Consider the following 115,343-nt stretch of genomic DNA (forward strand, 5'->3'; position numbering starts at 1 on the left):
CTTCACATCTTCACATCTTCACATCTTCACATCTTCACATCTTCACATCTTCACATCTTCACAAAATTAGGTTACTCGGAGTAATCTGAGTGGTAATAAAGAAGCCCTCAATGATGACGAGGGCTTTTTGTTATTTATGATTTTACAATCTTACCAACAGACACTGTAAATATACCGTAATTGTCAATTAACATATTCTGTTTAAATACGCTATTATAAGCGAATAGTTTATCTAATTCATACTGAGAGCGTCTGCGCATCACCCAGTCTGTATCTCTGTGACTCTTTAGTACAAAGGCAATTGTTTTTAACTGTGGGTGCCATGGCTGTCCTGTGTACACAATCACACTGTTATTAGTCGCGATACTACTTATTCCTTTGATTGTATTACAGATCATATCATTATCATCAAATAACTCAAATATACCAGAGATAATTGTAATATTCGGTTCAAAGTTGAATAGTGGATAGGTGTTTAGATCAAAACAATCATAGTTCGTAAAACGAATACCACTTAGGTTGTGTTGTTTGATGTAAGCTTCACCAACTTCAATATTAGAACGTTTAAAGTCATTGACTACTATTTCTGCTTCAGGGTATTTTGCCTTAATGTCAAATAAGTAATTACCAGTACCTCCCGCTACGTCTAGTATCTTGATAGGTTGTCCTTGTTCTTGTAACAGGGCTATTTGTTTGTCTATTTGTTGTAATAGATGGATTTTTCGTTGGCGGATACCTGCCCATCCGATAGCGTTAAGGTAGTTTTTATCCATTATTTTACCAAAGCCAAGTTTCCCTTGAGGTGTGTTTTTATACACATAGTCAAGAGAGATACCAGAGTCAAATCCATACAATAATCCTAATCGCATTCCTTCTGATAGAGGACCTATTACACCTAATAATTTCTTCTGTATTTTATAAGATAGCAATTCGACAGATGGCAATAGACCAAATAACATCTGATAGTACTCATCAGTAGTAAATTTATCTGCTTTTAGGTTGATTTTGACTTTAGGAGCAGCAAAGCTCTTCTCCATAAACTTAGCAATATCTTTATACACTTGTTCTCTTCCTTTTTCAAATAAGATACCATGGAAGCTTTCTTTTAGTGTTTTAAACTCTCTTAAGTCACTACTTAGATTGTGAAAGAAGCGTTGTTGCCATTTGTTTTTTACTACATAGTCTTTCCCAGCTGAGAAGACAATAGTAGGTACAGTGATGGCGGCTGCATCATCTACAATGCGTTTTCCTGCATCCAATAAGTCTACAAGCATACGTCCATTGATAAACTTGGTGATTAATGGGTCACTATCGTAAGCTACCTGTTGATCTTTTTCATGAGTTAGTACCTTAGACTTTACATAACTTGTCACAATCATATCTGGTTTAAACTTCGTACCAAGGGCTATCATTTCTTTAGCCAAAGGGACGTATAGCTTAATAGAGAATGCTGGAGCTAGTAGAGCCATACCAGCGATAGGCACTGCATAGTCATGTACCCATGCACTAGCGATTACCCCAGCGATACTATTGGCTACTACGAAAGTGTCGTGATAGTGTATCTGATAGGTTTGGTTTAGGTAATGAGCGAAGGCATCTAAGTCTCGCACATAGTCCATAAAGTTAGGAGATACTTCCTGTTCTGTATATCCATGTCCTCTAAAGTCAAAACTAAATACGTTATAATTAGCAAATGGAGCACTCTGCGCAAACTCTGCTAAACGAGCAGAATGCTCATGTCCACGATGGAGGACAATCATTGTTTTTTGTCCTTCTTTATAATTCCAAGCTCGATAAAATATAGCTGCATTATCAAAGCTAGTGAATGTTCCTTCTATCATATATTAGTGTTTTTTATAGCAATTTATATTTTAAAGATAGCGTTTTGATTAATAGATTGTATGTATGCCTGTGCATCTTTTTGTGTACAATCTGTATAATAAGCGTAAACTAAGGCGGCTATAGTCATACTTCTAGACAGTCCCATAGCGCAGTGTACATAGATTACAGTAGTGTTTTTTTTGTTTTGATATGCGTTAATAATATGTGTAACAATACGCTGAATATATTCTTGATTAGCCTGTCCTATATCTAAAAGTGGGTAAAAGTGATAGGTAGAATGGTGTAATAAATAGCTGTTCTCCTTCATCTCAGCAGACAGGTCATACGTCATCACTTCTTTAGAACCAAAAAGAACTGAAGCTTCTTTAGAAGAAAGTAAAGATCCGATATAGAACTGAGGAATCATCTCTTTGACTTCTACTGGGTAATAGACTTTGTTCAGTTTTTTCAGGATATAATAAGTTGTGATATAGGGTAATAGGACAAGATATTTCCACAAGCTAATCTGTCCTTGTTTATTTTTGATAAAATAGATATTGTTTTGAATATAAGCTGTACCTATATAGATAAGGTTAATCGCTATCCAAAGTAATAAAATAGAAGTATAACGCTCAAGTGAATAACAAACAGCACTCAATAGCATAGCCGCTAAAACAAAGTACATCAATCCTTTTTTAGTATTTAGATATAAAGCTTTCTCCTTGTTTGGTAGAAAGATAAAAACGCCTAAACAAACCAAAATAGCGGTAATCAAATCAACTGTGTGGTGTTGGTAAACAAATAGTGTAGAGATAGCTACTAAGGCAAGCCAGATATGTAAGGCGATTTTGGTAAATGCCTTAAATCTTCTAGTGTGCTCTACAACAGTCATAAACAAGACTGCATAAGCTACATGTAGTGATGGAGCTTGATTATAATGTGTATCCCATGTAGTGATAAAATCAAAAAAAGGATTAAACAAAGATACTGTATGCAAAGGTCTCTCTACTGTAAATTGAATAGGGAATATGATAAATCCGATAAAAGCAATTATCGTTACTGCTAACATACGCTTGGTCAGTAATCTCAATTGGTAAATGGAATCTACCCAATAAAAAACAAGTAAGAAAAACAGTCCACTAGTGCTATAGGGAATAATCATCCACTCTAAAAAAGGGATGTAGTGATCTATCGCTAAGGTGACAGACCAATCCAATGCTCTATACACAGCGTAATATTGTGCTGCCATATATAAAATAATGAAGACAGCATAACAGAGAAGCATGGCCTTGGTTCGTTGTTTAAAAGTAGGGATTATTTCGTTTTTTGCCATTTTGCTTTTTTGTGCATGATGCGTTGTAATAGTCCTTTAGGCAAGAGCTGTAAGAAACGTATTAATCTGTACATTCTCTTTGGGAATACAATAAGTAGTTTACCTTTAGCAATGTCATTATAAATGATATCAGCTGCTTCAAAAGGGGTAATTACATATTGTTTTTTAGATAAATCATTATGGTTCAGTGCAAGTAGGCGAGGAGTAGCGACATAGCCAGGATGTACTGTTATCACGTCTATCCCCTTATCTCTATATGCGCGCTGATATGCCTTGGTCAAAGATACTACAGCTTGTTTACATCTGGTGTATATAGTCGCTTCTTTATAATCTAAAAATGTAGAGATAGAAGCGATGCATACAATCTTCCCTCCTCTGTCTTTCATTAGCTTTCTCGATACTTCTAAGGCGTTAAGTGTTGTTCTAATATTGTTGTCTATCATGGCATTTGTATCATCCCAGCTAATGGTTTCTAAGGCACTATCTGTATAGTTACCAGCACCAGCGATGAAGAGATCTAGTTGTCCATTAGAAAATTGGTAGACTATTTCATACAATGAAATAAAATCTGTAGCATCTACTGTAAATACGGACAAGTTAAGGAATTTAGAAAAGTCATGTCCTTCTTTATAAGGAGTACGACTGCCAATACCTACGCGATATCCTTCATCTAAATAACGCTGTGCTAATGCCCATCCTATACCAGATGTACCTCCTGTGATAAAGATATTTTTCATACTTTTAATGCATTAAGGACTACTTGATAGCCATAGTCAAATTGTCTAAATATCTGTTCTTTACAGTCTTCTTTAGAGGCGGGTAATTGTATTTCTAAAGCAAACTTTTTCCAATTGATTTTGCGGCTTAGATATCCTCCAGAGAGTTTTTGTCTCATATCACTAGTGTCCAGTCTGTTGGCTGTGATAGCTGCAGCTTTTTGAAGTCTCTCATTTCCACTGTATCCAAACACAGCTCTTACGAGTCCTTCTTCCATCGCAGAATAGGGAGCTTTGTGTTCTAACCATATTTCGCTACCTAGTGTAGTCGCTAATTCGAAAGGGATAAGATCTATTGCTCCTCCTAAATACTGCTTGCCTTTATACTGAGCAGGTGCCATATAAAACATATCAGATGTACTAATGCGCATGGCTCTTAAAGACGCTACTTCTAGAAGTAATTCTGTATCACTCTCTACTGCACTATTGTCGTCAAATTTATATTGGTCAATGTAGTGATGTAACGGATCAAGAGGAATTTTAGGAGTAGGGATAAGTACTTTCTTGAAAGCTTTCTCACCCTTTCTCTTTTTGTTCACTCGACTAGGTGTATATAATATCTCAGAGCCAATAGTTATTACCTCTGGTGCATCTGCATGTGTTGTCAATAGAGAAGGAAACTTCTCATCTAGGTTCTGAGGTTGATCAATAAAATACTTGCTAAACAGATCTAATAGATAGGGAGCCTTCTCTTTTTTCTTACTGTGTTTGATACAGTAATAAGGAAGGCGGTCTAGTCTCGTCTGATTAGTCAAAAAGGTATTCATTGCCGCAGTTAGAAACTCATCTGAAGCTAGATAAGCTCTAATGGCTTCAGGAGTATTAAAGGTACGTATAATCGAAGTAGAGATAGTCGCACCACAAGTAGATATAATTAAATCAGGTCTAATGCCGTGTTCAACCATTGCGGCATACATACCACAGTACATCACAAAGCGACTTCCGCCACCAGAGAATACAGCTACGCGATTGTAAGGTTTTATTTGATCCATAACATAACAATATAAAATAGGGGTGTGGTGTATAATAAACTATCTACACGATCTAGCAGTCCTCCATGTCCAGGAAGTAGTGAGCCTGTGTCTTTGACTTTTGCTTTTCGCTTGACTAATGAAAAGGTTAGATCTCCTAAAAAACCTAAAACACTCAATGCCATTGCCAATAGAATAGTCTTTAGTGTAATGGTCTCTCCGAATAGTAAATAGTACATCAGGTTAAATATACCTGTAGTCATAATGATGCCTCCTATTACGCCTTCTAGTGTTTTATTTGGGCTGATATGAGGTGTTATCTTAGTTTTGCCGAATAACTTGCCAGTCATATATTGACTCACATCATTTAACTCCATTGGAACAACTAATAGAATGAGATATTTATAACCTTCTTTTGCTAATCCGATATAGAATAATATCGCAGTAGATAGAAGGTAAAATGTAATGATCGCTAAGAAGAATGAATGAGTTTTGTGTTTTAGATATAGAGCAGCAGAAACAATCATGCTTAAGCCAAGTATAGTCAGCAAACTCTCTTCTATAGTTAACACTAATAAACAAATAGTGATAATCGAGGTAGTCAATACAGCGACCCCTAACTTTAAAGGTCCAATGGGGATGGCGAAAGCAAAGAATTCTAGTTGTCCCCAATAGATTAGAAACATAATGAACATTAATAAACTTAACGGGTGTAATAGCGCTAAGCTAAATATTACAATAATATAGCACCACGTCCTCACGCGTAGAGGTACATCTGCAAACTTTCCTTCTTTTGTCATTTATTGTGCGTTTTTAAGTGCTTTACGGCATCTTGTAATTGTACTTACTACTAATAATAAATTGATAACGATAAAAATATAGAAAGATGCTCTACTAAGATCAATATGGAAGAACAGAAGTAATCCATATATTCCCAATACTAATGCTCTATCGCTTTTACCCATAGGACCATCGTATCTTCTGTCTCCACTGAGTATTTTACCCATTAGTCCTGCGAACTCATTGATAATACTCAAACCTATAAATAAAACAATCAAATAAGTGCTTTCTGGTTGGAACTTTACTAAAGGAATGAATAAGATAAAGTCAGATAATACATCACCTACTTCGTTTAATAACTCGCCTTTCTTAGAAGTTTGATTATACAATCTAGCCATCATACCATCTAGAGCATTTAGTGCCATTCGAATTAGTAAGCCTATTGGCAAACACAGAAAGAAGAAGTGATAACTATCTGCATACCAAAATAAGATAGCCAATATAAATGAAAATAGAATAGCAAATACAGTGATTTGATTAGCAGTTATTCTCTTTTGATGCAGGACATGAAGAATAGGCATCAATGTCTTCTGAAAATACGGCTTTATTTTATATACAGATATCATGGTTTACAATTTTATTAGTAAAGGATTAACGGAATTATAATATTAAAAAATGTTAATGATTGTATTTTTTTTGTTATTTTATAGTGTTAGTGTTGTGTTTAATTTGGTTGTTATGGTTAAAAATTGATTGAAAATAAAAAATATTATATAATAAAGTGTTATCTTTAATAGTGAAAAATAGAAATAACAAACATACTATTATAACAGTTAAGAGTACTTAATTGTTATAAAAAACTAAAAAAATATTTTGTAAAAATGTGTGTTTGGCATTTTTGTTGATTTTACATTATAAATAAAAGTAGTGAAAAAATAGTCCTTTTATACGTAGACAATATTTACTCATTAGAGGACTATAGCTTACTACAGAAATCAATTACTCGTATGGCAAGTAAATTAGAACCTATCAAACCCGTACCAGCGTTAATCGCGGTCGCTATTACTTTAATTATTTGGTTTGTTATCCCTGTTCCAGAAGGCGTTAGTCCTAATGCGTGGCAGTTGTTAGCATTATTCGTTGGAACTATTGCAGCTATTATTGGAAAAGCACTCCCTATCGGAGCGGTATCTATTGTAGCGATAGCATTAGTAGCGATAACAGGCGTAACTAACCCTGGTAATTCTAAAGCAGCCTTAGCAGATGCTTTAAGTGGTTTTTCAAATGATTTAATCTGGCTTATTGGAGTAGCGGTGATGATCTCTATAAGTTTAAAGAAAACAGGGTTAGGTGCTAGAATAGGGTATTTCCTTATTTCATTGTTTGGTAAAAGAACACTAGGGATTGCGTATGCGCTGTCTTTTGCAGAAACAATATTAGCTCCTGTAACACCAAGTAATACCGCAAGGGGAGGAGGAATTATACACCCTATTATGCGTTCTATCGCAGTGAGCTTTGGTTCTAGACCAGAGAAAGGATCTGCCGAAAAGATAGGGCGTTATTTAGCATTAGTAAACTATAATGCAAACCCTATTACTTCAGCGATGTTTATTACCGCTACAGCTCCTAATCCATTAATTGTTAGCTTGGTTCTAGCAGGTACTACTGCAGGGATCACTATAACATGGGGAATGTGGGCACTAGCTGCTTTAGTTCCAGGACTAGTAGCTTTAATCGTGATGCCTTTAGTGATCTATATGATCTATCCACCAGAGATAAAGAAAACTCCAGATGCACCAGTATTTGCTAAAAAGCAATTAGATGAGTTAGGGCCTATTTCTTTACCTGAATATATCACAATGGGTGTGTTTACCATCTTATTATTGCTATGGGCAGGAGTACCAGCAATGATCTTTGGAGATACTTTTGCTGTTCAGCCGACAGCGGCAGCTTTTTTAGGATTAGGTATTCTAATTGTGACAGGAGTATTGACTTGGGAAGATATATTAAAAAATACAGGTGCTTGGGATACAATAGTATGGTTTGCAGCCTTAGTGATGATGGCAGGTTTCTTAGGTAAATTAGGCTTAGTAGGATGGCTAGCTACAACAGTAGGAAAAGGTATTGCAGGATTAGGATTATCATGGATACCAGCTACGCTTATACTGCTTCTTGTATATGTATATTCTCACTATTTCTTTGCAAGTACTACAGCGCATATTACAGCGATGTTTGCAGCCTTTTTTGCAGCAGGTATAGCTCTTGGAGCACCTGAGATGTTATGGGCATTAGTACTAGGTTTCTCATCATCTATAATGATGTCACTTACACATTATGGTACAGGTACAGCCCCGATTATTTTCGGAACAGGATATACAACATTAGGAGAATGGTGGAAAGTAGGCTTTGTAACTAGTGTGGTTAATCTAATTATATTTATTCTAGTAGGAGGACTATGGTGGAAAGCACTAGGATATTGGTAAGAGAATAAGACCTTTTATATAAGTAAAAGCCAGTCGAGATAGACTGGCTTTTGTTGTATAAATCAATGAAGTGTAATGAGAGAAAATCTCTCTTAATTAAGTTAAAACTTATAGTTAAATGATAAAGTAGCTATTCGACTATCTAGATCATATTTTTTGCGAATTTTAGAATTGAAATTATCTCCTGTTACATTATAGTTCACTGTGTTTAGCACATCTGTTACCGCTAGTTTTATAGTCGCTTTGTCTTCTAATAAGGCTTTAGATAAACCTATCGTTAAGTCAAAATAACTATCTCTTTTGTATAGACCTAAATTTGACTTAGAGAAGTACTGTGCATTGACATCAGCTTTTAAACCTTTAATAATCGTAAAGTTATTCTGAGAGTTAAAAGTGAAGGCTACTTGTGAACTATTGATTTCTGTTCCTTGATAATTTCCTTCATACTTATTGTTAAACAAGTTAAACATATTACTCATAGACCACCAATCATAAGGACTTACAGTACCTGTTACATTGGCACCATAGTGATAGGATTTGTTTAAGTTTTCTTGAGTACTTATTAAGATACCAGTATTCGCTTGGTAGTTATACACATTTGTCATCACATCATTTGTCACACTAAAGTATACATTTGCGATTAGGTATTTACTCCATGTATATCCTATTTCAGAAGCGTGTGTTATCTCAGGTCTTAACTTAGGATTCCCTTGCCAATAGTTAAAAGGATCATCATAAAAGCGGAATGGGTTTAAGTCAAAGTGACTCGGTCTATTTATACGTTTACTATACGAAGCATAGAAGCCATGTGCATTATCTGTTTCATACTTAATAGAAGCACTAGGGAAGAATTTAGTATAGTCATTTTTGCTGTATTCATTAGTCGTTTTCTGATCTATCTCAGTCTGTGTGAATTCAGAACGCAACCCTACTTGAAAGTTCCAGTGATCTAAAGTAAACTTGTAATTTGCATAAGCAGCGTGTATTTGTTCATTGTATTTATAGTGATTGGTAGAAGCAGGGTCAGTTAGCCAAGAATTACCATTCTCTATTTGATATACAGAAGGATTATCATTCGATTTTACAGTTGATTTCCATCCAGTCTCTAGATTGTGATTATCGTTAAACGGAATAGTGAAATCTGCTTTTCCATTAAATACCTTAAACTGTGACGGGATATGTCCTCTTCTGTTTCTGTATAGAGTACCATTAGACGTATTAGTAATTACATCCGTAAGTTGCATCTGATTAGATCTGAATTTAGAGTTCTCGTATTCTAAATCTACATCTACTTTACTTCCTTTTTCATTAAATAGGTGAGTAGCAGTAAGCCCATAAGTATAGTCATACCAATGTTCACTATTGCTATTATCTGTATTCACATGAAGATCTAGTGTTCCAGAAGGACTAAAGTTCTTATTATATCCTTTAGAGAAGTCTTCATATCTACCTATTTTAGCGTCTAGTAAGAATCCAATAGTCGTTTTAGAAGAGATATTATAATCTACTCCTATTTTAAAGTTGTTAGAAGTAAGAGGTTCATTACTAGTTAAACGTTGTTCGTTATGCTTGACTATTTGAGTAGGATCAATAGCATTGTAAAAATCTTGGATGTAATGCTTGTGTTCTTCTTCTCCTCTAAAGGTGTAACTGTAATCTCCGAATAGGCTAAGCTTATTATGGGTATAACCTAAGCTAGCACCAGCATTCATACGATTTTTACGTCCTCGTCCTGCATTGACAAAAGAGCTTCCTTTTAGCCCTTCCATCTTGTATTTTTTTAATACAATATTAATGATACCTGCATTACCAGCAGCATCATACTTAGCAGATGGATTAGCGATAATCTCTATATTTTTGACTTGAGAAGAGTTGGTTGATCTCAAGAGATTGGCTAATTCTTTTGCAGATAGAGAACTCAGTTTTCCATTTAGCATTACACTAACTCCTTTTTTACCTCTCAGAGATAATTCACCTTCTTGAGATACAACCACTCCTGGAGCTCTTCCAAGAACCTCAAGTACTGTACTTCCATCTGATAAAGCACTGTTCTCAACACTAAACACCATTTTGTCAGCTTTCTGTTGAAAAACAGGAGCTTTGGTAGTGATTAATACTTCCCCAAGGTTTGTATTAAATGCGTTGAGTATACTGTCTAATTGTGCTTCAGTTTGGGCATAAGTACCCAGGCTGCATAATGATAGCAGCCATATATATGGTCTTTTCATTGTTTTAAATATTATTTAGTAGTCTTTTTTTTATTGCGTCTCCCCCAATAAATAACAAAACCTGTAATAGGTAGAGAGGCACAGAATAAACTAAGGATAAAAGCAATTATCTTTCCTGGCATACCAAAGAAAGCCCCCACGTGTAAATCATAAGTAGCACCAGTAGCGCGCTCTGCTAATAATCGTTCTCCATGAGGTCTATTGAATAATAACTCTCCAGAGTGTTCATCAAATATCATGGTATGTGAATCGTTATATTTGAACTCGTGATCTTTAACGCGAATAGTCATATTGTCGTGATGATGATCTGCATTTTCATGATCTTCTAAGTCAATACCAAAAGAGAAAGCATTAGGGTATTGCTCTTTTACGGTAGCAGCTATGCGATCTACTGTTGTTGGAGTTTCCATAGATTCTGGGGCAGTAGTCTTATAATGACTAAAGTCTGGAGTATACATAGAAAACCCATTTATTAAGAAATAAACCCAACTCATCGTGATGCGGAAAGAATACATAATTCCTGTAATAGCTACTATTAAAGCTAGAGCAGATGAATAAAAACCAAGGATATTGTGAACGTCATAATTCTTACGGCGCCAACCTTTTACTTTTTTCCATCTAAACCAAAAGCGTTGTTTACGCATATTTTTATTCTTAGGCCACCATAGTATAATCCCTGTGATTAGCATAATCACAAAGATTATAGTAGCTACACCTACTATAGTACCTCCAACGGCATTACTTAGAAGTAATGAGCGGTGAAGAATCATAGTGAAGAAAAAAGGACTTTTCAATAGATCATCGACAGCAATTACTTCTCCTGTATATTGATTGACATAGACTGTTTTAAAAATGAGATAAGTATCGAAATAATTCCATCCTTCAGGATTGGCTTTAAACAATCCGAATTGATAAGAACGAGTAGGATCCATTGGAATTGTTACTTCCTCTGCTGGAATTTCTTCGTTTACTAATTGTGCATTAACTAGTTCTTTTAGTTCACGAATAGGAATTGGTTTTTTATTTTCAATATCTTTTTCGCCATGATAGATCATGTCCTTTTTGAGATAAGTAGAAATATCTTCGTTGAAGACAAAAACAGTTCCTGTAAGTGATACAATAAGTACAATTATACCTGACAGTAGTCCTAACCACAAGTGGAGTTTAAGCATATACTTTTTGAAAATTCCCTTGTTTTTCTTGGGCTTATCAGTTTGCATAATAATCAGTTATTTAGATTGAATAAATATAAATTAGGGTGCCACAAATATATAATTATTTATAATCATTCTAAGTGTAAGTATTCTAATTTTGAGAATTAAAGTTTAAAGTGTTGTTTTTGAGTGTTTTATTTGATGTTTGCAATAAAAAAAGAGTTGACTCAACTGAGCCAACTCTTCCGAATTACTTATTATGTATCAATCTAAACGATTACTTAGCAGCCCATATTTCTATTTCTAATTGAATCTCTGGCAATCCTAGTGCTGTGATATACCCAACAGTCATAGAGGGATATTCTGTACCAAATGTATTGTCCCATACCTCATAGAAGAAGTCCCAGTCTATCTCTTGTGTAGCCCAAATATTAACTTTAATAACATCATCAGCAGTCAGTTTTTGGCTACCTAATACTTGGATGATATTCATAAACGTGTTTTGTACCTGAGCATTAAAAGTAGAGGGGATATTCCCCATTGCATCTGTACCTATTTGCCCTGAGAATGTATATAGATTAGCTCCTTTAGGAACCACAGTCACATGAGAATATCTTCCCACTGGAGCTGCTAAAGTGCTAGGATTTAGTCTTTGTATTTTTGTATTCATCCGCTATAAATTATTGTTTCACGCGCGAAAATAATCTATTGATTTTTGAATTTAAGTTTCCTAACTAACTTTAGCTTTTTTATAAGATAAATGGCTGTTTTTAGGGGTAAACATGTTTTTTAAATTTAGTTATTTTTGCTCATCATGCTAAACAAAATAATATGGAAACTATTAATTATCAACTATTTTTAAAAGAGATATTACCTTTTGATAACTATTTGTTTTATAGATCTTTAAAAGAAGAGGAGGTAGCTGAATTAGAAACTAAAATCTCAAAACCTTTACCTCCATATTACAAAGAATTTTTATTACATTTTGGATTTTATCAAGATCTCATAAAAGGATTATTTATAAATAAGAACGAATGGATAGAGCAGAATGGTTATCTAGGTGAAGTAGAAGAAAACTATGTGATGATAGGGGATAATGGAGGTGAAGACTTTTGGTTATTACGTACAGATGATACAGATGATCGAACAGTCTATAATTGGGTTGATGACGAAATAGAAGAAACTGGTTTTACTTTCGATGATCTACTTGAGAGATGTTTAAACAATTTGAAAGATGATAGCTTATTTAAATTAAGTAATGATAAAAAAGCTTTAAGAATTCACTTCATTTTACACCCTGAACAAGAGAATAAACTAAGTGAAGTCTTGGGGATAGAATATACAGGAGAGTGGATAGAAGATATTCCTAATTTTGAAGATTTGAGAGATTATTTAAAAGATCGGCAGTTAAGTGTTTATAATATTAATGCAACATTAAATGGTCAGTCTATTGAAATTAGGAAAGAGTACAATCACAAAACAAATAAAGCAGTCTATACTTTTGACTACTATGAACCTTTATCAGCATTAAGAGAAAACTCTAAAATAGATGTATATCAAGCTCTCGTAACAGAGTACTTTAATAGTTCTTCATTAAGTGTATTAGGTATTTATAATATTGACTTTACAGACTCTGTGTGGTAGAGGGGAGATTATACTTCTTGGTGCGATTTTTTATATTGTGTAGGAGTCATCTTTTTGTGCTTTTTAAAGAGTTTAGAGAGATGACTTTCATCGTTAAAACCGAGTTCAAAGGCTATTTCCTTTAATCGGGTATTACTATATTTTAGTCTAGTTTCTACTAGCTTTAGCTTATAATCTAAGATATAGTCTTGTAGTGATATCCCTGTTTGTTTTTTAAAATATTCTCCCAAATAGTTTTTAGAAATACTAAACTCATTGGCTAATGCCTCTAAAGTCAACATCTCTTTATGTCCAATGTGTTGCTGGATATACGTGATTATTTTCATAATATCTTGTGCCTTCCTATTTTCATTGACTTGTTCATAATCGTGTAGAATAAGGTTACGAGCCACAAGATTGAGCAGTATAGATATACATTGTCTTATAATTAAGTAATCTTGCGTGTGATTATTGTGTTCTCGCTGAATACTGTATAATAGTTGTTCTGCAAATATCTCGTCTTCATTGTCTTGAAATACACAGCCTGCCTTGGTATGGTAGTTATGTGTGATATAGGTTAGCTTATTGATATTATCACAAGTCTCTATGCGATCCGCTTCTGTGCGTATCTGAGTGATAAAGTTCTGAGGACATTCTATTATCAGGATTTTGCTATCTTTACTTTCAAAAGAATATTTAGTATCAAAGGGAATAATAAATAGCTTTCCTTTCTTAAAAGGAACTTGGTGGTCTTCATATTGACTCATACCTTTTCCCTTTTGTATATACACAATGGTGAGATGAGCTTTTGGTTGTATACTAAAAACGTCATCTATAAGTAGATATTCTCTGATATGAATGGGGTCGAAGGTGCTTCTATACATCATACTGTTTACTGTAAAAACCTTTTAAAGTACAAGATAATTTGTATCTAGGGTGTTTCCTTTGCAAAGGAATAAAAATAAACAATATGAATGAGTATAAAAATAGGTGGAATATTCTACGCTATTTAGTTATTGGAGCTTTTCTATCTCCTTTAGATTACTTTATTGTCAATATGGCGTTATCTGCTATTAAAGAGTCTTTTAATGCAACAGAGAACCAATTGCAAATGGTAGTGGCTATTTATGGATTGACATATGCTGCTCTAGTAGTCTGTAGTGGAAAACTTGGCGATATATATGGAAGGAGAACAGTGTTCACTACAGGACTATGGATCTTTTTATTATCTTCCTTAGCTTGTGCTTTCTCACCTACTATAGGTTGGTTAATTTTTTCTCGCTTTGTACAAGGGCTAGGAGCCTCTTTATTAGCTCCACAGGTATTAGCCTCTATTCGCATCCTTTTTGACGAATCAGAACGTGCGAAAGCTTTAGGGCTTTTTGGTTCTGTATTTGGTTTAGCAGCTATAGTAGGGCAGTTATTAGGCGGTGTATTATTAAATATACATGTATGGGGGCTGACATGGGAGATAATCTTCTTAGTGAATGTACCAGTGGCAGCCATGTGTTTATATGGTATTTATAGTCAAATGCCTAAAGAAAGAGTAGTGAAGCAAAGACTTGATTATATAGGTGTAATTCTTGTTATCAGTGCATTACTTTGTTTTATCACACCACTTATATATGGGAGAACATATCATTGGGCATGGTGGATATTTGCTATTATAGGAGGTAGTATAGCACTTGCTATAAGCTTTGTGAAGTATGAACGATATAGAGAGCAGCGCCAAAAAACAGTCTTGTTGTCCATCTCTTTATTTGGCAACAAATCCTTTGCTTATAACCTTCCTATCATCTTATTTTATAATTTTACAGCAGGGCTATTCATCTGCTATCCCTACTATTTACAGTCTTACCTTGGATGGGAAGTGTTAGCTTCAGGTATAGCTATTATACCTTATGGTATAGGTTTTTTCTTAGGGCCTATATTATTTGCTAAAATAGATAAACAAGCTTCTTTTTGGATCAGATCAGGACTATTGTTATTATTAATCTCCTTTGTAGGGTTAGGTATATTATTTAGTCAAAATGGTACACCGAATGTATTCATGCATTGCTTATTTTTATCAGCAGGACTTGGCCATGGACTATTAATGCCTGTGATGATGAAAGAGAGTATTAAGTCCATAGCAATAGATCAAGTAGGACAAGCATCAGGTATCGTAAGTACTACAATACAAGTAGGGAGTGTATTAGGAGGTGCCATTATAGGTACAATATTCTTTAGCTTAAGCGCTGTAATAGGGTACCCTAACGCATTTGCTATTGCAATATCTGTAATCGGATTAATACAGTTAATCAGCATAGGGTTTTATATAAAGAAGAACTAGGTTTTTTGTAATTTTGGTTTTTGTGATTTTGTAGTTTTGGTTAAGTAAAATTATCGATTACAACCTCACATAACAACAACTTCACAGAATCACAACCTCACAGAATCACAATCTCACAGAACAACAACTTCACAGAACAACAATCTCACAGAACAACAATCTCACAGAACAACAATCTCACAGAACAACAAACTCACAGAACAACAACTTCACAGAATCACAACCTCACAATATAACAAAATGACAAATAATTTAGAATTAGGAAAACAACAGGTAATCGACTTTCACGTTAATATACAGACTTGGTTTAACGGTACAGCAGAACATAGAGAAGCATTGTATAAAACTATAGTTACTACATTTGATCCTTCGTTTAAGATGACGAATGGAGACGGCAACTCGGTTAGTTATGATGCTTTTACACAATGGTTACCTACTGTATACGGTAAGTTTCCGACTAGACAAGTAGAGGTGAAAGAGCTAAAAGGATATGCTACTTTTAGCCATATCATCGTAGAGTATATCGAAATACAACAGACAGAGGATATCAGAACAGAGAGAGAGTCCTCAGCAGTGTTTACGTTAAAGGATCAACAAGCAATATGGTATAACTTAATAGAGCGTTGGGTTTTATAGGTTAACAGTGGACGGTTAACGGTTTACAGTTCATAGTTGTTCTGTAAACTGTTCACTGTAAACCGTCTACCGTAAACTGTATATTACTTTCTATCAAGATCTGTAATCAACAAAGGATTGTCTTGACGCAACTGTTCAAGTAGTTTCTCTGTCTCAGAAGTCTTAGGGTTTTCTAGTAAAGTATCGTACTCTTTTTGGGTAATACCAACCATTTGTAGGAACTCAACACGTCCATTAGGGGTGTCTAAAGAACCTAATTCAGGGTCTTTTACAAAAGCAATGGCTACTAAATCTGTATCATAATCTAAACGAATAGGACTATTAGTAGGGATAAAATGAAACTCTTCAAACCATTTACCTGAGCTAAATACATACTTCGCTAAGTTGTTCATAAGGTTCATTGCCCAATGAAAGTTTTCATCGCCTTGTTTCTTTAGACGCATTGTCAATTCAAAACCGTATCCACTAAAGTCATTGTCTACAGCCTCGTCATTATAATATAAGTCAGAGAATCCATAGGTAACGATATGGAAGTGGTCTGTTTGCTGATCACTGTTATATACACTTAATCCATCTAGAGGATTTTCTCCACCTAAAGAGTAAGGTAATGCATTGCCAAAGTGCTGAGGTTCTTGCTCTCCATATTGTTTTGCTAAGTGATCAGAGATAGCATCCCATCCCACTGCATCTTCTTCATTGTACTTTTGTTGGTATTCTTCTTTTGTCATTTTATACTTTTTATGAGCGTTATTTTATGCGTCTTATTGCTTAGCAAAAATAATGTTTTTGTTAAAATAAAATAGATAAAAACGGTGTGTTACAGTGGTGTAGTGTTAAAAAAGACGGCATAGCACAAAGTTGAAAGCTAAAATAAGAGATGTTATTAATAATAGAATTATCTTTAAGCATTCTAAAAAACAAGCATTAATTATATGAAAATAGCCATCGTATGCTATCCAACCTTTGGAGGTAGTGGTGTAGTAGCCACAGAATTAGGGTTGGAATTAGCGAAAAGAAATCACGAAGTGCATTTTATTACTTATAGCCAACCAGTGCGTTTAGCCTTGCTAAATCCTAATATATTTTATCACGAAGTAAATGTTCCTGAGTATCCATTGTTCCATTATCAGCCTTATGAACTTGCCTTGTCAAGTAAATTAGTGGATATGGTGAAACTATTCAAGATCGATGTACTGCATGTACACTATGCTATTCCTCACGCTTATGCAGGATATATGGCAAAGCAGATGTTGAAAGAACAAGGGATTAATCTACCGATGATTACAACATTACACGGTACAGATATTACTTTAGTAGGAAATCACCCTAACTATAAGACTGCAGTGAGCTTTAGTATCAATAATTCTGATTATGTGACTTCTGTATCTCAATCTTTAAAAGAATCTACTCATTGCCTGTTTGGTACTGAAAAGGAGATTCATGTCATTCCTAACTTTATAGAGGTGAAAGAATTAGACTGTGAAGACACACCGTGTAAGCGTAGTGCTATGGCAGATAAAGATGAGGTGATCGTAACGCATATCAGTAACTTCAGAAAGGTGAAACGCATCGAAGATGTAGTCTCTATCTTTTATGGAATCCAAAAAGAAAGACCTGCCAAACTGATGTTAGTAGGGGATGGACCTGAGAAAGAACGCGCAGAACGCCAAGCATTAGAATTGGGAATCTATGATAAGATTATCTTCTTCGGGAATAGTAATGAGATAGAGCATATCTTGTCTTATTCTGATTTATTCTTATTGCCATCAGAGACAGAGAGCTTCGGTCTAGCAGCTTTAGAAGCGATGGCGATGGGAGTACCAGTTATCTCTAGTAATACGGGAGGTCTTCCTGAGGTGAATGAGCATGGAGTATCAGGGTACCTGAGCGATGTAGGGGATGTAGAGGATATGGTAGCGAATGCATTGAAGATCGTAAAAGATCAAGATACGCTATGTGGTTTTAAAGAACGCGCAAGAGAAGTAGCGAAGAAATTCAGTATAGATAAGGTAGTACCTCTATACGAAGATATTTATCGTGCTGCGATAGAGAAGAAGTAAGAATACTTTAAATAGAAAAGGGAGTCAAGTGATTGACTCCCTTTTATTTGCTCTGTATTTTAGAGTCATCTTCTTTACCAGTATACCAAAGTACAAATACTTCTACTTAGCATAGATAACCATACTAGGGTTATATTCTTTTGTATTATATAAAGTTAACCTTTGTGCAGTATTATTGATAGGGTAAAAGAACTGGATATCTGCTACTAAAAGCTCAAATTTTTCATCCGTATCTATACAGTTACACAACCAATCCGTTTCGTTTACAATAGAATCATGTATCGAAAATTCTATATTTAGCTCTCTAAGTGGCCCTTCTTTACATAAATCATTATCGGGATGTATCGCAAAGGCTCTAATGCGTAGGAGTGCATCTGTACAACCTTTTGGGAATACCACTTGCTCTTTTGGAATAAAAGAAGGTACCTGTACTTGCAGTACTTCTTTGTCTGTGTGTTGTACAATAATTCTTTCGAGAAAAGTGTCTTTAAACAGAGCTTTTCTATTGAACTCAAAACCTTCAAGCGCTTTACAATTGACCGAAAAAATCGACCTTTGTTTAAAATCAATTTGATCCTCCTTGTGCATAATGCTCATGAGTTGTCCTAAAAAGCGAGAATGCATATAACTCTCGTGTCTTTTGTTTAAATGAATCTCAATTACTTGTCTAATAAATGAAGAGTTATGAGATACACTTCGCATTAATTTTGCATTGTGATTTTTTGACTTGTCTTGTTTTGAACGATTAGGCCTTGTTTGGAATATCTGCTTGCCTCTGTGTTCTTTTCCATAAATAGGTCCTATTATACCTACTAGGAGTTTTTTAGAATTAATTCTAGCCATAATGCTTTTGGTTTTAATAGTTGATAATAAGTGTTTTATATCAAAAACCGAGCCGAATGTTCAGCATCTGATGGTAGAATTATAGTATAGTGATCGCATTATTTTATAGCTTTATTATGTGACCACTATGCGATAACTATCCGATAAGTATGCAATCAGTGCCATTAGGAAGTGATTTATACCTATTTGTTTAAGGATGCTTCTTTATAGAAAAAAGGGCTATTCTCCTCACGAGAATAGCCCTTTTTAGAATATATAAATAACTAAGCTTCTTTTTTAGTGCTAAATATAGTAGAACCTACACTAGCGGTAATCACACAGGCTATCGAAATCCATTGTGTTAAGGTTAGGTGCTCTTTTAAGAATAGAAGACCCGACATGGCTGCAAAGGCAGGCTGTAAACTAGTAAGGATACTAAATGTCTTCGCTGGTAACTTCTTTAGAGCTACCAAATCCAGAGAGAAAGGTAAGGCACTAGATAGAATAGCCACTAGGGCACCTAGTCCTAAGCTACCCCAGGTCAACTTCTCTAGTCCTCCCATAAATAAGGCTACAGGGACTACAATAAGCGTAGCGAATACAAGACCTACTGATACTGCATGGTTTGTATTCATCTCTTTAGAGACCTTACTTCCCATCACGATATAACACGCCCAAAATACACCTGCTGTAGCGGCTAAGCCTAGTCCTATAATATCTACATTGTTAGTTTGCCAAGGAACGATTAATAATATCCCTGCACAAGCAAATAAAGCCCATACGATATCTAATACTTTTCTAGATAAGAATAGGGCTAGAAATAAAGGGCCTATAAACTCTATAGTCACTCCTAGTCCTAATGGGATGCGCTGTATGGCTAGATAGAAGATCATATTCATCAAGGCTATAGAACCTCCAAATAGGCCACAGTATAACCATTCTTTTTTAGAGAATTTCGAAATCTTCGGACGATTAATAATATTAAGGAATATAGCTGATATGCCTATTCTCAAAGCGGTTGTTCCGGTAGCTCCAACTACAGGAAATAATTGCTTGGCTACAGATGCTCCCCCTTGTACACACATCATCGAGGTTAGGGCAGCAGCAACTGAAGATGCTGTAGTGTTTTTTTTCATTTATAATGGTTAGGTAGTAGAGGCTTGTATGATGTAGTATATCTAGGTTACTAGGTATAATACCTCATATAGCGAACTTGTCTTAAGGTTAATCTCCAAAGCTATGATAATTTCTAAAACTATCAAATAGAAGTTTAAGTACTTATTTGAATTGATTTAATAAGAGAAATACTCATGTATTGAAAGGAGTAGGTAGGGATAGTATTACATAAGGTGATTTTTGATATAAAATATTTTTTTTGGGTGAAGATGAGCTTTTTTTGAGGGAATGAATATTTGGATTTTCTCACTCAAAAAAAGTAGGGTTTGGCACTTTATTGTTATGATACATAGTGTGTTATAATTAATTTAGATTTAAAATTGAAGCTATGGCAAGATATAAAGCTACAGTGATACGCACGTATAATAATGAGCAAGTTTACCTCGAAAAAGGGATGAGTGTTGATTTCGTGTCATTTGCACATCCTTGGCTAGACAATGGCAAGGTGGTACAAGAGGCATTTAGACGTGTATATGGTATTGATTTTTCTAAAGGAGGTGGTTGTAGCCCTGCCTTTATAGAAGTGGTGGAGGTGTAGTGTAATAGTGAATCACAATGTATTTAGATAAGATGAAAAACAGGATATAGATAAATAACTCCCACTTAGCGATATTTCGTAGCAAGGAAGCTGGTTTTAGAGAGTAATAAGTAGATAAAAAAGTGCAAAAAGCACTTTATAATTTGGTAGTTCAATATATAATTGTTTTCTTTGGCCTCGGTAATAGATTAAAAAAGAGCTTTTTTGGGCTGTATTTGATTGGTTATGAGAGGGAGATAGGAGCAGGGAACTAAAAATATGAAATTACCATTCTTAAGTTAGAATAATTAATTCATCTACTAAATTAATATCACAGTTAAAGCCTATCCTTATAAAGGATGGGCTTTTCTTTTATATGTGAGATTCGAAATGTTAATTTATAGGATAAGAATAAACGAAGTAGCGCGGCTTATATTGGTTTTTTATAGGTTGGTAGATTGTTGAAATGATATTCTTATAAAGGAATGATAATAATTACAGTTGTTTTATTATGTAAATAATTCTCAATGTGTGAACTTTGTGATGTTTTAACTAAAAATAGTTTAACATGAATTTGATTTGAGTTATTTTTAGCGACTATAAATGTCACTTAAACCAATATACCATACAAAATACGTGAATACAAATACTAAAATTCAGACATTATCCACTTCCACCATATTAGGGGAAGATACTTGGGATATAACTTTGTTCAAACATATTGAAAAAGGCAGAAACGATTTGTTGTCCCCACACAAGCACGATTTCTACTTTATCTTCTTCGTAGAAAAAGGAGGAGGATACCACGATATTGATTTTGAAAGAGTAAATGTAGTAGATTACCAAGTGTTTTTCTTGAGGCCACAACAAGTGCACTATTGGTTATTAGAGAATCATACAGTTGGATTTCAATTGATGTTTTCACCTACTATTTTACAATCTCTGAATACGACTTATAGTCCATTGGCTTATTTTCAATTAGGAGCACCGAATCAGATGTTGCTAACGAAGGAGAGCTTTGAGAAGTATAAGGCAGATTTAGAAGAGCTAGAAGAGCGATTAGCCAAAGATCAGATTATCGATAGAGAGATAGCTCTCCTGTCGTTTCATTTATTATTAAAATACATACACAAGGATTATTTAGACTACCACAAGGGAGTGAATCCTCATAGTATAGATAAGAATATACTTCAATTCGAAGAGTTGTTAGAAGTGCACTTTAAAGAACAAAGTAGTGTGGCATTCTATGCAGAACAATTAAAGATCACTCCGAACTATTTAAATATTCTTTGTAAAAAGGTGTTAGGAACTAATGCAGGTTCTTTAATTCAGAATAGGTTATTGTTAGAAGCAAAGAGATTATTGACTACAACGAATATTTCGATTAAGGAAATCGCCTTTTCGTTGTCCTTTAATGATACGAGTTATTTTAATAATTTCTTTAAAAAGCAATTAGGAGTTACTCCTGGCGAATTTAGAGCAAGTTATAAAAATTCCAATAATCTATAAAAATATTACAACTTCCTTTATATCAGTACTTCTATCTTTGTGTTAGTAGTTATAAGTAACGAACTTAACCTATTAAAAACCAAGAGATATGAAAATGATAAGAAGAATAGCTATATTACTTTTTATTGGCTTTATCGGAGGTGCGGCTATGGCTTGTAACTCGTCAGATGAAAGTTCAACTCATTCAAATGAAGTAGTAGATATGAAGGAAGTATCATTGTTTACGGCAATTCAGAACAATAATCTTACTGCTGTTAAACAGCTTCTGGAAAGTAAAGTAGATATCGAGCAGCGCAACGATAAAGGAGAAACTCCTCTGATGTATGCTGTATATCACAATCGAAATGTTATCGCAAAGGTTTTAATGCAAGCAGGGGCTAATGTCAATGCCCAAGACAAGATGCTTAATAGTCCTTTTTTATACGCGGGTGCAGAAGGAAATTTAGAAATAGTACAAGAAGCGCTAAAACACGGTGTAGACTTTACTGTGTTTAACCGTTATAATGGTAGTGCACTAATACCTGCTGCAGAAAAAGGTCATTTAGAGGTAGTGAAATTACTGGTTAATTATCCTAATTACCCTATCGATCATGTAAATAGACTAGGCTGGACAGCGCTGATGGAAGCGATCGTTCTTAGCAATGGTGGGGCTGTACATACCAGTATCGTGGATGAATTAATTAAAGGTGGTGTGAATGTGAATATTCCTGATGCTGATGGAGTAACACCGTTGCAACATGCTCAAAAGAGAAATTATACAGGAATGGTGAAGTTGTTAAAAGCTGCTGGTGCCAAATAAACTGTATATTCGATAGGATAGGTGTATAACAATAATAGGAAACAACAATATGATAAATAGAAAGCAATTTCTAGGATTAACAGCGGCAGCGGCCGGTGGATTATTTATTCCATCGGTAGGCTCGTCAGCGCAAGCAAGTACTGAAAGAAGTTCTGTTAAGGCAAATGAATTCGTTCTGCGCAATGTATTACTAGAAACAGGTTTTGAGTATAATGATCGAGGAGAAGTATGGCGTACTAAGACAGCATTATTCGATATACGCATTGCCAATGGAGTTGTTGTTTCTATTGATAAAGTAGGGATGTCCGATACATCAGATATTATCAGTGTAGATATGGATGGATTACTGATGTTACCTGGATTTAGAGATATGCATATACATATCGATAAAACGTTTTATGGAGAGCGCTGGTATGGAGATCCTAAACCTGGTCGATCTGTTAAAGATATGATCGATCTGGAAAGAAGAATATTACCTGATCTATTAGTTAAGTCAGTAGATAAAGCGGAAATGGCGATAGATTTAATGAATAGTCAAGGAACTTATTTTGCAAGGTGTCAGACTAATATAGATCCTACTAGTGGACTGAAGAGCCTAGAGAATCTAAAAATAGCGCTGGAGAATAAAAAAGAGGTGATGGGGAGTGAAATAGTTGCTTTTCCTCAACACGGAATTTTATATTCTGATAGTGAGGCTCTGTTAAGAGAATCAGCTCAGCTAGGAGTGGATTATATTGGAGGACTTGATCCAACTACCGTAGATGGGAATATGGAGAAGTCTTTGGACATCATGATTCAGATCGCTTTAGATTATGACAAAGGAATAGATATTCATCTTCATGAAGGAGCCAAAACAGGTATTCCTGCTATCCAATACATTTTAAAACAAGTGGAAGCTAATAAAGCCTTACAAGGGCGTACTTATATCAGTCATGGCTTCGCTCTAGGGCAGATAGATGCAAAGGAATTAGAGGAATTGTCTACACAGATGAGTATTAATGGAATAGGAGTGATCTCTACTGTACCACTAGGGCGCTCTATGATGCCTATACCTACATTCTATAAGCATAAGATGAGTGTGATGACAGGGACAGATAGTATTATAGATCATTGGCAACCATTTGGAAACTGTGATATGTTAGAAAAAGCAAAGCACTGTGCCGAGCTTTATGGATGGACAGATGAACTAAGACTGAGCCGTGCATTGCAAATAGCGACTAAGGATCAGGTGCTACCACTGAATGAGACAGGAGATCACCAATGGCCAAAAGTAGGAGATTCAGCAGACCTTGTTTTTGTGAAGGCTAGCTGTTCTGCAGAAGCAGTGGCTCGTACTCCACAGCGAGAATTTACTTTCTATAAAGGAAAGAGAGTGTACTCAAAAAAAATGACTTAGGAATCTGAGCAATAAGAGTGTTTTTTTTCATACCCAATTTTATATTTTTTTTTAAACACCAAAGACATTGCTTTTATATAAACCTGATTTGGAAAGCCCAAAAATAACAGAAGAAAATAATATTTTCTAAAGTTTAGTCCTAAAGATTTATATACTAGAATAAGCGTAAATGTTTTTGAAATTACCCCCATTAGAGACTTGTCATTAGATGAGTCTCTAATTTTTTGAAGAGAGCATAAAAAAAGGAACAGTTATAGAACTGTCCCTCTTAAAGTACATTAATATATTTACGTTATATTATTTCTTGTAAACACTTTCTTTTTTGAAGTGAACAGTCAATAAGTAATAAACTACAGCTCTGTATTTATTTCTATTTGATTGACCGTATTTGTCCATAACAGCTTGGATACCTTTATCTAACTCTGGCCCATCTTTAAGACCTAACTTTTTAATTAAAAAGTTATTTTTAACTGTAGCTAACTCAGATTCTGAAGAACCAGCAACAGTAGAAGAATCTTGGTTATAAATAGATGGTCCACATCCGATAGTTACAGCAGTTAATAAATCCATATTAGCTGTTACACCACACTTATCTTTTAAATCAGCAGCGTACTTTTGAATTAATTCGTCTCTTTTACTCATAATTTTCTTTTTTATTGAGTACAAGATACATAAAATTTCAATACGTAAGCATTAATCACTGTTAAAATTACATATTGCGAAAATAGTTGCTGAGTACCATATTATTAACCTCAGTAGGAGTGAATACTTCTAGAATAGCAGGGCCGTTATTATCTTCAAAAAACAATTGACATTGTTGCTTTAATTCCTCTTTGTTAGTCGCTGTTCGATATTTAAAATTATACATCTTCGCTAGGTGCTCAGCTGTGTGATGATGACATGTTTCAAAGTAAGTATTAAATACAGGTGTTTCTTTATGGCCTGGTAAGATTCTAAAGATACCCCCACCGCCATTGTTTAACAGTAGTATTTTAAAGTCTTTAGGAATATAATTATTCCAAAGTCCGTTACTATCATAAAGAAAACCGATATCTCCTGTGATTAATAAGGTTGGTTTCTGTGTAGCCACAGCAGCTCCTATAGCTGTAGAAGTACTTCCATCTATTCCGCTGGTACCCCTGTTACAGAAAACAGGATTAGAAGCGTCTATCTTAATCAACTGAGCATATCGTATTGCAGAACTATTACTAATTTGTAATTGGGTTCCTTTTGGCAACTGAGCAAATAAGGTTTCGAATACACTTAGATCACTAAACGGTATTGTTTTTAAATATGCTTTATGTTTCGCTAATCTAGCTGTGACAATGCTTTGCATCCAAGTGTAATAGTTAGATGCGGTATAGTGTTCAATGTTTTCTTTAATGGTCTGGAAGAAATTCTCAGGTGTATCTAATATTGCTTTGTTAAGAGCATTATACGTATCATAGTGTCTTAGGGTATCAATATGCCAATGCTGAGTAGGTTTATACTTACGCAAGAATGCTTTGATTCTCTTACTGATCACCATTCCTCCAAAAGTAATTAAAAGATCTGGCTGAAAAGCTAAGAAGTCTTCTTCTGAGAATGTCGTAATGATACGATCTATGTGTTCTACGCAATTCGGGTGGTGTAGGTTAGAGGTAGTCTCTGTCATGATAATAACAGAAGGATCATTTGCTAACCAGTCTATCACATCCTGACTTAGTGCACCAGGTGTATTGACACCTACTAAAATCAACTTCTTAGTTGCCTTTTTATAATTATCTATATATTGATCAAACTCTTTGAATTGAAGAGGTAGCGTCTCTAGGTTAATGATAGTAGGAGTAACTGTAAGTTCCTCTACAGTATTGTATAACGGTTCTTCAAAAGGAGCATTGATGTGTACAGGGCCTTTTTGGGCTATCGCTGTATTAATGGCATTGTTGATTAGAATGTCATTTTCATTATTTGCTTCTTCTGTTAGATTGGCATTGTACACGATATGATTCTCATACACATTGCGCTGTCTGATAGTCTGTCCATCTCCTATATCAATCTTAGAGGTAGGTCTATCTGCAGAGATAATAACCATGGGTATCTGACTATAAAAAGCTTCTGCTACAGCTGGATAATAGTTAAGAAGAGCTGATCCAGAAGTGCAAACTAAGGCAATAGGGAACGCTGTCTGTTGAGCAATCCCCATACCGAAAAAGGCTGCACATCGCTCATCGGCTAGACTGTAACACGTAAAAAAAGGATCACTAGCAAAGCCTATCGTTAATGGGGCATTGCGTGATCCTGGTGATATGATTATATGTTGAATATTTTTTGCTTTACAAATTTCAATAATACTTTGCGCTAGTTCTATTTGTGGATAGTTCATAATTTAAAAGTAAAACCCAAAGATACGAACAAACTCATTGTATTAGATGTGTAAAGTGACTTATTTTGCTTTAACCCAAGCTTTGATTTCTGGGTCATCTGGTAGTGTTCTAGGGTTGATTACTTTCACTAAATGACCAGTTTCGTCTATTAGATACTTTTGGAAATTCCACTGTACTTCACTGTCTTCTAGTCCATTCTTAGACTTTTTAGTTAAGAACTCATATATCGGTGCAATATCATCTCCTTTTACAGATATCTTATTCATCATCGGGAATGATACGCCATAGTTCTGCTCACAGAAAGTAGCGATTTCTTCATTACTACCAGGTTCTTGAGAACCAAAATTATTAGCCGGGAATCCAACGATTACGAAGTTATCTCCTCCGAATTCGTTATACATACTCTGAAGTTGTTTATACTGAGGAGTTAGACCACATTCAGAAGCAGTATTTACAATCATGATTTTCTTTCCTTTTAAGGTAGCGAAGTCAAATTCTTCTCCATAAAGGTCAGTAACCTTAAACTGGTAAATTGTTTTTTTGTCTTTTGGGGATTGTGTCATAATGTTTTTATTAATATTAGTATGGTGTGTGTTTGCAAAAATGGGTGTGATGGCTAAGATAGCCGCTATAACAAATAACTTTTTCATAATGATGTGAGTTTTATTGAGGTGAAATTACAAAACTGTTTTTAATTCCCTAGTTGTTTTAACGCTTAATTTGTTTTATTTAGCGTTTTAAACGCATAACATAGAGGTCTAAGCCTTTTGCCCAATAATCTTCTTGAGTTTCAATAACTTCAAAATTGTGTTTTTCAAAAAAACGATATACCACCTGAGAGGTACGCACTTGTATTGTTTTGATTCTATGATCAGGTTTTAGAATGTCTAATCTGTGTTTTAAGAGTAGAGAGCCTGCACCTTTTCGATGATAATCAGGATGTAAAAATCCCCAACTTAATGAAGCAAACTCCTTCTCGAAGTCTCTATTAATGCCTGCTGCACCTATAATTTTGCCATTGTCTAAGGCTACATAGTAGAGGTCTAGATACTGATCTAGGTATAGTGATAGGTCATCTACTTCTTCTTGTGCAAAATAAGTAGGGACGTTGAGTTGAAGGATATCGAGTAAGATTTGTTTGTCTTCTTTTTGATAAGGTCTGATTATTACACTCATATGTTTAGTAATTAGCAGTTGCAAATGTGCAATTGGTGTGATTAATTTAAATCCAATAGGGATTAATAGACTAAAAGTAATAAAAACTTAAAATATGGAGTATAAAAACTGTTTATTATAAGTATAAACTACTAACTTTGATAGTTTGCCAATATTGCAATTATTAAAGCCAAAAATATATTTTATGAAATCAGTAGTCATTCAAGGAATCAAAGGATCTTTTCACCATGAAGCAGTTGGGAAGTTCTTTGGTTCAGAAGAAGTAGAGATAGTGGATAGCCCTACTTTTAATTCGTTAGTAAAACAGTTAGTCAATAAAGAAGTAGATTATGGCATGATGGCAATAGAGAACTCTATTGCTGGATCTATATTACCTAATTACTCGTTGTTAACTAAGAATGACTTGTATATTTGGGGAGAGATTGCTCTTCCTATTAGACATAATTTACTAGCCTTAAAAGGACAGACATTAGCAGATATCACAGAGGTGCGTACACACCCTATGGCCTTATTACAATGCGAGAACTTCTTAGATCAATATACAGATTGGAAGCGTCTGGCGATGGATGATACGGCTACATGCGCTAGAAATATTCAAGAGAAAAAGTATAAAGGCGTTGCGTCTATCGGGTCTACACTAGCCGCAGAGATGTATAATCTAGAGATCTTAGCAGAGAATATCCACGACGTGTATGACAACTATACACGATTTTTCTTGTTAAGTAGAGAGCCAAAAAAAGTAGAAGGTTTTAATAAAGCTTCATTATATTTTTATACGGATCATCAAAAAGGAAGTCTAAATAGAGTCTTAGAGATACTAGCTTCTCATGATTTAAACTTGAGTAAGATACAGTCTGTGCCTTTGTCAGGAAGTGTATTCCAGTACTCATTCCACGCAGGTGTTGTCTTAGTCAATGAAGATTATGACAAGTACTATAAAGCAATAGAAGAAGTAACTAAAGCTACTCGATACTTAAAGGTATTAGGAGAGTATAAACAAGATAAATTAGTAATACCAGACCACCAATAGCTACAATTTTAGTAGTAAATTAGTAAAAAGCGTGAATGAGATTATTCACGCTTTTTTGATTCACGAAGTATTTTGAATTTCTAAAAGGAATAATTGACTGAGAATAAGAATTGTCTAGGAACTAAATTTGTTTTTGTAACAGTGTGATTAAAGTCGGTAATAGATGTTGCTGTATAATATTTTTGATTGAATATATTATTAAGTTCATAAGAGAAGTTCCAATTAGAACCTACTGGTTTGTAATTTAATTTAGAGTCAAAAAAAACATTTAACTTTCTATTGTTGACAAGATCACCAAAAGAATAAGAATCAGCATTAATATCTAATACTAAACTTTTATTTAGTGTGAAATGAAGGTTTAGACTAGTTTCATTATCTATAAAATTATCTTTTCTATCTGTTTTAATTGTAGAGTTATACCAAAGTGTAGATAATTGATAATTAAAGAAGTTATCAAATATAGAGCTTATTTCTATGCCATAATTAATAGAGGTACCTTGTACTTTTCTCAATGCTGTATTATTGATAGAATTGTAAAATTCTGATTGACTGATTCCTAAAGTAATTTTAATGTTATTCTTTAGTTTTTTTAGATAGTAGTTTAGGTTTGTGTTTAGGTGATAGGAATCACTGTTTTGTATAATCATACTTTTGGATAGGGTATAGTCTTCATATAAAGAAATGTCCTTAGAGTAAAAGTCATTATAATGTGTATAATTAAAAAAAACATTAGCAAATACACGATCTGAGTAATTGCCAAGTGTATAATATATACCTAAAGCGCTGTTAGTGAGTGGTTCTAAATTACTTGTTCCTTTTACAAAATTTCTGAATGAAGACTGAACGTAGTTCTCTAATAATTGATCCATTTTGACATTAGTGTAATTGTGTCTATAATTAACACTAATTCGATGTTGATCATTTGGGATCCATTGTAATTCAATTTTAGGAGCAATTATTGCTTTTTTATTATCTAAAGTAGTGGTCGTGTTTTTTAGTTTATTGTTTAAAATGATAAAATCAATAAATGGAATTATTTTTAGGTTTCCGAATTCTTTAGAATATTTACTGTTTAAGTATAGTTTATTAGTTTTTAATGAAAGATTGTTATTGTCTTTTTGTGTACTTTGAATAGGGCTATATCCTTCAACGTAACTTCTTAGAGCCGTACTAGTATATGTATTACCAATAGAAAATTCTACTAAATCGCCATTCTCAAATTTATTCATATAACTTACCTTTAATGCTGTAAAATTAACTTTAGTAAACACATTTTGATTAAATAGAGAATTAGGAGTATTTAAGTATAAATTGGGATTTAATAAGCTAGAGTGAGTTGTTTCGTCATAAATATTTTTACCATTTATGATTAGTACTTTGTTTTTAGATAATTTATTAGTGTACTCTACATCTTGCTCTATTCTAGGTGTTTTTTCCCTTACTTCAGAAGAACTGTTTTTATCATTATATTGATAAGAACCTTTTGATGTTAGATTGGTCTTACTTCCTTTAACGGTATAAAGAATCGAATTATTAATATTAAAATCATGATTGATATCTAATCTCAAAAAGTTTAGATCTTGTTCATTCTTAGATCTTGATTTATCATTAAAAGTATATACATCAGAACTATCAAAAAGGTGTTGTAATGATTCTCTTTGGGTTTTAAATGAGTTAGTACTGAGTATACCGGTTAACTTAATATTCCAATTCTCATTAGGAGTATATATATTATTAATACTAAGAAGGTTGTTATTACTTGATTTATATCGTTTATTATCAATACTAAGGGAGGTATGTGAGAAGCTTAGTAAAGAAGGGCTATATGCTGATTCAAATAAATTGGTAAGATTACTAGAGACAATAGCATTTAAATCACCAGAAATATTATAGTTCATATTGTTGCTAGAAAGTAAGTAAAATGTTTTTACTTTTTTGTTAAAGTTTAAAATGTTAGTTCTACCGAGGTGTTTTACTTTTTCATCATACCCTGAACCAGCTTCTATATTTCCAAACCAGATATTTTTAAATTCTTCTTGCAAAGTTATGTTTAAAGCTATTTTATTACTGTCTTCAATACCTTTTAGGTGTTTATTATTAGAATAATTTTTTAGTATTTCTACTTCAGATAGTGGTTTGATGGGGATGTTTTTAGTGAGTACTTTGTATCCTTTTTCAAAGAAGTCTGTTCCATCTACCATAATCTTTTCAACTTCTTGACCACTTACTTTTACAGTTCCATCTTTTGCTACATCTATTCCAGGTAAGTTTTTTAATAAGTCTTCTAGTACACGTTCATTACCTTTAGTAAAGTCCTTTATATTATAGACTATAGTATCTTTTTTAATTGTTATCGGTTTTTTTATTGTTATAGATAGTTCTTGAAGTTCTTCTGCTTCATATTTAAGCTGAAGGAGCTTTTGTATTCCCATGTTTTCTTGGGAATCAAGAAGTTCAAATGACTTTTTCTCGAGTCCAAAAGAACGTAGTGTAAGTTTACAATTTGTACATTTTTCTTTAAGGGAGATTAAAAATATTCCTTGGTTATCTGTAATAGTAAAAGCAATGTTTTTGTTTTCTTGATTAGTAATTAGTGCTGTGACATTACTTATAGGAGAATTGTTTTCGTCTATTATTTTAGAAGAAATAGTTTGACTATATGAATACCCATAGATAAATAGAAATAAATAATATAAATAGGTTTGTACATTTTTCATAGGGTATTCATATAGTTTATCTTAGTTAATCAAGATAATGTTCTTTTTTTCTTAAGTAATCGTCAAGTATTTTTTGCAGTTCTTCACAAGATCTCTCATGTTTGTGAGCTCTATAACAATGCATAGTAACGGACGTACCTGTATTATTTGACTGTGCAAAGCATAGACGGTACCAATTTTCTCCTTCTACTTGATCATTTTCTACAACGCTTATTGGTAAGGTTGTTATGGAATTAAATGATCTTGAATAAAGAAAATCTGTTTTTAAAATTACTAGCTTCTATCTTACTAATAAACCGAATAAATAATACTATAAAACAATGTTTTTCTTCATAAACGTATAGTTTAAGGTTGCATCTCCCATTCATAAATTAGTTCAGGACCAATTCTATAGTAAGTTGTTGACTCCCTTTCCATTTTAAGCCCTGCTTCTGTCTGTAAACGTTTACTCATCAAATTAGTATTTTCTGTAGATTCAATTTGTTCTTTTTTAACATATTTTTGTAGAGATATTGTACTTTTACTTAAATCGAAAATAGGTTTTTCTGTATCATTTTCTTTTTTGATAGTAACAAGTATCCATGTATAAGTACTATTATGAGATTTACCTTCTATTTCGAAAATTAATCCAGGTAATCCAGAGAATTTCCAAGGACCATAGGGTATAGGATAATCTAGAGAATACCAAGCGATATAATCTCGTCCTCTAAAGGTTGATGTAGCTTTGTTTAGTACTATTCCTCCTTCGATTTCTTTAGTCTCATCTAATAAATCCCATTTAATTACAGGTATAGCTTCCGTTATAAGCAACTCTTTATGTGTGCTAGAAGAAGTGTAAAGAGAGTCTTTTTTGAAATCTAAAAACAAAGTGCTTTTCAGACGTTTATTTGCACCACCAGAACCTTGACTTATACCAGTCTCTTTATAACTTTTATTATTGAAAACAAAATTATTTTGGTTATATAAGGTTGTTTTTTTATTTAAGTCAACATGTAGTTCACCATCATTAGATATAGTCTTTAAAAAATTATTATTAATTTCTTTGTACTCTATAAGGTATAAGTTTTGTTCTTGTGCTATAATACTAGTTGTGTATAATATTGTTATTATAAATAAGATAATTTTACTCATTGTTTTTTATTTTAAATATAATGTTAAGGTTTTATTAAAACAAATAAATAATTTGATTTGTTAAGTAAATTGTTGTAATAATTTGATTTCATATTTTATGAGTTATGTTAATCTGAGTAACTATTTAAAAATAAAAAAGGAAGAATTAAAACAGTATCCTAATTCTTCCTTTTTTACCTTTATTATGTTGCCAAAGTTTACTGCTTAGAAACCAACAACAATCCTGCTCCGATAGGGAGGATGACTTTCTTAAACTTATTCTCATCTATTCCATTGATAAACTCTTCTACTTCTGCTTCATGTGAGATTACGTTATCTACTACCAATAAGCTAGACTCAGTCTGATCTAATAGACGTTCTAGATCTTTCCAATACCCTGTATAATAGCTTCTCTCTGCATCTAATAATATAAGATCAAAATCAAGACTAGTGTCTGCTAGAAACTGTCCTGCATCATAGGTTAGTAATTCTACATAAGATTGTAGGTTAAATTGTTTTAGGTTTTCAAATGCCTTATTTGTACGTTCTCTTTCGATATCTATAGAGATGATTTCTCCTTGATGATGAGATACAGCTTCAGCTAGCCATATTGTTGAAAAACCATTAGAAGTACCTAATTCAAGTATTCTTTTAGCTTGTTTTGTTTTGACTAATAGCGAAAGAAACTCTGCAGACTCAGGTTCTATATTACGCCATTTATCTAATCGGTCTATTTTTTGAGCATCCTCTTTTTTAAAAGTGTCATAGAGAGCTAAGAATGCTTTTTTTAATTCAATATTCATACTGAAGGGATTTTTATCTGATTCTGAACAACTAATTTACAGAATATACGTTAGTATAATAAGTAATTAAAGTAGTATTTTTGAGTAATAAATAGCTAAAATAGAGTACATTTATCTCTATATGTCTATATAACAGAATAGTATGAGAATTTTTTTGATGGTTTTACTGTGTAGTTTAAGTATAACTGTGCAAGCAAAAAAGAAACCCAGCTTAAAACGAGCTGATAAATATTATAAGAATACAGAGTATGCAAAAGCGGCTGACGAATATAAAAGACTTATATTAGGCCGTCGTACAGCTGATTATATTTATTTGCAATTAGCAGATTGTTATGATAGGTTAAATCAAGATATTGAAGCATCAAGATATTATGGTAAGGCGATCGCCCAAAATGACTCTACACTTAAGCCAGATATTTATTATAAGTATGCTAAGGTGATGGAAAAGAATGGACGCTATGAAGCGGCTAAAGATATGATGCAACAATTCGTTCGCCGAGCGCCTCAGGATGCAAGAGCAAAAGACTTTTTGGCCAAACCAGATGCACATAAGGCCTTAGTTGACAGATATCCTACTTATATGTTTCAGGAGTCAGGTCTTAATCATTTAGAATATGACGATTTTGGAGCATGGTTAAATCCAGGAGATACGTTGTATTTCGCATCAAATAGAACAAAACACGAAAAGAAAATTCCTAGAAAGATATTTGAAGTAAGAGATAAATGGCAGCGCAAACCTAACTTTGATCTTTATACAGCTGAGTTTAAAGGAAAAGATGAACCTATAAAAGGAATAACACGTATTAAAGGGCGTGTCAATAGGCGATTTAATGACGGACCTAGTGTGATCTCTGCTAATGGACAACGTATCTATTTCGCTTCAGAAGCCTATAGAAACAGGAAGTTTAGAAAGAATGATAACGTTAAGCATAGAGATCATCTGATGAGTCTATTCTATGCTAAAAAGAAGAAAAAGAAGTGGAAGAGGGTAAAACCACTGCGCTTTACTCGCGCTGGTTTTATGTATACGAATCCTGCTTTATCTCCTGATGGCAAATTCTTATACTTTGCTTCTAATATGCCAGGAAGTTATGGGGAATTAGATATATGGCGCGTAGCTGTATTAGAAGATGATGAGTTCGGTACACCAGAGAATTTAGGGCCAGTGATTAATTCAGGAACTCGTAATGATTATCCTTTTGTTTCATCAGATAATAAGTTATACTTTAGTTCTGATCGATGGGGAGGATATGGAGGAATGGATGTGTATGTATCAGATTTAAATAATCTATCTAATGCACCTACTAATCTTGGAGAGCCTATTAACACAGCTAAGAATGATTTTGCTTTCAGTTTTTATCCTGATAAGAATATGGGATTATTCTCTTCTGATAGAATAGGTCGTATAGATATATATAAGGCATTCCCGTTGTGCTTTGTTGAATTTAGAACCATGCTTAAGAACAAGAGCTTTAATACTCCTGTAGCTGATGCTAAAGTAGAGTTTATCAATACTAGACGCAGAGTAGAGGATCACGGAGTATCTAGTAGAAGTGGAATGGCTAGAGGAGAAGTGAAGTGTAGCGAGACTTATAAGATTAAGGTATCTCATCCAGATTATTTAGATGAAATTATGGATATCACAGTCAATGCTGAAGAAGGAGTACAGGAGATAGACGTATTCTTAAGACCTCTAGAAGACCTCGTAATAGGGAAAGACAAAATCGAATTAGGAGATATTCAATTTGCATTCAATCAGACTGAAATTACAGAGAATAGTAAGTCAGAATTAGATAAGCTAGTAAAAGTGATGAAGCGTTACCCTAGTATGCGAGTTAAAATTAATTCACACTCTGACAGTAAAGGGAATCCAGCTTATAACCTAAAATTGTCTAATGATAGAGCGAAGTCTACACTAGATTATATCGTGTCACAAGGAATTGAAAGTAGTAGATTAGAATCTCAAGGATATGGATCACAAGAGCTAAAAATAGAATGTGAACCGTGTAGTGAATGGGAAGACGCACAGAATAGACGTTCAGAATTTATTATCCTTCAGAGATAGAATTGTGAACATTAAAAATAACTAAGGCAGTAAGGGAACTTACTGCCTTTTTTACTTCTATAACCTTTGGTTTTATTGGTAAAATTTTCCAAAATAGAAGTTTATTGTATTTGTTTTGTTATTAAACTAGCTTTATATAGAGATTTTAATATTTATTAATTTTTTAAATTAAGTTAATTATATGTTAATTGCCTCTAGAGGTATTATCGCATTAAGTGATTGTGAAGGGGCTAGAAGAGATACGTATAAAATGTTTATTTTGAAATAAGTATTCTTTATTTCGATGGATTAATTGTAAAATAAATAATTTGTTAGCTATTTTTCATGTTTAAATAGTGGATCTGCTAGAAGTATAAAATCAGATTGTGACTTAATGATTTTATGAGGGGCGAACTTATTCTGTCTAATATCTGCATTAGGTGATTGGAGTAAAAAAGCTAGTATTTATAAGGATTTGTATACTACAAAAACATGTTTACATTTGTCTTGTACAAAAAACATAACAACAAAATAATTGATACATAATGATCCGTTAAACAGGCTTTATAGATTGTCCTTTTATTGTATTTTACAATAGTATTTTTCATAGTTAAAAGGAGAATCAACTCTAGCCAAGTTAGCTTTAGTTTAATTGATTTGTACTATGTTTCAAGGAGTCTTTATTATGTTTTCGTCATCTCCATATCTAGTAATATGGTTAGTAAGACAAAAGACTCTTATAATTTTCATTCCCTCCTAAACTTAATTTTTTTAAAAAATATTGCTTGTGAAAAAGAAATTGAATTAGGATTAGTGAGGGATTGTTTTTAAAGTGTTAATTAAGAAAGGATTTAGTGAAATCCAAATAAGGTGTTTTTCAAAATTGTTTTATAGGGAATGAGAGGTAGGGATGCCTCTCTTTTTCTTATGCAGCACTGAGATATGCGTATATCAACCAAGAAAAAATAGTTGTTGTCTTGATAGTAATAAAAAAGCCTATTTTGAATTATTCAAATAGGCTTTTTGTTTTATCGCGTTTGACTCTCTATTAGAAGGTCAGTTAACATTGACATTTTCTTTTTATAGACTTCTGAGATATCGTTGTCTTCATATAAATCAGAATTACTAATTGGAATAGAATAAGGCAAAGACCACGCTCTAAGTGCTTTTGCTATATTGTCTAGAGCTTGTATTCCTTGCATGGCTTGGTTACCAGCTGACCAACAAGTGAATCCTACTATTTTATTCGTTAAATAAGCAGGATGATCTTTGGCTGTTATTTCTAACCAATCGATAGCATTCTTCATTACTCCAGTAAGACTACCATGATAGAGTGGAGTAAGCCAAATCATTACATCTGCTTCTCTAAAAGCATTTGCAAAGGTGATAACGTCTGCTGGAACATTATCCATTAATCTAGCTTGAAATATAGGAATTTGAAAATCTGATAAGTGAACCTGTCGAACTTCAATATTAGAATTTATGAACTGATCTGCATAATATTGTGCAATGCGTCGCGATGTACGGAATGCTTCTTCATCTAAAGAACCATTAAAAATTAAAGCTTTCATAAAACTAAATTGTTATTAATTGACTAAGGTAAAGAATTTATTAATTGTAAAACGTTTATAAACCTATCTTAATTTTTATTTAACCCTCAGTAGAAATTAAAGAATATTGAATCTAAACTTCGTTGTTATTGATTTATAGTTACTTGTATAAAAAAACCTGTGAAGTATAATTTCACAGGTTTTAGATATTTAATGACTGTATGCTGTTACAGTCTTGTGTTTTACAATGAATTTTTCTTTGCTAAGTCAAACTTCATAATCACCTTATTGTTTTGTAAGATATTTAAAGTCTGATCTGTGATTTCGAATGGGTAAGTAGAATTGTCAAAGTATTTTAAAAACTCATCTTTGCTACTGTTACCACATGATTTAGTGGTATCTGATTGAAGTTCAAATAAAGTAACTGTACTCGTTTTTGTATTGATAGCAAATGGAGCTTCAAATAAAGCACATCCCGTATTTCCTTTAACTAGATAATTGTGGAAATCAAAGGTAATCCATTGTCTATAAGGTCTTTTTTCAGAATTGTCTAACTCTATTAGTTTCCAGTCATATCGACGTAAGTCTTTAGCTAGTTTATCTAGTTTTTCGTCAGCGAATACGTATTCGATTCTATCTTTAGTCATTAGGTATAATAAACCTTCTTTTTCATTAAAGGTTATTGTACCATTAGAAATACGCTTTAAGAACTTGTTCTCGTCATACTTCACGTCTGTAGCACATTCTTTATTCGTTTTAGAGTCAAAACGAGTAGTCAGATGTGTACCTTTTGAGTTAACAGAAGTTTTCGTTACAGGAATTTTAAATACATTACACCCAGCGTACCCGGTGATAGTAGATCCATATTCACGATTAAGCATAATATGTTTATCTGTAGGAGTTAGAGTTCCAGGTTTACTATTGTCTTGTAATACCCATCTAACATTCCATATACCATCTGGTGCTAATGGATGTCTTTCTTGAGAATCGAAAGAACCTTGTTGTGCAAAAGTTACTAAGCTTGTTAAACAAAGAAATAAACTAGTAGCGTATTTTTTCATAATAAATATTAAAATAATTCTAAATATACGTGATGCATTTACTTTCTTTTTCTTAACTAATCAGTCATAATGTTTTGATTTTTATGTGTTTAGTTTTTTAAGAAGTATCTGTAAATGATTGCGAAAAGATAGTAATTCCTATTTAATAACACAATTTATAAGAGATATATTATTGATAACTTAATATAAACTAATAAGATATATATATAATAAGGGATTGTATTTCTTTTTTTGCGTATTTCAAAAGATTATAGAGATTGTGTTTTAGTCTTTAGGCATAAAACCAAACATGAGAACTAACTTTTCGTCTTGATAGAAGTTTAGAGTTTGTTCAGCGATATCATAGCGGTACGTTTTATCTGTGAAGTAGCGCCCATATCTCTCTTTTACTTTGCGACTTGCTCTATTTTTAGCATTATAAGGAATTTCAAAACTTCTGAAATAAAAAGTAGCTTGATCGAAATAAAAGTCAAACTTCACCTCAAAAGGGATATTGTCTATAGTACCTGCCATAATTTTGTTTTCAAAATCAAAAGAAGAAATCATCTTAGGTAGATTCTCTGAATTTCGATTTAAAGCAATTAGTCCCCAGTTAAATCTAGAGACGAATTTACACATACGGTCAAATGCAGTACTGTAGAACTTATATTTAGTCTTTGCATCTTTTTTTAGTAATAAGACATCTGTTGTACTACTTACAGTTATAGCACTAGACTCTAAAACGCGGAAGAACTCTAAGTCTTCTTGTGTCCAATTAACTGCTGTAGGAGTAGATAAGAACTCTGTTTTATCAGTTAATAAGATATATTCTGTAGCGTTATCTTTGATTTGCTGAGCAGGTATTCTAGCGTAGATTGTTTTCTTCTGATCTGGATTGATCGGTTTGTTGGCTAATGCTATTTCTAGAGCACTATCAGTCCATTGTAGGATTAGGTTTTTCTCGTTGTCTTGTATGATCCACTGTTCCTTTTGTATCTGTTCTTTTGTTAAGGGAAGAGGATCTTCTATCTTCTGAGCATGCAGAACTAAAGATAGGGTTAAGGCGATGAATATTATAATTTTAGACTTGATCATGAGCAATAGAATTATTAATCTTTATTCAAAGATATTAATATGATTTAGAAAGCAGACTTTGATTACATACAATTTTTGGAAGATATATGTTTAATAAATTGGTGACAAACAATATTTAATTGTAAATTTACCCCCCAAAAACAACTCTTTTATATATGAATCCAAAAGTATTACTTACTTCAAAAGAGATTGATATCATTCTACACCGTTTGGCTTGTCAATTAGTAGAAAAACATCTTGATTTTTCTAATACCCTTCTTATTGGTATTCAACCACGTGGTAAATTTTTAGCAGAACGTATAAAAAGTATTCTAAAGACAGAATATGGTATTTCTGAAGTGCCTTTAGGCTTTTTAGACATTACATTCTTTAGAGATGACTTTAGAAGGCATCAAAAAACTCTTGAAGCAAACAAAACGCAAATAGACTTCTTAGTAGAAGATAAGAAAGTCGTATTTATAGATGATGTACTTTATACAGGACGCAGTATACGTGCCGCTCTTACTGCTATACAATCTTTTGGTCGTCCAGCAGAGATTGAGTTATTGGTCTTGATAGATCGTCGTTTTAGCAGACACTTACCGATACAACCTGATTATAGAGGTAGACAAGTAGATGCCTTTGACGAGGAGACTATCCGTGTGCATTGGTCTGAACATGAACAGGAAGATACGGTCTTTCTAGAAGAAACTGAAAAAAACTAACTACCTAAATCTACTCATAGAAGTACAATGAAAGAATTAAGCGTAAATCACCTTTTAGGAATTAAGTATATCAATAAGCATGATATTGATCTAATTTTCGAAACAGCTGATCACTTTAAGGAAGTAATAAATCGTCCAATTAAGAAAGTCCCTTCTCTTCGAGACATTACGATAGCGAATATCTTTTTTGAAAATAGTACTCGTACTAAATTATCTTTCGAATTAGCACAGAAACGTTTATCTGCAGATGTAATTAGCTTTTCTGCTGCTCAGTCTTCAGTGAAGAAAGGAGAAACACTAATTGATACTGTTAATAATATCTTAGCCATGAAGGTAGATATGGTAGTGATGCGCCACAGTGATGCAGGTGCTGCTCACTTCTTATCTAAGAACGTAAAAGCAAGTATCATTAATGCAGGTGATGGAGCACATGAGCATCCTACACAGGCGTTATTAGACAGTTATTCTATCCGCGAAAAATTAGGAGATGTAGCAGGTAAGAAAGTAGTTATTGTAGGAGATATTCTACACTCACGTGTGGCATTGTCTAATATCTTTGCTTTGCAGATGCAAGGAGCTGAGGTAAGAGTATGTGGGCCTAAGACATTAATCCCTAAGTATATCGAGAGCTTAGGTGTGAAGGTAGAGTCTAACTTAAGAAAAGCTCTAGAATGGTGTGATGTAGCGAATATGCTTCGCGTTCAGAATGAGCGTTTAGACTTTAGCTACTTCCCTAATACAAGAGAATATTCTCAACAGTTTGGGTTGACTAAAGAGATCTTAGATTCACTAGATAAAGAAATCGTAGTAATGCACCCAGGACCTATTAACAGAGGGGTAGAGATTACTTCTGATGTAGCTGATTCACAACAATCAGTAATTTTAGATCAAGTTGAGAATGGAGTAGCAGTTCGTATGGCTGTTATCTATCTATTAGCTTCAAAAATTAAATAATTCAAGCCAGCCATTTTGTTGGCTTATTTTATATCTATAGAACACGTAATATAGCACAATATTCCTTGTGTTGTATTACGTGTTTTTTTATAGTTCATTCTTTGATAAGAGTATTTATTATAGATATCTTTCCCCCAGATTAAGCATTAGTCAAATGCTGTAAATCAATTCTACTTCATATCTCTTTCATTTCTTCTAATACCATACTATTGAATGCTTGTATCCCTAATTCACACCCATTTTGTATAATTACTTTTCGTTTACATATCTGTAGTGTATTTTGGGTTTTAAAAAAAGTGTATATTTGTATCGTACTTATTTTTATATCAGGTGTATACCTCAATTCTTATTGTTTGAAAAGTACACAAATCAAAGTACATTACTTCCTTGTTTGGCCTTAAAAAAACACCATTTTTAAATAGGTTTATTTTCGCATTTTATACCGTTTGTTTTAGGATTAGCTTGAGGTTATGTTATCTTAATCCTAGTGTTTATCATGCTTTGTGATGTGTTTGTTTTGGGTTTGTTCGGAAAAAGCCTTATTTTACCGAAACTCTTCCAAAGAACTCCCGAACAAAGCTAATATGAAACTTATGTATCCCTCTTTTTCATTGGGTTTGTAGCGTTGTTCGGTAATTGCCGAACCATTGTTTTTACAGGATTATATAGTTCGTTTTGAGAAGAGTAAAAAATACTATATTCAATTTATTTGGGTTGATATGGATTACGTAAATCAAATAATTTGCTTTTTGGGTGTAAATGCATTGTGTTGGACATGTGTAGTCGTTCCAATCGTCACGGGGACATAGCTTGCGGATACGTATTTCCATAATATTTTTACTCTGCTATATGATAGTATTGATATTCGTTTTATATTCGCTTAATCAAATTAAGGCGTATATAATGAAAGTAAAAGAAAAAGGTCATACACTTATTATAACGAGTGACGAGGGAGATATAGTAGCGTTTCTTAAAAAGTTAGAGGAGCAGTATGAGCATAGTCTTGTGCAGTCTAATTTAATACTAGATTTAACGAAGGTTAAATATGATGTATTGGAAGGAGATTTGGCGTATTTTGAATCTCTAGCAATACAACATATAGAAGAGGCTAATAAATCTTTTATTATTGTTATAGAATCAATTGACTTTAATGAGTTTGATGGAGATTTGATTGTTGCTCCTACTTTACAGGAAGCACATGATTTGATAGAAATGGACGAAATCCAAAGAGACTTAGGATTTTAGATAAAAATAGAGAAAAAGGCTTAAAGTAATTTAAGCCTTTTATTTTGACTTAGCTTGTCGTTTTTGTAAATTACAAGCTCAAAAATTAAAACGAAACTACATTGAAACTTACTATATTAGGCTGTTATGCAGCGACACCAAGAACGATAACTAATCCTACATCTCAAGTTCTAGAGATGGCGGGGCATATGTTTTTAATCGATGCAGGTGAAGGAACTCAGGTACAATTAAGACGTCATAAGTTGAAGTTCCAACGTATCAATCATATTTTTATTTCTCATTTACACGGAGACCACTTTTATGGATTGATAGGGTTGATCTCTACATATATGTTGTTAAACAGAACGTCTGATCTACATATTTATGGACCTAAGGGAATTAAGGAAGTGACTCTATTACAGTTGAGATTGTCTAATTCTTATTCTGGATATAAGTTGTTCTTTCACGAGCAGACGAGTAAAGAGAGCAGAGTGGTATTCGAGGATGATAAGGTAGTTGTGAGAACAATACCCTTAGATCATCGTGTGTATACAAATGGGTATTTATTCGAAACAAAACCTGGTGATAGAAAGTTGCGCATAGGAGCTATAGAAGATTTAGGTATCGATAGATGTTATTATCAGAAGATCAAAAGTGGAGGTAATATCACATTAGATGATGGTACTGTAGTGGATAATAAGGATATTACATATGATCCAGATCCTACGGAGAGCTACGCATTCTGTTCAGATACTTACTATTCTGAAGCCATAGTACCTATCATCAAAGATGTAGATGTATTATACCATGAGAGTACTTTCTTAGACAGTGAAGAGCACTATACAGAAAGAACGAAACACTGTACAGCTAAGCAGGCGGCAAGTATTGCAAAGCTAGCGAATGCGAAGACTTTAATATTAGGACATTATTCTACGAGATATAATGATATTACCTTGTTTAAGAAAGAAGCAGAGACTGTGTTTAGTGGCACAATACTGAATGGAGACGATGGTAAAGTGTTTGACTTATAATAGATTTAGATATGAGTGACTTAAGTGATTACAGAAAATCGTATGAGAAGAGTGTATTGTTGGAGAGTAGTGTAGACGAAAACCCAATGATGCAATTCAAGAAATGGTTTTATGAGATAGAAGATTTCGGCGGAGTAGATGAGGTCAATGCAATGACAGTGTCTACAATAGGTTTGGATGGTTTTCCGAAGTCTAGAGTGGTACTCTTAAAGTCTTATGACGAAGAGGGATTTGTGTTTTACACAAATTATAACTCTGAGAAAGGGAAGGCTATTATCGCTAATCCACATTTGTGTTTATCATTCTTTTGGCCTTCTGCGGAGCGTCAGATTATTATCAAAGGTATTGCTAGTAAGGCTAGTGCTGCGCAATCTGATAATTATTTTGACAGTCGCCCCTTAGGGAGTAGATTAGGCACTATCGTATCTAATCAGAGTGAGGTAATCCCTAATCATCAAGTGTTAGAAGATGCTATCCATAAGTTAGAGGAAGTAGAGACAGAAGCTACTGTTAAACGCCCTGAGAATTGGGGAGGATTTGTAGTAAAACCTGTGTCTATTGAGTTTTGGCAAGGAAGAGCTAATCGTCTTCACGATCGTATTCGATATACACTGACAGAAGATGGTTTAGATTGGAAAATAGAACGATTAGCACCATAATATGAAAATAGCAAAGATAATATTCAATATATTGATACTGTTCTTTATGGGATGGGCACTAGTTGAAAGTTCTAAGGATGAACCTAATATCTGGATACAGATAGTCGGAGTAGCCTTGTTCTTTTTTGCAATGGCTAAATTAATGCAAAAGACACCTAGTAATACTCATCAACAAGGACCTGCCGAACGTGAATTTGATGCAGGAATAAAGAAAGATTTAATCAATCAAGCAAAAGAAGAGAAAGATGCTTAGCAAAGGAGATTATGTACAAGTATTAGATGAAGACGAAGAAGGAGTAGTCATCAATATTATAGGAGATGAGGTAACGATAGAATCTAAAGATGGTTTTGTTTTAACTTATAAACCGAATGAACTTCTAAAAATAGCCAAAGAAGACGAGGTAGATATGCGTTCGGCTAGTACTAGAAGCTCGGTTAGTGAGGCATTACAAGAAAAAGTAGATCCTATAAAACGTTCCTTTACCAAAGAGAAGCGTTCGCGTAAGGATGAGTTTATTTTAGAGGTAGATTTGCATATAGAGAAGCTTACGAATGACTATAGACGCATGGAGAAGCACGATATGCTAACTCTACAGCTTGATACAGCTAGAGGTCAGGTAGAGTTTGCTATTCGCAATCGCATTCCTCGTATTGTATTTATACATGGAGTAGGCGAAGGGGTACTCAAGGCTGAATTAGAGTTTCTATTTAGTAGATATCCAGAAATTGTAGCAGAGGATGCGAATTATCAGAAGTATGGATTAGGTGCAACACAGATTTACTTTAAACAAAACGTCAGATAAATTAAGAATTAGTTCTTTTAAATAGACTTTTAATATAGAATATAACGACAATATGGCTAGGCTGTATTGTCGTTTTTTTTAGGTCTAGAAGAAATCGAAGACATGTATATATTATCTAAAAAAATAAGTCATTGTGGCAAAGTGTTTTAGTTAATTAAAAAAAGAGGATTTGTGATATACTTTGGATTTAATTATTTTTTACATTTGCTACACTAAATTAATTTATTCTAAATAAGAAATACATACTATCCATGTCACTATCTACAAACTATTCAAGCATGACCAAGGGAGTATTCAGCTTTTGTTTACTACTGTTTACAGCAACTATGCTTTCACAAAACGTTTTGGTGAAAGTAAACAATCAAAATAATAAAGGAATAAAAGGAGCTGAGATATATCTGAACGGCGAATCTAAAGGAGTTACTGATGATAAAGGAGAAGTGAGTTTAGACTGGTCTTCAGTAGGTGATGCTACTATGCTAGTGACTGCAACTGGATATGATGAGATGATTCTAACAGTAGTAAAATCAGAATTAGAAAGCACGATAACTGTTAGCTTACAGTCAGTAGAACAATCATTAGATGAGATAGTAATCACGGCGGGAAGGAGGGCAGAGAATATCGCTACTATTCCTTCTTCTGTAACGATTATAAATCAGAAGGAGATGGAGAAGCAGATGAATGTTACGACTGATATATCTACGATATTAAGTAATTTAGTACCTGGATTAGGAAGTGCGACGAATAAAGGAACTTCGTCTGGACAGACCTTAAGAGGAAGACCTCTATTAGTGCTAATAGACGGCATTCCACAATCTACACCATTGATGAATGGAGCTCGTGACATACGTTCTATCGCACCATTTGCTATAGAACGAGTAGAGGTGATAAAAGGTGCTACTTCTATTTATGGTAATGGTTCTACAGGAGGGATTATTAATTATATAACAAAGAAGAATAGAGGAGAACAAGCTTTTGGCGGAACTACAGTATTGGGAACTTCGTTTAATCCCGCTAACAGTAGCGGTACATTAGGTTATAAAGTATCTCAGTCTTTTGGAGGAAAGTATAAAAAGTGGAACTATATGGCTGGTGCATCTATTGATTATACAGGTGTACAGCGAGATGGGGATGGAGTGATATTAGGACAGACAGATGGACTGTCTAATACGTATCAAAAGAACTTATTCGCTCAGATTACTTATGATATCAATGATCATTCGTCTATCCGCGCTTTTTATAATGGATATACGAGTACACAACACGCTAGATATATCAGTAAGATAGGAAAATATGGTAGTGAAGCGACGATAGGGGTGGCAGGGACAGACCCTGGAGAAAATTCAGGTACGCCATATAATCACAATGTTATGTTGGGGTATACAAATAATGACTTGTACTTAGGAACACAGTTAGATGTGTCTTTGTATATGAATTCATTTCGTTCGATGAATCGCTATGTAGAAAGAGGAACGGCGTGGTATGGACCTGGACAAACGAGAATTAACTCTAAAAAGAAAGGTATTCGCTTAAATTTAAACACACCTTTTACAGTGTTTAAGATGCTGAGTGAAGTAACTTATGGAATAGATATATTAAACGACAAAACAGATCAAGATTTAACGGATGGTCGTGTGTATATCCCTACAATGGATATGGTAAATATCGCGCCTTATGCACAGTTAAAAGTAGATATATTAGATAATTTGATATTGAAAACAGGAGTCAGATATGAGAATGCTAATGTAAAGGTAAATGATTTTAATACGATTGCTACAGGACCTAATAACGAGGGAAGTATTTTTGTTCAGGGCGGTAAGATTCCTTATAAAACAACATTGTTTAACGTAGGATTGCGCTATAATAAATACGAATATTTTAATCCTTTTATTAGCTTCTCTCAGGGGTTTGCTATTAATGAATTAGGGCGTATCTTAAGAAGAGCAAAAGAGAGTACATTAGACAAGCTAGAGACAGAACCAATCATTACGAATAATTATGAAGTAGGTTTTTCTAGTAGATTTTCTATATTTAGTTTTACAGGGTCATACTTCTTAAGTACATCTAAGTTAGGAGCAAATTTAGTAGACATAGGAGGATATTTAGTAGCACAGCGCGAACCTGAGCGAGTACACGGATTTGAAGTAACTGCAGAGGCTATACTATCTCCACAGTGGACTGTAGGGGGATCTTATGCTTACGTAGAGGGAAAAGCAAAGTTTGATGATGGAAGTAAAATTTACTTAAATGGGGGGCGTATTTCACCGCCTAAAGCGACAGCTTTTGTCTATTATACTCCATCGGATAAATTAAATATACAGTTGTATTGGTTGTATTCAGGTAATAGAAATCGCTTTAATCCTACTGAAAAAGGAGCTTACAAAAATAGCGAAGGAGCGGTAAAAGATATTAGCTTATTTAACTTAGCATCAACTTACACTATAAATAAAGCCTGGAAGATAAATGTAGGTGTTGAAAATTTGTTTAATAAAACGTATTATCCAGTAGTGAGTCAGTACAGAGGGACTGATGCGGAGTATGTGAGAGGAAATGGAATGCAGGCTAATCTAAGCGTACAATACAACTTCTAGTAGATGAAGAAATTTATGCTATGGCTACATAAGTGGCTAGGATTAATAACAGGAATTGTCATTGTCATCGTAAGTATTACAGGGAGTATTTATGTACTACACGATGATTTGAAGAAGGTAATATATCCTGATAACTTTTATGTCAACGACTTTTCTGATCAAGTAAATAGAGAAGCATTGTCACTCTCCTTTCTTCAAAATCTAGCTCAGCAGGCAGTAGGAAAACACTATCCGATTAATAGAGTAGATATTTATCCCGCTAAAGATAGAACCTGGGTTTTTAGAACACTCAAGACAGATAAGAAGGCAATAGGATATTGGAATGAAGTAACTTATTATAAACGTGTATTTATAAACCCCTATACAGGTAAAGTTCAAAAGGTAGAAAATACCAAGAAAGAGTTTTTCTATGTCGTGCTACAATTACATCGAAATCTTTTATTAGGAAGTAAAATAGGAGGTTGGGTAGTAGGGGGTAGTACGGTGTTATTTATTATTATTACGATTACAGGCTTGATCTTATGGTGGCCTAAAAGGTGGAAGGGCAAGACGTTTAGACGAAGTTTCTTATTTGATTTTTCTGTCAATTGGAAGAGGCTAAATCATGATTTGCACAATTTACTTGGGATGTATACCTTTTTTTTAGCTATAGTGATAGGGATAACAGGTGTATTATTTGCCTTCCCTAAGTTTAGAACTAGTGTTGAAACTACTTTAAACAAGGTTGATGAAGAGAAATTTCAAGTGATGGAACCAAATGCTTTTGATATTGTACCTCAGATAACAAGTAATACATTAGACAATGCAGTATTCTATGCCTTAGACAAGTTTGGCTATGCTGATATGATGTCCATTCGTTTATCTAAGGATGAGGAAGTACCCCATAGTTTACAGATCCGTTTAGAAAAGGACAAGACGAGTAAGTTCGAGTGGTTGTATTTTGATAAAAAGTCAGGAGAGATAACTATGCGAACAGATCATACTTATACTTCAATAGCTTTAGGTACTAAAGTAAATTCTTTGAATTTCGATTTACACGTAGGAACGATATGGGGATACCCCACTAAGGTACTCGCTTTTATAGGATCGTTGATATGTGCAAGTCTACCTATTACGGGATTTGTGATTTGGTATAACAAGCAAAGAAAAAAAGGAAAAAACCAAAAAATAAAGATAAGTCATTAGTCTCGTACTAATGACTTTTTGTTGTACTATTTTAAAAGGATAAAAAAATCACTTAGTATACCCACCTAGGCATAAAAAGTGATTCTTCATTAAATTCATACTAATACACAACTTCATAAAGATACAATAAGTTTTAATAAGAACATAGTTTTTAGATAGATAAAATGATAAGCTCTTTATTAGATAACAACTTTATAAAAAACGTTGCTATATATGATGTTTTAAGCTACTTAATCATAGTGTGTATAAGTGTAAAGAGTGTTGTGTTTGTATTAAATGTTGGTTTTATTTGATATAATAAATCTTTTTATTGTTCATTTTGTGTTATTTTAGAGTGTATTCTTCTATTGTTAGTATACTTAATATTTGTATTGTTATGGTAAAATTTTGTTAATAGTATTTAAAAAAGGATTATATTAAACTTTTTTAAAATCTACCAAACTATGAATATTAAATATATAATCTGTGCAATCCTATTGGGAACAATTAATGTGATGGCACAAGATGAAAAAAAAGAAGAAAGTACTTTATTAGGGGTTTTGACACAAAATAATGGAGATCAAACGACTAAAAAAGTAAATACATTAGAGGTGTATCTAGACTCAAAGTACGAAAACTTAACCAAGACCAGTGGGGCTGGTACTTCAGATAGCAAGTTTAGATTAGTGCAATCACGAGTATATTTAAAAGGAAATTATAATAATAAGCTTACTTATTCATTGCGCTATAGGTTAAATGAATCAGTTGCTTCAAATGCATTAGAATTTGCCTTCTTAGAGTATAACATAGATGATCACTGGACAGTAGGAATGGGAAAACAGTTTACAGCATGGGGATCTACTGAGTTGTCATATAATAGTGCTGACCTATATATGTTTACGAATATTATTGGTTCTATTGAGCTATTTAGTCCAGGAGCGAGTGTGGCTTATAAAGTGAAGGGACAGTCTTTCAAACTGCAAATGGTTTCTCAGGGAGAGCAATTCGCTGCTGAAGAGTATAAAAATAAAGCGTATGGAGGACTGTTTTTATGGGAAGGAGAATTGTTTAAAAAGCATTTGAAAACACGTTATGGTTATGCGCTATTCCAGCATGATGCAAAGAAATATTACAGTTGGGTGACTATGGGAAATAGATTGACATTGAATAACTTTATGGCGGAGGTAGATTGGATGTATGGTTTTAGAAATGTAGGAGATGCCGCTTTTACAGATTTTAATACGAGTACAAAGGGAATTGCGTATGTAAAGGATAATGTAACAACAGCTTCTGTGAAGTATAAGTTCCACAAAGTGACTCCTTATGTAAAAGCGATGTATAACTATAGAAAAGATCTTGAGAGTAATGTATCTTATACTTTAAAAGGAGTTTCGACAGCGATAGAGTACAATCCTTTTAATGATAGAGCGTTTAAGGATCTTAGACTTTTTGCAGCTTATAATTTCTTGAATTATAACTATAAAAATTATGAACTTTCTAAGTCAGATAAGAATGAACATCAGATAGCAGTGGGAATAAGATGGATGGTTCCGTTGTTTAAATTATAAAATAGAGTATGTATGATGAAGTACCATGAATTACTAATAGACGAAGAGAGTAAAAAAATGCAATTGTTTAAAAATCTATCAGAGCAAGAGGATAGAGAATTAACCCAGCTAGTTAGTTCTTTGATTAAACAAGGTAAAAAATACAGAATGCAGGTTGTAGCTGAAGACATCGATAAGCATAATGTTTACCTCGAAGGATATGATTTAGTAGAAAATTTATTGTAAAAATAGAAGAACTAGAGTAAGAATTTTTACTTGTAGATTAACAAGACTTGTTGTCCTATCTTAGGATATCAGGTCTTTTTTTTGTTTAAAAATATAATATTGTAAAAAACTGTATTTTAGTTGTTTATAATTTTTTTTGATTTTTTTTATCAAATGCATGCAAGTTTTTTCGAAAACGGGATTTATATAATAGGCACTCGCTGTAAAATATTTTTAATCAATTGAAATTATAAGGAAGTGAGGCATTACAAGAGCATATATTAATGACTATTAATAATGTGTTTTCTGCTTTTATTTAAAAGCTTAGATTAAAATTAGTAATTTATTTAGTTTTTACATAGGACAGCCTATTACTAAGAGACGGGTAGTAGGTTGTCTTTTTTTTGTAAATAATAAAAGTGTTTTTAGTTTGTAATGTATTGTTTTGTAATATTTTAATTTTTGTTTTTTGTAATTTTATATAGAATATATCATTTTTTTTAATTGCCTCATGCAAGGATTTATGGAAATTGGATTTATGTAGATGAGTACTCACTATTAAATATTGTTAAACAAACTGAAAATATAGTAAAATGAGAGCAGTAAAAAGAATTAAAACGTTTGCAATCTTATTTAGTTTAGTTGGTATTAGTTTTACATCGTGTATTAGTGATGATAATAATATAGAACCAAATAAACCTGTTAAGATAGGAGATGTAGTAGGAAGTTATAGTGGGAAAGCTTTTACTCTACAAGGGCAATGGATGAATGAACAAAATACAATTTTTAAAATTAATGATAGTTTGATTGTATTTGATAATTTACCTGTTAGGGAACTTGTCGGGTCAGTAGTTAAAGATGCTAGAAAAACTGAAGAGATATTAAACAAGATGGATAAGGTAAAGTATAATCTTGCTTATACATCAGTAGTAGATGAGACTGGTACAGCGTTACTATTAACTATGGATCCTAAAGAATTGAAGTTTACAATTCCGATGGATGATACTAAAAAAGATGTAGTAGCACATATTACTACAAAATATAAAGGAGTCTATGTCTCTAATAGATATGATATGGTGAAGTTTGAGTGGGTAGTAGATAAATTAACTGTAGATGGAAAAGAAGATAGTGACTTTGTAGAAGTTAAATATTTTTTCCCGGGATCTATTAAAAGGTAAGTAAGAAAAGTTTTACCCATATTTAGATACCCAACATAATGTTTGTACAACAGATGACTAAAAAAGATAGTGTAGAACGAGGATTAGTGGATAGATTACAATCTAAAGACCAATCTGCTTGGAGAGAATTTTATGAATTCTATTCAGGGCATTTTACCTATGTATGTATGCGATATCTTAAGAGTCAGGATGATGTAAAAGATGTAATGCAGAATAGTTTTATCAAGATTTTTAATGCGATTGGCTCATTTGAATATAAGGGGGTGGGTTCTTTAAAAGCGTGGACGACACGATTAATCATCAATGAATCTTTAAAGTTTCTGAGAGATACTACTAAAATAGAATTTCCTACTCTAGTAGATGATTTAGTAGATGTAGTTGAAGAAGAAGAACCTAACTTAGATGAGATACCAGAATCAGAAATTTTAGAATTGATACGCTCTTTACCTGATGGATATCGAATGGTTTTTAACCTTTATGTCTTTGAAAAAAAGAGTCATAAAGAGATTGGTAGACTATTAGAAATAGGAGAAAGCTCTTCAGCTTCTCAATTTCATAGAGCAAAGAAAATACTCATGCAGAAGATAAAGTTATATAATAAACCTAGAACAAACGCCTTATGAACGATAAATGGTTAAATGATCTGGAACAGAAGATGAAAGATCATACAGAGATCGGACCAGAGGGGGTGTGGGAGGATTTGGAACAAAAGCTTTTTGGAGAAGAGAAGGGAAAAATCATACCATTATGGTCAGATACTGTACAACAGACAAGAAGTACACAAGAGGTACCTAAAGGAATTAATGTTAAGAGAATTATAGGGGTTGTTGCTTCTGTAGCAATACTGTTGATAGGAGGGGTTGAGTTATACTTGAGAAGTGGACGTGCATTACAGCATGATGATGCAGTAAAAGAGAGCATTGTTATAGAGTCTAAGGAGAGTGAGTTAATGCCTAATACTACGAATAGTTTAGACCTTAATAAGGTAGAAAAAGAGATAATAACCAAAGAAACACACACAAATACCAAAGCTTTGACTTCAAATGAAAAGGAGAAGGCAAGCAGTAAGACTATCGAGGCAATAGAAGAAAGGAGAGAGACTTCTATTGTCGAGATAGCAGATAATTCGAGTCGAGAGAAACAAAAGGTTGAAATAGCTCCAGATCTAATAGATAAGAATAAGGTACAAGAGCAGTTAATAACCTTAGTAGAGGAAAGTGATCAAAATGTAGAGACTGCAATTGTCGAAAATCAGGCTAAAGAAGTAGAAATAAAAGCTCAGGCAAAGTCTAAAAAGAATAGAGGATTTTCATTAGGGCTAATATCAAGTAATATAGCCTCGACTTCTAGTATGCAACAAAGTGGTTATAATATGATGAATGGAGGGATGAAGCTAGGAGCTGATGCACCTTTAGATTTAGGAATGGCTGGAGCTGTATTATCAGAGATTTATGTTGCTAATCAGAATAAAGAGGTTTATACTGACATTACACATAAGAAACCTATACGCTTTGGTGTAGCGTTATACTATCCTATGGGAGAGAAATGGGGAATCAATACAGGTATTACTTATACTAAATTATCGTCTGATCTTACTTCGGGAAGCCAAGAATATAAGATAATAAATACGCAGACACTACATTATGTAGGAGTGCCTATACAGGTGAATTATAACCTATGGGAAAAAGGTAATTTCTCTGCTTATGTCAATGGTGGATTTCATATTGAGAAGTCAGTATATGGCACACTGAAAACAAAGTTTAAAGCTGATCAAAATGTAGAAAGGGGACCTGATAAAAAGGTGACTGCAAAAGGAATACAGACATCTGTGAATGCAGCAATAGGTATGGAGTATAAACTAGCAAAAAGTGTAGGGCTGTTTGTAGAACCAGGGGCGAGATATTATTTTGACAATGGTAGCTCGATCAAAACTATTTATACGGAGAAGCCTTTTGACTTTAATATGCAGTTAGGATTGCGTTACTCTATTCCTAATACTAAGAAGTCTACTGATAATAAAGAATAAACGTTTAGAAAGTTGTGAGTAGAAGCGTGTCTATATACTTCTATTTTTTAAAAAGCTATGAAAAATAAAAAGTAAAGTGTTAGTAAGTTTTATGTTCATATTACTATGTAGTTAGGTTATATATAGTAATGTTTTTAATTAATTTATCACCCTGAGCACCTCTGTAATTTGTTACAGAGGTGCTCTTTTTTGTGAGTGAGATAAAAAAAACGCGTACAGTGAAGCAAGCGTTTTAAATATTATTCATCTTTATTAGGATCTTCTTCTTTAAAGTATTCGGTAAATATTTTGATACTATCTATAGGGTCAGGCATTCCCATAGGAGCATTTTCTCGTTCATAATGTTCTAATAAGATATTGATTACTTCATATTCGTCTGCTTCGGGAGTATTAGGCTTAGCATTTTTTAATAGTTGCAATCTAACTAAAGCCATGTGATAATCTTCTTCCGTTCTAATTGGTTTCATAGGCATATTGACATTTTCTAAATAACTTTAACTACTCTCTTGTAGATAAATATACTGAATATAAAGCGGATAACACCATTAAATATTAGAATTTAAGCTATCTTTAATAAAGTAATTAGAAATGTGTATTGTATGTGTTTATTATCCCTTTTTAGAATGGCTTACTCTTTAAGTAAGTAAATAAAATAATTTTATCTACATAAATAATATGAGTACAATTAGTCGGAAGATATAGTACAAATCACGGAATTTAAGGTAATATTAAGGACTGCTATTGCGAATTAGTTTTATTTTGTAGTCTGAAAAAACAGAAAGGAAGATGAAGTCAGTCGGATTAGAAACAAATAAAGAAATAGACTTTTATACAGGCGTAGATAACCTTGTGTTGCCTACTCCTCAAAAGCAGGATTACTATACGCTTATTCTCTGCACTAGAGGACATATAGATTTAAAAGTAGGATACCATAAGTTTACCATTCACGAGGGCTCTATGTCTATTATTTCACCAGAAGTAATTTATCTTGGAGGACAAGCCTCAGATGATTTTAGAGTATTACAAATCTTTTTTAAGAAATGCTTTTTGTACCGCAATTATGTCAAGGAGATGATTGTGGATGAACTGTTGTTCTTAAACGCAGATTATCCTCCTATGTATAAGTTAGAAGACTCTTTTAAGCAAGTCTTGCAGAACTTTAATAATTTAGCTTGGGAATTGGATACTAAGGGACCTTATCATCTTAATATTATTCGTCTAAAGCTGATAGAGATATTATATGATTACAATAGAGCTTGTGAATATTGTCTTTTAGGATTTCATAAAGGAATGAATAGACAGTATCAATTAACTTATACTTTTAAACAACATTTAGAAGAAAAGTTTAAAGAGCTCAAAACAGTGCAGCAGTACGCAGACTTGATGGGCATTACACCAAAACATTTGACAGAAGTCATCAAGGAAGAGACAGGAATGACTGCTCTACAGTTAATACACGAACGCTTGCTGCTAGAGGCTCAGTACTTACTAAAGCATAGTCATATGACCGTAAAGGAATGTGCCTACGAATTAGGATTTGACAATATATCTTATTTCAATCGCTTTTTTAAATTACACATAGGTGATTCTCCTTTAGGCTATAGAAATAGGTAATCCTCTGTAAGTTTTATTTCTAAATACAAAGAGAACTTAGCTGTGATGCTAAGTTCTCTTTGTATTTAGAACAAGGTGTTTTTTATACATTAACTCCAAATAGATAACCAACTAGAGCAGATAACCCCATTGCTACTGATCCCCAAATGACGATTCTGAGCACTGCTTTTTTGATGCTTGATCCGCCTGTCTTAGCAGATAATGCTCCTAATATCATTAGGAATACAATTGTAAAACCATATAGCCAATATTCCATCTCATGCACAGGTGCTAATAGTGCTACTCCGAGAGGGAGTAATCCTCCTATAGTAAATGAGGCACCAGAGGCTAGAGCCGCTTGCATAGGATTCGCTTGGTTGATTTCATTGATGCCTAGTTCATCTCTGACATGAGCAGCTAGTGCATCTTTTTCAGTCAGCTCTATAGCGACTTGCATTGCCGTTTCTTTTTTCAATCCTCGTCTCTCATAGATCTGTGCTAGAATCTTAAGTTCAGTTTCTGGCATTTCTTCAAGTTCTTTTGCTTCTCTTTTTATATCAGCATTCTCTATATCCGTCTGAGAACTTACAGACACATATTCTCCTGCAGCCATTGATAGTGCTCCAGCCACTAGTCCTGCTATTGTAGCGAGTAGAATAGGTTCTCTAGAAGCACTAGCTGTAGCAACACCAATAGCTAGACTTGATACAGATATAATTCCATCATTAGCACCTAATACAGCTGCTCTAAGCCAGTTACTTCGATTGATATAATGACTATCTAAATAGTTGTCTATCGTTATTTTATCTTTTTTATCGTTCATTTAGTGTGTGTTTTTGCATGGTACGAAAGGAGTAACTCAGTTTTCTCATTAGTTATATATGGTTGAGAATTGTATTCTGAGTTATATAAAAAAAGGAGAGTCTGTGCTTCTGACACTATCCTCTCCTTTTTCCTTCTACATCTATATTTAAATGCTCTTTTATTTCTTCAAAATTGGTATAGCTAAACTCAAATATTTTTGTGCTTTTTTCTCCTTCCTGAAGTACGATGTATTCAGTAGCCCCTAAAAAAACTCTTTTAGTATGAGCAAGTACACATACTGTGTTAGGTTTGTAAAATTTCTTTTGACGTCCAATTAGGTTTCTGACTAAAATATCATTCTCTTTGATTGTGATATCTTTAACCATTGTCATTGTCAGTGAAAAACTAAATACAAATAAGACTAGCCCTAAAGTAACTCCTCCTACGAAGCTATAATGACTTCTGAAGCTAACATGACCACTTCGTGTATCATCTGCCATAAAGTAAAATAGGGTGAAGAGCACTAAAGCAATAATCAGTAAGGTCAATAATAATTTGATTATTCTTGAACTATATTGAGACTGTACCATAAGAATAGTTAAGTGTTGTTTTGTTATACAGCAAGTTACAAATAATGAAAAGGATTAGCAAGACAATTTTTAGTAAACCTATTTTAGGGAGAAATGGATAATCGTATCTTAGCCTAAAATAGACTATATGAGTTGGAGTGCAGAGCAGGTGTACACTATTGCGAATACCGCAGTGATAAAACACTTGCAACAAATAGAAGAATTAAGACAGGGATTATTTGCGCTAGATACATTAGAGAAAGGAATTAGAAGCGAATGGACCAAAGAGATTTTCTTTGAGAATGAGCATCACGAGCGCAGAGCGATAAAGCACGATTTGCCAGAACGTGGTTTATTAGTGATTAACCCTTCTATGTATAGAACAAGCTATGACAATAAGGACAGGACATTTTATGAGACGTATCAACGGTATGCAGAAACGAAGTGGTCGTTCTTAGAAGAACTAACTTTAGTCCCAGTTGTATTATCACTTAATCTTACACCAGAACAATGTAAGTTATTGGCCTTCCTAAAACAGTTAAACCAGGAGTTTAAACAACCTTTTATGTATTATAAATGCGAGATGTGGGGAGGAGATATAGAGGAAGAGATCGCTGTCGTTTTTGATGGAGAGATGAGCGTGTACTACTTTGATGAAATGAATGGAGTGTATAAACAGATGATAGGTACAGAGATTAAGGAATTAGAAGAGACCACAGCCCTACAACAAGGATTAAAAGAAATAGGCTTACAATTACCAACACGTTTCTTTGCACTACACGAGACATCATTTGATTGGTATCCTTATCAAGTGAAGTATGAATGATTTGTTTCTGTCAGGTCATTTGATTGGTTAGAAATTTGTGAAGCATTTGCGCGGTATTTTTGTTGAGGAACATTATCTGAGTTAGCATATTTCATGAATACAGCTATTACTTTTAAGTTTATTTATATTTTATAGTTCACTTTAATTGATCACTTTAATTAATCATTTTGCAAGATTAATAGTCCTTTGAACGCAACTTAAAAACCGTTCACTGTTAACAGTCAACTGTTAACTAATAAAATCCCTAAAGTTTTATTAAATTATATAAATGTATTTTAGCTTACTTTGTTGTATAAAAAATAGGATATATCCTTATTCGGTACATTAATTGATATAATGCTATGATTTTGTTGTTAGAGCTGAGGTCTTTTTGTGATTTCTTTAGACCGAACTTATCATAGGACAACTGTGGGAATAGATTGGATTATTTATATTTGTTTATCATCGCTATAGCAGCTTTATAGAGTGTATAAAAGCATGGTGTTTTATTCATTTTACCTCGTAGTTTGTATAAAGTTAACTCTACTACAACAGCGATGAACAATTAACTAATCTTAGTATTACAATATTATGGAAATAGGGATCGTTGAAGACCCAAAGGTGAAGAAGTATTTACCTTGGCTTGCTGCGTTGGCCATATTTATGCAGGCATTAGACGGAACTATCCTCAATACAGGATTGCCCTCTATTGCTAAGAGTTTAGGAGAGTCGCCCTTAGAGATGCAGAGTGTTATCGTATCCTATACCTTGACCGTAGCTCTGTTAATCCCTTTGAGTGGATGGTTAGCAGACCGTTTTGGTACTCGTACGATGCTAATGGTAGCTATAAGTACATTTACTCTGGGATCGCTATTTTGTTCTATAGCTAATACCTTAGATCAGCTCGTTTTGGCCCGTATATTCCAAGCCATAGGAGGATCTATGTTAGTACCAGTAGCTCGATTGATACTTATCTATGCCTATCCTAAAGATCAATTGTTAGGCATTATTAACTTCATTACCATACCCGCACTGATAGGCCCTATGCTTGGTCCTACAGCAGGAGGATTCTTAGTAGAGAAGTTCTCGTGGCATTGGATATTTTTGATTAATCTGCCTGTTGGTATAATAGCTTTCTTTTGGACAAGAAAGGTCGTGCCTAACTTTAAAAATACAGTAGGCAAGTTTGACCTAAAAGGTTGGTTGTTAATCAGTGGTGGACTGACAACGATAACCTTAATTATCGAACGATGGAACTCACCCCAATTTACAGCAATGACGTTAATACTATTAGGTGTACTTACTGTGATCTGTGTAATGGGATATATCCGATATGCAAGAGATAATGCTAAAGCATTGATAAGACTGAGTTTATTAAAGATCAAAACACTACGTGTAGGACTGATCGGAAACTTAGTGACTCGTTTTGGAGTAGGAGGTATGCCACTGATGGTCCCTTTGTTATTACAAGTAGGATTTGGATATTCTGCATTTTTTGCTGGGCTGATGATGATACCACAGGCAGGAGCTAATTTAGTAACCCGAAACTTTGTTATTCCTATTGTGCGCAAGTTCGGGTACAGAAATACCTTGATTGTCAATACGATATTGACAGGGATAATTATTTCTTGCTTCTTCTTTATTAATAAGAATACCCCGATGTGGGTCTTAGTAATCTTGATGATTTGCAATGGGGCATTTAATGCTATACAATTTACTTCCATGAATACCATTGCCTTAGCAGATTTAGACAATGATACTTCAAGTGAAGGAAATACCTTGTTATCAGTAACACAACAATTAGCCATTAGTCTTGGTATCTCAATATCAGCGATGATTTTAATGATGTTTCAGAACAGTTATATCGGAGTGAATGATCAAGGGATAGATGTATTCAGATATACATTCTTAGTGATGGGGATTATTACGATCCTGTCGAGTCGTGTATTTGCGAGGTTAAGTGTAGAGGCTGGCGCAAGCTTAGTTGAAAAAAGAGAGTACAAAGAAGCCAAACAACAAACAAATTAAATAATGAAAAGACTATATTTTAGACCTCTTGTTATAGAGGATAAAGAACAACTGCTGTATATCTACTCTGACAAAGAGGCGATGAAGCACAGAGCCAGTAAACCATTAGAAACTCTGGAAGATGCAGAGAATATGGTGAAGCAAGCTCATCGTGAATGGGAGAGCAAAACGAAAGTAAGGTTGGCTGTTGTACAACAAGAAAATGATGTGCTAATCGGTACAGCGATGTACTTTTTCGAATCGCCTACAGTTGTCGAGATAGGTTTTTCTATCGGTAAAGACTTCTGGAAGTATGGCTATGGACAAGAGGGAACAGAAGGATTAATGGAGTATATTAAAGCTAATGAGCCCAATGTCACTACCATAGTAGGAATCGCCCGCAGTGCCAATGACAAGTCTATTAAGATGATGCAAAACATCGGTTTTACAGAAATAATGGATTACGATGGGGAAGACAAAAGAAGATTTGAATTTATAGTTAACGGTTAACAGTTAACAGTTAACAGTTTTTGTATTCAACTATTGGGATGACATATCACACAATAGAGATTATATGTTGTGCGAAGTCGATTGATTTCGTATCTATCCTATTGTAATGGTAGATAGCCCATTTTTACATGATTAATAAAAACACCTTATCTTTACAATCTCAATAAAACACACCCCATGAAATACTACTGGAAAGATGTTGTGACAGATAATCAACAATGGAAAGCATTAGAGTTAACGGTAGAAGGTTTAACCCCTCCGACGATGCAACTGTTAAGTGGTTCGAATTGGAAGATGAAGTTGGTCTGTCAAGATAAACCAGTGATGTGGGGACTGATCAGTAGAGACTTCTGTGATATAGGATTAGTTAGAACCTTCGAGGAAGACAGTAGGCTGATTAAGAATATTAATTCACAAGAAGTAGAGAAACGCAAGGGCTTATCCAGTGAAGAAAGTCTTCAGTCCTGGTCTCGCTATTTTGCAGAAGAGATGGTACAGGCTGATAAGCACTTCTTTTATGATGCTATCTGGTTATTCGAGGGGTATAAGGACTTCGCATCTCCTCCTAATTACGGTACTACGATAGCAGCCGAAGATGATTTTGACGCCTTTACTTATGCACATTGGGATAGAGAACTATTGTACTCACGCAAAGTAGATGAGTATTCTGGTCGTCTAAAATGGTGGCGTAAGAAAGCCGTAGAGGGATCACTACCACCTATATTTGCCTGGTATATTCCCTCACTTGGAGGGTACTGGATTATCGACGGAAATTACAGACTAAGAGCGGCTATCTTAGAGAAGAAAGAGATACCTGTGGTGTTGGCATATTCAGGAGAATACAAAGAAGCCATTATGAATCCTGATTTTCAGAGGGGAATCTTGCACTCATTAGCAAAAGCTGAGGGACAACCTGTGAGTCCTAAGACAGCGGATTCGATGAATCAACACTTGGTAGCTGCTTTTGACGACAGACCATATTTCCATGGTAAGACGGTGGCTCGCGTGAAGATAAAGTCTAATGAAGAGTGGTTAGCAGAAGTAACAGACTACCTAAGGACTATCGACTATCCCGAAAGAGAGAAGTATATTAAGCAATTGAAGGATGAACTGTAATCATTGAAGTTTTTTTTGTGATTTTGGTTTTTCGTTTTTTTGTTAGAGATAAATAAGCTTTTATGAGTTGATTAAACTATAAAAGCTTATTTGTACACCATCACGACATCACAGAATCACGACATCACAAAGAAATGAGGTTATTCCCAATGAGTATACTGCTTACAGTTTTATTATTGTTCTCTTGCCAACAAGATAAGTATGAGCATGACTATGTTATTTATCACTGTGATCCTGCTAAGGAGCATATCAAGATGTATTGGAAGGATGAACAAGGAGAGAGAATACGCAGTTTAGGAAAGCTAAAAGAAGTATCAGAAAACAGAGGAGAAGAGTTAGTCTTCGCGATGAATGGTGGAATGTTTGAACCGAATTATACTCCTAAAGGCTTATACATCGAAAACTATCAATTACTTCAATCTTTAGATACTTTAAAAGAAGGTAAAGGTAACTTCTACCTGCAACCTAATGGTGTGTTTTACCTTACTCGTGATAATCAAGCGAAAGTAGTATCAACATCAGCATATAGTCATAATACCCCAATTAAGTATGCTACACAGTCAGGGCCTATTTTACTATTAAATGGTGAGATTAATACAGTCTTTACACCAGGCTCTGGGAATCTAAATATCCGCAATGGCGTAGGTGTAAAAGAGAACGGAGAAGTAGTCTTCGCGATGTCTAAAGAGAAAGTAAATTTCTACGACTTCGCTAAGCTATTTAAAGAATTAGGGTGTACAGACGCACTGTATTTAGACGGTTTCGTGTCAAGAGCATATCTCCCTTCTAAGGAGTGGGAGCAGACTGATGGTGACTTTGGAGTGATAATAGCCGTTTCACGGTACCCTTCGAGGAATTAAGAAAAAGGAATATGTGCCTTCGGCAAGGTGTGAACCACTATACCCCGTATGCTATGTCTTTCTGAGCTTGCGAAGAATCCCATCCTATCGGCACGAAATGATAAGGATGATTACCTCCGCAGTATAATCAAACATATTTTTTACTAAATACACCCCCTCAATTGCTTTAAAAACCCATAATCTACCCTAATTTAACTATACTTATAAGTTATTTTTACTCTATAAACCCTCTTTTATCCTCTTATCCACAAAGAATAGATAGTTTTTTATTTTTGTCTTTTTATTGTATATGTATTATAATCAGGTATTTATGGTGTTTTGGCGTTAAAACATAAAATAATTAACCTATCTGCATCCCAGTGTATATCAGTCATAGAGCTATTTCCTTCAACACTTCATCAACATTTCCCCAAGAATGCTCTACCTAAGAGGTTGTTTGTTGAAGGAATCTTGAAGAGATGTTGTAGTGGTCTTGAAGAAGTGGGAATAATGAGGAGGGAGAGAGAAGAGGACAATGACTAAATAAAAGCCTTGTTTTACGGAATACCCCATTCTAGATTAGGAAGGGTGTAGTATATTAGTATTCTTAAAATATACTAATGATGAGCTTTAAATTACTTGCTATACGACCATTAGAAGGTACCGATCCTTCACTACTAAAAGGGTTAAAACCAAACTGTATCTATCGATTCTATAATGAATATGATTATTTATATGAATATGATGAGAATACAGGAGAAGGTAAATCTTTTATAGATTTACAAGATTTGTTTTTTCAAACAATTGGTGTGAGGAGAGAGGAGATACTTTATTCATTAAAAAATAATATAGCAGAATTAAATAACAGTGAAGATATAAGAAATTGTCTAAAAAAAATAATAGAGGATGATGTATTTAAAGATGAATATTTTAAAAGATTCATAAAAGAGAAAAAAGATGCTGTTGACGATGTATTAGTCAATGCTTCTACTATTGAACTGTTTAAAAAAGATGCTTTAAGGTTTTTTAATAATAGAATTCTAACTACGCCTAAGAGTAATTGTGTTGCTATTAAATATAATCAACAAATACCTGATGACTTCTTTGGTGAGAATATTAATGTATCGGCTATAGTTGGTGAGAACGGTAGTGGAAAGAGTAGTTTGTTGGAAGTTTATTACCATTTTTTGTATAATTATTCTTTTTACAAAGAGATATTAAGGAATGACGATGATCCTGTTCTATATCTTGGGAAAAACTGTCATATTGAATTGTATTATGAGTATTATAACGAAATCATTAAGGTGGTTTTTAAACCAGTAAAAGGTGAGACAACTTCTGTACATTATATTATAAAAAATAGTGTTTTTGTAGTTGATTCAAGTAATGTGGATTTAACGGAAAGAGATTTTTATAAAGAATCATTTACTTTAAATAAAAAAGAAGCGAATCTCCCAACATATAACATAGCCTTGAATTATGGTTTGTACGGTTTAAATAGTAGTATTGATGGTTATGGCTGGTTAAAACCTTTATTTCATAAAAATGATGGATATCAAACACCTATAGTAATTAGTCCACTAAGGACTTATGGTAATATTGATATTAATACAGAGAATCGTTTACTTATACAAAGATTAGTAATTAATCATTTTGTCATTGGTAATAAGAAACTACTTTCAAATATATTTTTTGTAAAAGCTAGTTATTCATTAGAAGTGTATAAGTATCAATTTTATAGCTATAAAATAAATGAAATAAATGAGATTACTATCAGAGATATGAAAATATTATTATATCAAAGAAAAATAAGTAATGATGATTTAGATTTTTTTAAAAAAGAAAAAGATAGTCAATTTGTTATATTTTGGTTTAAGCGATTTTTAAAGTTTATCTTTAAGGAAGAAAATGAACTAAGTGCCTTAGAAACATTTCTGTCTGAATTTAAAAAGTATAATGTAGGAATAGATTCTTCGTCATTACTTGATTATTGGAAATATAATGTGATTGATAATGATTTTTTTGTAATAGATAGAGATAAGAATATATTGGAATTGGGAGATATTCAATATCTAAATCTGTTATATATATATAATAAGTTGTATAAGATGACTTTGTATTATGAAGAATATTTTAGATTTAATTATTTATTCAATAGTTTTTATAGTGATGAACTTAAGATACTTTTAAAAGAACAAGAGGATACATTACAGTCGAAGATTATTGAACAGAAAGAAGTCTTAAATGAACAATTTTATACTGATGTTTATCATATTTATGAGGAAGTAGAAAAAAAATTAAAACCACATACAATAGTTAATGCTAAGAATAGATTTGACTATATAAAAGGTCTTATAGAAGCACTTGTAGCAAATGGAACTGAGAATTTATCAAAAAGAATAATTGATGAAATATTTAATAATATTGATAGTATTGATTTAAGATTAGCTGCTTTTAAACAGTTTGTACGAAGGGTAATGAATCAAGATACACATATAGAGTTTAAAGTACATCAAGCAATTAGTTACTTTGAATCAAATACTTTTGAAAGTTTGATTGATGTTGGTAAAAGTGTTTTTAATGAACGTAGTGGATATTATGATTTGCACATTAAAGAGGGATATTTTACTAATGTAAAAGGTGAGTCGAAAGTTTTTGATATTAATAAAATACCTATTGCTTTCTTTAATTTAGATGTATTAGTTAAGAAGAATACAGAGCAAAACCCTTATTCTTTCAGGAATTTAAGTTCAGGAGAACAACAGATGATTAATGGACTTTTAACTATAACATACCATTTATTTAATATTAAATCAGTACATCAATCTACTTATGAGAAAATTAAATATTTGATTATAAATATCATCATGGATGAAATTGAGTTATATTTTCATCCTGAGTATCAACGTATATTTGTAAAGGAACTAAGAGAAACACTGTTGTATTTTCCAAATTTTAAATATAATGTTATGATGGCTACCCACTCCCCATTTATACTTTCTGATATACCATCACAAAATGTATTAAAGTTGAAGGATGGAAAGCCAGTGGCAGGAGATAGTATTAATTCTTTCGGGGCGAATATACATGATTTATTAGCGGATGAATTCTTTTTAAAGAATGGCTTTATGGGGGAGTTTGCTAAAAATAAGATTGATAGAATATACAAAAGTGTTTTGGACAACAGTCCTATAGATGAGAAGAAAAGGGAGCAACTACTTTCTGAGATAAATTTAATAGGGGAAAAAGTAATTAGAATACCCTTATTGGAAGAAGTTGAAAAAAGGTTTCAGAAATCAATAAGTGATAAACAAAGTTTAATCGAATACTATCAAAGTAAGATAGATGAACTAAGCACTAAGTAGTATGGATTTTAAAAATATAAACATCTCTTTTGTAGATAATGAATTAGATACTCATATTAGTAATAATAGAAGTTTAATAGTGAGCCTTAAAAATCTCCAAAAGAATCAATATAATAATAGAGAATTATGGCAGTTTAAGTATTTGACCTTATTGATCGATAAGATAGGTCAGGCAGATAGTGAAAGTAATATTTTAACATGTAAGTTTGATGTGTTAATTGAATATAAACAAGAATTTGAAGATGAAATAGACCTGATTAAAAAAGAATGTAAAGTAAAAAAGAAAAAATGTAATTGTACAAGATGCAAAGAGAATAGAAAGAAAGTGACATTTTCAAATCAAGTACAAAATATTTTAAAGTATCAGCATGATAAATTAAGAGGATATTATAGTAATACAGGAATTAAAACTTGTTATGTATGTAATGCACAATATGCTGTAATGGCAAAAGATGAAAAAAAAGGAAGAAATATCAACTCAAAAATTATAAATCAAGAAAGAGATAAAGCTAAGTTTGAGTTAGATCATATATTACCCAAAAGTATTTTTCCTTGCTTTTCTATTTCATTATATAACTTACTCCCTATTTGTCCACCATGTAATAAAATTAAAACTAATAACGAAATAGATGTTTCAAATATTCTAACAAAAGTAAAGTACAAAATCACAATTAAATCTTTACAACAGTATTATAAAGGAGAAGGACAATTAGAAATAGAAGTTCTAGATGAAACAAATGAAAATGCAAATAAACAGTTGAGTAGGGTATTTGATTTAAAAGGTATTTATCGGAACCATATAGATGTGATTGAAGAGCTTATTGAACGAAAGATAAAATATACTGACAAATACAAGGAGATGCTTGCTAGAAGTTTTCCTGGTATTGTTGGAACAGAAAAAAACATAGATGATAGATTAATAATTGGGACATATGGAAAGGAAGAAGGTTTTTTAAAGAGACCTCTTTCAAAGTTTATTCATGATATAAATGATCAACTAGATAGTTTTACTGGATATTATAATAAAATCAAGTAATCATATAAACGAGTGCACAGCACTCGTTTATTCATTTAAAAATCCCTTGATTCCATTATTTGTCATAAGTTGTAAAATTGTATCTTTCGGTTTTAAAACAAACAACAAAACCACACAAGAGCCATCATGAGTAAAGATATATTTTATACTGAGTTAGAACAGTTAGTAGAAGCTGGGAATTCGGCGGGAGTACTTGCATTACTTAAAAATACACCATTAGAGGAACGAGTGAAATACACGAAGAAGATCTCTAAGTTAGGAAAGTATTATCAAGAGTACATATTAGAAGAAGGTCACCGAAATGTATATGGATATAGAGGGAGTGATGAACAGCGATTAGCAGTGAACTTGGCGGTACTGACGAGTTGTACGTATAAAGACTTTACGGGAATATGGGGAATAGGAGAAAAGGAGTTTAAGCAAGTATTGGATTGGTATGTGCCAGAATGGTTAGGGGATTATGTTAATGATACAGCCAGAGAAGGATGGATAAGAGCGCCTTTTAACGAGATTAGCTTTGTCTATGAGTTAAATGAAAAAGGAGGGTTTAAAACTCCATTGACTGACGCTACTTGGGCGACTATAATGGTGAGCTTTAGTACTGTAGAGATATTCGATCAATACCCTGCGTTGTTAGAACAGCAGTTTTGGTATCTATTTGATCACGAGGTGAGTATTAATTACAATCCTTGGGATGAGGTTATCGTTACCTTAATAGAACAAGGGCGATTAGATAAACAGCGTATTGTGCAGACTGCAGTACAGAGTGCCTTAACACATACAAATCAAGCATTGAGTGGGTGGCATGCTAACTTACTGAGTAAACTTCCCTTGACGGAGCAAGAGCTATTAAGTTTTCAAGAGGAGCTATTCCAACTACTGAATAGCCCTATCTCGAAAGTGGTCAATACAGCTTTGGATATCTTGTTTAAGATAGCGAAAGATAAGACCTTCCAGGCAGAGACTTTTGTTAATCATCTTCCTATATTGATGAGTAGTACAGTGAAAGCGACTATTAATAAGGTGTTGCGTATCGTGGCTGTATTTGATAAGGCACATCCTGCATATAAGGAATCCAGTGCAATGGCTATCGTAGGGGCTTTTCACATTCAAGATCAAGCATTGCAAACGAAGGTAGGAAAGCAGATTATCAAATATGTGAAACCGAATGAGGAGCTCACAGCACAGTTGTCAGCGTACCAAGATATGCTGATGAGTGAGACAAAGACTTTGTTAGCAGACTATATTACTGTGGAGAATATCACTTTGGGAGAGGCAGTAGAAGAAGGCGAAGTAGAGCTTATGCCTATTGCTTCTATTGATACCGTAGAAGATTTGATATTCTATTTGTCGGCTTGGAAGAATGCAGAGAGTCACTATGCCTTTGAGCAAATGATAGACGCGATTATCAGACTTCAAGGAGAGCTACAAGCAGCTCATATTGAGCAATTACTACCTGCTTTTGACAAGGTGTTTAAGACTTTTAAAGATTTGTGGTCAACGACAACAGTACAGAATGCTATGGCTTTTTGGCTGTTGGAATGGGCGCGTATGTTGATTGCAGAGGAAAATATAGAAACTAAGGAATTAGAAAAATTATATAGCAAATACGCTAAGGCTGAACTATATACTAATAGTGGTATTACCTTAGGAGAGGTAAAGTTAGAGGCAAGTAATCGCTTTAGTTATTACTATGCTGCTCTACGTCCATATTTGACACTGTATTACTATAGCTTACAATTGGTAATGGAAAAACGTGTCTTGCCTATCTTGAGTTTGCCTACACACAATCCTTTTTATATAGATAGCACTGTATTGGTAAACCGATTAGTAGCATATCAAGAGCAAGGAGAATTAGTAGATGCATTAGATTTACAGATTGCATTAGCACGTATAGATAAAAATACAGAAGAAGCAGGATTAGCTTTAGCTCAGAAACATCTGAAAGGAGAGTTGCTTTCTATCATTGAATTTTACTTAGGCAAGGGTGAGGTGAAGGAAGCGTCAGTAGATTATTATGACGTATGGAGAGGAGCGGCAGCGTTAAAGTACCCTCATCATCCTTTAGAAAGTTTGACTAACGATCGTTATACTAAAGAACAACAAGAATACTGTGCGGGTTGGTTAGGTAATTGGGAAGTGATAGAAGAATCTCATACGTATAAGGATTGGGATCACAAGACAAAAAAACAAATAGACAAGGTGTTTACGCATAAGAAGTTAAAGTTAGAACAGATACCTTATGATATTAATTCGTCTTTAATCTTTAGCCGTGTCAATAAAGGGATGCCTAAGACAGCGATAGGTGCTCGCATGGGATCAGTGAATTTAATGGAATTGATGAAGTATCAAATTATCGATACAAAGGTAAATGTAAGTGAATCACTGTTAGCTCTTAATCCAAGACAGGCTGATGCTATCTATATGGCGGTAGTGGAGAAGTGTCTGCATTATGGCGGTAGTGCGACGTTCGAGGTGGCTGAGAAGAGATTGTTGCAAGGAATGTTTACGTACTTATTACAGATGAACAATGTGGTGTTTTCAGAGCAATTTTACTTGTTCTTTGGGCTGGCATTGATATGTGATGACAAGGTAAGTCGTGCTTTCGTAGCGGAGTATTGGATCAAGGAGGCACTTCGTTTAGATCAACAAAAGGTAGGTAATATAATAGGTAAGGCAGAGGCTAAGGAGTATGTGACGATTAAGCGTTTGACAGACTCTATACAAGGGTTTATGATGAATGTAAGTGTACAACACAACCGAGCGTTGCAATTGCTAATCGAGGGGATATTAGAACAGTTAGAGCCTACTCCTATTAAGGGATTGAAGACTTTGTTAGAGCAGTATGTAGAGGTGCTTCATACTAATAATGCTAAGGTGACGAATCCTGCTGTTATCGCCTTAATAGAGGAGTGGAGTAAGGTGAGCGCTACTAAGAAAATAGCAGTGACACTACGCTCTTTTAATTAGGAATGCTTTCCTTTCGGGGAATTAAGAATTTAAAATTAGGAATTAAGAATTGTTTGCCTTCGGCATGGGGTATATACGGCACAGATTACAAATCTGCGCCAACGCAGTAGAGACGTCAATATTTTGCGTTTCAGTATAAAATGAATGATATGAGTTTAAGAAGTGAAATAGCTCCTCAAATGAAGGTAGCAGAAGAGCGTTACCCCATAGTATTAAAGGCTGTATTAGGATATACTGACTTCTGTGATGAGTATGGAGATGATGATCTTATAGAGTATAAAAGAGTAGAAGAAGAGTTACATCAGTTGACTGGGAAAGATATGTCTAGGTATGACTTATGGGAGTATTGGGAAGGAGAAGGGGCAGAAGTACTTAGCTTTAGAATAGCATTACCTGATCCTTTAGTGGTAAAGGATATTAGTAGACAAGAGATAACTGAGATAGTGACTATTCTCAAGGTATTGGATGTTTCTGAAGAGATAGAAGGTACTACTTTTAAACACCAGTTTAAGTGGCATTTAAGTGATTATTATTACTCTTTTTTGAAGCTAAACTGCCCTAAGTATTCTAATAAGTTCTTTATGCGTAATAAAAATAAGCTAGGAGAGTATTTTGAATATTCTATAGAAGATACTGTAAATGAATTAATGAAGAAATAAACTAAAGCCTCAAGTAATTGAGGCTTTTTTCTTTTAGAAGAATTGGTTACTTTAGAAAGGTTAAACTAATGACTATGGCTATAATTATACTTGAAGCACTAATGCAAGTAGGAGTATTACTTCCCCTTATGATCTTGTTTATGAAAGATAGAGGGAAAAAAGATTTTATGCGTATTGGTATATTTTGCTTTGTATTTGTGCTTTATAGTTTTGCATTAAGGTTAGCTCATGTGTTTGATAGCTTTTATATAATTAAAGGGAATTGGAATTGGAATGGGAAACTATACGGTGTATTATGTGTGGGAATTTGTTATTTTGCTTTTCGCTCTTACTTTAAACAATACGATTTCTTTACACTGAGGCAAGCACCTGATAGTCAAAAGGGAGTTAGGATAGCTACTTTTAGTATTGCCTTATTGGCTGTATTAGTGTGGTGGTATGCAGGTAATGGAGGAGAGTGGAATGTAGAAACATTGGCATTTCAGTTGACCTTGCCAGGTATAGATGAAGAGATAATGTTTAGAGGGGTATTAATGGGATTGTTGTTGTCATCTTTAAAGCCAAATGTGAAGTATATAGGTAATCCAAGTAATTTAATTATAGCTATGCTGTTTGGTTTTGTTCACGCTTTTGTATTATCTAGAGAGTATGCGGTGTCTTTTGATATTGTTTATTTCATACAGACTGGTTTTGCAGGTTATATTTATGGATGGATAGCGATAAAGAGTAGGAGTCTCTTGTTTCCTATAGTAGCACATAATGGGAGTAACTTCTTTGGGACATTGACGATGATGCTGAAGTAATATGGTTATGTACACGAAGTCGGGAGACTTCGTGTAGCAGGAGGCTTTTTATTATGTATGTTAATAGACCATAATCCATATTCTCTAGTGCCGTAGGCAAAAACCGTTAACCGTAAACTGTCCACTGTAAACTAATTTATAGCTTATAATTGATTGACAAAGAAAATGTTCTGTCAGCTTGAGGGTTGACAGTAGAGTTACCAATAAAGTATTTCTTATTTGTTAGATTGTCAACTTTGAGAGTAGCAGTGGCATTCTTGTACGTATAGCTAATAGCTGTATTCATAAGCGTATAACTAGGAAGGGCGAACTGACCTATGGTTGTACGGTTAATCACTTTAAAGCTACTCAACGAATAGATACCATAGCCTATACTTAAGTTCTTTAAGACACCAGTCTGAAATTCGTAGTTAGTCCAGAAGTTAAACGTATTAGCAGGACCAGCTTCTTCTGGTCTAGTACCGAGATTGCCATCTTCTGGTCTAGACTTAGTTACTTTATTGTCATTATGGCTAAATCCTGTGATAAGGTTCCACCCTATAATCGGACTTCCGGAAAGGCTAAACTCAATGCCTTTACTTCTCACTTTTCCCCCTTGTGAAAAACCGTTCATCGTGTTCATATCTGTCATTAGTTTATTGCTGACATTGATGTGATATAAACTCATTGTAGCGATTAATTTATTTTGTAATAAAGTGGCTTTAGCTCCTATTTCGAACTGATTGGCTTGTTCTGGATCAAATGGTTTTACTGTTTTGTTTGCTCCATTTTCATCTGAGATAATCGCTGGATCTAAAAATACGAATCCATTTAAATAATTAGCAAATACAGCTATCTTACTAGGTATAGGCTGATAGACGATGCCAAATTTAGGAGAAAGAGAAGTCTGATGTGTGCGCTCTGTGCTTACGGCAGAAGTACTTCCTCTCAGATGATCTATTCTCAAGCTTGCCATCACGGCTAATCTAGGTGATATATCTGTTACATTAGAAACATAGCTGCTAAATGTTTCTGTCTTAGCCTCATTACTCATGTAAAAGCTGTTTTCTAATGCTGCATCTACTCCTGTTTTGGTCAAATTAGCACTATCTGTTTGGTTTTTTAGAGAAACAATCCCATAGTCAACGTAATCTCCGTCTACACTTGAGAATTTCTTAGATAAGTAATCTAGACCGAAGAGGAATTTATTCTCTACTGTTCCAATTTTAAAACGACCATTAAGATTGTGCTGAATACTGAAGATGTCGGTCTTCGCCTGAAGCTTAGAAATAAGACGTGTGAACTCATCTCCATTGCTCATATCGTCTAAGAACTGATCGTACCCTCTACTACGTGTATTATTTCGTGTGATATAAGTATTAGAGGTCCAGTAGTCATTGATTTTGTATTCTAATCTAGCTTGAGCTGTAAGAGCAGGGTTTTTTATAGTAAGATCATTATTAGTATAAGACTTGTAATAATTGTCTTTGAAGACATCTAAAGAATGAAAGGTCAACGGATTTTCTCTGTCTAAGAATAGCATAGGGGCATTTGCAGCCTCTACACCTCTATACTGAAAGTCGACATATAGTTTTAGTCTATCACTAAAATTGTATTGAATAGAAGGTGCGACAAATATAGACTCGCTATATCCTGCATCTTGGAATGAATGTACCTTGTGATAAGCTGTGTTTAGTCTGAAAAACAACTTTTTAGATACAGGTGTATTAATATCTAATGCGATTCTGTTCAGATTATGACTCCCTCCTGTATAGGTTATACTTCCACCTAGAGAATCATAAGGTTTTTTAGTAATGATGTTAATCAGTCCCCCATAGGAGATCACATTACCTCCGTATAAAGTACCATTGGGACCTTTTACAACTTCTATTTGTTCTATATTAGTGACATCAATAGTTCCATTGTTAAAGCTAGGCAAGCCATTTAATAAATTAGGTTGAAACGCAAAGCCACGCATGGTGTAGTATTCTCCCCCCGTAACTCCTAAACCAGTAGACTGCCATAGTCTGACTAATCCTGGGGAGTTAATTAGCACATCTTTAATCTCAGTAGAGGCTTGTGCTTCGATGGTGCTTTTGTCTATAACGTCATACATTTGAGGAGTTTCTAAATAGTTAATAGGCATTTTAGAAGAAATCCCTTTATGTAATTGTTTAGTCGTGATCACGACCTCCCTTATAGTACTATTGGTTATCGTATCGTGCTGTTGTGCGAATGTCAGTACAGAACTTCCTAATAGTATAGTTAAGAGTTGGTGTTTCATTATATAGTTGTAAGTGTTGTTTTGTGTCACAAATATAGTGTTATTAAGACGTATAAAAAATGGGGTGTATGCAGCGTAACATGTTATTTTTTAATGAAAAGTAATTGTGTTTATCTCTATAGAAAAGTATTTTTAGGGCAATGAAATAGAAAGTTCTATTTTTGTAATGAAATAAGGTAGCTATGGAACAAGAAAGTAAAGTGAATGTTGTTCTTTTTGATCAGGCAGTTGAGCTGTTAAGCAAAGAGCATGAACTAATCAAATGGCCGTTAACAAAGACAGCGGAAGGTAATTTTATCAAGAATTTCGGTGAGGAGATAGGGGCTTTTTTTATTAGTCATTCATATCGTTCAGGGTGGCGTTTTGGTATCAACACTTTTGATCAGGTATTTCATTTACATAAAGTGAACTTCAAAAAACACAATAGAGACATCTATAAGCAAGGGTACTATATTATAGGTACAGGTCTTCACGAGGATTTGATTGTTCTTAATCAGAATACTGCGACAGTAGGATATGTAAGTTCTGAAGCGTTCTACAGAGAAGAAGCGGAGGTAGATATTAATGTATTGTTTAAAGATACAGGATTAGATATTGGGACATTTTATTATCGATCTATAACTGAGGAGGATAGTTTTTATCGCTGTGCAGAGGATGTAAAATAAAGTATTTCGCAAGTTTAGGGTGTTTTAAGAGTTTACTTTATTTTATCACTTCGTGAGACTATATCACGCCTTATTGGTACACAATCACCATCCAAAATCCTTGCGCTCTTTTCGCTACGCGGTTTCTTCTTTTACTTTTTTTCTTGATAAAAAAAGTAAACAAAAAAATCAAGGCTTTAACTCCAAAGCGGTCAATTACGGCACAAATTCCTGAACAAAATTAACTCCCTTCGGTCAAACAGAATTTTGTTCTGCGGAATTAGCACCTATTGACGCTCACTTTTCCATTAAGGCCGTTAAGTGCTTCGCAAGCCTAGAATGATTTAAAAGTTCACTTTACTTTATCACTTCATGAGTAGAATTTCATTGAGTTGAGTTATCTTTTTTGTATTTTAGTGTTATGAATCAGCAATATAAGTGTACAGTTTCTTTTTATCAACCTTTAGTATGTATAATGACACTACTATATATAGGAGGACTTACATTTATTATATACTATAATGTAGCCTTTCTAATTATCATTGTTCCATTAAGTATCTATATGTATCTAGGACAAGGGCTGCTATGGGCAGAATGGAGATATCTCAAATGCTTATTTACACGAACTCCTATTATAGAATTGACAGAAGACTATTTTATTGATTATAAGGCTAACCTTAGATTGAAATGGATAGATATAGGAGATGTGGTATTCTCTTCCTCATTGAAGGGTGGTAATTATGTTTATATTAAGTTGAAGGACGTTAGTGCTTATTATAAACAGAGGAATAAGCCCTATGATATTTGGAATAGAATGATATTTGGGGATGTAGAAGGGTATGGAATACACTTATCTGAGATTATAGGTGAGGATGAGGAGATATTTGAAACAATAAGAAAGTATAATAGAATGGCAGTGTATAAGGATACTTATGTCTCATTTGAAGAGAGGTTTAATAGACCTCGAGAATAATGTACTGTCTTAATTATACTAATAGATGTTCTAATAATACAAAAAGATAAATAATCTTCATTTTATCTTGTTAATACTATACTGTTTAAGGGTGTTTTGGTATAAAAAAACTTTTGTAGCTCAATGATTTATTTATCTTTGAAGCCAACAAATTAACTAACCAAACATGATAAATATAAAAACATTATTAGTAACAGGTATGTTGCTATTAGGTGTATCTGGTATTAGCCAAACGAATAGTAAACCTCTTACATTCGGAACAACAGATCAATTACATTCTACTATCCTAAGTGAAGATAGAACGATTAATATCGTTTTGCCACCTGATTATAATGCGAATGATACTATTAAGTATCCTGTCGTGTATATCTTAGATGGAGGAGTAGAAGAGGACTTTATACATCTTGCAGGGTTAGTGCGTTTTAACTCACTACCTTGGATAGCTCGTTTTCCTAATTCTATTATCGTAGGGATAGAGACAATCAACCGTAGAAAGGATATGACTTTCGCGGTAGATAATCTAAACTTCGTAGAGAAAGCAGGTTTTAGTAAAGATATGTTCCCAGAGTACGGTAGAGCTGAGGCTTATACAGCATTTTTAGAGTCTGAATTGATTCCTTATATAGAGAAGAATTATAAAGGAAGTAGTACTCGTACTGTAATAGGGGAGTCATTAGCGGGATTATATTCTACGTACGTATTAGAGTATCATCCTTATCTGTTTACGAATTATATTATTATTAGTCCGAGTCTATGGTGGGGTGATGGTAAGTTGTTAGATAAGACACATACTTGTCTGATAGAGAAGATAAAACAACCTGTGAATGTATATGTAGGAGTGCCTAATAAGGAAGAGGATGTGAAGATGTATGAGTATGGGGAACAACTATACAAAACACTTCAAAAGAACAAGAATATCAAATCTCACTTTGATTATTTGCCTAATGAGATACACTCAACAGTGATCCACCAAGCAGTAAATAACGCATTTCAGAAACTGTATCCAAGTACATATTTCTCTAAATAAGATGGATATAAATATATTAAAGCTACTCGATAAGGGTAGCTTTTTTTATAGGATATTGTGTTGAAACACTTATCTTTAGTTTTAATCCAGAATTATGATTAGATATTATTTTTTGATTTTACTTGTATTAGTAGTGTCTAGTAATAGTATGGCACAGAATTACGACAAAGTATATACAGAGAAAAAAAATGTAGATGTAGACAATACTATCTATAAGGTGGGACGCACTTTTTATTACTCTTATATGATTAAGAGTAAGGAGGGAAATAATCTATTCATAGACGCCAAGGATGCAGAGAACTTGACTTCTGTTAAAGATGAGGCTCTGCCAAATCAGTTTAAAATGGAAGTTATAGATCTTATAAAAGGAAAAAGGACAAATAAAAGACAGACTGAAATAAGATATAGCTTTGAACCTATGACTGATTTTAGATCTTCAACTGGATTGGTAGAGAATGGACACAATGTATGGTTACACCCAATGCGTTCCCATTTCTTTAAAGCATTAGAGACAGCTCCATTTCCTTATGTTCACTTAGGTAAGTCTGTAGGTAATACTTGGTCAGATCAGATGAGGATAGGTGATTATTGGTCTAATCCAGTGTGGGGAGAATGGAAAGGAAAGCTCTTGTTAGACTATACCTACAGGATAGAAAAACAAGAGATGGTTTCTACAGCTTTAGGAGATTTGTCTTGTCTAAAGGTGGTTTCTACAGCTAAGTCTACTTTAGGGGAAACAGAGTTAGTGTCTTATTTTTCTGAACAATATGGATTTGTGAAGATGGAGTATAAGTTGCTAACTGGGCTAAAAATAGTAATAGACTTAGTAAAAGTAGATGGCTTCTAATGGGATAATAGAGCGTATATCAAGTAGGTTTTCTCTATTTTTGTAAATAAAAAAGATGATTAATTCTGATCAGATATATGATTATACGATAAAGGATATTCTCCGATTATTAGATCAGGAATATCAGGATAGCGGTATCTATGTTGATATACATACTTCTTTTACAGAGAATCCTTTAAAGCATCCTTATCGAAACGAGAATTATACATTGCTCTTTGTCACACAAGGAATAATCACCGTACAGGTCAATCTAATAGAATACCGATTAGAATCAGGCACTATAACGATCATTCCTCCGCAAATGGTTATTTTATTTAAAGAGTTTAGTCAAGATATCAACTTTATCGCTATTAGCTTTGATCGAGCGTTTGCGATAGAGAATACACATACCCAGAATGAGAAGAGTACTTTCATCTTATTAGCTCCTAATACAGTTAATAGTTTGATATTGAATAAAGAACAAGAGTGCTCGCTTTGGGAATTGTGTATTTTACTCAGCAGGAAGAATAATCAAAAGAGAAAGTCGGCAAATCAAAAAGAAGCTATTAAGCATTTATTCGATCTATTGCTATTAGAATTAGTAGAAGCTAGTCATTACAATTACAAGGAGTTAAAGAGTAATTTATCTCGTAAGGAGAGTCTTACTATCCAATTTTTAGAACTGCTTCAGCTTCATTTTAAATCAGAGAAGTTAGTTCGTTTTTATGCAGATAAGTTATGCGTATCAGATGGTTATTTGTCTAAAGTGATAAAAGAAGTGACGGCTAAGACTATAGGGGAGTTGATTGATGACGCAGTGATAGTAGAGGCACAGTTGCTATTGGCTAATTCGACTATGAGTATATCTGAAATAGCGGAGTCTTTACATTTTAATAACACTTCTTTTTTTGGTAAATTTTTTAAACGAAAGGTAGGTTGTTCTCCGCGAGCTTATAAAAAAATGTTATAATACCTTTATAAAAGGAGCGAATTGGAACAGTTTTGGGTAAAAAGAGTTCTTTTTTATGCTTTCTAAATAACTCAATTTTGCAGTATTAAAACAACAATAGAAGTTTATTCTTAAATACAAACTGAGATGAGTAAGCATTATGTCACTTGCCAAAAGTGTAAAACAGAGAACGTCAATAGCGATTATTGTACGAATTGTGGAGAGATTATTAATGTAGTGTTGCGCCGTCAATTAGAACAAAAAAGAGTAGTAGAAGAGCGTATTCAAAAAGAAATAAATAGAGAACCAACCAAGTTTGAGAAGTTTACGCGTAGAATGCTAAAACATCCTAATCCTTTTATTAGAGTACCTGCTATGATTATCAATGGGATATGGGTAGTGGGAGTATCTATTATGGCGGGAATTGCATATATTATAGGATTTATCGCTGCATAGTGTATTGTTTTTTAACTTTAAAAGAAAGTAAGAGAGGGGATATTGCGATGAGCCATAGCTCCTCTTCTAGTTATGATGAAGAGTTTACTTTTTTATACAACTTTAGCACTGTCATTGTTGATTTATAGTTTACAGCGAGAACATGTAGCCTTGCCTACATGGGTGAATAATTATGTCAATGATTTTTTGACTCTACCATTGGTATTGAGTATTTGTCAATACATACTGAGGAAGTTAAAGAAGCAGACAGATCTTCTATTACCTTTATCGCTTATCCTTTTTGTGGCTTTATACTATAGTGTCTACTTTGAGTGGTACTTACCCAAGCACAATCCACGTTATACGGGAGATTGGCTGGATTGCGTGATGTATTTTAGTGGAGCAGGTGTGTTTTACCTTTTTAATAATACTTTTTTATTTCGCTTTCGAAAAGAGAATCTCTATCAATAGCTAGTTATTGATAGAGATTCTCTTTACTTTGTATAAGTAATAGTTGGGATAAATCCCTAAACATTGATATCTATAAATTCGTCAGTATGTTTTATTATCTCAATCCATTAGTGACCATTATTTTAGTCTTAGTAGTTCAAATATTAGGATATTTAATCTTCTATAAAAAGGGGGGTAAACAGTGGAGATATGTATTATTTGCTCTTGTTTTTTTCTTATTTCTGATTGTTCTTCCTTCTGTATTTGTTTCAAAATTATATCCAATAGATGAGTTCTCGAGTTCTCGATGTGGTATGGTTGACCTAGGTGTATACTTGTTTTTTTGGTTTATAGGGATAGGAGGAATGCTAGTAATTCATCTGTTATTTTTGGCTTTAAACAAATTTTTTTACAGTAAAAAAGGATAGAAGTATTCTAATTCCCCTCTTATACTTAACTAGTTTTATTTGTGTTAGTTATCTTTTTTGTATTGCTAGCTTGCTTCTCTAAATTGTTTATTTAAAGTGTTTTAGGTCTATGTGCTGTTTTAGATGTAGTGCAGACAATCTTACTGTTTTAGGAGCTTTTTAAAGCCTTCTCATGAACTATTTTCATTATTACACTTCCTAATAACTCTTGTTAGGTGTGGTGCTTTTAGTGCTCTTTATATTACTTTTTACTGTTTTGTTTATCGTTCTGAGAAGTAAAATGAGGTATTTTGAACCTATTTTAATACAATAATAGTTGTTTTAGTATGATTCTATAAGGTATTAATGCTTCCTTTTTTACCTGTTTTTATGTCTGAAACGATCTTATTTTTGGATAGAGTAGCTAGAGGTGCTTCATACTTTTAGGTACTTATTTTTGACAAAAGGACAGTGGTAATTCAATTAACTTTTGACTACTAGTTATTTTCTCAATGAGGAGAGATCTGTCTTTTTGTTAGGTTGTATATTGTTTTTTTTTGTCATTTTATACTTTTCTGTTTTGGTCTTTTTGGACTATCTATATTGTGAGTCTTTTTTACAATAATTAATAGTTTTGTTTTTAAATTGTTGTCTTTTATATTTTGGTTTAATAAAGACATTTTTGTATTATTCATTCCTTTGTATTAGAGGGTTTGTTTATGATTATTTCTATCTTGTTTTTTGATTGGTCTTACGATATTATAAATTGGGAGAGTTTTCTTTTTTTAAATGTAATTGTATATATTATAAGTTATTGTGATTGAGTTGTTGTTATTTAGGCATTCTTTTTTTCTTTTATAAACAGTGTCTCTTGGTCTTTTTAATCTTTTTTGTATACATATCAGTAAAAATATTTATTCTGCATGTAGACGATTTAACTAATCAAATCTTCTTTTTGTGGAAACCTTTTTCTATTCTTTTGTGTGTAAAAAGTGCTATTAATGGTCTTAGAGGTATTGAGGCTTAGTTGCTGTTTATGTATAGTTTTTGGACTGTGATAATAAGTCATATTAGGATGAATAATATATGTTTTTTTTGTGTATCTATATATAAGAGAAGAGTGGAGGAGTAGGCTGTTTTATTTCCAAAAAGAGGGTGCTTATTTCTTTTTTAGCTGATACCTTTTGATTGCTATAATGATGTTTTTATAATCTGTTTAGTAAGGTTATTGGGTAGATTTGTTTTTTAAGTTATGTTGATTATATGAAGTTTTACTTTAAGTGTTTTCTAACTAAAGCTTTACTCGAGATATTTTAGGGTATTGACAGATGTCTTGTTTTTTAGTAAGAGCTTTTTGTCAAAATGGCAGTCTTTTTAGTGAGTGTTGTTATGTGCTTTTTACTTCTTTTAAGTTAGTATTTTAGAATTTTATTTTTCTAGTTTTTTAAAATTAACTATTTAAAGTATAGTGAACTTAAACTTTATATAAATACTATAAGTTTCTGAATATTAAATAATAATATTTATTTTTAATGTTATTTATGTTTTGATGTTTTATATTGTTGTCGTAATTACTATATTTGTAACTACAATGTTTAAGCATTCTGTAGTATAAAGAAGTGTCTTAGGGACTTTGAGAAGGTCTCAAAAGTATGGAAAAAAGCATTAAAAACATATTCTGAAGAAGAAATTTCTAAGAATGGATCAGTAGATCATTGGTCTTTGGGATAGATTTATTTGCATCTAATTAATTCTACATTGTATTTTCATGACAAGTAAATTGAGCATTGTGTGTAGACAAAAAACAACTGTGATAAGAGAAAGAATTTTAAAGGATTTATGGTCTATACTATATTAGGTAAATTTCCTCCTGTGAAGATAAAAGTACCTGCTTCGGATGATTATATTCCTATCGCTCCGGTTAGTAAAAAAGAGACTGAGTTAGGGTTGAAAAAAGTTGATAAGATGATGTGTTTTTGGAAGGAATTATTAAAAGAGGATTTGGGTGGAAAAACACCACATCCTGGCTTAGATTATTTAAACGCTTGTGAGTGGTTTAGATTAATACCAATGCATTGGACGCATTACTTAAGAAAAAAATCTGATAGAGAGAAAGAATCTGTTTAGCGTTTTAAGCGCTTTTGTGTTTTGTAAAGAAATTGTAATAATTATTAATGATTAGAATAATATGAGTGATCAAGTAAACTTCTCGTTTAAAACTCCTGAAGAAAGTTCAGGATATTTATTGTGGCAAGTAACGTTGTTATGGCAACGTACTATGAAAAGAGAATTGGATAAAATAGACATTACACATACTCAGTTTGTTTTGATTTCTGCTTTGGGATTGTTGTCAAAAGAGGGTAATAGTGTTACGCAAATAGATATTGCTAATCACAGTAATACGGATCGTATGATGGTGTCAAAAGTGCTCCGCACCTTAGAAGAGAAGAAGGTAATTAAGCGCAAAGATCACCCTGTGGATACCCGTGCAAAAGTGATTACTTTGACTCCGAGTGGAGTAGAACTTTTACAAAAAGCGTTAGTGGTTGTTGAAGAAGTTGACAATACTTTTTTTAATGTATTAGGTCCCTATCGTCCAATTGTTGATCTTAATTTAAAATCATTGTTTGAGAATCACAATCATTCAGAGAGTACTTCGGCGAGCGATGAAAAGTAATGTTTCTTAATGAGTTTATTGTATAGTTCAAAATAAGCTGTTTTAAGAGTTTCTTTTTGTTTGAAGGAGTAAATATGTAGTGATTGTGTAAAGCCTTTTAAAATGCTTTTTAAAAGGGTATCAGGAAGGTGTGCGATATGAATTCTGAAATGTGTTTTAGAAGACAATTGTGTAAAACAAAAAAGCCAAGGATAAGATTCCTTGGCTTTTTTGTTGTTAGAGGATACATAAGTTGTAGTTTAATTATCTAACTTCTATTGTAGTTTCTTTATCTAGGCGATTTTTAGGAGTTACAGATGGTTGATTAGCATCTTCTTGATCTCTGTATCCTATCGCAACAGCAAAAGTACTTTTGTAGATTCCGTCTTCGTTGATTACTTTGTCAAATTCTATAGTGTCTATTCCTTCCATTGGTGTGGCGTCTATTTCCATCGTTCCACATGCCGCAAGAAAGAAACCAAGCGAAATGTATACTTGATTTTTTAACCAAGCTGTCACTTCTTCTTCTGATTTAGGTTTTAAAAAGTTGTTGTAATACATTTTAGATCCTTCAGCAGCATTTTCTAGACGTAGTTTTTCATAATGTTCTTTAGTGCTGATCACATTGAAAACGATTAAGTGACTTGCGTCTTTAATTTTTTGTTCGTTAAAAGCAGATTTAGTAGCCAATAGATTTTTTATCTCAGAGCTTTGTACTATCGTAAATTTCCAAGGTTGGCTATTAATCGACGAAGGACTTAATTGTAGTATCTCTTTTAACTGTTCTAATTTATCACCACTTACTTTTTTTGTGGCATCATATTTTTTTGTTGTGTATCTAGTTTTAGCAATTTCTAAAAAACTCATATTTTCAATTTTATGTTATACTATCATTTTTATAGTTGCAAACTTAAGTATAGTAAATTACCTTTGCAATAACGGTCAAAAAGTATAGTAGCCCATGTATAGTATCGATAATAAAGAATATCCGTGTAGTACCAGTGTAGCGATGCGATTTATAGGAGGGAAGTGGAAAGCAGCCATTTTGATTCACTTAATAGAAAAAAAGAGATACAGCGAATTGCGCAAAGGCATGCCAAATATCACAGAGCGCACATTGAGTTTGCAACTTAAGGAATTAGAGGCAGACGGTATTGTGGTTAGAACAGTGTATACTAGTAAACCGCCTTTAAAGGTAGAATACGAATTATCTGACTTTGGTAAATCACTAATTCCATTGCTCAGAGCTATTTCTGATGTTGGTAAAGAAATTATTAAAAGCAATGATAAGGTGAAGGTGATTAGTCTCCCTCCGTGTTCGATAGAATAGTTAAGAAGGATATTATAGAAATGTAATATCCTTTTTTTGATTCAGTGTTTAGGGAAAGAGAATAAGTATTTCTTTTATTTCTTATACTTTAGTGTTCCCTAACTCCTGTTTTCTTCATTTATCACTCTTAAAGAAATGTAAATGCCTATTTTATGGTAGTATAGTCAAGATTTGTGCTATTCTTGATGGAGAAGAGTCTTTACATTTGTACCGTTAATAAAGGGGGAGTGGCTAGTATGTGGTTGGTTTTGATTTATTAACAACAACAATTCTTAGAAATACCACTTTAAAGTATTTTGTAAAGAAAAGTGAAATTAGTGTCTATTCAAACCGAAAAGAATAGTACTGACTTAATCAGCGAGAATCCACACTAATCAAAAAACAGTTTAACTGTAAAGAATTACTTCAAGTTTCACAGTTAAACAAAAAAGGGTCTAAAAATTGTAGATACCTTTTTATCTGTTATAGTAGAGTATATATAGAATTAAAATGTAAAGCGATGCATGAATTGTCAATCGTGAAAGATATCTTTTCTACACTAGAAGAGCACTATGAGGCTAAGGTAGAAGATATTCAGAAAATACAGGTCACAGCTGGGTTGTTATCTAATGTACAGCCTGTGCTAATACAGAATGCTTTTGATGCCTTTATCATCGATAATGAGGTTTATAGAGATATGGAGTTAGAGGTGGTGGTCAATGATATCATAGCGCACTGTCACAGTTGTGATAAAGACTTTAAGGTAGAATATCACCGATTTGTTTGCCCATGTGGTACTCCGTCAGCTGATATTGTACAGGGCAACGAATTATATATTTCAAAAGTAATATTTAAACAATCATTATAAATCATTATTTATGGCATCTAATCCAAAAAGTTTAGGAAACCGCGTAGGATCATTACAATGTGATAATACTACCTTACACTTATTAAAAGCAAATGACTTTGTTGCAAATGCTATTAGAGAACGCTTAAAAAACGCTTGTGTTATTAATGTTTGTTCTTCTCCTGGTTCTGGTAAGACGACTTTAATGCAAGAAACAGGTAAACGTCTAGGAAAAGACTTAAACATATCAGTATTAGTAGGAGATCCAGAAACAGATAGAGATGCTGTTCGTATGAAAGAAGTGGGATTAAATGCACTTCAGATTGTAACAGGAGGAATGTGTCATATTGAAGCACAGATGATTCTTCAAGCTCTAGATCATATTGATTTAGAAGGTACTGATTTATTATTCATAGAGAACGTAGGTAATTTATTATGTCCATCTGCTTTCGACTTAGGAGAAGATTATAGAGTAACGTTGTTAGCAACTACAGAAGGAGATGACAAACCTAAAAAGTATCCACGTATGTTTTTGACTAGCGAATTAATGTTAGTGTCTAAAGCTGATTTACTTCCTTATGTTCCTTTTACAGTAGAGAATGTAACGAAAGATGCTAGAGAGGTTAACCCAAATATTGAAGTATTGACGATTAGTACAACGAATGGAGAGGGAATAGACGAGTGGTGCGAATGGTTAAAAGAACGCGTGAAAGCTAAAAAAGCGAATGCAGCAGAGTAATTCACCTATGCAACAAACAATTTATATAGATGATATTCAACCTCGTGAACGAATTGTCGAGGGAATAGATGTGTTTGAAATCGAATGGTTCGAAACACAAAAGCATCTATTTCATCGATTGACTACTAACGGGGTTGAACTACATCTGCTGAAAGAGGATAGAGACTGGCAACATGGAGATGCATTGTATTGTCAAGGAGAATTAATAGCACAACTAGTTGTTAAACCCACTTTAGCAATATTGTTTAAATCGGATAAAGGGCATGAGGTAGCTGATTTCTCTTTTTATATTGGCAATAGGCATCTACCTGTGTTTATAGAAGGAGACAACACCTTCTTAGTACCTTATGATGGTAATCTATATGAACAATTGGTAGGTAAGTTTACTAATAATATCGTATTAGAGAAGAGACAGTTGCTCACACAACATTTGCTTAAAAAGAAATACAGTAAATAGGGAACTGAAAACAGGGAATGGGAAACAGGAAATTGAAGGCCGATCGTAATGTAAACCGTTAACTGTAAACCGCAACTCAGTTGTCGCGTATTTGCAATCCGTGACGAGTAAATTCTAAGAATTATGAAATTAAGATATTTAATAACTGCATTGTTTTCACTTGTATTGTTACAATCGTGTAAACAAAGTACAACTACATCTACTGTAGAATCGACAAATACAACTGTATCAGCTATTGATAGCCGTGGTAAAGAGGTTCGTTTATCTAAACCTGCTACACGTGTGGTAGCGCTATACGAGGCTCTAGTAGATGATGTGTTTATGTTAGATGCACAGGAGAAGTTGGTGGGTATTCCTCAACAAATTTATTTGAATGAAGATACTTTCTCTTTTCTATCTACTTTAGATAGTCGTATGGCTATGAAAGAGATTGCAACACCTACTTTCGGTGGAGGGGCTTCTAATGTGGAGGCGATTATAGGACTTCAGCCAGACTTAGTCATCACTTTTGATCAAGATGCAGAAGCTGTAGCTCAACTAGAAGATCTAGGTATCGCAGTGTTTACTATTGCTAGTGAAGATAAAAGAGGTATTATTAGTGAACTAAAAGGAATAGGAACACTACTCGGGAAAGCTGATCGCGCTACTAAAATCACAGATTATATAGAAAAAGAAGTAGCAGAAATGGAAGCTTCTAAAGTAGAAAGCCCAAAGAAAGTATATTATGCTTGGTCTAAAGGACGAGTACTTTCTACTTCGGGTAAAGGTACTTTAATGGATATGGCGATCACATTATCAGGGGCTATTAATGCATGCCCTTTAGAGATGCAAGCTCCTAATGTAGGAGCGGAGATGCTATACAAGTGGAATCCTGATATCATTCTTCTGTGGAACTCTAATGAGTGTGATGTATATGGACTAAGCGAATTAGCTAACCTACCAGCAGTAGTCAATAAACAAGTGAAGGTTATGAAGCCTTCGTTCTTGTATGATCCACATACAGTGAAGTTTTTATTATTTGCCAAACAGGTTCGTCAATGGAGTTACCCAGAGTACACAGAAGATGCGCTAAGAGCAGAGATAGATGAAGCTATGAATATATTATACAATACAAAAGGTCAGAAATAAACCATATATGAGATATAGCATTAAAGTTGGGCTATTGTGGATCATCCCTATTTGGTTATTAATAGGGTCTCTTATGTTGGGAACTACGGGGACTTTATCTCCATCAGAATTATTTACTCATGCTGTGAAGTGGTTTAGTAATTCAGAACTCTCTACAGACCCGATAGATACGATCTTGTGGAAGGTGCGTTTGCCCCGTATTATCTTAACGTTTTTAGTAGGTGCCTCTCTTGCTGTATCAGGAGGAGTGTTACAAGCTATTTTTCGCAATCCTATAGTAGATCCATTTACTTTAGGTATCTCTTCAGGAGCGGCTTTTGGAGCAGCCTTAGCTATGTTATTTCCCTTTATATCGATTAATCTATCTGCCTTTGCCTTTGGGATATGTGCTGTCGCATTGACTTATACAGTATCCTATGCAGGGAGTCGTACTTCTATAGTAAGTATGGTCTTGTCAGGAATTATCGTGTCAGGAGTATTTACTGCTTTGCTAACCTTGTTACAGTATATGAGTGATCCTTATAAACTACAAGCGATAGTACAATGGACAATGGGAAACTTACACACTGCTTCATGGTCTAAAGTCTACACTGCGTTTGCACCTATACTTTTGGGTTTATTTATAATTGTATTGCTGCGTTGGAAGCTTAACCTTTTGTCTTTAGGAGATAATGAAGCTTTAGCAGTAGGAGTGAATCCTAAGTATTTAAAGCTTGTACTTATCTGTGTGGCGACAATGATTACTGCCTCTTCAGTAGCAGCAGTAGGAGTGATTAGTTTATTCGGACTGATTGTGCCTCACATGAGTAGAATGATATTTGGACCTAATAACAATATTGGCGTTTGGGCGAATATTAGTATTGGAGGATCATTCTTATTATTGATTGATGATTTTTCACGTGCTGTAATGCCTTTTGAGATTCCAGTAGGGGTATTCACGATGATTATAGGTGCCCCTATATTTATTTACTTGATGAAGAAAAGTTTAACGAGTTGGAGCGCATGAGACAGATAATACATATTAATAATCTATCCTTTTCTTATGGAAAAGAGATTGTATTGGATAAAGTTAACGCTTCATTTGAACAAGGAAAACTATCTATCATACTAGGGCGAAATGGAAGTGGTAAGTCTACGATGTTTAACATCTTAGCGGGTTTAGAGAAAAAGTATGAGGGTAAAGTGTCTTTTGATGGACAAGAACGCAGAATGATTAAACCAGGTAAGGAACAACATATCCGTATTGGTTTTCTAAATCAGTTTCATCAGACTACTTTCCCCTTTACTGTAAAGGAGGTGATTTTGACAGGAAGGGCTTCATTTGCAAAATTCTCTCCTTCAGAACAAGATTTTGAAGAAGTAGAAGGAATCTTATCTCGCTTTGGGTTATCTCATTTGATAAACAAACCTTATACTTCTTTGTCAGGAGGAGAGCGTCAGCTTGTTTTGCTTTGTCGTGTATTGGTACAGAAACCAGAGATATTGATGTTAGACGAACCCACTAATCACTTAGACTTACATTATCAGGTAGCGGTACTTAAGTGTATTAAGCAATTGGCAGAAGAGGGAACAACAGTTCTGTGTGTGATGCATGACCCCAACCTTGCTTTTATGTACGGAGAACGCTTTTACTTAATGCAAGAGAAGCAGCTAATCGGCATACAAGAGATACAAGGGGACGAGTTACACCGATTGTTAGAAACAACGTATCAATTGCCCTTACACCGTATAGACAATCAAGGTAAACCTATGTTTATGCCTTTAATATAATTGGTATTATGAATATCCAGATCAGTAAAGTAGAGTTACATCAAGCTCAAGATATAAAAGAATATGTCAAAGCGTTTAGAAAAGGTCTTTTCCCTATGTTAGATAATACTATAGTCCCCCAAGATCTTTTAAATTTTGAACAGACTTATCTTTTGCATCCAGACGGATGTTTTCTACAGGCAAGAGATTGTGATGATAATATTATGGGGGTAATAGGGATGATGCCTTATGATTATCGGTTTGATTATTTAGATTATAGAGATAATCGTATAGTAGAGGTAGCTCGTCTTTTTGTAGAACCTCCTTATAGACGTACAGGGTTAGCAACTAGGTTATTTTATGCTTTATTAGAAGTAGCGAAGGAGAAAGGGATAGAAATAATGTATTTACATACTCATCCTTTTCTGACAGGCGCTTTTGAATATTGGCAAAAACAAGGTTTTCAACTCATTAAAACGACGATGTATGGCGAGTTTGAGACCCTGCATATGGATAGAAAAGTCAGAGATAGATAGCTAGGATTATAGGCTCTTACTGCTGCTTTATATTACCTCTGCTTTGAATAAGGCTGTAGTGTTTATAATGTAAGTCTATGCTGATTCCGTTATTTTAAGCAAAATAACGGAATCACTACGGAATCACAACGGATATACTACGGACTTATTCCAAAGTAAAGGCAAACTTGAGTACATCTACATCGGATATAAACTAAGAAACACATTTACTAATGAAAACATATTTAAACAAATTAGGAATAATAGCATTGTCTCTATTACTTCCTTATCTCTCTAATGCCCAAACTTCTCAGAAGGTATCGGGTAGAATATTAGGAGAAAAGAATACTCCCATAGCTTATGCTACTGTTACGATTGGTACTGATCATGTAGAAGAGAGTGATGAAAGAGGGGAGTTTACAACAGTAGATCAAGTGCAGTTTCCTCTTTTACTACAGATTAATGCACTGGGATATAAGCAGAAGTCAATAGAGCTTACAGAGGCGAGCTATAAAGAAGGTTTTGTCATTAAGCTTGAAGAAGACGTGAGTCAATTACAAGAGATTCTGGTGACAGCGAGAAGAAATAATTCTTATTTAACCAACTCTACAGTGTTAGGCGGAAAGTACAATGGGAGAATAAAGGATTTGCCTCAGTCTATCTCTATTGTATCGAGTGAGTTAATGGAGGACAAACAAGTGTTCCAAGTAGCAGATGTAATCCCTGATTTGGCAGGTGTAACACAGGCATCGGTTTATGATGAGTTTGTTATCCGTGGATTTAAAAGTGGATATGACAACGGTATTCGTCTAATAAATGGAATGCGTTCTGCTTATGGTTTTGGAGAGAGTTACTATCGTTCGCCGATGACGATTAACTTTGAGAGTATTGAAGTCCTTAAAGGGCCAGGGGCTTCTTTATTTGGAGATATTGCTCCTGGAGGAACAATTAATATGGTTACTAAAAAACCATTAGAAAATCACAAAGGATTAATTAATTTCTCAGCAGGGAGTTTCGAGACCTTAAGAACTACTATTGATGTAGGAGGACCTATTGATAAAGATAAGAAGATATTATATCGTTTAAATGCAGGGTACGAAAGTTCTAAAACCTTTAGAGATATTAATAACCGCAAGAATTTTGCGGTAGCGCCTTCGTTCACGTTTAAACCAGTGGAGGGAACGAGGTTTGATGTAGATTTAGTATTTGATCAATTCAATGGTTATTTAGATAGAGGTATGAGTACTAAGGGTGGAGATTTATATGCTTTGCCACGTACCTTTACCTTGAGCCAACCTTCAGATTATTTTAAGACAAAGACTACGACACTTAGTGGACGCTTAACACAGCGTATTACAGATAATGTAAATCTACATGTGAATTATATGAAGTCTATCTATGAAGAAGACTTAAATGAGCACAGAACACTAAATACATATGCTAACCCGCCAGAGAACACGGTGGTGAACCTGCGTTTCTTTGATCGTCATGGTAAGGAGTATACGGATAACTTTGTATCTTATTTAAAATGGGATAAATATGGCAAAAATATCGACCACCATATCGTAGTAGGAGTAGATTATGCTCAGTATAAGGGTGATAAAAATAGCTATCAACGCGAGGCGCGCAGTAAGAAAGAAAATGGAGAGGTAGTAGCTTTGACTTTTGACATGAATAATCCTGTATATCAAGGTGCTGATATTACTAATTATGTATGGAGATCAAATACACAATATCCTTTTATGAGCCCTTACAAGAGCACAGGAGTTTATATCCAAGATCAGATCTCTGTAGGAGAAAGATTAAAAATGGTATTGGGGTTGAGACATGAGAGTTATAAGTCAGAGAGTACAGATACTAAGGTTCCTTTTACAGCGACTCAGAATGCTTGGCTACCTAGAGTTGGGTTAACTTACCTTATCAATGATAAGATTAATTATTTCGCTAGTTATTCTCAGGGATATGTGCCAGTGGCTGCTAACTTTGTAGCGAATTATAAAGATTACGGAGCGGATAGTGCGTTTAAGTCAGAAAAGAGTTTCCAAGTAGAGACAGGGCTAAAAACAGGTTTCTTTGATAATCAGTTGCAAATGGATTTCTCTTTATTTAGAATCGAAAGAAGAGATATGCTTATCGGTACAGGACAGTTGACAGAAGCAGGATTACCAGTGTATAGACAGTCAGGGAGAGTAATCTCTCAAGGGGTAGAGTTAGATATGAGAGGACAGCTTACAAAAGAGTTTCAAATCATGGCCAACTATACTTATAATGACACTGAGGTGAAAGAGTCTGCTATCGCTTCAGAAGAAGGACAATTGTTACCTGGAGCACCTAAGAACTCAGCTAGTATTTGGTTAAAGTACGTATTTTCAGATACAGCACTTAAAGGATTGGGATTTGGGGCAGGAGCCTATTATGTAGATCAGCGCAGACTAAGTGAAAGCGTAGGCAAAGATGCTCAAGGGAATGCTCAGTGGGGATATTTACCAGCTTATATGACGGCTAATGCAGCAGTATATTATCACTTAGACAAGTTTAAATTAGCTGTCAATGTGAATAATATATTTGATAAATATTACTTCCTTGGAGGATTTGACTATACAAGAGTGTTCGCAGGCGCACCTCGTAATGTGATGGTGTCATTAGGATACAATTTTTAGATATATGATATATCACAGATTTTAAATTTGTGACAATTAAAGAACCTCAATAGATGTATTCTATTGAGGTTTTTTATTTGCTAAAAAAGATTAAGCTTCTTTGAATTGATTTATTTTATTGGTTTAGTAATCAGTATTTTAGTTGTGGTTAATAATGCTAAAGTTATGTTCGAAAATAAGCATCTAGAATTTAAACAACAGCTAACTTCAGATTTAGAAAAAGAAGTTGTCGCTTTCTTAAATAGCAATGAAGGAGGTGTACTCTATATAGGTATTAATAATAAAGGTATCCCTATAGGGGTAAAAAATCTTGATCAAGAGCAATTAGTTATTAAAGATCGGTTAAAGACTAATATACTTCCTTCGTGTTTAGGTCTATTTGATCTAGTTGTTGAAAATACAGAGGGCAAGAATGTTATAAAAATTATTATAGCAGGAGGATCTGAGAAACCTTATTATATCAAGAAATATGGAATGTCAGAGAAAGGAACGTTTATTAGAATAGGAAGCTCTTCAGAACCCATGACCACTAAACTAATAGAAGACTTATATAGTAAACGGACTAGGAACTCTATTAGTAAGATTAGATCTCCTAAACAACAATTACAGTTCCAACAACTACATATCTATTTTCAGTTTATCAATAAGACATTGAATGAGCAGTTCGCTACTAATCTAGAGCTTTTAACCGAGAAAGAAGAATATAATTATGTCGCTTATCTAATGAGTGATAGCAATAGTGTCTCTGTTAAAGTAGCTCGTTATATAGGGCTAGATAGGGTAGAGTTAGAAGAGAGTAATGAGTTTGGTTATGAATCATTGATAAAAGCAACTCACCAAGTACTAGATAAGTTAAATGTAGAGAATCGGACTCTAGCTAAAATCACAGCAAAAGAAAGGAAAGAAAGGCGTTTATGGAATGTAATCGCTTTGCGGGAAGCTGTTTTAAATGCCTTTGTGCACAATGATTATACTCGAGAGATCGCTCCTAAGTTTGAGATATTCGATGATCGACTAGAGATTACTTCCTATGGAGGATTGCCTGACGGACTGTCAAAAGAAGAGTTTTTTTATGGTTTTTCTGTACCTCGAAATAAAGAAATCATGCGAATATTTAAAGACTTGGATCTAGTAGAACAATTAGGGTCAGGTGTACCTAGAATATTACAGGCTTATGGTACAGATTGCTTTCAGTTTTCAGAAAACTTCTTGAAGATTACCCTTCCTTCAGCAGAACCTCTTGTACTTATTGAACATGATGCCATGCAAGATAATGTGCAAGCTACCATTCATGATACCGTGCAAGATAGCATCCATGATAACGTGCATGACACCATGCAAGTAAACATCCATGATACCATGCAAGATACCGTGCAAGATAACATGCAAGACAACGTGCAAGATACCATGCAAGACAACGTGCATGATAACATGCAAGATACCGTGCATGATACCATGCAAGACAACGTGCAAGATACCATGCAAGACAACGTGCAAGATACCATCCATGATAACGTGCATGACACCATGCAAGATAGTCCCCAAGTTATAGAGCTTTTAAAAGCTTTTATTGATATACACAGTAGAGAAGAATTACAAGAGAAATTAGGGCTATTAAATAGAGATAATTTTAGAAGAAATTACTTGCAAGCAGCTCTTGAAAGAGAATATATTGCTTTGACAATTCCTGATAAACCTACAAGTCGTAACCAGAAATACTATTTAACTGAAAAAGGGAAAGCAACAGCAAAGAGTTTACTTAAAAAGAAGCGATAGTATAAAGTAAAGAGTTGGTTTTATTCTTTAGTAGTGATTATAGAATATTTGATTTTCTTTAGAAATATGTATTAGTATTGTGGTGTATTTAGTAAGAATGATTACTTTTTTAGGGTTTTCAGTATTATTATTTTGGATTAAAACAATGCCGTCGACAACTTCTTAGATGTCTATTGTTGTATAAGGATAGTAGGATTGTGTTTGATAGGGAAGTTTACAGAGTTAGCGATGAAGCAATATTCATTGGCTTTATGATGTAGTTCTTTTGCTTTTTCGACCATATCTTTATTAGTTACAACTACCGTAGGATGGAGTGTAACTTCAATAAATCTACCTTTGCCATCTACTTCTTCTATCATTACACCAGTCACATGATCTGTATATGCTACTACAATAATATTATTTACAGAGCAGAAGTGTAAGTACCACAACATATGGCAAGAAGATAGAGAAGAAATAAGCATAACTTCAGGGTTGTGTTTGGTCTTATCTCCTCTAAAAGCAGGGTCAGATGAACCTAATATAGCAGGTTTATAATCAATTGTAATAGAATGATCTCTTTCATAGTTCTTGTAGTTATCAGTTCCTGTTCCTTTGTTACCTGTCCACTCTATGGTAGCTTGATAGTTATGTGTTTTCATTGTTGTGTGTTTTATGTCCATAAAGATAAAGACAAGTTTAACGATTTATGTTCTGAATTGCCTATTTTATGGTAGTATAGTCAAGATTTGTGCTATTAGATGGAGTATATAGATTTTATCTTTGTGGCATAATTAAGAACAAGGTATATAACGCTGTTATGAAAGCATTATCTCGAATTATCGTTTTGTGTTTTTTTCTCTTTCATTTTGGATTTGTATTTGCAAGCCAACGTGTAGAGACAGGGAAGAATTATGCCGTATCAGGTAAGGTTTTGTTATCTGATCAAGTTAGCAAGAAAGAAGCGTCTAAAGTTTTTTGTCAAATAGAAGTAGAGGTGGAATATGTAAGTTCATTAGACACTAAGGACTTCTCTACAGAGAAAATAGATTTAGGTGATGTACTACACTTTCTGCATACATACGTTTTTAATGAGCGTTTTACTACACCCGTTTTAAGTGAGGACAATGTATCTGCTTATCTGCAACAGCATAGAGCGAAATATTTGCTATATCAGTCACTTAAGATTCCTCATGGGATAGTTTAAAAAAATAATGACTACAGGGTAATTGTGGTCAAATCTTTGCTACTTAGTTAATCAATCAATATGTAGCCAATGTAGTTAAATCTATGTTGGAGTGTTATTCTATTTTTTCAATTTTAATTAAAAATATATATGCATTTATTACCGAGAGAAACGGAAAAGTTGCTTTTGCACTTGGCTGGTGAATTAGCCAAAAAGCGTAAGGCTAGAGGGGTAAAACTAAATTATCCTGAATCTATAGCTTATATCAGTAGTGAGCTTTTAGAAGCGGCACGAGATGGAAAAACAGTAGCAGAGTTAATGCAGTATGGAGCTACACTATTAACACGTGAAGATGTAATGGACGGAATTGCCGAGATGATTCACGATGTACAAATAGAAGCTACTTTCCCTGATGGAACAAAGCTAGTGACAGTACACAACCCTATTCGATAATTTAATACGTCAACAAATGGTTCCAGGAGAATATTTTATTAAAGAGGAAGATATCATCTGTAATGAAGGTAGAGAGATTACTACCATTACAGTAGTTAATAAAGGAGATAGACCTATCCAGGTAGGGTCTCACTATCATTTTTGTGAAGTTAATAAAATGATGGAGTTTGACCGTGCTGCGGCATTTGGTAAACGATTAAATATTATTGCTAGTACAGCTGTTCGTTTTGAACCAGGAGAAGAAAAAGAGGTAGACTTAGTACCTTATGCAGGTGCACGTAAGATATATGGACATAACGATTTAGCCAATGGAGAAACAATCTCTGAAGAAGCTAAAGCTATAGCGATGAAAAAAGTAGAGAAACAGTACTTTAAAAACAAATCATTATGAGTTTAAAAGTTGGTAGAGCAAACTACAGTGCAATCTTTGGTCCTACAGTAGGAGATAGAGTGCGCCTAGGAGATACAGAGATTATCATTGAGGTAGAGAAAGACTTTGCAAGTTATGGAGACGAGAGTAAGTTCGGTGGAGGAAAAACTGTACGCGACGGAATGATGCAATCTTCTAATCACCTTAGTCATGAAGGCGTGTTAGATATGGTGATTACAGGAGCGATTATTATTGATCACTGGGGTATCGTGAAAGGAGATATCGGTATTAAAGATGGTAAGATAGTAGGTGTAGGTAGAGCAGGTAACCCTGATACGATGGATGATGTGAGTCCTAATATGATTATCGGGGCTTCTACAGAAGTACATGGAGGAGCAGGGTATATCGTTACAGCAGGAGGTATAGATACTCATATTCACTATATCAGTCCTACACAGATAGAGACAGCCCTATACAGTGGAGTGACAACCATGATAGGAGGAGGTACTGGGCCAGCAGATGGAACAAATGCAACAACTGTGACTCCTGGTAAATGGAGTATTAGACGTATGATGCAAGCTGTGGATCACTTACCTATGAACTTTGGTTTCTTCGGAAAGGGAAATGTAGGTACAGAACAGCCTATTATCGAACAGATCGAAGCAGGAGCTTTAGGAGTAAAGATACACGAGGATTGGGGAGCTACTCCAGCTACTATCGATAGAGCGTTATCTGTAGCAGATCAATATGATGTGCAGGTAGCGATACATACAGATACGTTAAATGAAGGAGGATTCTTAGAAGACACAATGCAAGCAATTAATGGACGTGTAATCCATACATTCCACACAGAAGGAGCGGGAGGAGGACACGCACCTGATATTATAAAATCTGCAATGTACCCTAATGTATTGCCAGCGTCAACTAACCCGACAAGACCATTTACAAAGAATACAATCGATGAGCACCTAGATATGCTAATGGTGTGTCACCACTTGAGTAAAGATATTCCTGAAGATGTAGCTTTTGCGGATTCGCGTATTCGTCCTGAGACTATTGCTGCTGAAGATATCTTGCAAGACCAAGGAGTATTTAGTATTATGAGTTCTGATTCTCAAGCTATGGGACGTGTAGGTGAAGTAGTCACTAGAACATGGCAAACAGCTGATAAGATGAAGAAACAAATCGGTAGTCTAGCAGAGGATGAAGGAACAGGGAATGATAACTTCCGTGCAAAAAGATATGTAGCGAAGTATACAATCAACCCTGCTATTGCTCATGGGGTATCTAATTATATCGGATCGATAGAACCTGGTAAAATAGCTGACTTAGTGATATGGAAACCCGCTTTATTTGGTGCGAAACCAGAGATGATTATCAAAGGAGGAATGATAGCTGCGTCTAAAATGGGAGATGCAAATGCGTCTATCCCTACACCACAGCCTATTATCTTAAGAACGATGTATGGAGGATTAGGAAAAGCAGTAACTAACACTTGTTTTAACTTCGTCTCTAAGGTATCTCTAGAAAAAGGTATTCAAGAAGAATATGGGGTCGCTAGAACATTACTTCCAGTGACTAACTGTCGTAATATCTCTAAAGCAGATATGATTCACAATCATGCTACACCAGAGATTATTGTGAATCCAGAGAACTATGAGGTAAGTATAGATGGTAAGAAAATCACTTGTAAACCAATAGATGAGGTGGCACTAGGACAGCGATATTTCTTGTTTTAAACTATAAGAAACAACAAACAAATAAACCAACAACAAGAGAATACAAGGTTTTTTAACCCTGTATTCTCATTTTTAAGTAAACGTAAGAATGCTAGTAACTCAAGCGATAAGAAATTGTAAGTCAGAAGAGATAGAGAAGCATATCGATTATCTATACATCGAATGGTATCAAGTAGAGAAGCGTATTCAACGTCTAGTGACAGCTGAAGGGGTATCTATTGCTATTCGTTTTTTAGGTAAAGGGCAGAGTTTAAAAGATGGGGATATCCTATATGAAGACCAGCAAAAAGTAATCATGGTATCTATTTTGCCTTGTGAAGCTATTGCCTTTACAGCATCTGATATGATTACATTAGGTTTAGTGGCTTATGAAATAGGAAACAAGCATATTCCACTTTTTGCTGAAGGTAATAGCTTGTATATGCCTTATGAGCGTTCAATGCTGGAGTGGTTTGACAAAAATGGATATACAATAGAGATTGTAAATAAGAAGTTGAAATGCCCACTAAATGCAAATGTTGATTTTGAACAACATAAGAAGTTTACGTTTACGCTGCCTAAAGGTAGTTTATCATTAAAATTATAGAATATGCAAGAGTCATTTTTAGGAAGGTTATTGCATTTAGCAGATCCAGCATTACCCATAGGGGGATATACACATTCTAATGGGTTAGAAACCTATGTACAAAATGGGATGGTGTGTGATAAGATATCAGCAGATCAGTATATAAGACATAATCTATGGTATAATATTAAGTACAATGATGCAGCACTAATGAAGTTAGCCTATGATGCTACTGTGTTGGGAGATTTTAAAGAGCTAATCGCATTGGATCAAGAGTGTAATGCACTAAAAGGGCCAATGGAAATAAGACAAGGTAGTCAGAAGCTGGGATTGCGTTTATATAAGATATTTAGTAGATACAGTGGAGAGCATGCTGTAGTACAACAATGGGAACAATTGATTAAGGCAAAAGAAACTTATAATCACTATTGTATCCTTTATGGAGTCTTTGCAGCAGTAATGCAAATTCCTTTAGTAGAAGCTATGCATGCATATTACTACAATGCAGCTATAGGGATGGTTACCAATGCTGTAAAGCTAGTACCACTAGGGCAACTAGATGGGCAAGATATTCTGTATTACTTACACGATGATTTATTGAAACTAAGTGAAGAGTCATTAGTAATGGATAGAAACCTTATCGGTCTGTGTAATATTGGTTTTGACATCAGATGTATGCAACACGAACGCCTTTATTCAAGACTTTATTTATCATAAACAATCAACAATATGGAAAATAGAAAATATATTAAAATAGGAGTAGGAGGACCTGTTGGATCAGGTAAAACAGCTCTACTTGAACGATTGAGTCGTCGATTATTAAATGAATATGATCTAGCTGTAATTACTAATGACATTTACACTCGTGTAGATGCAGAGTTTATGGCTAAGAATAGTCTATTGCCAAAAGATAGAATTATAGGAGTAGAGACAGGAGGATGCCCTCATACTGCTATACGCGAAGACGCGAGTATGAATCTGGAAGCTGTAGATGAGTTAGCTAATCGTTTTCCTGATTTAGAGTTGATTTTTATTGAGAGTGGAGGAGATAACTTATCTTCTACCTTTAGCCCTGACTTAGCCGACATTACTGTTTTCGTATTAGATGTAGCAGAAGGGGAGAAAATGCCAAGTAAAGGAGGACCAGCCATCACACGTTCTGACCTGTTGTTAATCAATAAGAAAGACTTAGCTCCTTATGTAGGTGCAGATCTAAATGTGATGGAGGCAGATGCAAGACGAGTGAGAAAAGGAGCCCCTTTCTTATTCTCTAATTTAAAAACAGGAGAAGGGTTAGAAGATATAGTGGGTTGGATTAAAAAATATGCTTTGTTAGAGGATATTGAAGAACCTAATTTATTGAGATAGTATGATTTCATCATTAGACATTAGAGTTGAGCAACGTGAGGGAGCTTCTTATTTAAAGGACGCTTACGTTACTCAACCTTTTCGAATTGTACCAGTAGGGCAATATAAGAGAGATAAGGCAGCTTATCTAATGATTATGAGTTCTTCTCCAGGACTCTTAGACAATGATGATCATCGCATCTCTATTCACCTTGCTAAGTACACTAAACTTCAATTACAGACACAAGCGTATCAACGTCTTTTTCACATGAAGAATAAGTCGATGCAAACCACTGTAATAGATATGAAAAAGGGAAGTGCTTTTGCCTATGTTCCTCATCCGGTAGTGCCTCAGAGTTCATCTACTTTTATCAGTCGTAATAAAGTAGAAATGAAGGAAGATTGTCATTTTTTACTTTCTGATATTATTACTTGTGGAAGGAAGTTATCAGGAGAAGAGTTTGAGTACAATCACTTTCAGAATTTGACTGAGATTTATGTAGAAGGTAAGCTTAAAGTAAAGGATAATGTATTGTTACAACCTGACTTAATGCCTATTAAAGAGATAGGTATTCTAGAGGGATATACTCATCAGGGAACTCTGATTTATTACAATACCGCCAATGTATCTGTACTAGAATACATAGAATTTTTCTATAAACAGTATGGAGAGAAAGAAGGAATCGAATTCGGTATAAGTTTATTAGAGGGAGATGGATTTATGATTCGAGTTTTAGGACAAGGAGCAGAAAAGCTATTCAATATATTTCAAACAATTCAACAGAAGCTATGGGATGAGTTGTTTTTATAACAGCCTAAGTAGATTTTAATTAAAAACTCAAAAATAAAACCATGAAAGAACTTATAGTTCATTGTTTTAAGGCCTTTTTTAGAGGTTTTGGACAGATTATGTTACAAGCCAATGCAATAACAGGAATACTGTTCTTAGCAGCGATATATTACGACTCTACAGATATGGCTTTAGCGGCATCTCTGAGTAATATTGTCGCTATTATAACAGCGAAGTTGTTGAGATTTGATAGGCAGGACATAGAGAATGGACTATATGGGTTTAATGCATGTCTAATAGGGGTAGCTTTAATATTCTATTTTGAACCTAGTATTTGGGTATATGCGATGATGATTATTTCATCTGTTTTATCAACCATTATAATGGGATGGGCAATAAAAAAGGAATTACCAGCTTATACATTTCCTTTTATTCTTTTTACTTGGATTTCACTGTTTATTCTAAGTATCCCTGATTTAGCTATTCGTTCTGTACCTGAGCACTTTGTAGATATAGAAGAGTTAGATGACTTTTTAATTCAAGGCCATGCTTTTGGACAAGTATTATTTCAAGGGAGCTTTGTAGCAGGAGTTGTATTCTTTTTGGGAGTGTTTATCAGCCGACCTATACAGGCATTATATGGTTTTGTAGCAGTGATTGTCAGTGTGTATATTTCGCATAGTAGTCATGCCTCTAATGCTTTAATTAGTGAAGGAGTATTTAGTTTTAATGCGGTATTATGCGGTATTGCTATGGGAGAGGATAAAGTACGTGCAGGAATGTATGTGTTAATCAGTGTAATTATCTCTACCTATTTCGATATTTTTATGATTAAGTATGGATGGACTACTTTGACATTCCCTTTTGTATTTGCGATGTGGGTGATGTATCCTATCAAGCAGTTAGACAAATGGATAGTGAAGAAATTAGAAGAACTAGGAATTACTAATCTTATTGATAGAATATCTAAGTAATATTGGCAAAATATTAGCTATAGACTATTGATAATGATTTATTTATTTTATAAAATTTGCCTTAATTATTTGGTTGAAATATGTCGAAGCCGTCTATTGAAATATTGAACAACTATCAGTATAAGAAGTTGTTTTTGCCTCATTTGGATAATAGTTACTTAGAGAATGATAGCAAGATTCAAGTTTATCGTTTAGAAGACTATTTAAGGGGCATTTTAATGCCTGTTATCCCTTATCGTACCACATTTAATTTTATGATTATGTTGACTATGGGGGAGATGACACAGTATTTAGATAGTGGAGCTTATACTTTGTCTAAACATGAGATTATCAATGTCAAGAATGGAAATATAACAGCAACCCTATCTATATCAGAGGATATCAGGGGGTATTTTGTTATATATGAGAACGATGTGGTTACAGATATATCATTAGGAGCAACTGATTTAAAGTTTTTTGCCATGAATCCTCATGTAAAGCTTAATGAGATGAATGCGAGTTGGGTAGGTAGAACATTAGATTTGCTAGAAGAAGAATCTTTAAGTGAAAATAGAGATGTAGAGATTTGTGTTACTTTGTTAGAGGCTATATTAATGAAGGTAATTCGCGTTGATATGGAAAAGAAGACTCCGATGAGTAGACAACTAGATATTGCCTTTCGCTTCAGAGAGTTGGTACAGAAATTTCATATCGACCATAAGAATGTACTGTTTTATGCTAACCTTCTTCACATCTCAGAGAATTATCTCAATAAATGTGTCAAGGAAGCTACTAATAAACCACCTAAACAGTGGATTAATGAGATTAGTATCTTACATAGTCAAATACTCTTACAAGATAAAACAAGAGATATTGCAGGTATCGCTTTTGAATTAAAGTATAATTCACCTTCTTATTTTACAAGGTTATTTAAAAAGGTGACAGGGTATTCACCTAGTGATTATCGCAAACATAAGTTTATATTATAACTTGTCTAGTATTGACAATGTTTAAAACAAGAAAGAGAATAGATATAAGTTATACTATTCTCTTTCTTGTTTTTTACTTTTCGTAGGCCTTGTCTATAATAGAGTTCATTGCCTCTTTTATCTTTTGTCTTCCTTCATCACTGTGGAGGTCTATACCACAGAAATACCTTCCATTGTGTTCAGCGTATAAGTTGAGGTAATAAGCCCCAGATACAAGAATAGCCATTAAAGCGCGATAATTATCTGCTTTATCACCAAAGTGATGATCAGATACATTCTTGAATAGAACTTCTCCTATATCTTCCTGTTTGGTTATAATTCTTTTTAAAGAATCTCTGTCTTCGGATAATTGCCAAAGCATTAGTTTTTGAAACTCCTTGTTTTGTTGAACAAAGTCGTATTGTTCAGCTAATAATGCTTTACCCATTTCTTTTCCGCCATCTTTAGTGGCTTCGTCTAACAATAAATCAGGATCTATATTGTTCCAAAAATATTGGGAGTTGATATACTCATCAAGTAATTGATCTACACCTCCAAAGTAATTATAGATAAGTTTTTTGTCTAAGCCTGCCGTTGCAGCGATATCATTTACTTTAAGAGCAGAATAGCCTTTTTCCTTTAAGATTATTCCTACTGCTTGAAGTAATGTTTCTTTACTTTTTTCTTTATTTCTCTCTCTTGGTTTTTCCTTTTTCTCTGACATAATGAAGTAAAAAAAATATTTTATCAAAAGTACTAATTATTAAGTCACCATTAAGTGATTTGTTATATATTTGCTCTTCATAAGAGACTCTCTAGGTATTGAAATCTTAGTATTAATGAAGGATACTTAATGTTTTCTGTTAAGAATATTTCTTTTAATGAGAAGTATTGATTTGGTTAGAGGCTTTGTTGAAAATAGAATTAGAGTCAATATTCTTGTTTATAGACTGTAAAGAAGTAATTGTAAAAAATAGGTATAACGCCATAAATAGAAGTATTATGATAAAATGGATATTAAGTGCTGTTGTCGTGATTTATTCTCTTGTAAGAGAGTTTATAACACATTTCTTGTAATACTGCGCTTTATAGTTATACGATAAAATATAGTTCTGGCCGAATTATAGATACGTTGTTTGTAGTAGGTTTCTAGTTAGTGTATTATCTAACTAGAACCTATGTTTTTTAATCAGTCATCTATTAAATTTTTTAGCATCCTGTATAATTGCTAGATAATGTATAATATTAATGAAAAAGAAAAGTAATAATGAGAGTCAAGTATCTTAGGGTATTTGGCTCTTATTTTTTTTAAATATAGTTTTAATGATTGCATAGACAGGGAGAGGAGCTGAATAAATGGTAAAAGCACTAAAAAATAAAATATTCACAATTAGCGATTGTTTGTTGTAAAATAAGATTGTAATTTAACAATTAATCACTAGAGGTATAAAAGAGGAGTCTATATACTATAGGGAGTCACCTATGGTGACTAGTGGCGTTTTATAAATTAGGTTTTATAATTGTTATTTTATGAGTTTTAATCGTGTATTTGTATAATATTTTTATTTATTGTGTATAAATGTTTGTGTAGTATTAAATATTGTTGGTTAAGTTCTATTTTTGTATTGCTAGTAATTATGATAAAATAATAAATAGTGTGTTCGTTTTATAGGTGTTTGAGACTAGTGAAATTGCTGAAAAGATCTAATAGAAGAATGATTAGGTACAAAATTTTATACAAAATAGATTAATTGGTGCGATTTTTGGTTTTATTGTAAAACGACCTCGTAGGGATAAGGTTAAAAAAACCAGAGATTGAAAGCTAATATTGCTTTTAAAGCTGGGGATAAAATGAATAAAAAGAGTAGTTATGAAAAAGAAGAATATCAGTTTAATAATTCTTGGGCTAGTGCCATGTATTGTTTCTGCACAAACTGTAAATGAAGGAATATTATCCGTTATGCCAGGTACAGAAATGGGTACTGTAGCGGAGTTTATTAACGAAAAGAAAGGTGACTTTACTAATGATGGTACTGTTTATTTCTTTAATGATTTTACCAATGAAGGTATCTATAGCATTAGTAAAAATGCGAAGACAGGTAAAGTCGTGTTTAGTAGATATGAGAACGAAACAGGTGTACAAACTATTTCGGGTAACTCATTTACTGAATTTTATGATGTAGTTCTAAACAATCCCCAGACAGCTGGAGCTTTTGATCTGAAAACAAATATAGATGTCTATGGAACAATGGACTTTCAAGACGGAATTGTAAAGGTAGACTCGACTTTGAATGCAACAACAGGATTATCAAAAGGGATGATCAGTTTTCAGAAAGGAGCAAAAGCAATTAATGTGAGTGATAAAAGCTTTGCTGATGGTGAGATAGAGAAAATAGGAAACGATGAGTTTATGTTCCCTCAAGGAAATAAAGGTAACTTTAGATATGCTAAAATCTCTGCTCCTAAAAGTGATAAATCTGTTTATGTTAGTAGATATATTTATGATGATAAACAGTTCTTCGAATCTCATAGTAATAAATCTGGAGTAATTAATTTATTGAATACAAAAGAGTTTTGGTTAGTAGATAAAGGAAATAACACAGAAGGAGATGTCTTGCTAACCTTGAGTTGGAGCGAGAATACTACATTGAAAGAGATGTTACTAAATCCAGAAAAAGATTTACATATTATCCGTTGGGATTCACATAATCTTATTTGGGTAGATGAAGGAGGAGTAGTAGATATCGCAAATAAAGAGGTAACTACAGCTACTGCTGTAAATGGTTATGGATTCTTCACTTTAGGGACAGTAAATACTGATGTAATGTTAGATGGTGATGTAGTCGTATATAACGCTGTTTCTCCTAATGGAGACGGTAAGAATGATTATTTTATTATTGATAATATTACTCGTTACCCTAATAACAAAGTACAGATCTTTAATAGATGGGGAGCTAAGGTGTACGAAACAACCAATTATGATAGTAATGGTAATGTATTTAAAGGATATTCAGAAGGGCGTGGTACTATGAATAAAAATGCTAAACTACCAACAGGTACTTACTTCTACGTCTTAACATACGAATATTCTGATGCTAGAGGAGCTAGAATTATCAAGAAACAAGGATACTTACATTTAGAGAATGAATAAAGTTAAAAGAAAATGATTAATAGAGTTATTAAGGTATTATTGACATAGATGCTCTTAATACAAAATGAAAGAAAACCACTAACTATTGTTAGTGGTTTTTTTATTAACTAGTGGTTTTTAGATAAAAAAGGAAAAATACACTTTAGAAGATAAAGTAATACTTCTACATTTGTGTACTTATAAAACACAAATGGAATTAGATATCTTATTGTATTTAGGAATAGTTGCTTTCTGTGCTGGGTTTATAGATGCCATCGCAGGAGGAGGAGGACTAATACAAACACCACTAGGCCTAGCCTTATTACCCCAACTCCCTGTATCGACTGTGATAGGTACACTTAAGATTCCCGCTTTTTCAGGAACGGCTATAGCTGTCAGACAATATTTAAAGCAGACTAAGATAAACTGGATGTACTTTGCCCTATTAGCCTTGATCTCTTTTGGAAGTGCTTTTGCAGGCTCTTATGTTTTGACGATAGTGAATAATGACTTTATGAAGCCTTTGTTATTTATCATCTTAATAGCCCTATGGATATTCACTTATGTCAAAAAGGACTTCTCTAGAAAAGCGATTACTAATATTACAGATAGACAGAAGTATATCTGGGGAGTTATCATTTCGGTAGTAGTAGGTTTTTACGATGGTTTTATTGGGCCAGCTACAGGTACTTTCTTTATTATGGGATTTGTTTTTTTAATTGGTTTTGACTTTTTTAAAGCATCTGCTTATGCAAAACTGATTAACCTAGTGACCAACTTTGGTAGTATCTGCTTATTTTTATTAAAAGGAGCTATTATATGGAAAGTTGCTATCCCAATGGCTGTTTGTAACGGTTTAGGAGGATATTTTGGAGCGAAGATGGCTATTCTAAAAGGGCAAGTATGGGTGAGATATATCTTTTTATTCATCATGTTCATCGCTATTTGTCGATTTGGATATGAAGTGTGGTTTAAATAAGAAAGTATGGAAAGAGATAAACCATTTTACTTATCACTGACTAAAGAGAATAGTCATAAAGTAAAGATAACAGCAGGACAAGGTCGTTTTGCGATAGGCACTAAGGGAATTACAATGTCTAAATGTGATGCTTTAGTAGAGAGAGAAGATGTTATTAATTGGGACGTATTTAATGAGTTTCAAGTTCCAGCAGGAGGTAATTGGCCTCGTGTGATGGAGTACCACGGAGATGATACATCATTTATCCAGTGGAGTGCTACTCGGGAGATGGAACAGCTAGATTGGGTACCACTAGATTGTACAGAGGCTGATTTTAGTCAGGCAGCTATCAGAAGATTAGTAGTGACTATTGATCATCCTATTCGCTTAATATTAGGCAAGGGAGTTAAAGACATCTCTATTAGAGGGAAGGTCAGCAATCTAACTTTAGAGAACTATGAGCACCTAGAAGCCTTGTCTTTTTCGTTTGCTAATGATACTGTATCTCCCTTGAGATTGCAAGTACTTAAAACGACAGCACATATCAAGGAGATCAATATTCATACTAAAGTGAATGGGCAACCTTTTGATTGTAGTAGTCTAGTACAGTTTTCTAATCTAACAGCACTAGCACTATCTGGGCACTTATGTAATCTTGATGTCTTAAGTCAATTGAAGGGATTAGAGAGGCTAGAGTTGAGATACGCGCCTACCTTAGAAGGTATCCCAGCACTAAATAGTTGGGCTAATCTAAATTACTTTATTGGTTGGAATATAGAAGATAGTATAGGAAAACAACTCAAGAAACAATTAACTGTATTAGAGAAGGAGAGAACCTTTCAATACGCTTCTGTTTCTAATTTAAAGAAGCCTGAGTGGTTTATTACTGAGTTTAGTATCCCATTTGGCTCTTGGGTAGGGAAGAACAATAAAGTAGCTGTAAAGGCTTATAAAGAAGCTTTAAAAACAATCAAAAAAGCTAAAACGAAAGAGGAAGTTAAGGAAGCAATCAGAGTTCTAGTAGAGATCGTGAATGATCTACCGAATATCGAAACTACAGAGAGAGAAGATACTTGGGAAGCAGTCATGCAATTAGTTTCTTTTAGCTCTTTAGTAATAGCGGAAGAAGAAGCTAATCAGTGGTTTGATGAATATAGAGACTTTTAAAAAAGAATAGCTATGACTATAACAGAATTAGAACAGAAATATAATATCGTTTATCCTGAGCTTTATAAGCAGTTAGAACAGGATAATATGTTAGAAGTAGGAGAGTACAGTCCGATGTGGTATGCAACGACATTTCCGAAGTTAAAAGATAATCCACCTTTATTGCTATTTAGTGATGACTTCGAATTGACTCCTTTAAAGGATGTTGATGAAGATATAGCCTGGCTAAGAGACCCTGATAATTATATGGAGATTAAAGAAGAGTATAACTTTATTTCGTTTGCTAAGAATGGGGCAGGGGATATGTATTGTTTCATGATGAATGAAGAGGTAGACGGTGATTATCCTATCGTATATGTATGGCACGATGATATAGAAGCTACTTATGAAGCGAAGAATTTAAGAGACTTTATCTTTAAACGCATCGTGATGGATATGAGTCAGCTAGATACCTATAACAATCAGTCTGATCAAGAGTTTATAGAAAACCTTAGGGCTACCCTAAAGACACATATACAGTATCTATCAGAGGATAAAGTGGCTCTTCTACAGGAGTTAATAGAGCGTCCTATCATCGATTATAGATTAGAAGATACCAATGATAAGTATAGAGGATTATTGACCTATACAGAGTATAAAGAGATATTAGCGAAGTACATTCCTTATGAGAAGATGAATGTTTCGTTTCCATACTCCGAATAAGATAGTTGAAGCACCAATATTGTTTATTGGTGCTTTTTTTGACTTTAGTTTTAAGTGTCTTAAAGAGTGAAGAGTATCTTTGTAACGAATAGAACCTAATATATTGTAGAATAATGAAAGTAGCTTTTGAGAAATACAATCCTCAGTGGAGAGAAAAGTTTGATCTTATAAAAGAAGAATTAGCTCCTGTGCTAAGTCATCTAGAGGTACAGATAGAGCATATCGGGAGTACTTCTGTAGAAGGATTATCTGCTAAGCCTATTATCGATATTATGATAGGGTTAAAATCAGAGGAAGATTTAGATAAACTGCCTAGCCTTATGACTGCAAAAGGGTATATCTATTATGAACTATACAATGAAGAAATGCCTTACAGAAGATTTTTCGTTAAGTTGGATCAAGAGCCTAGTTTATATGGATTTCCTACTCAGATAGGAATAGGAGAACAAGTGCCTGAAGCATTACATAATCACGATATCAGAGTAGCGAATATACATGCTATCCCAGTGGATAACATGAACTGGACACGTCATATCGCTTTTAGAGATTACCTAAGGGCACATCCTGCTGTGAAAAAGGCATATCAAGAATTAAAAGAAAAACTGAGCACAATGGAGTGGAGAGATGGAAATCATTATAATGAAGGTAAGGATAGTTTTGTAAAAACAGAAGAAGCTAAGTCTATAAAATGGTTTTTAAATAAAAAGTAATAATAATGTTTCTTTAAATGTTAAAATTATTTACTATATTAGTATTTGTTAAAAAACAAAAGAAAGTTATTATTAATTCGCATAAAAGCCGTAGCCTTATTTTAAGACTACGGCTTTTTACTTTATATATATCTTAATTTAAATACAATACGATGAATAATAAAATAAGAGCATATCAGCAAATAGTAAAAGGAGAGGAAGTACCTATAGTATATAAACACCTATTATCCCTAGTAATGCGTATAAAAGCTCACTTAGAAAAAAGAGATAGTCGCTATACAGGGTTTAAGTTTAGCAATGTATCTCCGGGTTATATGGATTATACCTATTTTCCTTTTTATAACGAGTATTTAAGAGGAGAGCTATTGCGTTTTGGGATTGTCTTAAATCATGCTGAAATGCGTTTTGAGTTATGGCTCATGGGACAAAATGCTGAAATACAAGATAGATATTGGCAGTTATTAAAAGATAGTAAGTGGAATCAGGGAGTGGAGCAGATGCCTATGTATAGTGTATTAGAAACAGTCTTAGTAGACAATCCTGACTTTAATAATGAGAAGGAATTGTTCGAAACGATAGCTACTCATGCAAAGCGTGATATAGACGAAATCATAGACTATCTACAAGTATTATAATCTTGTGATGCTTGTATGTAGTTGATATTTTGCTTTGGATGAGCCTATAGTCGCTGTAATATCATTCCGTAGTGAGTCCGTTATTTTGTCTAAAAAAACGGACTCACTACGGACTCACTACGGACTCATAACGGACTCACTACGGACTCATAACGGACTCACTACGGACTTATCCTGTCTCGTCCTACTATAACTGTACAGTTTCTTTGATATCCACTAACTGTATTGTGTTTTTTTAAGAAGAAAGTACCTCCTTGAGAATTAGTTAGACTGGTGTGCTAGTGTGATAATACTTCTCTAAAATAGCTGTTTTCATTAAGGTGAAAGCAGATTTAAAAATGTATTTTCGTGTTTTATTTTAGAAAAAAGAAAGTCAATGGAAATCGTGTTATACCCTAAATTTGAAGAGGTCTTTATAGATGATACAGTAAGGGGAATCTTCTATCCACTGTGTACAGTAGAACTAGCTTCTGGTAAGAATGTACACTTTGTCTCTCATAATGGAATGTGGACAAATGATGAAAGTAATTCTGATCAGAACTCATTTGATCATTTTTGTTTCTCACTAAAGGAAGGTAAATATGTATTTAGTGGAGATATCACTCTATATAAAGGACATAAAGTGGCTCAGGCCGTATCTTCTGTATTAGAAGAAGAGTTCTGGACAAATGCAGACTATTATTTTAAAGCGAAGATGTCTCTAGAAGACTATACGGAGAGGGTAATACCTTTAGTGACTGACTTAGCTGATGATGAGCTAGATCTAGAGACCTATCTAGAGTTCTTCTATGCCTATTCTTTAAACAAACTAGTTTTTCAGAAAACAGGACAATTTGCTAAATATAGACAATTAATAGATGGCTTTGGCAAGGCAGATCCTAGCCCTTATGTGTATAAAGTGGGAGACGAGGATTTTGATACTACCTTGCGTTATAACGAACTAAGTGAGATAGCTCCAGCTTCTTTTATATCAGAAAATTATCCCCCTATAGGGATGACGATAGGGTGTGAGTTCTTTACAGATGGCAATGACTGCGTACTTTATTATAATGAGAAAGAGGACACCGTCATTTGCCTTAATACTTATTCTTAAGATTATGAAAACAATAGAACAACTAAAACAAGAGATAGGACGTACTATCACAGCCTTTGAAGTAGGAGGTTTTCGTCCGCTAAATACCATTGAAGAATCTTGGATTGCTCGTGTTACGGCATATAAAGAAGAAGAGGGAATACCGCTAGATGATCAAGGGAGAGAGATGATTCCTTTGTTACAATTGTATTTACCTAATCTGCCTTTTGTACCCAAGGCTTTAGAGGGGATAGTGTTACTGACGGTATTTATGTCTTATGATTACCCTGAACAATTAGAACCGATGGGAAATAAATGGTTGATTAGAACCTATGATTCCTTAGAAGGCGTTGTACAGAAGGAATTGACTAATAAGGATTCTATTCTACATCCATTTCCTTTAAAACCGCGATTAGAACAGGTAGATTATCCTATCTGGGATGGAGGAGGATTAACCATAGAACAGGAGAATCGAATCTGTGAGATGGAGGATGAGGGGGTGATGGAAAGCTACTACGATGTGTTTGATGCACATTGTTATGACACGAAGCTAGGAGGGTATCCTTCTTACTGTCAGCCAGGTATCGGAGTAGATGAAGAGTATGGAGAGGGATACGAATTTGTATTCCAAATCTCGACTAATGAAAAAGTGAATCTGAATGTAGTAGATAATGGAAGCTTTATGTTTGCTTATAATAAACAATCAAAGGGTTGGAGTATCTATTATGATTTCTATTAATGTATTGCGTATTGTGTGGTTGTGCTGTGAATTAATAAACATATTGATAGATTACTTGTGTAATGTGTAGAGAACGGATATAAACTGACTCTTTTAATCCATTTTTGTAACTTAGTGAGTATACTTAAAACCATAATTATGAAAATGAAAGCAGTACGTTTTTTAGGACTACACGATGTGAAAATCGTTGATGATATGCCTATTCCTGTACCTACAGGAGAACAAGTATTAATTAAAGTAGCAGGTGCTGGAGTCTGTCATTCAGACTTGCATGTGATAGATGACGGTATCGTACCTGGGCCTTTCACCTTAGGTCATGAGAATGCTGGTTATGTAGAGGCAATGGGTGAAAGTGTAACAGGATTTAAAAAAGGAGATGCCGTAGTAGTATATGGTCCTTGGGGGTGTGGACATTGTAAGCCATGCAAACAATCTTCTGAGAACTACTGTGATAACCATGCGAGTCAGGCTGCAGGAGGAGGGTTAGGATTAGACGGAGGGATGGCAGAGTATATGCTAGTACCTTCTTCTCGTTTATTAGTGCCGATAGGAGACTTAGATCCTGCTATAGCAGCGCCTATTACAGATGCGGCTTTGACACCATATTCTGCGATTAAGAGATCGTTGCATAAACTGTCTCCTGACTCTTATGTAGTGGTTATCGGTATTGGAGGATTAGGGCATACTGCCTTACAGATATTAAAGGCCGTTAGTAGCGCTACTATTATTGCATGCGATATCACTCAAGACAAATTAGATTTCGCTAAGAAAATGGGAGCTACTTATACTGTTAATTCAGCAGATAAGGATGCTGCAGAGCAAATCATAAAGATAACAGGTGCGAAGAAAGCTATAACTGTACTTGACTTTGTAGGAGCGACCTCTACTATCGAATTAGGAGCAAAAGTAGTGGGATTAAATGGAGACCTTACCATCATAGGACTGTCAGGAGGTAACTATCCTTTTGGCTTCGGAAGAGTTCCTTTTGGGGTGAATGTATCTATACCGTATTGGGGATCTGAAGTAGAACTAATGGAAGTTATAGAACTAGCTAGACAAGGGCATATCCATATCGAAGTAGAGAAGTTTCCTTTAGATCAGGCTCTAGAGGTATATGATAAAATGAGAAAAGGAGAGCTGAAAGGTAGAGCCGTATTAATACCTTAAGAGATAGTATATTAAACCCAGAATAAGCGTTAGCCAAATACTACAAAGCAATTCTACTTCATATCTCTTTCATTAGCTCTGAAACCATACTATGCTTGTATCACTAATTCAGAGCTATTTTGTATAATTACTTTTCGTTTATCTGTCTATCACTGATTCTGGGTTAAAAAGACAGCCTATGAGCTGTCTTTTTGTTTAGTTATCGTTTTAGTAAGTAGTATCCTGCTTCTGAAGGGTGATCTTGTACCCATGTATCCTTATCTTCTTTATGGATGAGGTAAATAATCATAAAGTCTCCCATAGCGGATACAGTAAAAAATATGCCGAATAATAGCATTCCTAAGCTACCCGTCCATATAGCGAGTATAGAAGGGATAAAACCGAGTATAATAGCTGGCATGATCGCGCCTATACTATAGGGTCTGACTTTAAGTGGTTCTTTACAATGACAGTAAGGAGTGAGATATTCTTTTAGAAAGCCAAGCTTTATAGACTTAACCCCTTTCTTTGCGAATATAGCCCATGTAGCTCCATGTATAAGCTCATGTACTACGATTCCGAGAGTCATAACGACTATGTATAAGAAGCAGTAGCCCATGACCAGTAATGGATGTATTCCTTTTAGTTTAGAAATGCTAATTATTTCTCCCCAAACGAGATAGTATACAGCAAAATTAACTATCGCAATAGGGATTAAGCTAAGTAGTGCATACCCGTTTGCTTTTCCTAGATCAATGGTCTTCTTCTCCATGGTATAGTCTTCGAATCCTTCAGGCTTAGGTAGCTGAATAGGAGTAGTGGTATTTTCTTCCAAGGTCTGTTAGTTAGGTTATTAGGTATGTAAATTAAGAAAAAAAAACAATATAATGTGCTTTGTACTGTTTAACCTCCCATTCGTATATGACTTTCTGATAGAATGATATCTAATTTTGCTTTAGTCAAACGAATTAAAAAAAGAAGAAATGAAGTTAGCTGAGATTTTAAAAGAAACAGATAAACCAGTATTGTTACAGTTTTTTGCAGAATGGTGTGGACCCTGTAAGATGTTGACTAGGATAATAGATGAATCGGTAGGAGAGATTACAGAGCATGCCTATTTGCAACGTATAGATGTAGATCAGCATCAGGAGATATCTGCTCAGTTTCACATACGAGCGATTCCTACTATGGTACTTGTAAATCAAGCAGGAGAGGTACTGTGGAAGCACACTGGAGTGATGGAGGTAAGAGATATCGTAAAAGAGATAACGAAGTAATTGATTATAAAGAGTTAGCCTAGTGTATATACTTTGGTATATTAGAGTATATAAAGGTTATAATTGCATTTTATATTATAGGAGCAAGTAGGCTGATGGTCTACTTGCTTTTTTGATGGTATAAATAAAGGAGCTCATGGAGCTCCTTTATGTGTTATTTTTAATAATAAGTATCTTGCATTATATCACTTTCGTAATTACCTCGATTGTTTAGGTGAATACCATTATATCTAATCGGGAAGTAATAATCTTCCTTAGTAGCAGGTTTAGTAATAAACTCAATATATTTTAAAATCATTTCTTGATTCGTTAAATCAGATACATCGATGCTGTTCTGTCCAAAAAAGATCATATGTATAGACGCATCATATAAGATTTGATTTGCTTCTTCATACTGTTGAGTCTCTTTATGACTATAAATATTAAAAGCTTTTGTTACATTTTCTCGTGATTGATTAGATTCAATTAAGATATCAGCTCTTTTTCCGAAACTTATGCTTGTTACTAAGATAGGATCTTGACTCTCGATGTTTTTTAATGCTTCCTTTGAAATATATCGACCTTCTTTATTGATTGGGTCAACAATATTTAAAGAGAAAAGAATCTGCTCACTTTTACCAAAGAATAAGTTCTTAGAAGTTATTTTTTCCACACCAAAGTAGTTTTTTAGCGCTTCATAAGTATTGTAAGCTTTATCTACATATTTTAAAGAGTTGACTTGAGAAGGACTTGAAAATGAAAAACCTTCATTATTATTACTTTCAGCTAGTTTAGTGTAATGTTTATCTATAATAGAATGCCAATGATCTTTAGAATAATCGCTAATTTCAAAAGCTAACTCTCCTAAAAAAGAAGGAAGAAGCACATGACTTGTTTCTGTTGCAGTAGCTAACCTTTTAGGTTCAGTACTTTTTAAAGATTTTTCATTGAATATTGCACCTGGATAGAACTCTTCTGATTTCACTGCATTGCTACCAAATGTCTGAGCGAAAGTTGCACTACTAAAAGCTAAGGCAACTAGAGTATAAAGTATTTTTTTCATGATGTCTTAGTTTTTTTGAGTGTATTTAAATTCAACTTTCAAGTATTTACCACTTGTGTTCTTTAAGTGATCATATCTCTTTTTGAATGTAGTGTAGTCTACTTCTTTGTATTCTTGAAGAGAAGCTACGTTGTTTACATTTAATGTCTTATGTGCTCCCTTAATACGGAAGAACGAAGAGTATATCGAAAGACTCTTTTTGTCCCCTGATATTTTAGCGAAAGTATAAGATGGATAGTCTTTAGTCGCTTGGATTACTATATTGTTATTCTCTATCTTAACAGTATATTCTTTTACTTTACTTTCGTTATAGGTAACCACTAACTTTTCTTTATTCAAGGTTAGTTGGACAGGTTTTAAGTAGGCTAGAGTAGGTTCCCATTCTTTAGAAACAGTGCTTCCTAAATCTGTAGTCGCATTGTCTTTAAAAGATAATTGCTTGACAACACTTTGAGTACTAAAATCAAAAGTAATTGCTGTGGCAGGCTCAGGTTTCTCTGGCTCAGGTTTTTCTGGATCAACAATAGGTGGCTTTACTGGGCTGCTGTCATCACTGCTACAAGAAGCAGTAATAACTCCTATGGCTAGACACAGGCTAAATAATTTTACAGTGGTACGTATCATATCAATTCGTGTTTGTTACAAGGTGTAAGATATGTGTTTTTGTTAAAATTAACAATTTTAATTTTCCTCAATTGTGTGATTTATACTGTAAAATAGATTACGTAAAAATATGTGTAATACTATTTATCTGATGTTGATATAAGTACTGATGATGATGTCAAAACATGTCTTTAAAAAAATAATGAAAAAGCAATAAAAAAGGAGCTCATGGAGCTCCTTGTACTATTTTATATTCAAGAGAAATGCGTAAATACTTTCCTTTAATATCTTTTAGATGATCGAATTGTTTGGTAAAGGACAATAGATCGATTGTTTGATAGTCGTGTATTTCTTCTTTTTGTGTCCTTAATGAGACCTTGTCTACCCCTTCTATTTGGTAGAAAGAAGAGTATAGTGTAATGCTTTTATTGTCTTCAGCAAGTGTAGCAGCTGGTAGTAGAACGCCATCACCTCTGATAAAGTGAATAGTATGATCTACCAGTTTGATCACATAGTTTGTATCCTTACCGTTGCTTAGTATTACACGTAGACGCTCTCCATCTAATGTCATGGATACCGGTTGAATGGCTTCTACTTTCTTTTCCCAATCTTGGTCTAAGGTTGTTGTTCCTTGATTGGTCGTTGCTTTGTCTATGAAGGTACTCTGCTGTTCTATAAAGAGAGTCTTAAAACTATAGGTATGAGGCTCTGTTAGATCTATGACAACTTCTTCTACAGGTGGAGTGATCTTAATATCATCGTCACTACTGCATCCTAATATTAATAGACTTAATAATAGAGATGTGATTCCTAATTTACTTATTCTAAGTATCATGTTTAGACTTCTTTTAGTAGGTTACTAGAAGACAAATATAAATCAAATTTTCTCTCTTTTCATTTCATTAATAGGTTGACCTTCATCATTAAAAAAGGATTTTCCACAGTTGTGACAGGTACCTTCAGTAGGAGGAGTATCATCTTGTCCGATTTCCCACACAAATGTAGCTCCACAAGAGCAGTTGATTACATAGAAAGGGTCTTTATCTGCTTCACTGGTGAACTTGTGAAAAATACCAAAATCTAGAGTTAATTTGCTAAGTTTTTTGAGTTCCTTTTTTTTGATTACCCCTATATAGTAGGCTTCATCACCTCTTTCTAGATTAAAGATAGTATAGCTTTTAGGAAGCTTTTTTCTAATTTGATTAATCATATAAGAAAGGGAGTCTTCTTGTTGTATTTTTCCCTTTTTAATAGCTTTAGAGACCTTTTTATCTAATTTCTTCTCGTTGACAATAAACTCTTCTCCTAATGTATTCATACGGTGGATAAGAAATGAGATTGCATCGCTGTCTAAGTTAGCTTGATTTACATCTACTTGGAGGATCACATTGTTTTTTAGAAGGAAGTTAAATATAGCATCTTCTTGTATTGTATCTTTTGTGTTTTCTAAGACACAGGCTAGCTCTTCGCTAG

Annotated in this window: 111 protein-coding genes (1 of these 111 running past the window's edge); 76 read left to right on the top strand and 35 right to left on the bottom strand. The window is 33.9% G+C overall.

What is annotated here, in order from left to right; all coding sequences use genetic code 11:
• Positions 1-134 precede the first annotated feature (134 nt).
• From AABL85_RS05935 to AABL85_RS05960, 6 genes are read right to left on the bottom strand one after another with little or no spacing between them, the layout of a single operon-like run.
• Positions 135-1,841, bottom strand: a complete 1,707-nt coding sequence (locus tag AABL85_RS05935; RefSeq protein ID WP_341309479.1) for a bifunctional alpha/beta hydrolase/class I SAM-dependent methyltransferase — start codon at positions 1,839-1,841, stop codon at positions 135-137.
• Between the two features lie 23 nt (positions 1,842-1,864).
• Positions 1,865-3,154, bottom strand: coding sequence for a phosphoesterase (locus AABL85_RS05940; protein WP_341309480.1), 1,290 nt, complete (start codon positions 3,152-3,154; stop codon positions 1,865-1,867).
• Positions 3,136-3,891 (bottom strand): SDR family NAD(P)-dependent oxidoreductase, encoded by a 756-nt coding sequence (locus tag AABL85_RS05945; RefSeq protein WP_341309481.1) that lies wholly within the window; start codon positions 3,889-3,891, stop codon positions 3,136-3,138. The genes AABL85_RS05940 and AABL85_RS05945 overlap by 19 nt, the downstream gene beginning before the upstream one ends.
• Positions 3,888-4,922 carry a patatin-like phospholipase family protein gene (locus tag AABL85_RS05950; RefSeq protein WP_341309482.1) on the bottom strand — a complete coding sequence of 345 codons (1,035 nt, stop codon included), beginning with the start codon at positions 4,920-4,922 and terminating at the stop codon, positions 3,888-3,890. The genes AABL85_RS05945 and AABL85_RS05950 overlap by 4 nt, the downstream gene beginning before the upstream one ends.
• A complete protein-coding gene (locus AABL85_RS05955) occupies positions 4,910-5,701 on the bottom strand; it encodes a phosphatidate cytidylyltransferase (RefSeq protein WP_341309483.1) in 792 nt (263 codons plus the stop codon). Before AABL85_RS05955 ends, AABL85_RS05950 begins: the two co-directional genes overlap by 13 nt.
• Complete coding sequence (locus AABL85_RS05960; RefSeq protein WP_341309484.1) at positions 5,702-6,307, bottom strand: CDP-alcohol phosphatidyltransferase family protein; 606 nt, start codon at positions 6,305-6,307, stop codon at positions 5,702-5,704.
• Between the two features lie 381 nt (positions 6,308-6,688).
• Here AABL85_RS05960 and AABL85_RS05965 point away from each other — a divergent pair, with 381 nt between their 5' ends.
• Positions 6,689-8,164 (top strand): DASS family sodium-coupled anion symporter, encoded by a 1,476-nt coding sequence (locus tag AABL85_RS05965; protein WP_006258329.1) that lies wholly within the window; start codon positions 6,689-6,691, stop codon positions 8,162-8,164.
• A 101-nt stretch (positions 8,165-8,265) separates the two neighbouring features.
• On the opposite strand, the gene AABL85_RS05970 is transcribed toward AABL85_RS05965, so the two are convergent.
• From AABL85_RS05970 to AABL85_RS05980, 3 genes are all read right to left on the bottom strand, one after another.
• Positions 8,266-10,392, bottom strand: a complete 2,127-nt coding sequence (locus tag AABL85_RS05970) for a TonB-dependent receptor domain-containing protein (protein ID WP_341309485.1) — start codon at positions 10,390-10,392, stop codon at positions 8,266-8,268.
• A gap of 11 nt (positions 10,393-10,403) precedes the next feature.
• Complete coding sequence (locus AABL85_RS05975) at positions 10,404-11,612, bottom strand: PepSY-associated TM helix domain-containing protein (protein ID WP_341309486.1); 1,209 nt, start codon at positions 11,610-11,612, stop codon at positions 10,404-10,406.
• A gap of 211 nt (positions 11,613-11,823) precedes the next feature.
• Positions 11,824-12,216, bottom strand: coding sequence for a RidA family protein (locus AABL85_RS05980; RefSeq protein ID WP_006261601.1), 393 nt, complete (start codon positions 12,214-12,216; stop codon positions 11,824-11,826).
• Positions 12,217-12,377: 161 nt separating this feature from the next.
• Here AABL85_RS05980 and AABL85_RS05985 point away from each other — a divergent pair, with 161 nt between their 5' ends.
• Positions 12,378-13,190 (top strand): SMI1/KNR4 family protein, encoded by an 813-nt coding sequence (locus tag AABL85_RS05985; RefSeq protein ID WP_341309487.1) that lies wholly within the window; start codon positions 12,378-12,380, stop codon positions 13,188-13,190.
• An 8-nt stretch (positions 13,191-13,198) separates the two neighbouring features.
• Here AABL85_RS05985 and AABL85_RS05990 read toward each other — a convergent pair whose 3' ends face one another.
• Positions 13,199-14,056 carry an AraC family transcriptional regulator gene (locus AABL85_RS05990; RefSeq protein WP_341309488.1) on the bottom strand — a complete coding sequence of 286 codons (858 nt, stop codon included), beginning with the start codon at positions 14,054-14,056 and terminating at the stop codon, positions 13,199-13,201.
• A gap of 83 nt (positions 14,057-14,139) precedes the next feature.
• Between AABL85_RS05990 and AABL85_RS05995 the strand changes: the two genes are divergently transcribed.
• On the top strand, positions 14,140-15,501 hold the full coding sequence (locus AABL85_RS05995; RefSeq protein WP_341309489.1) for an MFS transporter: 1,362 nt from the start codon (positions 14,140-14,142) through the stop codon (positions 15,499-15,501).
• Positions 15,502-15,741: 240 nt separating this feature from the next.
• Positions 15,742-16,137, top strand: coding sequence for a hypothetical protein (locus AABL85_RS06000; RefSeq protein WP_341309490.1), 396 nt, complete (start codon positions 15,742-15,744; stop codon positions 16,135-16,137).
• An 83-nt stretch (positions 16,138-16,220) separates the two neighbouring features.
• Here the strand turns inward: AABL85_RS06000 and AABL85_RS06005 are convergent, their stop codons facing one another.
• On the bottom strand, positions 16,221-16,865 hold the full coding sequence (locus AABL85_RS06005) for a suppressor of fused domain protein (RefSeq protein ID WP_341309491.1): 645 nt from the start codon (positions 16,863-16,865) through the stop codon (positions 16,221-16,223).
• A 204-nt stretch (positions 16,866-17,069) separates the two neighbouring features.
• On the opposite strand from AABL85_RS06005, the gene bshA reads away from it, so the two are divergent.
• A complete protein-coding gene (gene bshA / locus AABL85_RS06010; protein WP_341309492.1) occupies positions 17,070-18,197 on the top strand; it encodes an N-acetyl-alpha-D-glucosaminyl L-malate synthase BshA in 1,128 nt (375 codons plus the stop codon).
• Positions 18,198-18,299: 102 nt separating this feature from the next.
• On the opposite strand, the gene AABL85_RS06015 is transcribed toward bshA, so the two are convergent.
• The gene (locus AABL85_RS06015; RefSeq protein ID WP_341309493.1) at positions 18,300-19,040 is read right to left on the bottom strand and encodes a hypothetical protein; all 741 of its coding nucleotides are present in this window, start codon (positions 19,038-19,040) and stop codon (positions 18,300-18,302) included.
• Positions 19,041-19,303: 263 nt separating this feature from the next.
• Positions 19,304-20,155, bottom strand: coding sequence for a DMT family transporter (locus tag AABL85_RS06020; protein WP_341309494.1), 852 nt, complete (start codon positions 20,153-20,155; stop codon positions 19,304-19,306).
• Positions 20,156-20,523: 368 nt separating this feature from the next.
• Here AABL85_RS06020 and AABL85_RS06025 point away from each other — a divergent pair, with 368 nt between their 5' ends.
• The 4 genes from AABL85_RS06025 to AABL85_RS06040 all read left to right on the top strand — a co-directional run bounded on the left by AABL85_RS06025 (position 20,524) and on the right by AABL85_RS06040 (position 24,416).
• Positions 20,524-20,733: a DUF6140 family protein gene (locus AABL85_RS06025; protein WP_006258313.1), complete on the top strand. Its 210-nt coding sequence runs from the start codon at positions 20,524-20,526 to the stop codon at positions 20,731-20,733.
• Between the two features lie 582 nt (positions 20,734-21,315).
• The gene (locus AABL85_RS06030) at positions 21,316-22,221 is read left to right on the top strand and encodes an AraC family transcriptional regulator (RefSeq protein ID WP_341309495.1); all 906 of its coding nucleotides are present in this window, start codon (positions 21,316-21,318) and stop codon (positions 22,219-22,221) included.
• 88 nt (positions 22,222-22,309) lie between these two features.
• Positions 22,310-23,020, top strand: a complete 711-nt coding sequence (locus AABL85_RS06035) for an ankyrin repeat domain-containing protein (protein WP_341309496.1) — start codon at positions 22,310-22,312, stop codon at positions 23,018-23,020.
• 49 nt (positions 23,021-23,069) lie between these two features.
• Complete coding sequence (locus AABL85_RS06040) at positions 23,070-24,416, top strand: amidohydrolase (RefSeq protein WP_341309497.1); 1,347 nt, start codon at positions 23,070-23,072, stop codon at positions 24,414-24,416.
• A 297-nt stretch (positions 24,417-24,713) separates the two neighbouring features.
• Here AABL85_RS06040 and AABL85_RS06045 read toward each other — a convergent pair whose 3' ends face one another.
• From AABL85_RS06045 to AABL85_RS06060, 4 genes are all read right to left on the bottom strand, one after another.
• A complete protein-coding gene (locus AABL85_RS06045; RefSeq protein ID WP_006258306.1) occupies positions 24,714-25,058 on the bottom strand; it encodes a DUF2853 family protein in 345 nt (114 codons plus the stop codon).
• Positions 25,059-25,125: 67 nt separating this feature from the next.
• A complete protein-coding gene (gene menD / locus AABL85_RS06050) occupies positions 25,126-26,781 on the bottom strand; it encodes a 2-succinyl-5-enolpyruvyl-6-hydroxy-3-cyclohexene-1-carboxylic-acid synthase (protein ID WP_341309498.1) in 1,656 nt (551 codons plus the stop codon).
• Between the two features lie 60 nt (positions 26,782-26,841).
• The gene (locus tag AABL85_RS06055; RefSeq protein ID WP_341309499.1) at positions 26,842-27,432 is read right to left on the bottom strand and encodes a glutathione peroxidase; all 591 of its coding nucleotides are present in this window, start codon (positions 27,430-27,432) and stop codon (positions 26,842-26,844) included.
• Between the two features lie 79 nt (positions 27,433-27,511).
• Positions 27,512-27,958: a GNAT family N-acetyltransferase gene (locus AABL85_RS06060; RefSeq protein WP_341309500.1), complete on the bottom strand. Its 447-nt coding sequence runs from the start codon at positions 27,956-27,958 to the stop codon at positions 27,512-27,514.
• 184 nt (positions 27,959-28,142) lie between these two features.
• Between AABL85_RS06060 and AABL85_RS06065 the strand changes: the two genes are divergently transcribed.
• Positions 28,143-28,988 carry a prephenate dehydratase gene (locus tag AABL85_RS06065; RefSeq protein WP_341309501.1) on the top strand — a complete coding sequence of 282 codons (846 nt, stop codon included), beginning with the start codon at positions 28,143-28,145 and terminating at the stop codon, positions 28,986-28,988.
• A gap of 80 nt (positions 28,989-29,068) precedes the next feature.
• On the opposite strand, the gene AABL85_RS06070 is transcribed toward AABL85_RS06065, so the two are convergent.
• The 3 genes from AABL85_RS06070 to AABL85_RS06080 all read right to left on the bottom strand — a co-directional run bounded on the left by AABL85_RS06070 (position 29,069) and on the right by AABL85_RS06080 (position 33,618).
• Positions 29,069-31,705, bottom strand: a complete 2,637-nt coding sequence (locus tag AABL85_RS06070) for a hypothetical protein (protein WP_341309502.1) — start codon at positions 31,703-31,705, stop codon at positions 29,069-29,071.
• 345 nt (positions 31,706-32,050) lie between these two features.
• On the bottom strand, positions 32,051-32,836 hold the full coding sequence (locus AABL85_RS06075; RefSeq protein WP_341309503.1) for a GLPGLI family protein: 786 nt from the start codon (positions 32,834-32,836) through the stop codon (positions 32,051-32,053).
• A gap of 197 nt (positions 32,837-33,033) precedes the next feature.
• Complete coding sequence (locus AABL85_RS06080; RefSeq protein ID WP_341309504.1) at positions 33,034-33,618, bottom strand: O-methyltransferase; 585 nt, start codon at positions 33,616-33,618, stop codon at positions 33,034-33,036.
• Between the two features lie 142 nt (positions 33,619-33,760).
• Between AABL85_RS06080 and AABL85_RS06085 the strand changes: the two genes are divergently transcribed.
• The gene (locus tag AABL85_RS06085; protein WP_341309505.1) at positions 33,761-35,683 is read left to right on the top strand and encodes an OmpA family protein; all 1,923 of its coding nucleotides are present in this window, start codon (positions 33,761-33,763) and stop codon (positions 35,681-35,683) included.
• Between the two features lie 1,007 nt (positions 35,684-36,690).
• On the opposite strand, the gene AABL85_RS06090 is transcribed toward AABL85_RS06085, so the two are convergent.
• The 3 genes from AABL85_RS06090 to AABL85_RS06100 form a co-directional block, all read right to left on the bottom strand.
• Entirely contained in the window at positions 36,691-37,233 is a 543-nt protein-coding gene (locus AABL85_RS06090) for an NAD(P)H-dependent oxidoreductase (RefSeq protein WP_341309506.1), read from the bottom strand.
• Between the two features lie 221 nt (positions 37,234-37,454).
• Positions 37,455-38,273 (bottom strand): META domain-containing protein, encoded by an 819-nt coding sequence (locus AABL85_RS06095; protein ID WP_341309507.1) that lies wholly within the window; start codon positions 38,271-38,273, stop codon positions 37,455-37,457.
• A 264-nt stretch (positions 38,274-38,537) separates the two neighbouring features.
• On the bottom strand, positions 38,538-39,347 hold the full coding sequence (locus AABL85_RS06100) for a hypothetical protein (protein WP_341309508.1): 810 nt from the start codon (positions 39,345-39,347) through the stop codon (positions 38,538-38,540).
• Between the two features lie 155 nt (positions 39,348-39,502).
• Between AABL85_RS06100 and pyrR the strand changes: the two genes are divergently transcribed.
• The 14 genes from pyrR (at position 39,503) to AABL85_RS06170 (ending at position 53,453) form a co-directional block, all read left to right on the top strand.
• Positions 39,503-40,051, top strand: a complete 549-nt coding sequence (pyrR, locus tag AABL85_RS06105; protein WP_341309509.1) for a bifunctional pyr operon transcriptional regulator/uracil phosphoribosyltransferase PyrR — start codon at positions 39,503-39,505, stop codon at positions 40,049-40,051.
• A gap of 27 nt (positions 40,052-40,078) precedes the next feature.
• A complete protein-coding gene (locus tag AABL85_RS06110; RefSeq protein ID WP_341309510.1) occupies positions 40,079-41,005 on the top strand; it encodes an aspartate carbamoyltransferase catalytic subunit in 927 nt (308 codons plus the stop codon).
• Positions 41,006-41,908: 903 nt separating this feature from the next.
• Positions 41,909-42,250, top strand: coding sequence for a ribonuclease Z (locus tag AABL85_RS06115; RefSeq protein WP_341309511.1), 342 nt, complete (start codon positions 41,909-41,911; stop codon positions 42,248-42,250).
• 101 nt (positions 42,251-42,351) lie between these two features.
• On the top strand, positions 42,352-43,260 hold the full coding sequence (locus AABL85_RS06120) for a ribonuclease Z (RefSeq protein WP_341309512.1): 909 nt from the start codon (positions 42,352-42,354) through the stop codon (positions 43,258-43,260).
• Between the two features lie 11 nt (positions 43,261-43,271).
• Positions 43,272-43,919, top strand: coding sequence for a pyridoxamine 5'-phosphate oxidase (gene pdxH / locus AABL85_RS06125; RefSeq protein WP_341309513.1), 648 nt, complete (start codon positions 43,272-43,274; stop codon positions 43,917-43,919).
• Between the two features lies 1 nt (position 43,920).
• Entirely contained in the window at positions 43,921-44,172 is a 252-nt protein-coding gene (locus tag AABL85_RS06130) for a hypothetical protein (protein WP_341309514.1), read from the top strand.
• Positions 44,165-44,722, top strand: a complete 558-nt coding sequence (locus AABL85_RS06135; RefSeq protein WP_341309515.1) for a DNA mismatch repair protein MutS — start codon at positions 44,165-44,167, stop codon at positions 44,720-44,722. The genes AABL85_RS06130 and AABL85_RS06135 overlap by 8 nt, the downstream gene beginning before the upstream one ends.
• A 251-nt stretch (positions 44,723-44,973) precedes the next feature.
• Positions 44,974-47,313, top strand: a complete 2,340-nt coding sequence (locus AABL85_RS06140) for a TonB-dependent receptor (protein WP_341309516.1) — start codon at positions 44,974-44,976, stop codon at positions 47,311-47,313.
• Between the two features lie 3 nt (positions 47,314-47,316).
• A complete protein-coding gene (locus tag AABL85_RS06145; RefSeq protein WP_341309517.1) occupies positions 47,317-48,498 on the top strand; it encodes a PepSY-associated TM helix domain-containing protein in 1,182 nt (393 codons plus the stop codon).
• Between the two features lie 443 nt (positions 48,499-48,941).
• A complete protein-coding gene (locus AABL85_RS06150) occupies positions 48,942-50,045 on the top strand; it encodes a porin (protein ID WP_341309518.1) in 1,104 nt (367 codons plus the stop codon).
• A gap of 12 nt (positions 50,046-50,057) precedes the next feature.
• Positions 50,058-50,270, top strand: a complete 213-nt coding sequence (locus AABL85_RS06155; protein WP_341309519.1) for a hypothetical protein — start codon at positions 50,058-50,060, stop codon at positions 50,268-50,270.
• A 572-nt stretch (positions 50,271-50,842) separates the two neighbouring features.
• The gene (locus AABL85_RS06160) at positions 50,843-51,427 is read left to right on the top strand and encodes a DUF4840 domain-containing protein (RefSeq protein ID WP_341309520.1); all 585 of its coding nucleotides are present in this window, start codon (positions 50,843-50,845) and stop codon (positions 51,425-51,427) included.
• A 53-nt stretch (positions 51,428-51,480) separates the two neighbouring features.
• Positions 51,481-52,050: a sigma-70 family RNA polymerase sigma factor gene (locus AABL85_RS06165; RefSeq protein ID WP_341309521.1), complete on the top strand. Its 570-nt coding sequence runs from the start codon at positions 51,481-51,483 to the stop codon at positions 52,048-52,050.
• The gene (locus AABL85_RS06170) at positions 52,047-53,453 is read left to right on the top strand and encodes a porin family protein (protein ID WP_341309522.1); all 1,407 of its coding nucleotides are present in this window, start codon (positions 52,047-52,049) and stop codon (positions 53,451-53,453) included. Before AABL85_RS06165 ends, AABL85_RS06170 begins: the two co-directional genes overlap by 4 nt.
• A 239-nt stretch (positions 53,454-53,692) precedes the next feature.
• Here the strand turns inward: AABL85_RS06170 and AABL85_RS06175 are convergent, their stop codons facing one another.
• Positions 53,693-53,926, bottom strand: a complete 234-nt coding sequence (locus AABL85_RS06175) for a hypothetical protein (protein ID WP_341309523.1) — start codon at positions 53,924-53,926, stop codon at positions 53,693-53,695.
• Positions 53,927-54,239: 313 nt separating this feature from the next.
• On the opposite strand from AABL85_RS06175, the gene AABL85_RS06180 reads away from it, so the two are divergent.
• Positions 54,240-55,067, top strand: coding sequence for a helix-turn-helix domain-containing protein (locus AABL85_RS06180; protein ID WP_341309524.1), 828 nt, complete (start codon positions 54,240-54,242; stop codon positions 55,065-55,067).
• A gap of 82 nt (positions 55,068-55,149) precedes the next feature.
• Here AABL85_RS06180 and AABL85_RS06185 read toward each other — a convergent pair whose 3' ends face one another.
• Together AABL85_RS06185 and AABL85_RS06190 are read right to left on the bottom strand one after the other, a co-directional pair.
• Positions 55,150-55,869, bottom strand: a complete 720-nt coding sequence (locus tag AABL85_RS06185) for a VIT family protein (RefSeq protein ID WP_341309525.1) — start codon at positions 55,867-55,869, stop codon at positions 55,150-55,152.
• A gap of 115 nt (positions 55,870-55,984) precedes the next feature.
• A complete protein-coding gene (locus AABL85_RS06190; RefSeq protein ID WP_341309526.1) occupies positions 55,985-56,440 on the bottom strand; it encodes a hypothetical protein in 456 nt (151 codons plus the stop codon).
• A gap of 127 nt (positions 56,441-56,567) precedes the next feature.
• Between AABL85_RS06190 and AABL85_RS06195 the strand changes: the two genes are divergently transcribed.
• The 10 genes from AABL85_RS06195 to AABL85_RS06240 all read left to right on the top strand — a co-directional run bounded on the left by AABL85_RS06195 (position 56,568) and on the right by AABL85_RS06240 (position 70,529).
• Positions 56,568-57,245, top strand: a complete 678-nt coding sequence (locus AABL85_RS06195; protein WP_341309527.1) for a hypothetical protein — start codon at positions 56,568-56,570, stop codon at positions 57,243-57,245.
• Positions 57,246-57,815: 570 nt separating this feature from the next.
• Positions 57,816-59,252 (top strand): multidrug transporter subunit MdtD, encoded by a 1,437-nt coding sequence (gene mdtD, locus AABL85_RS06200; protein WP_341309528.1) that lies wholly within the window; start codon positions 57,816-57,818, stop codon positions 59,250-59,252.
• 3 nt (positions 59,253-59,255) lie between these two features.
• Positions 59,256-59,741, top strand: coding sequence for a GNAT family N-acetyltransferase (locus AABL85_RS06205; protein ID WP_155092941.1), 486 nt, complete (start codon positions 59,256-59,258; stop codon positions 59,739-59,741).
• Positions 59,742-59,918: 177 nt separating this feature from the next.
• Entirely contained in the window at positions 59,919-60,857 is a 939-nt protein-coding gene (locus AABL85_RS06210; protein ID WP_341309529.1) for a ParB/Srx family N-terminal domain-containing protein, read from the top strand.
• 149 nt (positions 60,858-61,006) lie between these two features.
• On the top strand, positions 61,007-61,717 hold the full coding sequence (locus tag AABL85_RS06215) for a phosphodiester glycosidase family protein (RefSeq protein ID WP_341309530.1): 711 nt from the start codon (positions 61,007-61,009) through the stop codon (positions 61,715-61,717).
• 599 nt (positions 61,718-62,316) lie between these two features.
• Complete coding sequence (locus tag AABL85_RS06220; protein ID WP_341309531.1) at positions 62,317-65,061, top strand: hypothetical protein; 2,745 nt, start codon at positions 62,317-62,319, stop codon at positions 65,059-65,061.
• A 1-nt stretch (position 65,062) separates the two neighbouring features.
• Positions 65,063-66,097, top strand: a complete 1,035-nt coding sequence (locus AABL85_RS06225; RefSeq protein WP_341309532.1) for an HNH endonuclease signature motif containing protein — start codon at positions 65,063-65,065, stop codon at positions 66,095-66,097.
• A 126-nt stretch (positions 66,098-66,223) separates the two neighbouring features.
• Entirely contained in the window at positions 66,224-69,067 is a 2,844-nt protein-coding gene (locus AABL85_RS06230; RefSeq protein WP_341309533.1) for a DUF6493 family protein, read from the top strand.
• 149 nt (positions 69,068-69,216) lie between these two features.
• Positions 69,217-69,726, top strand: a complete 510-nt coding sequence (locus AABL85_RS06235; protein ID WP_341309534.1) for a hypothetical protein — start codon at positions 69,217-69,219, stop codon at positions 69,724-69,726.
• 74 nt (positions 69,727-69,800) lie between these two features.
• Complete coding sequence (locus AABL85_RS06240; protein WP_341309535.1) at positions 69,801-70,529, top strand: CPBP family intramembrane glutamic endopeptidase; 729 nt, start codon at positions 69,801-69,803, stop codon at positions 70,527-70,529.
• 136 nt (positions 70,530-70,665) lie between these two features.
• Here AABL85_RS06240 and AABL85_RS06245 read toward each other — a convergent pair whose 3' ends face one another.
• Positions 70,666-72,792, bottom strand: coding sequence for a TonB-dependent siderophore receptor (locus AABL85_RS06245; RefSeq protein WP_341309536.1), 2,127 nt, complete (start codon positions 72,790-72,792; stop codon positions 70,666-70,668).
• A 182-nt stretch (positions 72,793-72,974) separates the two neighbouring features.
• Between AABL85_RS06245 and AABL85_RS06250 the strand changes: the two genes are divergently transcribed.
• From AABL85_RS06250 to AABL85_RS06295, 10 genes are all read left to right on the top strand, one after another.
• Entirely contained in the window at positions 72,975-73,457 is a 483-nt protein-coding gene (locus AABL85_RS06250) for a hypothetical protein (protein WP_341309537.1), read from the top strand.
• A gap of 454 nt (positions 73,458-73,911) precedes the next feature.
• Positions 73,912-74,409 (top strand): hypothetical protein, encoded by a 498-nt coding sequence (locus tag AABL85_RS06255; RefSeq protein WP_341309538.1) that lies wholly within the window; start codon positions 73,912-73,914, stop codon positions 74,407-74,409.
• A gap of 166 nt (positions 74,410-74,575) precedes the next feature.
• Positions 74,576-75,436, top strand: a complete 861-nt coding sequence (locus AABL85_RS06260; protein ID WP_341309539.1) for an alpha/beta hydrolase — start codon at positions 74,576-74,578, stop codon at positions 75,434-75,436.
• A gap of 94 nt (positions 75,437-75,530) precedes the next feature.
• Positions 75,531-76,283: a hypothetical protein gene (locus tag AABL85_RS06265; RefSeq protein ID WP_341309540.1), complete on the top strand. Its 753-nt coding sequence runs from the start codon at positions 75,531-75,533 to the stop codon at positions 76,281-76,283.
• 55 nt (positions 76,284-76,338) lie between these two features.
• Positions 76,339-77,232: a helix-turn-helix transcriptional regulator gene (locus AABL85_RS06270; RefSeq protein WP_341309541.1), complete on the top strand. Its 894-nt coding sequence runs from the start codon at positions 76,339-76,341 to the stop codon at positions 77,230-77,232.
• Between the two features lie 126 nt (positions 77,233-77,358).
• Complete coding sequence (locus tag AABL85_RS06275) at positions 77,359-77,667, top strand: hypothetical protein (RefSeq protein WP_341309542.1); 309 nt, start codon at positions 77,359-77,361, stop codon at positions 77,665-77,667.
• Between the two features lie 72 nt (positions 77,668-77,739).
• Positions 77,740-78,117 carry a hypothetical protein gene (locus tag AABL85_RS06280; protein ID WP_341309543.1) on the top strand — a complete coding sequence of 126 codons (378 nt, stop codon included), beginning with the start codon at positions 77,740-77,742 and terminating at the stop codon, positions 78,115-78,117.
• 86 nt (positions 78,118-78,203) lie between these two features.
• Positions 78,204-78,524 (top strand): hypothetical protein, encoded by a 321-nt coding sequence (locus tag AABL85_RS06285; RefSeq protein ID WP_341309544.1) that lies wholly within the window; start codon positions 78,204-78,206, stop codon positions 78,522-78,524.
• A gap of 1,818 nt (positions 78,525-80,342) precedes the next feature.
• Entirely contained in the window at positions 80,343-80,630 is a 288-nt protein-coding gene (locus AABL85_RS06290) for a hypothetical protein (protein ID WP_341309545.1), read from the top strand.
• A gap of 61 nt (positions 80,631-80,691) precedes the next feature.
• On the top strand, positions 80,692-81,180 hold the full coding sequence (locus AABL85_RS06295) for a MarR family winged helix-turn-helix transcriptional regulator (protein WP_341309546.1): 489 nt from the start codon (positions 80,692-80,694) through the stop codon (positions 81,178-81,180).
• A 243-nt stretch (positions 81,181-81,423) separates the two neighbouring features.
• Here the strand turns inward: AABL85_RS06295 and AABL85_RS06300 are convergent, their stop codons facing one another.
• On the bottom strand, positions 81,424-82,026 hold the full coding sequence (locus AABL85_RS06300; protein ID WP_341309547.1) for a nitroreductase family protein: 603 nt from the start codon (positions 82,024-82,026) through the stop codon (positions 81,424-81,426).
• 94 nt (positions 82,027-82,120) lie between these two features.
• On the opposite strand from AABL85_RS06300, the gene AABL85_RS06305 reads away from it, so the two are divergent.
• The 10 genes from AABL85_RS06305 (at position 82,121) to AABL85_RS06350 (ending at position 92,339) form a co-directional block, all read left to right on the top strand.
• Positions 82,121-82,489, top strand: coding sequence for a winged helix-turn-helix transcriptional regulator (locus AABL85_RS06305; RefSeq protein WP_341309548.1), 369 nt, complete (start codon positions 82,121-82,123; stop codon positions 82,487-82,489).
• A 499-nt stretch (positions 82,490-82,988) separates the two neighbouring features.
• Positions 82,989-83,336 carry a hydrogenase maturation nickel metallochaperone HypA gene (locus AABL85_RS06310; protein ID WP_006258232.1) on the top strand — a complete coding sequence of 116 codons (348 nt, stop codon included), beginning with the start codon at positions 82,989-82,991 and terminating at the stop codon, positions 83,334-83,336.
• A gap of 10 nt (positions 83,337-83,346) precedes the next feature.
• A complete protein-coding gene (gene hypB, locus AABL85_RS06315) occupies positions 83,347-84,054 on the top strand; it encodes a hydrogenase nickel incorporation protein HypB (RefSeq protein ID WP_341309549.1) in 708 nt (235 codons plus the stop codon).
• A complete protein-coding gene (locus AABL85_RS06320; protein ID WP_341309550.1) occupies positions 84,041-84,511 on the top strand; it encodes an urease accessory protein UreE in 471 nt (156 codons plus the stop codon). Before hypB ends, AABL85_RS06320 begins: the two co-directional genes overlap by 14 nt.
• 123 nt (positions 84,512-84,634) lie before the next feature.
• Positions 84,635-85,639: an ABC transporter substrate-binding protein gene (locus tag AABL85_RS06325; RefSeq protein WP_341309551.1), complete on the top strand. Its 1,005-nt coding sequence runs from the start codon at positions 84,635-84,637 to the stop codon at positions 85,637-85,639.
• A gap of 7 nt (positions 85,640-85,646) precedes the next feature.
• Entirely contained in the window at positions 85,647-86,645 is a 999-nt protein-coding gene (locus AABL85_RS06330; RefSeq protein WP_341309552.1) for an iron ABC transporter permease, read from the top strand.
• Positions 86,642-87,409, top strand: a complete 768-nt coding sequence (locus tag AABL85_RS06335; protein WP_341309553.1) for an ABC transporter ATP-binding protein — start codon at positions 86,642-86,644, stop codon at positions 87,407-87,409. The genes AABL85_RS06330 and AABL85_RS06335 overlap by 4 nt, the downstream gene beginning before the upstream one ends.
• Positions 87,410-87,417: 8 nt before the next feature.
• On the top strand, positions 87,418-87,924 hold the full coding sequence (locus tag AABL85_RS06340) for a GNAT family N-acetyltransferase (RefSeq protein ID WP_341309554.1): 507 nt from the start codon (positions 87,418-87,420) through the stop codon (positions 87,922-87,924).
• 212 nt (positions 87,925-88,136) lie between these two features.
• Positions 88,137-90,563, top strand: coding sequence for a TonB-dependent receptor (locus tag AABL85_RS06345; RefSeq protein WP_341309555.1), 2,427 nt, complete (start codon positions 88,137-88,139; stop codon positions 90,561-90,563).
• 165 nt (positions 90,564-90,728) lie between these two features.
• Positions 90,729-92,339, top strand: coding sequence for a Fic family protein (locus AABL85_RS06350; protein ID WP_341309601.1), 1,611 nt, complete (start codon positions 90,729-90,731; stop codon positions 92,337-92,339).
• A gap of 170 nt (positions 92,340-92,509) precedes the next feature.
• Here AABL85_RS06350 and AABL85_RS06355 read toward each other — a convergent pair whose 3' ends face one another.
• Positions 92,510-92,980: an OsmC family protein gene (locus tag AABL85_RS06355; protein WP_341309556.1), complete on the bottom strand. Its 471-nt coding sequence runs from the start codon at positions 92,978-92,980 to the stop codon at positions 92,510-92,512.
• 158 nt (positions 92,981-93,138) lie between these two features.
• Between AABL85_RS06355 and AABL85_RS06360 the strand changes: the two genes are divergently transcribed.
• From AABL85_RS06360 to AABL85_RS06405, 10 genes are all read left to right on the top strand, one after another.
• Positions 93,139-93,525 (top strand): hypothetical protein, encoded by a 387-nt coding sequence (locus tag AABL85_RS06360; protein WP_341309557.1) that lies wholly within the window; start codon positions 93,139-93,141, stop codon positions 93,523-93,525.
• Positions 93,526-93,654: 129 nt separating this feature from the next.
• A complete protein-coding gene (ureA, locus tag AABL85_RS06365; protein ID WP_006258220.1) occupies positions 93,655-93,957 on the top strand; it encodes an urease subunit gamma in 303 nt (100 codons plus the stop codon).
• Positions 93,958-93,973: 16 nt separating this feature from the next.
• Complete coding sequence (gene ureB, locus AABL85_RS06370) at positions 93,974-94,348, top strand: urease subunit beta (RefSeq protein ID WP_341309558.1); 375 nt, start codon at positions 93,974-93,976, stop codon at positions 94,346-94,348.
• Positions 94,345-96,066, top strand: coding sequence for an urease subunit alpha (ureC, locus tag AABL85_RS06375; RefSeq protein ID WP_041892670.1), 1,722 nt, complete (start codon positions 94,345-94,347; stop codon positions 96,064-96,066). The genes ureB and ureC overlap by 4 nt, the downstream gene beginning before the upstream one ends.
• Before the next feature lie 88 nt (positions 96,067-96,154).
• On the top strand, positions 96,155-96,652 hold the full coding sequence (locus AABL85_RS06380; protein ID WP_341309559.1) for an urease accessory protein UreE: 498 nt from the start codon (positions 96,155-96,157) through the stop codon (positions 96,650-96,652).
• A 3-nt stretch (positions 96,653-96,655) separates the two neighbouring features.
• Complete coding sequence (locus AABL85_RS06385) at positions 96,656-97,348, top strand: urease accessory protein UreF (RefSeq protein ID WP_341309560.1); 693 nt, start codon at positions 96,656-96,658, stop codon at positions 97,346-97,348.
• A 12-nt stretch (positions 97,349-97,360) separates the two neighbouring features.
• Positions 97,361-97,999 carry an urease accessory protein UreG gene (ureG, locus tag AABL85_RS06390; protein ID WP_341309561.1) on the top strand — a complete coding sequence of 213 codons (639 nt, stop codon included), beginning with the start codon at positions 97,361-97,363 and terminating at the stop codon, positions 97,997-97,999.
• A 1-nt stretch (position 98,000) separates the two neighbouring features.
• Positions 98,001-98,789 carry an urease accessory protein UreD gene (locus tag AABL85_RS06395; protein ID WP_131540981.1) on the top strand — a complete coding sequence of 263 codons (789 nt, stop codon included), beginning with the start codon at positions 98,001-98,003 and terminating at the stop codon, positions 98,787-98,789.
• 41 nt (positions 98,790-98,830) lie between these two features.
• Positions 98,831-99,742, top strand: coding sequence for an urea transporter (locus AABL85_RS06400; protein ID WP_016649141.1), 912 nt, complete (start codon positions 98,831-98,833; stop codon positions 99,740-99,742).
• 80 nt (positions 99,743-99,822) lie between these two features.
• On the top strand, positions 99,823-100,710 hold the full coding sequence (locus AABL85_RS06405) for a helix-turn-helix domain-containing protein (protein WP_253113588.1): 888 nt from the start codon (positions 99,823-99,825) through the stop codon (positions 100,708-100,710).
• 73 nt (positions 100,711-100,783) lie between these two features.
• Here AABL85_RS06405 and AABL85_RS06410 read toward each other — a convergent pair whose 3' ends face one another.
• Entirely contained in the window at positions 100,784-101,413 is a 630-nt protein-coding gene (locus AABL85_RS06410; RefSeq protein ID WP_006258211.1) for a TetR/AcrR family transcriptional regulator, read from the bottom strand.
• A gap of 1,146 nt (positions 101,414-102,559) precedes the next feature.
• On the opposite strand from AABL85_RS06410, the gene AABL85_RS06415 reads away from it, so the two are divergent.
• The 9 genes from AABL85_RS06415 to AABL85_RS06455 all read left to right on the top strand — a co-directional run bounded on the left by AABL85_RS06415 (position 102,560) and on the right by AABL85_RS06455 (position 110,969).
• Positions 102,560-103,840, top strand: a complete 1,281-nt coding sequence (locus tag AABL85_RS06415; RefSeq protein ID WP_131540980.1) for a gliding motility-associated C-terminal domain-containing protein — start codon at positions 102,560-102,562, stop codon at positions 103,838-103,840.
• 190 nt (positions 103,841-104,030) lie between these two features.
• Positions 104,031-104,798: a sulfite exporter TauE/SafE family protein gene (locus AABL85_RS06420; RefSeq protein WP_006258209.1), complete on the top strand. Its 768-nt coding sequence runs from the start codon at positions 104,031-104,033 to the stop codon at positions 104,796-104,798.
• Positions 104,799-104,804: 6 nt separating this feature from the next.
• Positions 104,805-105,944 carry a hypothetical protein gene (locus AABL85_RS06425; protein ID WP_341309562.1) on the top strand — a complete coding sequence of 380 codons (1,140 nt, stop codon included), beginning with the start codon at positions 104,805-104,807 and terminating at the stop codon, positions 105,942-105,944.
• A gap of 12 nt (positions 105,945-105,956) precedes the next feature.
• Positions 105,957-106,646, top strand: coding sequence for an SMI1/KNR4 family protein (locus AABL85_RS06430; protein WP_006265649.1), 690 nt, complete (start codon positions 105,957-105,959; stop codon positions 106,644-106,646).
• Between the two features lie 113 nt (positions 106,647-106,759).
• On the top strand, positions 106,760-107,356 hold the full coding sequence (locus AABL85_RS06435) for a GrpB family protein (RefSeq protein ID WP_341309563.1): 597 nt from the start codon (positions 106,760-106,762) through the stop codon (positions 107,354-107,356).
• Between the two features lie 152 nt (positions 107,357-107,508).
• Complete coding sequence (locus AABL85_RS06440) at positions 107,509-107,991, top strand: DUF7000 family protein (protein ID WP_071307566.1); 483 nt, start codon at positions 107,509-107,511, stop codon at positions 107,989-107,991.
• A gap of 376 nt (positions 107,992-108,367) precedes the next feature.
• A complete protein-coding gene (locus tag AABL85_RS06445; RefSeq protein WP_341309564.1) occupies positions 108,368-109,084 on the top strand; it encodes a hypothetical protein in 717 nt (238 codons plus the stop codon).
• A gap of 4 nt (positions 109,085-109,088) precedes the next feature.
• Positions 109,089-109,802, top strand: a complete 714-nt coding sequence (locus tag AABL85_RS06450) for a hypothetical protein (protein WP_341309565.1) — start codon at positions 109,089-109,091, stop codon at positions 109,800-109,802.
• A 138-nt stretch (positions 109,803-109,940) separates the two neighbouring features.
• Positions 109,941-110,969 carry an NAD(P)-dependent alcohol dehydrogenase gene (locus tag AABL85_RS06455; protein ID WP_341309566.1) on the top strand — a complete coding sequence of 343 codons (1,029 nt, stop codon included), beginning with the start codon at positions 109,941-109,943 and terminating at the stop codon, positions 110,967-110,969.
• Between the two features lie 199 nt (positions 110,970-111,168).
• Here the strand turns inward: AABL85_RS06455 and AABL85_RS06460 are convergent, their stop codons facing one another.
• Positions 111,169-111,783 (bottom strand): DUF3267 domain-containing protein, encoded by a 615-nt coding sequence (locus AABL85_RS06460; protein ID WP_341285950.1) that lies wholly within the window; start codon positions 111,781-111,783, stop codon positions 111,169-111,171.
• A gap of 148 nt (positions 111,784-111,931) precedes the next feature.
• Here AABL85_RS06460 and AABL85_RS06465 point away from each other — a divergent pair, with 148 nt between their 5' ends.
• Positions 111,932-112,225: a thioredoxin family protein gene (locus AABL85_RS06465; RefSeq protein WP_006258200.1), complete on the top strand. Its 294-nt coding sequence runs from the start codon at positions 111,932-111,934 to the stop codon at positions 112,223-112,225.
• Between the two features lie 160 nt (positions 112,226-112,385).
• On the opposite strand, the gene AABL85_RS06470 is transcribed toward AABL85_RS06465, so the two are convergent.
• The 4 genes from AABL85_RS06470 to AABL85_RS06485 all read right to left on the bottom strand — a co-directional run.
• The gene (locus AABL85_RS06470; RefSeq protein ID WP_006261495.1) at positions 112,386-113,267 is read right to left on the bottom strand and encodes a hypothetical protein; all 882 of its coding nucleotides are present in this window, start codon (positions 113,265-113,267) and stop codon (positions 112,386-112,388) included.
• Between the two features lie 6 nt (positions 113,268-113,273).
• A complete protein-coding gene (locus AABL85_RS06475; RefSeq protein ID WP_341309567.1) occupies positions 113,274-113,891 on the bottom strand; it encodes a hypothetical protein in 618 nt (205 codons plus the stop codon).
• Between the two features lie 205 nt (positions 113,892-114,096).
• On the bottom strand, positions 114,097-114,705 hold the full coding sequence (locus AABL85_RS06480; RefSeq protein WP_341309568.1) for a hypothetical protein: 609 nt from the start codon (positions 114,703-114,705) through the stop codon (positions 114,097-114,099).
• Between the two features lie 42 nt (positions 114,706-114,747).
• Positions 114,748-115,343 carry the 3' portion of a hypothetical protein gene (locus AABL85_RS06485; protein ID WP_006264000.1) on the bottom strand. It continues 40 nt past the right edge of the window, so 596 of the gene's 636 nt are visible here — the last part of the coding sequence; its start codon lies beyond the right edge, outside the window; it ends in the stop codon at positions 114,748-114,750.

The organism is Myroides odoratimimus (genome assembly GCF_038039805.1).
Taxonomy (GTDB): Bacteria; Bacteroidota; Bacteroidia; order Flavobacteriales; family Flavobacteriaceae; genus Flavobacterium; species Flavobacterium odoratimimum_B.

Bases quoted from the DNA above. Each gene is read 5' to 3' on its own strand.
- AABL85_RS05935 (WP_341309479.1), bottom strand. From the start codon at position 1,841: ATGATAGAAGGAACATTCACTAGCTTTGATAATGCAGCTATATTTTAT.
- AABL85_RS05940 (WP_341309480.1), bottom strand. From the start codon at position 3,154: ATGGCAAAAAACGAAATAATCCCTACTTTTAAACAACGAACCAAGGCC.
- AABL85_RS05945 (WP_341309481.1), bottom strand. From the start codon at position 3,891: ATGAAAAATATCTTTATCACAGGAGGTACATCTGGTATAGGATGGGCA.
- AABL85_RS05950 (WP_341309482.1), bottom strand. From the start codon at position 4,922: ATGGATCAAATAAAACCTTACAATCGCGTAGCTGTATTCTCTGGTGGC.
- AABL85_RS05955 (WP_341309483.1), bottom strand. From the start codon at position 5,701: ATGACAAAAGAAGGAAAGTTTGCAGATGTACCTCTACGCGTGAGGACG.
- AABL85_RS05960 (WP_341309484.1), bottom strand. From the start codon at position 6,307: ATGATATCTGTATATAAAATAAAGCCGTATTTTCAGAAGACATTGATG.
- AABL85_RS05965 (WP_006258329.1), top strand. From the start codon at position 6,689: ATGGCAAGTAAATTAGAACCTATCAAACCCGTACCAGCGTTAATCGCG.
- AABL85_RS05970 (WP_341309485.1), bottom strand. From the start codon at position 10,392: ATGAAAAGACCATATATATGGCTGCTATCATTATGCAGCCTGGGTACT.
- AABL85_RS05975 (WP_341309486.1), bottom strand. From the start codon at position 11,612: ATGCAAACTGATAAGCCCAAGAAAAACAAGGGAATTTTCAAAAAGTAT.
- AABL85_RS05980 (WP_006261601.1), bottom strand. From the start codon at position 12,216: ATGAATACAAAAATACAAAGACTAAATCCTAGCACTTTAGCAGCTCCA.
- AABL85_RS05985 (WP_341309487.1), top strand. From the start codon at position 12,378: ATGGAAACTATTAATTATCAACTATTTTTAAAAGAGATATTACCTTTT.
- AABL85_RS05990 (WP_341309488.1), bottom strand. From the start codon at position 14,056: ATGATGTATAGAAGCACCTTCGACCCCATTCATATCAGAGAATATCTA.
- AABL85_RS05995 (WP_341309489.1), top strand. From the start codon at position 14,140: ATGAATGAGTATAAAAATAGGTGGAATATTCTACGCTATTTAGTTATT.
- AABL85_RS06000 (WP_341309490.1), top strand. From the start codon at position 15,742: ATGACAAATAATTTAGAATTAGGAAAACAACAGGTAATCGACTTTCAC.
- AABL85_RS06005 (WP_341309491.1), bottom strand. From the start codon at position 16,865: ATGACAAAAGAAGAATACCAACAAAAGTACAATGAAGAAGATGCAGTG.
- bshA (WP_341309492.1), top strand. From the start codon at position 17,070: ATGAAAATAGCCATCGTATGCTATCCAACCTTTGGAGGTAGTGGTGTA.
- AABL85_RS06015 (WP_341309493.1), bottom strand. From the start codon at position 19,040: ATGGCTAGAATTAATTCTAAAAAACTCCTAGTAGGTATAATAGGACCT.
- AABL85_RS06020 (WP_341309494.1), bottom strand. From the start codon at position 20,155: ATGAAAAAAAACACTACAGCATCTTCAGTTGCTGCTGCCCTAACCTCG.
- AABL85_RS06025 (WP_006258313.1), top strand. From the start codon at position 20,524: ATGGCAAGATATAAAGCTACAGTGATACGCACGTATAATAATGAGCAA.
- AABL85_RS06030 (WP_341309495.1), top strand. From the start codon at position 21,316: ATGTCACTTAAACCAATATACCATACAAAATACGTGAATACAAATACT.
- AABL85_RS06035 (WP_341309496.1), top strand. From the start codon at position 22,310: ATGAAAATGATAAGAAGAATAGCTATATTACTTTTTATTGGCTTTATC.
- AABL85_RS06040 (WP_341309497.1), top strand. From the start codon at position 23,070: ATGATAAATAGAAAGCAATTTCTAGGATTAACAGCGGCAGCGGCCGGT.
- AABL85_RS06045 (WP_006258306.1), bottom strand. From the start codon at position 25,058: ATGAGTAAAAGAGACGAATTAATTCAAAAGTACGCTGCTGATTTAAAA.
- menD (WP_341309498.1), bottom strand. From the start codon at position 26,781: ATGAACTATCCACAAATAGAACTAGCGCAAAGTATTATTGAAATTTGT.
- AABL85_RS06055 (WP_341309499.1), bottom strand. From the start codon at position 27,432: ATGAAAAAGTTATTTGTTATAGCGGCTATCTTAGCCATCACACCCATT.
- AABL85_RS06060 (WP_341309500.1), bottom strand. From the start codon at position 27,958: ATGAGTGTAATAATCAGACCTTATCAAAAAGAAGACAAACAAATCTTA.
- AABL85_RS06065 (WP_341309501.1), top strand. From the start codon at position 28,143: ATGAAATCAGTAGTCATTCAAGGAATCAAAGGATCTTTTCACCATGAA.
- AABL85_RS06070 (WP_341309502.1), bottom strand. From the start codon at position 31,705: ATGAAAAATGTACAAACCTATTTATATTATTTATTTCTATTTATCTAT.
- AABL85_RS06075 (WP_341309503.1), bottom strand. From the start codon at position 32,836: ATGAGTAAAATTATCTTATTTATAATAACAATATTATACACAACTAGT.
- AABL85_RS06080 (WP_341309504.1), bottom strand. From the start codon at position 33,618: ATGAATATTGAATTAAAAAAAGCATTCTTAGCTCTCTATGACACTTTT.
- AABL85_RS06085 (WP_341309505.1), top strand. From the start codon at position 33,761: ATGAGAATTTTTTTGATGGTTTTACTGTGTAGTTTAAGTATAACTGTG.
- AABL85_RS06090 (WP_341309506.1), bottom strand. From the start codon at position 37,233: ATGAAAGCTTTAATTTTTAATGGTTCTTTAGATGAAGAAGCATTCCGT.
- AABL85_RS06095 (WP_341309507.1), bottom strand. From the start codon at position 38,273: ATGAAAAAATACGCTACTAGTTTATTTCTTTGTTTAACAAGCTTAGTA.
- AABL85_RS06100 (WP_341309508.1), bottom strand. From the start codon at position 39,347: ATGATCAAGTCTAAAATTATAATATTCATCGCCTTAACCCTATCTTTA.
- pyrR (WP_341309509.1), top strand. From the start codon at position 39,503: ATGAATCCAAAAGTATTACTTACTTCAAAAGAGATTGATATCATTCTA.
- AABL85_RS06110 (WP_341309510.1), top strand. From the start codon at position 40,079: ATGAAAGAATTAAGCGTAAATCACCTTTTAGGAATTAAGTATATCAAT.
- AABL85_RS06115 (WP_341309511.1), top strand. From the start codon at position 41,909: ATGAAAGTAAAAGAAAAAGGTCATACACTTATTATAACGAGTGACGAG.
- pdxH (WP_341309513.1), top strand. From the start codon at position 43,272: ATGAGTGACTTAAGTGATTACAGAAAATCGTATGAGAAGAGTGTATTG.
- AABL85_RS06130 (WP_341309514.1), top strand. From the start codon at position 43,921: ATGAAAATAGCAAAGATAATATTCAATATATTGATACTGTTCTTTATG.
- AABL85_RS06135 (WP_341309515.1), top strand. From the start codon at position 44,165: ATGCTTAGCAAAGGAGATTATGTACAAGTATTAGATGAAGACGAAGAA.
- AABL85_RS06140 (WP_341309516.1), top strand. From the start codon at position 44,974: ATGTCACTATCTACAAACTATTCAAGCATGACCAAGGGAGTATTCAGC.
- AABL85_RS06145 (WP_341309517.1), top strand. From the start codon at position 47,317: ATGAAGAAATTTATGCTATGGCTACATAAGTGGCTAGGATTAATAACA.
- AABL85_RS06150 (WP_341309518.1), top strand. From the start codon at position 48,942: ATGAATATTAAATATATAATCTGTGCAATCCTATTGGGAACAATTAAT.
- AABL85_RS06155 (WP_341309519.1), top strand. From the start codon at position 50,058: ATGATGAAGTACCATGAATTACTAATAGACGAAGAGAGTAAAAAAATG.
- AABL85_RS06160 (WP_341309520.1), top strand. From the start codon at position 50,843: ATGAGAGCAGTAAAAAGAATTAAAACGTTTGCAATCTTATTTAGTTTA.
- AABL85_RS06165 (WP_341309521.1), top strand. From the start codon at position 51,481: ATGACTAAAAAAGATAGTGTAGAACGAGGATTAGTGGATAGATTACAA.
- AABL85_RS06170 (WP_341309522.1), top strand. From the start codon at position 52,047: ATGAACGATAAATGGTTAAATGATCTGGAACAGAAGATGAAAGATCAT.
- AABL85_RS06175 (WP_341309523.1), bottom strand. From the start codon at position 53,926: ATGCCTATGAAACCAATTAGAACGGAAGAAGATTATCACATGGCTTTA.
- AABL85_RS06180 (WP_341309524.1), top strand. From the start codon at position 54,240: ATGAAGTCAGTCGGATTAGAAACAAATAAAGAAATAGACTTTTATACA.
- AABL85_RS06185 (WP_341309525.1), bottom strand. From the start codon at position 55,869: ATGAACGATAAAAAAGATAAAATAACGATAGACAACTATTTAGATAGT.
- AABL85_RS06190 (WP_341309526.1), bottom strand. From the start codon at position 56,440: ATGGTACAGTCTCAATATAGTTCAAGAATAATCAAATTATTATTGACC.
- AABL85_RS06195 (WP_341309527.1), top strand. From the start codon at position 56,568: ATGAGTTGGAGTGCAGAGCAGGTGTACACTATTGCGAATACCGCAGTG.
- mdtD (WP_341309528.1), top strand. From the start codon at position 57,816: ATGGAAATAGGGATCGTTGAAGACCCAAAGGTGAAGAAGTATTTACCT.
- AABL85_RS06205 (WP_155092941.1), top strand. From the start codon at position 59,256: ATGAAAAGACTATATTTTAGACCTCTTGTTATAGAGGATAAAGAACAA.
- AABL85_RS06210 (WP_341309529.1), top strand. From the start codon at position 59,919: ATGAAATACTACTGGAAAGATGTTGTGACAGATAATCAACAATGGAAA.
- AABL85_RS06215 (WP_341309530.1), top strand. From the start codon at position 61,007: ATGAGTATACTGCTTACAGTTTTATTATTGTTCTCTTGCCAACAAGAT.
- AABL85_RS06220 (WP_341309531.1), top strand. From the start codon at position 62,317: ATGATGAGCTTTAAATTACTTGCTATACGACCATTAGAAGGTACCGAT.
- AABL85_RS06225 (WP_341309532.1), top strand. From the start codon at position 65,063: ATGGATTTTAAAAATATAAACATCTCTTTTGTAGATAATGAATTAGAT.
- AABL85_RS06230 (WP_341309533.1), top strand. From the start codon at position 66,224: ATGAGTAAAGATATATTTTATACTGAGTTAGAACAGTTAGTAGAAGCT.
- AABL85_RS06235 (WP_341309534.1), top strand. From the start codon at position 69,217: ATGAGTTTAAGAAGTGAAATAGCTCCTCAAATGAAGGTAGCAGAAGAG.
- AABL85_RS06240 (WP_341309535.1), top strand. From the start codon at position 69,801: ATGGCTATAATTATACTTGAAGCACTAATGCAAGTAGGAGTATTACTT.
- AABL85_RS06245 (WP_341309536.1), bottom strand. From the start codon at position 72,792: ATGAAACACCAACTCTTAACTATACTATTAGGAAGTTCTGTACTGACA.
- AABL85_RS06250 (WP_341309537.1), top strand. From the start codon at position 72,975: ATGGAACAAGAAAGTAAAGTGAATGTTGTTCTTTTTGATCAGGCAGTT.
- AABL85_RS06255 (WP_341309538.1), top strand. From the start codon at position 73,912: ATGACACTACTATATATAGGAGGACTTACATTTATTATATACTATAAT.
- AABL85_RS06260 (WP_341309539.1), top strand. From the start codon at position 74,576: ATGATAAATATAAAAACATTATTAGTAACAGGTATGTTGCTATTAGGT.
- AABL85_RS06265 (WP_341309540.1), top strand. From the start codon at position 75,531: ATGATTAGATATTATTTTTTGATTTTACTTGTATTAGTAGTGTCTAGT.
- AABL85_RS06270 (WP_341309541.1), top strand. From the start codon at position 76,339: ATGATTAATTCTGATCAGATATATGATTATACGATAAAGGATATTCTC.
- AABL85_RS06275 (WP_341309542.1), top strand. From the start codon at position 77,359: ATGAGTAAGCATTATGTCACTTGCCAAAAGTGTAAAACAGAGAACGTC.
- AABL85_RS06280 (WP_341309543.1), top strand. From the start codon at position 77,740: ATGATGAAGAGTTTACTTTTTTATACAACTTTAGCACTGTCATTGTTG.
- AABL85_RS06285 (WP_341309544.1), top strand. From the start codon at position 78,204: ATGTTTTATTATCTCAATCCATTAGTGACCATTATTTTAGTCTTAGTA.
- AABL85_RS06290 (WP_341309545.1), top strand. From the start codon at position 80,343: ATGGTCTATACTATATTAGGTAAATTTCCTCCTGTGAAGATAAAAGTA.
- AABL85_RS06295 (WP_341309546.1), top strand. From the start codon at position 80,692: ATGAGTGATCAAGTAAACTTCTCGTTTAAAACTCCTGAAGAAAGTTCA.
- AABL85_RS06300 (WP_341309547.1), bottom strand. From the start codon at position 82,026: ATGAGTTTTTTAGAAATTGCTAAAACTAGATACACAACAAAAAAATAT.
- AABL85_RS06305 (WP_341309548.1), top strand. From the start codon at position 82,121: ATGTATAGTATCGATAATAAAGAATATCCGTGTAGTACCAGTGTAGCG.
- AABL85_RS06310 (WP_006258232.1), top strand. From the start codon at position 82,989: ATGCATGAATTGTCAATCGTGAAAGATATCTTTTCTACACTAGAAGAG.
- hypB (WP_341309549.1), top strand. From the start codon at position 83,347: ATGGCATCTAATCCAAAAAGTTTAGGAAACCGCGTAGGATCATTACAA.
- AABL85_RS06320 (WP_341309550.1), top strand. From the start codon at position 84,041: ATGCAGCAGAGTAATTCACCTATGCAACAAACAATTTATATAGATGAT.
- AABL85_RS06325 (WP_341309551.1), top strand. From the start codon at position 84,635: ATGAAATTAAGATATTTAATAACTGCATTGTTTTCACTTGTATTGTTA.
- AABL85_RS06330 (WP_341309552.1), top strand. From the start codon at position 85,647: ATGAGATATAGCATTAAAGTTGGGCTATTGTGGATCATCCCTATTTGG.
- AABL85_RS06335 (WP_341309553.1), top strand. From the start codon at position 86,642: ATGAGACAGATAATACATATTAATAATCTATCCTTTTCTTATGGAAAA.
- AABL85_RS06340 (WP_341309554.1), top strand. From the start codon at position 87,418: ATGAATATCCAGATCAGTAAAGTAGAGTTACATCAAGCTCAAGATATA.
- AABL85_RS06345 (WP_341309555.1), top strand. From the start codon at position 88,137: ATGAAAACATATTTAAACAAATTAGGAATAATAGCATTGTCTCTATTA.
- AABL85_RS06350 (WP_341309601.1), top strand. From the start codon at position 90,729: ATGTTCGAAAATAAGCATCTAGAATTTAAACAACAGCTAACTTCAGAT.
- AABL85_RS06355 (WP_341309556.1), bottom strand. From the start codon at position 92,980: ATGAAAACACATAACTATCAAGCTACCATAGAGTGGACAGGTAACAAA.
- AABL85_RS06360 (WP_341309557.1), top strand. From the start codon at position 93,139: ATGAAAGCATTATCTCGAATTATCGTTTTGTGTTTTTTTCTCTTTCAT.
- ureA (WP_006258220.1), top strand. From the start codon at position 93,655: ATGCATTTATTACCGAGAGAAACGGAAAAGTTGCTTTTGCACTTGGCT.
- ureB (WP_341309558.1), top strand. From the start codon at position 93,974: ATGGTTCCAGGAGAATATTTTATTAAAGAGGAAGATATCATCTGTAAT.
- ureC (WP_041892670.1), top strand. From the start codon at position 94,345: ATGAGTTTAAAAGTTGGTAGAGCAAACTACAGTGCAATCTTTGGTCCT.
- AABL85_RS06380 (WP_341309559.1), top strand. From the start codon at position 96,155: ATGCTAGTAACTCAAGCGATAAGAAATTGTAAGTCAGAAGAGATAGAG.
- AABL85_RS06385 (WP_341309560.1), top strand. From the start codon at position 96,656: ATGCAAGAGTCATTTTTAGGAAGGTTATTGCATTTAGCAGATCCAGCA.
- ureG (WP_341309561.1), top strand. From the start codon at position 97,361: ATGGAAAATAGAAAATATATTAAAATAGGAGTAGGAGGACCTGTTGGA.
- AABL85_RS06395 (WP_131540981.1), top strand. From the start codon at position 98,001: ATGATTTCATCATTAGACATTAGAGTTGAGCAACGTGAGGGAGCTTCT.
- AABL85_RS06400 (WP_016649141.1), top strand. From the start codon at position 98,831: ATGAAAGAACTTATAGTTCATTGTTTTAAGGCCTTTTTTAGAGGTTTT.
- AABL85_RS06405 (WP_253113588.1), top strand. From the start codon at position 99,823: ATGTCGAAGCCGTCTATTGAAATATTGAACAACTATCAGTATAAGAAG.
- AABL85_RS06410 (WP_006258211.1), bottom strand. From the start codon at position 101,413: ATGTCAGAGAAAAAGGAAAAACCAAGAGAGAGAAATAAAGAAAAAAGT.
- AABL85_RS06415 (WP_131540980.1), top strand. From the start codon at position 102,560: ATGAAAAAGAAGAATATCAGTTTAATAATTCTTGGGCTAGTGCCATGT.
- AABL85_RS06420 (WP_006258209.1), top strand. From the start codon at position 104,031: ATGGAATTAGATATCTTATTGTATTTAGGAATAGTTGCTTTCTGTGCT.
- AABL85_RS06425 (WP_341309562.1), top strand. From the start codon at position 104,805: ATGGAAAGAGATAAACCATTTTACTTATCACTGACTAAAGAGAATAGT.
- AABL85_RS06430 (WP_006265649.1), top strand. From the start codon at position 105,957: ATGACTATAACAGAATTAGAACAGAAATATAATATCGTTTATCCTGAG.
- AABL85_RS06435 (WP_341309563.1), top strand. From the start codon at position 106,760: ATGAAAGTAGCTTTTGAGAAATACAATCCTCAGTGGAGAGAAAAGTTT.
- AABL85_RS06440 (WP_071307566.1), top strand. From the start codon at position 107,509: ATGAATAATAAAATAAGAGCATATCAGCAAATAGTAAAAGGAGAGGAA.
- AABL85_RS06445 (WP_341309564.1), top strand. From the start codon at position 108,368: ATGGAAATCGTGTTATACCCTAAATTTGAAGAGGTCTTTATAGATGAT.
- AABL85_RS06450 (WP_341309565.1), top strand. From the start codon at position 109,089: ATGAAAACAATAGAACAACTAAAACAAGAGATAGGACGTACTATCACA.
- AABL85_RS06455 (WP_341309566.1), top strand. From the start codon at position 109,941: ATGAAAATGAAAGCAGTACGTTTTTTAGGACTACACGATGTGAAAATC.
- AABL85_RS06465 (WP_006258200.1), top strand. From the start codon at position 111,932: ATGAAGTTAGCTGAGATTTTAAAAGAAACAGATAAACCAGTATTGTTA.
- AABL85_RS06470 (WP_006261495.1), bottom strand. From the start codon at position 113,267: ATGAAAAAAATACTTTATACTCTAGTTGCCTTAGCTTTTAGTAGTGCA.
- AABL85_RS06475 (WP_341309567.1), bottom strand. From the start codon at position 113,891: ATGATACGTACCACTGTAAAATTATTTAGCCTGTGTCTAGCCATAGGA.
- AABL85_RS06480 (WP_341309568.1), bottom strand. From the start codon at position 114,705: ATGATACTTAGAATAAGTAAATTAGGAATCACATCTCTATTATTAAGT.